Annotated in this window: 102 protein-coding genes, 1 tRNA gene and 1 pseudogene; 48 read left to right on the top strand and 56 right to left on the bottom strand. The window is 66.7% G+C overall.

The window, feature by feature from the left end; all coding sequences use genetic code 11:
• Positions 1-14 precede the first annotated feature (14 nt).
• Both ACRARE_RS07265 and ACRARE_RS07260 read left to right on the top strand, forming a co-directional pair.
• Positions 15-374 (top strand): rhodanese-like domain-containing protein, encoded by a 360-nt coding sequence (locus ACRARE_RS07265; RefSeq protein ID WP_432655760.1) that lies wholly within the window; start codon positions 15-17, stop codon positions 372-374.
• A gap of 152 nt (positions 375-526) precedes the next feature.
• Entirely contained in the window at positions 527-1,222 is a 696-nt protein-coding gene (locus ACRARE_RS07260) for a ZinT family metal-binding protein (RefSeq protein WP_432655759.1), read from the top strand.
• Positions 1,223-1,292: 70 nt separating this feature from the next.
• Here the strand turns inward: ACRARE_RS07260 and lpdA are convergent, their stop codons facing one another.
• The 5 genes from lpdA to ACRARE_RS07235 all read right to left on the bottom strand — a co-directional run bounded on the left by lpdA (position 1,293) and on the right by ACRARE_RS07235 (position 9,530).
• Positions 1,293-2,687 carry a dihydrolipoyl dehydrogenase gene (gene lpdA / locus ACRARE_RS07255; RefSeq protein ID WP_432655758.1) on the bottom strand — a complete coding sequence of 465 codons (1,395 nt, stop codon included), beginning with the start codon at positions 2,685-2,687 and terminating at the stop codon, positions 1,293-1,295.
• 294 nt (positions 2,688-2,981) lie between these two features.
• Positions 2,982-3,563: a DUF924 family protein gene (locus ACRARE_RS07250; RefSeq protein ID WP_432655757.1), complete on the bottom strand. Its 582-nt coding sequence runs from the start codon at positions 3,561-3,563 to the stop codon at positions 2,982-2,984.
• Between the two features lie 99 nt (positions 3,564-3,662).
• A complete protein-coding gene (locus ACRARE_RS07245) occupies positions 3,663-4,940 on the bottom strand; it encodes an MFS transporter (RefSeq protein WP_432655756.1) in 1,278 nt (425 codons plus the stop codon).
• 92 nt (positions 4,941-5,032) lie between these two features.
• Positions 5,033-6,085 carry a tRNA preQ1(34) S-adenosylmethionine ribosyltransferase-isomerase QueA gene (queA, locus tag ACRARE_RS07240; RefSeq protein ID WP_432655755.1) on the bottom strand — a complete coding sequence of 351 codons (1,053 nt, stop codon included), beginning with the start codon at positions 6,083-6,085 and terminating at the stop codon, positions 5,033-5,035.
• Between the two features lie 109 nt (positions 6,086-6,194).
• Positions 6,195-9,530 (bottom strand): YhdP family protein, encoded by a 3,336-nt coding sequence (locus ACRARE_RS07235; RefSeq protein WP_432655754.1) that lies wholly within the window; start codon positions 9,528-9,530, stop codon positions 6,195-6,197.
• 141 nt (positions 9,531-9,671) lie between these two features.
• Here ACRARE_RS07235 and ACRARE_RS07230 point away from each other — a divergent pair, with 141 nt between their 5' ends.
• The 4 genes from ACRARE_RS07230 (at position 9,672) to ACRARE_RS07215 (ending at position 13,171) form a co-directional block, all read left to right on the top strand.
• Entirely contained in the window at positions 9,672-10,139 is a 468-nt protein-coding gene (locus ACRARE_RS07230) for a peroxiredoxin (protein ID WP_432655753.1), read from the top strand.
• 175 nt (positions 10,140-10,314) lie between these two features.
• Entirely contained in the window at positions 10,315-11,124 is an 810-nt protein-coding gene (locus ACRARE_RS07225) for a ferritin-like domain-containing protein (protein WP_432655752.1), read from the top strand.
• A 225-nt stretch (positions 11,125-11,349) separates the two neighbouring features.
• Positions 11,350-12,675, top strand: coding sequence for a DUF5930 domain-containing protein (locus ACRARE_RS07220; RefSeq protein ID WP_432655751.1), 1,326 nt, complete (start codon positions 11,350-11,352; stop codon positions 12,673-12,675).
• A complete protein-coding gene (locus ACRARE_RS07215) occupies positions 12,665-13,171 on the top strand; it encodes a bactofilin family protein (protein ID WP_432655750.1) in 507 nt (168 codons plus the stop codon). Before ACRARE_RS07220 ends, ACRARE_RS07215 begins: the two co-directional genes overlap by 11 nt.
• 190 nt (positions 13,172-13,361) lie before the next feature.
• On the opposite strand, the gene ACRARE_RS07210 is transcribed toward ACRARE_RS07215, so the two are convergent.
• Positions 13,362-13,946: an HNH endonuclease gene (locus tag ACRARE_RS07210; RefSeq protein WP_432655749.1), complete on the bottom strand. Its 585-nt coding sequence runs from the start codon at positions 13,944-13,946 to the stop codon at positions 13,362-13,364.
• Positions 13,947-14,180: 234 nt separating this feature from the next.
• Between ACRARE_RS07210 and ACRARE_RS07205 the strand changes: the two genes are divergently transcribed.
• A complete protein-coding gene (locus ACRARE_RS07205; protein WP_432655748.1) occupies positions 14,181-14,621 on the top strand; it encodes a VOC family protein in 441 nt (146 codons plus the stop codon).
• 154 nt (positions 14,622-14,775) lie between these two features.
• On the opposite strand, the gene ACRARE_RS07200 is transcribed toward ACRARE_RS07205, so the two are convergent.
• Positions 14,776-15,441, bottom strand: coding sequence for an alpha/beta hydrolase (locus ACRARE_RS07200; RefSeq protein WP_432655747.1), 666 nt, complete (start codon positions 15,439-15,441; stop codon positions 14,776-14,778).
• A complete protein-coding gene (locus tag ACRARE_RS07195) occupies positions 15,438-16,064 on the bottom strand; it encodes a DNA-3-methyladenine glycosylase family protein (RefSeq protein ID WP_432655746.1) in 627 nt (208 codons plus the stop codon). Before ACRARE_RS07195 ends, ACRARE_RS07200 begins: the two co-directional genes overlap by 4 nt.
• A 655-nt stretch (positions 16,065-16,719) precedes the next feature.
• On the opposite strand from ACRARE_RS07195, the gene cobA reads away from it, so the two are divergent.
• The 3 genes from cobA (at position 16,720) to cutA (ending at position 19,283) form a co-directional block, all read left to right on the top strand.
• A complete protein-coding gene (gene cobA, locus ACRARE_RS07190) occupies positions 16,720-17,571 on the top strand; it encodes a uroporphyrinogen-III C-methyltransferase (RefSeq protein ID WP_432655745.1) in 852 nt (283 codons plus the stop codon).
• A 126-nt stretch (positions 17,572-17,697) separates the two neighbouring features.
• Positions 17,698-18,936 carry an MFS transporter gene (locus ACRARE_RS07185; protein ID WP_432655744.1) on the top strand — a complete coding sequence of 413 codons (1,239 nt, stop codon included), beginning with the start codon at positions 17,698-17,700 and terminating at the stop codon, positions 18,934-18,936.
• A 35-nt stretch (positions 18,937-18,971) separates the two neighbouring features.
• Positions 18,972-19,283: a divalent-cation tolerance protein CutA gene (gene cutA / locus ACRARE_RS07180; protein ID WP_432655743.1), complete on the top strand. Its 312-nt coding sequence runs from the start codon at positions 18,972-18,974 to the stop codon at positions 19,281-19,283.
• A gap of 218 nt (positions 19,284-19,501) precedes the next feature.
• Here the strand turns inward: cutA and ACRARE_RS07175 are convergent, their stop codons facing one another.
• From ACRARE_RS07175 to ACRARE_RS07160, 4 genes are all read right to left on the bottom strand, one after another.
• Positions 19,502-20,299 (bottom strand): squalene/phytoene synthase family protein, encoded by a 798-nt coding sequence (locus ACRARE_RS07175; RefSeq protein WP_432655742.1) that lies wholly within the window; start codon positions 20,297-20,299, stop codon positions 19,502-19,504.
• A gap of 107 nt (positions 20,300-20,406) precedes the next feature.
• Positions 20,407-22,035, bottom strand: coding sequence for a citramalate synthase (gene cimA, locus ACRARE_RS07170; RefSeq protein WP_432655741.1), 1,629 nt, complete (start codon positions 22,033-22,035; stop codon positions 20,407-20,409).
• A gap of 178 nt (positions 22,036-22,213) precedes the next feature.
• Positions 22,214-23,668 (bottom strand): cysteine--tRNA ligase, encoded by a 1,455-nt coding sequence (cysS, locus tag ACRARE_RS07165; protein WP_432655740.1) that lies wholly within the window; start codon positions 23,666-23,668, stop codon positions 22,214-22,216.
• A gap of 329 nt (positions 23,669-23,997) precedes the next feature.
• Positions 23,998-24,792 carry a metallophosphoesterase family protein gene (locus ACRARE_RS07160; RefSeq protein ID WP_432655739.1) on the bottom strand — a complete coding sequence of 265 codons (795 nt, stop codon included), beginning with the start codon at positions 24,790-24,792 and terminating at the stop codon, positions 23,998-24,000.
• Between the two features lie 115 nt (positions 24,793-24,907).
• Between ACRARE_RS07160 and ACRARE_RS07155 the strand changes: the two genes are divergently transcribed.
• Positions 24,908-25,732: an isocitrate lyase/PEP mutase family protein gene (locus ACRARE_RS07155; RefSeq protein WP_432655738.1), complete on the top strand. Its 825-nt coding sequence runs from the start codon at positions 24,908-24,910 to the stop codon at positions 25,730-25,732.
• 46 nt (positions 25,733-25,778) lie between these two features.
• Here the strand turns inward: ACRARE_RS07155 and ACRARE_RS07150 are convergent, their stop codons facing one another.
• From ACRARE_RS07150 to ACRARE_RS07140, 3 genes are all read right to left on the bottom strand, one after another.
• Positions 25,779-26,393, bottom strand: coding sequence for a LysE family translocator (locus ACRARE_RS07150; RefSeq protein WP_432655737.1), 615 nt, complete (start codon positions 26,391-26,393; stop codon positions 25,779-25,781).
• A gap of 203 nt (positions 26,394-26,596) precedes the next feature.
• On the bottom strand, positions 26,597-27,169 hold the full coding sequence (locus ACRARE_RS07145) for a peptidylprolyl isomerase (RefSeq protein ID WP_432655736.1): 573 nt from the start codon (positions 27,167-27,169) through the stop codon (positions 26,597-26,599).
• The gene (locus tag ACRARE_RS07140; RefSeq protein WP_432655735.1) at positions 27,162-27,668 is read right to left on the bottom strand and encodes a peptidylprolyl isomerase; all 507 of its coding nucleotides are present in this window, start codon (positions 27,666-27,668) and stop codon (positions 27,162-27,164) included. Before ACRARE_RS07140 ends, ACRARE_RS07145 begins: the two co-directional genes overlap by 8 nt.
• Positions 27,669-27,804: 136 nt before the next feature.
• On the opposite strand from ACRARE_RS07140, the gene ACRARE_RS07135 reads away from it, so the two are divergent.
• The 10 genes from ACRARE_RS07135 to ACRARE_RS07090 all read left to right on the top strand — a co-directional run bounded on the left by ACRARE_RS07135 (position 27,805) and on the right by ACRARE_RS07090 (position 37,006).
• The gene (locus ACRARE_RS07135; RefSeq protein ID WP_432655734.1) at positions 27,805-28,989 is read left to right on the top strand and encodes a phosphoglycerate kinase; all 1,185 of its coding nucleotides are present in this window, start codon (positions 27,805-27,807) and stop codon (positions 28,987-28,989) included.
• 228 nt (positions 28,990-29,217) lie between these two features.
• Positions 29,218-30,141, top strand: a complete 924-nt coding sequence (locus ACRARE_RS07130; protein ID WP_432655733.1) for a fructose bisphosphate aldolase — start codon at positions 29,218-29,220, stop codon at positions 30,139-30,141.
• Positions 30,142-30,321: 180 nt separating this feature from the next.
• Complete coding sequence (locus tag ACRARE_RS07125; RefSeq protein WP_432655732.1) at positions 30,322-30,621, top strand: FtsB family cell division protein; 300 nt, start codon at positions 30,322-30,324, stop codon at positions 30,619-30,621.
• Positions 30,622-31,024: 403 nt separating this feature from the next.
• Complete coding sequence (pdhA, locus tag ACRARE_RS07120; RefSeq protein ID WP_432655731.1) at positions 31,025-32,038, top strand: pyruvate dehydrogenase (acetyl-transferring) E1 component subunit alpha; 1,014 nt, start codon at positions 31,025-31,027, stop codon at positions 32,036-32,038.
• Between the two features lie 13 nt (positions 32,039-32,051).
• Positions 32,052-33,434, top strand: coding sequence for a pyruvate dehydrogenase complex E1 component subunit beta (locus ACRARE_RS07115; protein WP_432655730.1), 1,383 nt, complete (start codon positions 32,052-32,054; stop codon positions 33,432-33,434).
• A 12-nt stretch (positions 33,435-33,446) separates the two neighbouring features.
• Entirely contained in the window at positions 33,447-34,802 is a 1,356-nt protein-coding gene (locus ACRARE_RS07110) for a pyruvate dehydrogenase complex dihydrolipoamide acetyltransferase (protein WP_432655729.1), read from the top strand.
• Between the two features lie 162 nt (positions 34,803-34,964).
• Positions 34,965-35,297, top strand: a complete 333-nt coding sequence (locus ACRARE_RS07105) for a carboxymuconolactone decarboxylase family protein (protein WP_432655728.1) — start codon at positions 34,965-34,967, stop codon at positions 35,295-35,297.
• Between the two features lie 95 nt (positions 35,298-35,392).
• Complete coding sequence (locus ACRARE_RS07100) at positions 35,393-35,728, top strand: carboxymuconolactone decarboxylase family protein (protein ID WP_432655727.1); 336 nt, start codon at positions 35,393-35,395, stop codon at positions 35,726-35,728.
• Positions 35,729-35,915: 187 nt separating this feature from the next.
• Positions 35,916-36,866, top strand: a complete 951-nt coding sequence (locus ACRARE_RS07095; protein WP_432655726.1) for a YukJ family protein — start codon at positions 35,916-35,918, stop codon at positions 36,864-36,866.
• On the top strand, positions 36,830-37,006 hold the full coding sequence (locus ACRARE_RS07090) for a hypothetical protein (RefSeq protein WP_432655725.1): 177 nt from the start codon (positions 36,830-36,832) through the stop codon (positions 37,004-37,006). Before ACRARE_RS07095 ends, ACRARE_RS07090 begins: the two co-directional genes overlap by 37 nt.
• Positions 37,007-37,073: 67 nt before the next feature.
• Here the strand turns inward: ACRARE_RS07090 and cysE are convergent, their stop codons facing one another.
• The 24 genes from cysE to fabD all read right to left on the bottom strand — a co-directional run bounded on the left by cysE (position 37,074) and on the right by fabD (position 58,210).
• Positions 37,074-37,877: a serine O-acetyltransferase gene (gene cysE / locus ACRARE_RS07085; RefSeq protein WP_432655724.1), complete on the bottom strand. Its 804-nt coding sequence runs from the start codon at positions 37,875-37,877 to the stop codon at positions 37,074-37,076.
• A gap of 164 nt (positions 37,878-38,041) precedes the next feature.
• Entirely contained in the window at positions 38,042-41,977 is a 3,936-nt protein-coding gene (locus tag ACRARE_RS07080) for a baseplate multidomain protein megatron (RefSeq protein WP_432655723.1), read from the bottom strand.
• Positions 41,978-41,989: 12 nt separating this feature from the next.
• On the bottom strand, positions 41,990-42,430 hold the full coding sequence (locus ACRARE_RS07075; RefSeq protein WP_432655722.1) for an NlpC/P60 family protein: 441 nt from the start codon (positions 42,428-42,430) through the stop codon (positions 41,990-41,992).
• Entirely contained in the window at positions 42,427-43,311 is an 885-nt protein-coding gene (locus ACRARE_RS07070; RefSeq protein WP_432655721.1) for a phage/gene transfer agent baseplate hub protein, read from the bottom strand. The genes ACRARE_RS07075 and ACRARE_RS07070 overlap by 4 nt, the downstream gene beginning before the upstream one ends.
• The gene (locus tag ACRARE_RS07065; RefSeq protein WP_432655720.1) at positions 43,311-43,943 is read right to left on the bottom strand and encodes a phage distal tail protein, Rcc01695 family; all 633 of its coding nucleotides are present in this window, start codon (positions 43,941-43,943) and stop codon (positions 43,311-43,313) included. The genes ACRARE_RS07070 and ACRARE_RS07065 overlap by 1 nt, the downstream gene beginning before the upstream one ends.
• Positions 43,944-43,959: 16 nt before the next feature.
• Positions 43,960-44,583, bottom strand: a complete 624-nt coding sequence (locus tag ACRARE_RS07060; protein WP_432655719.1) for an RcGTA-type gene transfer agent tail tape measure protein — start codon at positions 44,581-44,583, stop codon at positions 43,960-43,962.
• On the bottom strand, positions 44,576-44,794 hold the full coding sequence (locus ACRARE_RS07055; protein ID WP_432655718.1) for a rcc01693 family protein: 219 nt from the start codon (positions 44,792-44,794) through the stop codon (positions 44,576-44,578). The genes ACRARE_RS07060 and ACRARE_RS07055 overlap by 8 nt, the downstream gene beginning before the upstream one ends.
• Positions 44,791-45,114 carry a gene transfer agent family protein gene (locus ACRARE_RS07050; RefSeq protein WP_432655717.1) on the bottom strand — a complete coding sequence of 108 codons (324 nt, stop codon included), beginning with the start codon at positions 45,112-45,114 and terminating at the stop codon, positions 44,791-44,793. Before ACRARE_RS07050 ends, ACRARE_RS07055 begins: the two co-directional genes overlap by 4 nt.
• Position 45,115: 1 nt before the next feature.
• Positions 45,116-45,529 (bottom strand): phage major tail protein, TP901-1 family, encoded by a 414-nt coding sequence (locus ACRARE_RS07045; protein WP_432655716.1) that lies wholly within the window; start codon positions 45,527-45,529, stop codon positions 45,116-45,118.
• Positions 45,530-45,551: 22 nt separating this feature from the next.
• Positions 45,552-45,962 carry a DUF3168 domain-containing protein gene (locus ACRARE_RS07040; protein WP_432655715.1) on the bottom strand — a complete coding sequence of 137 codons (411 nt, stop codon included), beginning with the start codon at positions 45,960-45,962 and terminating at the stop codon, positions 45,552-45,554.
• The gene (locus ACRARE_RS07035; protein WP_432655714.1) at positions 45,959-46,294 is read right to left on the bottom strand and encodes a head-tail adaptor protein; all 336 of its coding nucleotides are present in this window, start codon (positions 46,292-46,294) and stop codon (positions 45,959-45,961) included. Before ACRARE_RS07035 ends, ACRARE_RS07040 begins: the two co-directional genes overlap by 4 nt.
• Complete coding sequence (locus ACRARE_RS07030) at positions 46,291-46,890, bottom strand: head-tail connector protein (protein ID WP_432655713.1); 600 nt, start codon at positions 46,888-46,890, stop codon at positions 46,291-46,293. Before ACRARE_RS07030 ends, ACRARE_RS07035 begins: the two co-directional genes overlap by 4 nt.
• 185 nt (positions 46,891-47,075) lie before the next feature.
• A complete protein-coding gene (locus ACRARE_RS07025; protein WP_432655712.1) occupies positions 47,076-48,257 on the bottom strand; it encodes a phage major capsid protein in 1,182 nt (393 codons plus the stop codon).
• 36 nt (positions 48,258-48,293) lie between these two features.
• Positions 48,294-48,857, bottom strand: coding sequence for an HK97 family phage prohead protease (locus tag ACRARE_RS07020; protein WP_432655711.1), 564 nt, complete (start codon positions 48,855-48,857; stop codon positions 48,294-48,296).
• Positions 48,858-48,880: 23 nt separating this feature from the next.
• A complete protein-coding gene (locus ACRARE_RS07015; RefSeq protein ID WP_432655710.1) occupies positions 48,881-49,123 on the bottom strand; it encodes a GTA head formation protein, RCAP_rcc01685 family in 243 nt (80 codons plus the stop codon).
• Positions 49,116-50,306: a phage portal protein gene (locus ACRARE_RS07010; protein WP_432655709.1), complete on the bottom strand. Its 1,191-nt coding sequence runs from the start codon at positions 50,304-50,306 to the stop codon at positions 49,116-49,118. The genes ACRARE_RS07015 and ACRARE_RS07010 overlap by 8 nt, the downstream gene beginning before the upstream one ends.
• Positions 50,307-50,522: 216 nt before the next feature.
• Positions 50,523-51,890, bottom strand: coding sequence for a DNA-packaging protein (locus ACRARE_RS07005; protein ID WP_432655708.1), 1,368 nt, complete (start codon positions 51,888-51,890; stop codon positions 50,523-50,525).
• Positions 51,799-52,134, bottom strand: coding sequence for a hypothetical protein (locus ACRARE_RS07000; RefSeq protein ID WP_432655707.1), 336 nt, complete (start codon positions 52,132-52,134; stop codon positions 51,799-51,801). Before ACRARE_RS07000 ends, ACRARE_RS07005 begins: the two co-directional genes overlap by 92 nt.
• 251 nt (positions 52,135-52,385) lie before the next feature.
• Complete coding sequence (gene mltG / locus ACRARE_RS06995) at positions 52,386-53,543, bottom strand: endolytic transglycosylase MltG (protein ID WP_432655706.1); 1,158 nt, start codon at positions 53,541-53,543, stop codon at positions 52,386-52,388.
• Between the two features lie 2 nt (positions 53,544-53,545).
• Complete coding sequence (fabF, locus tag ACRARE_RS06990) at positions 53,546-54,805, bottom strand: beta-ketoacyl-ACP synthase II (RefSeq protein WP_432655705.1); 1,260 nt, start codon at positions 54,803-54,805, stop codon at positions 53,546-53,548.
• A gap of 166 nt (positions 54,806-54,971) precedes the next feature.
• Positions 54,972-55,694, bottom strand: a complete 723-nt coding sequence (locus tag ACRARE_RS06985) for a hypothetical protein (protein ID WP_432655704.1) — start codon at positions 55,692-55,694, stop codon at positions 54,972-54,974.
• Between the two features lie 125 nt (positions 55,695-55,819).
• Positions 55,820-56,053, bottom strand: coding sequence for an acyl carrier protein (locus tag ACRARE_RS06980; RefSeq protein WP_119840776.1), 234 nt, complete (start codon positions 56,051-56,053; stop codon positions 55,820-55,822).
• Positions 56,054-56,425: 372 nt separating this feature from the next.
• Complete coding sequence (gene fabG, locus ACRARE_RS06975) at positions 56,426-57,163, bottom strand: 3-oxoacyl-ACP reductase FabG (RefSeq protein ID WP_432655703.1); 738 nt, start codon at positions 57,161-57,163, stop codon at positions 56,426-56,428.
• 108 nt (positions 57,164-57,271) lie between these two features.
• A complete protein-coding gene (gene fabD, locus ACRARE_RS06970; protein WP_432655702.1) occupies positions 57,272-58,210 on the bottom strand; it encodes an ACP S-malonyltransferase in 939 nt (312 codons plus the stop codon).
• A gap of 328 nt (positions 58,211-58,538) precedes the next feature.
• On the opposite strand from fabD, the gene ACRARE_RS06965 reads away from it, so the two are divergent.
• Positions 58,539-59,774 carry a cytochrome b/b6 domain-containing protein gene (locus ACRARE_RS06965; protein ID WP_432655701.1) on the top strand — a complete coding sequence of 412 codons (1,236 nt, stop codon included), beginning with the start codon at positions 58,539-58,541 and terminating at the stop codon, positions 59,772-59,774.
• A 94-nt stretch (positions 59,775-59,868) separates the two neighbouring features.
• On the opposite strand, the gene ACRARE_RS06960 is transcribed toward ACRARE_RS06965, so the two are convergent.
• Positions 59,869-60,270, bottom strand: coding sequence for a GFA family protein (locus ACRARE_RS06960; protein ID WP_432655700.1), 402 nt, complete (start codon positions 60,268-60,270; stop codon positions 59,869-59,871).
• Between the two features lie 177 nt (positions 60,271-60,447).
• The gene (locus ACRARE_RS06955; protein ID WP_432655699.1) at positions 60,448-61,023 is read right to left on the bottom strand and encodes a YceI family protein; all 576 of its coding nucleotides are present in this window, start codon (positions 61,021-61,023) and stop codon (positions 60,448-60,450) included.
• A 457-nt stretch (positions 61,024-61,480) separates the two neighbouring features.
• On the opposite strand from ACRARE_RS06955, the gene rpsF reads away from it, so the two are divergent.
• The 4 genes from rpsF to ACRARE_RS06935 all read left to right on the top strand — a co-directional run bounded on the left by rpsF (position 61,481) and on the right by ACRARE_RS06935 (position 65,464).
• Positions 61,481-61,837, top strand: coding sequence for a 30S ribosomal protein S6 (gene rpsF, locus ACRARE_RS06950; protein ID WP_432655698.1), 357 nt, complete (start codon positions 61,481-61,483; stop codon positions 61,835-61,837).
• Positions 61,838-61,863: 26 nt separating this feature from the next.
• Positions 61,864-62,091, top strand: a complete 228-nt coding sequence (gene rpsR, locus ACRARE_RS06945) for a 30S ribosomal protein S18 (protein WP_005608650.1) — start codon at positions 61,864-61,866, stop codon at positions 62,089-62,091.
• A 12-nt stretch (positions 62,092-62,103) separates the two neighbouring features.
• Positions 62,104-62,715 carry a 50S ribosomal protein L9 gene (gene rplI / locus ACRARE_RS06940; protein WP_432655697.1) on the top strand — a complete coding sequence of 204 codons (612 nt, stop codon included), beginning with the start codon at positions 62,104-62,106 and terminating at the stop codon, positions 62,713-62,715.
• 346 nt (positions 62,716-63,061) lie between these two features.
• Positions 63,062-65,464, top strand: a complete 2,403-nt coding sequence (locus ACRARE_RS06935) for a membrane-bound PQQ-dependent dehydrogenase, glucose/quinate/shikimate family (protein WP_432655696.1) — start codon at positions 63,062-63,064, stop codon at positions 65,462-65,464.
• Positions 65,465-65,647: 183 nt separating this feature from the next.
• Here ACRARE_RS06935 and ACRARE_RS06930 read toward each other — a convergent pair whose 3' ends face one another.
• Positions 65,648-66,937 carry an aspartate aminotransferase family protein gene (locus tag ACRARE_RS06930; protein WP_432655695.1) on the bottom strand — a complete coding sequence of 430 codons (1,290 nt, stop codon included), beginning with the start codon at positions 66,935-66,937 and terminating at the stop codon, positions 65,648-65,650.
• A gap of 165 nt (positions 66,938-67,102) precedes the next feature.
• Here ACRARE_RS06930 and ACRARE_RS06925 point away from each other — a divergent pair, with 165 nt between their 5' ends.
• Complete coding sequence (locus tag ACRARE_RS06925) at positions 67,103-67,582, top strand: Lrp/AsnC family transcriptional regulator (protein ID WP_432655694.1); 480 nt, start codon at positions 67,103-67,105, stop codon at positions 67,580-67,582.
• 3 nt (positions 67,583-67,585) lie between these two features.
• On the opposite strand, the gene ACRARE_RS06920 is transcribed toward ACRARE_RS06925, so the two are convergent.
• The 7 genes from ACRARE_RS06920 to ACRARE_RS06890 all read right to left on the bottom strand — a co-directional run bounded on the left by ACRARE_RS06920 (position 67,586) and on the right by ACRARE_RS06890 (position 77,618).
• Positions 67,586-68,404, bottom strand: coding sequence for a glycosyltransferase (locus ACRARE_RS06920; protein ID WP_432655693.1), 819 nt, complete (start codon positions 68,402-68,404; stop codon positions 67,586-67,588).
• A 302-nt stretch (positions 68,405-68,706) separates the two neighbouring features.
• On the bottom strand, positions 68,707-70,035 hold the full coding sequence (tig, locus tag ACRARE_RS06915) for a trigger factor (RefSeq protein ID WP_432655692.1): 1,329 nt from the start codon (positions 70,033-70,035) through the stop codon (positions 68,707-68,709).
• A gap of 494 nt (positions 70,036-70,529) precedes the next feature.
• Positions 70,530-71,429 carry a type IV pili methyl-accepting chemotaxis transducer N-terminal domain-containing protein gene (locus ACRARE_RS06910; RefSeq protein ID WP_432655691.1) on the bottom strand — a complete coding sequence of 300 codons (900 nt, stop codon included), beginning with the start codon at positions 71,427-71,429 and terminating at the stop codon, positions 70,530-70,532.
• A 97-nt stretch (positions 71,430-71,526) separates the two neighbouring features.
• Positions 71,527-72,639 carry an ABC transporter permease gene (locus ACRARE_RS06905; protein WP_432655690.1) on the bottom strand — a complete coding sequence of 371 codons (1,113 nt, stop codon included), beginning with the start codon at positions 72,637-72,639 and terminating at the stop codon, positions 71,527-71,529.
• A 3-nt stretch (positions 72,640-72,642) separates the two neighbouring features.
• On the bottom strand, positions 72,643-75,402 hold the full coding sequence (gene rbbA / locus ACRARE_RS06900; RefSeq protein ID WP_432655689.1) for a ribosome-associated ATPase/putative transporter RbbA: 2,760 nt from the start codon (positions 75,400-75,402) through the stop codon (positions 72,643-72,645).
• Positions 75,399-76,502, bottom strand: a complete 1,104-nt coding sequence (locus tag ACRARE_RS06895; RefSeq protein ID WP_432655688.1) for an HlyD family secretion protein — start codon at positions 76,500-76,502, stop codon at positions 75,399-75,401. The genes rbbA and ACRARE_RS06895 overlap by 4 nt, the downstream gene beginning before the upstream one ends.
• Before the next feature lie 192 nt (positions 76,503-76,694).
• Positions 76,695-77,618, bottom strand: a complete 924-nt coding sequence (locus tag ACRARE_RS06890) for a LysR family transcriptional regulator (protein WP_432655687.1) — start codon at positions 77,616-77,618, stop codon at positions 76,695-76,697.
• 189 nt (positions 77,619-77,807) lie between these two features.
• On the opposite strand from ACRARE_RS06890, the gene ACRARE_RS06885 reads away from it, so the two are divergent.
• The 9 genes from ACRARE_RS06885 (at position 77,808) to ACRARE_RS06845 (ending at position 90,539) form a co-directional block, all read left to right on the top strand.
• Positions 77,808-79,094: a TRAP transporter large permease gene (locus ACRARE_RS06885; protein WP_432655686.1), complete on the top strand. Its 1,287-nt coding sequence runs from the start codon at positions 77,808-77,810 to the stop codon at positions 79,092-79,094.
• A 59-nt stretch (positions 79,095-79,153) separates the two neighbouring features.
• Complete coding sequence (locus ACRARE_RS06880) at positions 79,154-80,137, top strand: TRAP transporter substrate-binding protein (RefSeq protein ID WP_432655685.1); 984 nt, start codon at positions 79,154-79,156, stop codon at positions 80,135-80,137.
• Positions 80,138-80,165: 28 nt separating this feature from the next.
• On the top strand, positions 80,166-80,699 hold the full coding sequence (locus ACRARE_RS06875; protein ID WP_432655684.1) for a TRAP transporter small permease: 534 nt from the start codon (positions 80,166-80,168) through the stop codon (positions 80,697-80,699).
• Between the two features lie 28 nt (positions 80,700-80,727).
• Complete coding sequence (locus tag ACRARE_RS06870; RefSeq protein ID WP_432655683.1) at positions 80,728-82,179, top strand: N-acyl-D-amino-acid deacylase family protein; 1,452 nt, start codon at positions 80,728-80,730, stop codon at positions 82,177-82,179.
• Between the two features lie 317 nt (positions 82,180-82,496).
• Positions 82,497-83,822, top strand: coding sequence for a Mur ligase family protein (locus tag ACRARE_RS06865; RefSeq protein ID WP_432655682.1), 1,326 nt, complete (start codon positions 82,497-82,499; stop codon positions 83,820-83,822).
• Between the two features lie 241 nt (positions 83,823-84,063).
• Positions 84,064-84,687 (top strand): ImuA family protein, encoded by a 624-nt coding sequence (locus ACRARE_RS06860; protein ID WP_432655681.1) that lies wholly within the window; start codon positions 84,064-84,066, stop codon positions 84,685-84,687.
• On the top strand, positions 84,629-86,203 hold the full coding sequence (locus tag ACRARE_RS06855; protein ID WP_432655680.1) for a Y-family DNA polymerase: 1,575 nt from the start codon (positions 84,629-84,631) through the stop codon (positions 86,201-86,203). Before ACRARE_RS06860 ends, ACRARE_RS06855 begins: the two co-directional genes overlap by 59 nt.
• Positions 86,200-89,901, top strand: a complete 3,702-nt coding sequence (locus tag ACRARE_RS06850) for an error-prone DNA polymerase (protein WP_432655679.1) — start codon at positions 86,200-86,202, stop codon at positions 89,899-89,901. Before ACRARE_RS06855 ends, ACRARE_RS06850 begins: the two co-directional genes overlap by 4 nt.
• Positions 89,902-89,951: 50 nt before the next feature.
• A complete protein-coding gene (locus ACRARE_RS06845; RefSeq protein ID WP_432655678.1) occupies positions 89,952-90,539 on the top strand; it encodes a hypothetical protein in 588 nt (195 codons plus the stop codon).
• 54 nt (positions 90,540-90,593) lie between these two features.
• On the opposite strand, the gene selD is transcribed toward ACRARE_RS06845, so the two are convergent.
• A complete protein-coding gene (selD, locus tag ACRARE_RS06840; protein WP_432655677.1) occupies positions 90,594-91,634 on the bottom strand; it encodes a selenide, water dikinase SelD in 1,041 nt (346 codons plus the stop codon).
• On the bottom strand, positions 91,631-92,698 hold the full coding sequence (gene mnmH, locus ACRARE_RS06835; protein WP_432655676.1) for a tRNA 2-selenouridine(34) synthase MnmH: 1,068 nt from the start codon (positions 92,696-92,698) through the stop codon (positions 91,631-91,633). The genes selD and mnmH overlap by 4 nt, the downstream gene beginning before the upstream one ends.
• A 175-nt stretch (positions 92,699-92,873) precedes the next feature.
• On the opposite strand from mnmH, the gene ACRARE_RS06830 reads away from it, so the two are divergent.
• A tRNA-Leu gene (locus tag ACRARE_RS06830) sits at positions 92,874-92,957 on the top strand.
• 563 nt (positions 92,958-93,520) lie between these two features.
• On the opposite strand, the gene ACRARE_RS06825 is transcribed toward ACRARE_RS06830, so the two are convergent.
• Positions 93,521-94,222 carry a glutathione S-transferase family protein gene (locus ACRARE_RS06825; protein WP_432655675.1) on the bottom strand — a complete coding sequence of 234 codons (702 nt, stop codon included), beginning with the start codon at positions 94,220-94,222 and terminating at the stop codon, positions 93,521-93,523.
• A complete protein-coding gene (locus ACRARE_RS06820) occupies positions 94,209-94,817 on the bottom strand; it encodes an NAD(P)H-dependent oxidoreductase (protein WP_432655674.1) in 609 nt (202 codons plus the stop codon). The genes ACRARE_RS06825 and ACRARE_RS06820 overlap by 14 nt, the downstream gene beginning before the upstream one ends.
• A gap of 130 nt (positions 94,818-94,947) precedes the next feature.
• On the opposite strand from ACRARE_RS06820, the gene ACRARE_RS06815 reads away from it, so the two are divergent.
• Complete coding sequence (locus ACRARE_RS06815; RefSeq protein ID WP_071971572.1) at positions 94,948-95,325, top strand: winged helix-turn-helix transcriptional regulator; 378 nt, start codon at positions 94,948-94,950, stop codon at positions 95,323-95,325.
• 453 nt (positions 95,326-95,778) lie between these two features.
• Positions 95,779-99,666 carry an anti-phage protein Upx-like protein gene (locus ACRARE_RS06810; protein WP_432655673.1) on the top strand — a complete coding sequence of 1,296 codons (3,888 nt, stop codon included), beginning with the start codon at positions 95,779-95,781 and terminating at the stop codon, positions 99,664-99,666.
• Between the two features lie 38 nt (positions 99,667-99,704).
• On the opposite strand, the gene ACRARE_RS06805 is transcribed toward ACRARE_RS06810, so the two are convergent.
• The 3 genes and pseudogenes from ACRARE_RS06805 to ACRARE_RS06795 form a co-directional block, all read right to left on the bottom strand.
• Entirely contained in the window at positions 99,705-100,892 is a 1,188-nt protein-coding gene (locus ACRARE_RS06805) for a hypothetical protein (protein WP_432655672.1), read from the bottom strand.
• A 156-nt stretch (positions 100,893-101,048) separates the two neighbouring features.
• Positions 101,049-103,385 carry a YecA family protein gene (locus ACRARE_RS06800; protein WP_432655671.1) on the bottom strand — a complete coding sequence of 779 codons (2,337 nt, stop codon included), beginning with the start codon at positions 103,383-103,385 and terminating at the stop codon, positions 101,049-101,051.
• 578 nt (positions 103,386-103,963) lie between these two features.
• Positions 103,964-104,014, bottom strand: a pseudogene (locus ACRARE_RS06795) (thioredoxin domain-containing protein); the annotation flags it as partial.
• Between the two features lie 155 nt (positions 104,015-104,169).
• On the opposite strand from ACRARE_RS06795, the gene ACRARE_RS06790 reads away from it, so the two are divergent.
• The 9 genes from ACRARE_RS06790 (at position 104,170) to ACRARE_RS06750 (ending at position 113,097) form a co-directional block, all read left to right on the top strand.
• Positions 104,170-104,997, top strand: coding sequence for an MBL fold metallo-hydrolase (locus ACRARE_RS06790; protein WP_432655670.1), 828 nt, complete (start codon positions 104,170-104,172; stop codon positions 104,995-104,997).
• Positions 104,998-105,043: 46 nt separating this feature from the next.
• Complete coding sequence (locus tag ACRARE_RS06785; RefSeq protein ID WP_432655669.1) at positions 105,044-106,306, top strand: extracellular solute-binding protein; 1,263 nt, start codon at positions 105,044-105,046, stop codon at positions 106,304-106,306.
• Between the two features lie 57 nt (positions 106,307-106,363).
• The gene (locus ACRARE_RS06780; RefSeq protein WP_432655668.1) at positions 106,364-107,023 is read left to right on the top strand and encodes an HAD family hydrolase; all 660 of its coding nucleotides are present in this window, start codon (positions 106,364-106,366) and stop codon (positions 107,021-107,023) included.
• A 137-nt stretch (positions 107,024-107,160) separates the two neighbouring features.
• Positions 107,161-108,390, top strand: a complete 1,230-nt coding sequence (locus tag ACRARE_RS06775; protein ID WP_432655667.1) for an adenosylhomocysteinase — start codon at positions 107,161-107,163, stop codon at positions 108,388-108,390.
• Positions 108,391-108,502: 112 nt separating this feature from the next.
• The gene (locus ACRARE_RS06770) at positions 108,503-109,474 is read left to right on the top strand and encodes a LysR family transcriptional regulator (RefSeq protein WP_432655666.1); all 972 of its coding nucleotides are present in this window, start codon (positions 108,503-108,505) and stop codon (positions 109,472-109,474) included.
• A gap of 90 nt (positions 109,475-109,564) precedes the next feature.
• Positions 109,565-110,506: a carbohydrate ABC transporter permease gene (locus ACRARE_RS06765; RefSeq protein ID WP_432655665.1), complete on the top strand. Its 942-nt coding sequence runs from the start codon at positions 109,565-109,567 to the stop codon at positions 110,504-110,506.
• Positions 110,503-111,327, top strand: a complete 825-nt coding sequence (locus ACRARE_RS06760) for a carbohydrate ABC transporter permease (RefSeq protein WP_432655664.1) — start codon at positions 110,503-110,505, stop codon at positions 111,325-111,327. The genes ACRARE_RS06765 and ACRARE_RS06760 overlap by 4 nt, the downstream gene beginning before the upstream one ends.
• Before the next feature lie 2 nt (positions 111,328-111,329).
• Positions 111,330-112,436: an ABC transporter ATP-binding protein gene (locus tag ACRARE_RS06755; RefSeq protein WP_432655663.1), complete on the top strand. Its 1,107-nt coding sequence runs from the start codon at positions 111,330-111,332 to the stop codon at positions 112,434-112,436.
• A gap of 1 nt (position 112,437) precedes the next feature.
• A complete protein-coding gene (locus ACRARE_RS06750) occupies positions 112,438-113,097 on the top strand; it encodes an HD domain-containing protein (protein ID WP_432655662.1) in 660 nt (219 codons plus the stop codon).
• Positions 113,098-113,464 lie beyond the last annotated feature (367 nt).

Below are 113,464 nucleotides of genomic sequence, written 5' to 3'. Positions count from 1 at the left end.
CCGAAGGCATCCCGATGTTCAAATTCCTGTCCCGTCTCTCGCAATCCGGCGGGATGAGCGCGCAAGAGGCGGTCGAGAAGCGCGACCGTGTGCTGTTGCTCGACGTGCGCGACGCCGCCGAGATCCGCCGGTCGGGCAAGGCGGCGGGGGCGATCTGTATCCCGCTGACCACCCTGCCCTTCCGCGCCGATCCGCGCCATCCCGAGTGCGACCCGCTGCTCAGCCCCGAGGCGACGATCTGCGTCTATTGCGCCGCGGGCGGGCGCGCCGCCTCGGCCAAGCAGGTGCTGGAACGGCTGGGATACAGCGACGTGCACAATATCGGCGGGCTGGGCCACTGGACCCGCGCCGGGGGCCAGGTCGAGCGGGGCTGACCCGCCGCCCGGTCCGCCCGTGCCGACGCCCGCGCCGACGCGCGGCCCCACAAGCCGGCCCGACAGTCCGCCCGACAATCGTCTTGTCCCCCGGTCGCGCTCCGTCTAGGTCACGTCATGTTATATCATCACGTGATTCGAGAGGAGATCCCATGTCGTCCCGTCCCCTGTTCCCGCACACCCTGGCCGCGTTGGCCCTTGGCGCCCTGACCGCCACCGCCGCCCTGCCCGCCCTGGCCGAAACCCACGACCACGATCACGACCATGATCAGGCGGAAACCCATGAGCACGCGCACTCCCACGACGAGGACGCGCAGCGCATCTACAACGGCTATTTCACCGATGAAGAGATCCAGCCGCGCAGCCTGGCCGACTGGCAGGGCGACTGGCAATCGGTCTATCCGCTGCTTCAGGACGGCACCCTGGCGCCGGTGATGGCCGACAAGGCCGCCCATGGCGACAAAAGCGCGGAAGACTACACCGCCTATTACCAGATCGGCTATGCCACCGACGTGGACCGGATCCAGATCGACGGCCCGACCTTCACCTTCCACGGCCCCGAGGGCTCGGTGACCGGCACCTATGCGGATGACGGGTTTGAGGTGCTGACCTACGCCAAGGGCAACCGCGGCGTGCGCTACATCTTCCGCAAGGTCGAGGGCGACGCCGCCGCACCGGGCTATGTGCAGTTCAGCGACCATGCGGTGGCCCCGACGGACGCGGGTCACTACCACCTCTACTGGGGCGACGACCGCGCGGCCCTGCTGGAAGAGGTCACCAACTGGCCGACCTACTACCCTGCCGATCTGAGCGGCGCCGAGATCGCCCAAGAGATGCTGGCCCACTGATCCCAGGGCCCGGACAGGCGAAGGGGCGCCGGATCAACCGGCGCCCCTTTTGCAATCTGGTGGTTGGCGATCAGATGTGGATCGCGCGTCCATAGGCCTGAAGCACCGATTCATGCAGCATTTCCGACAGGGTCGGGTGCGGGAAGACGGTGTTCATCAGATCCTCTTCGGTGGTCTCCAGCGTCTGACCGACCACATAGCCCTGGATCAGCTCGGTCACCTCGGCGCCAACCATATGGGCGCCCAGCAACTCGCCGGTCTTGGCGTCGAAGACGGTCTTCACCAGCCCCTCGGGTTCGCCCAGGGCGACGGCCTTGCCGTTACCGATGAAGGGGAAGCGGCCGACCTTGACGTCATAGCCCGCGTCCTTGGCCTTGGCCTCGGTCAGGCCGACAGAGGCGACCTGGGGATGGCAATAGGTGCAGCCCGCGATGCTTTCGGGGCGCACCGGGTGGGGTTTCTTGCCGGCGGCCAGCTCGGCCACCATGACGCCTTCGTGGCTGGCCTTGTGCGCCAGCCAGGGCGCGCCCGCGATGTCGCCGATGGCATAAAGCCCCTCCACCCCGGTGGCGCAGTATTTGTCGACCACCACATGGGTCCGGTCGATCTTCACGCCCAGCTCTTCCAGGCCCAGGTTCTCGACGTTGCCGACGATGCCCACGGCGGAAATCACCGTGTCGAACTCTTCCGTGGTGACCTTGCCGCCCTGTTCCAGATGCGCCGTCACCTTGCCCTTCGCCCGATCCAGCTTCTTGACCATGGTCTTTTCGCGGATCTTCATGCCCTGTTTCTCGAACTGCTTCTTGGCGAATTTCGAGATTTCCTCGTCTTCCACCGGCAGCACCCGGTCCATCACCTCGACCACGGTCGTGTCCGCGCCCAGGGTGTTGTAGAAATTGGCAAATTCGATGCCGATCGCGCCCGAGCCGATGACCAGAAGCTTTTTCGGCATCCGCACAGGTTTCAGCGCGTGGCGATAGGTCCAGACCAGATCGCCATCGGCCTCCAGCCCGGGCAGTTCGCGGGCCCGGGCGCCGGTGGCCAGGACAATGGTCTTGCCGGTCAGCTCTTCGGTGCCGTCCTTGGTGGCCACGCTGACCTTGCCCTTACCGGCCAGCTTGGCCTCGCCCATGATGACGGTGACCTTGTTTTTCTTCAGCAGGCCGCGCACGCCGCCTTCCATCTGCTTGGCCACCCCGCGCGAGCGGTTGACCACCGCGTCGAGGTCAAAGCCGATCTTCTCGGCGCTGAGGCCGTAGTCCTTGGCGCGCTCCATGAAATGGAAGATCTCGGAGCTGCGCAGCAGCGCCTTGGTGGGGATACAACCCCAGTTCAGGCAGATACCGCCCAGGTGCTCGCGCTCGACCACGGCCACGCTCAGGCCCAGTTGCGCCGCCCGAATGGCGGCCACATAGCCGCCCGGGCCGGCCCCGATCACCACGAAATCGAAAGACTTGGCTGCCATCTGCCCCTCCGCTGAACCTTAGGCTTCAAGATAGTTTGACGTTAAACTATCTACCAGCAGGCGACAAGCACAGCCATAGCCCCCGACGCCGATTGCGCCGAAAGGCCGCTATGCATCCGGGGAAACCCGGCGCGCCCTGTCCCTGACCCTAGCGCCCCGCACGCCCCTGTCAAACCGCCCGAAGGTCGCGCCCTGCCCCCGGGCCAGCCGCCGCCGAGTCGGCGCACAAAGGAAAAGGGCGCCGCCCGGATCCCGGACAGCGCCCCCTTGGTTCCTTCGACCCGAAAGCCGGGACTAGCCCGCTGCGGCCTCGACCGAACGTACCGTCTCGCCATAGCCGCCCTTGTCGAGATAGGCCGCCTCGGACGCCGTGCTGTGCCGTTTCAGCGCCGCATTGCGATAGGGGAAACGCCCGAAGGTGCGGATCACCTCGCGATGCGCCTTGGCGTGTTTCAGATTGGCCGCGCCGGTCTCCGGCATCCGGTCCAGCATCAGCCGCACACAGCGTTCCTGATCGCACAGGTTTTCCGAATGCATCATCGGCAGGTAGAAGAACTGTCGCGCCGGTTCGTCGATCTTCATGTCAAAGCCATGATCAATCGCCACCTTGGCCGCCGCCAGGGCCACCTTGTCGCTGTCGAAGGCGCGCCCGTCGCCGCGGAACATGTTGCGCGGGAACTGGTCCATCAGGATCACATAGGCCAGCGCCCCGCTGGGATAGGTCAGCCACATCCCGTAGCCCCCTTCGCAGGCATGGGCCCAGGCGGCACCGAACCGGGCGCGGATCTCTGAATCCAGGGCCTCGCCTGCCTGATACCAGCCCTCGGGGCCGACCTCATCCAGCCAGAAGGACAACACGTCTTCGGGGGCAATCATGGCTATCTCCTCTTTCGCGATTGCGCCATTTGCCCCAGCGTTACAAAGTTTTCACAATAAGGAAATGATAGATTTTCCGGCAGGTCGGGATGTGAGCGCTCACGCGCCGTTTTCGCCACTCGCAGCCTCTTCGGCGGCTTCCTCGGCCACCTCATATGCCCATTCCTGCGCCGCCTCGACGGCCACCGGCGTGGCCGACATCAGCACCGGCGCATAGGCCGCCGTGTCGTCCACCGCCACCGAGGGACGCTGGGTCATGCGGTAGAAGGCATAGGCGGCGGTGGCCAGCAGCAGCACGGCGATGAACAGGAAGAAACCCTTCGGCCCGGTCATGGTCATCACCCAACCGGTCAGCAGCGGGCCGCCGATGGCGCCCAGCCCGTTGACAAACAGCATCCCCGCGCTGCCCGCCGCCATCTGGTCGTGGTCCAGAATGTCGTTCAGATAGGCCAACAGCAGCGAATACAGCGGATTGGTCATCGCCCCGATGATGAAGGCCGCCACCAGCAGGGCGGTGAAACTGTCGGCAAGGACGAAGCCGATGATGCCGCCGATCCCGGCCACGATGGCCTCGATCGCGATCAGCAAGCGGCGGTCCATCCGGTCCGAGATCCAGCCCAGCGGGTAGATGGCGATGGTGGCGCCAATGTAGAACATGGTGATGAACAGCGAGATCTGCGGCAGGGTCAGCCCCGCCTGAGAGCCGAAGACCGCGGCCATGCCGAACTGTGCCGAGAAGGCCCCGCCCACCAGGAAGACGCCCACGATGGACAGGGGCGAGGCGCGGTACAGCTCTTTCAGCGACATCGGCCGGGTACTGTCGAAGGCGGGCGTCGGCGAGACCGACAGCAGGATCGGCGCGAAAGAGATCGAAACCAGGATCGAGGGCACGATGAACAGGATGAACCCCGCCGGGTCGCCCAGCAGAAGGATCCCCTGGGCCGCCATGATGCCGATCACCTGCACCAGCGCGTAAAGCGCCAGCGCCTTGCCGCGGTTTTCATTGGTGGCGGCGTTGTTCAGCCAGCTTTCCGCGGTCACATAGACCCCCGAGAAACAGAAGCCGATGATCATCCGTTCCGCCGTCCAGGCCCAGGGATTGGCCCAGGCCGGATAGAGGATCAGCACCGCCGAGATGAAGGAGCCGAGCGCGGCGAAGACCCGCACATGGCCGACCCGCCGGATCATTTCGGGCGCCAGGCGGGACCCGCCCAGGAAGCCCGCGAAATAGGCCGACATCACCACAGACATCTCGAAGGTGGAAAACCCCTCGATCTCGCCCCGCACACCCAGCAGGGTGCCTTGCAGGCCGTTGCCCAGCATCAGAAGGGTCAGGCCCAGCAGAAGGGCCCAGGCGGATCCGAGAACCTGAAGCATGTGATCGTTCCTATGTCGTCGGGCCGCCCTTCGGGCAGCCAGCAGGGGCAGAGGCAGGCGCGGTGCGGCCCGGATGCCCCTTGGATTTCACGTCAGGGCGCAGGGATCAACAGCGAGGCATCGCCGTAAGAGAAAAAGCGGTATCGCTCGGCAATCGCATGGTCGTAGATCGCCCGCACCCTCTCGGTGCCCATCAGGGCCGAGACCAGCATCATCAGGGTCGATTTCGGCAGGTGAAAGTTGGTCATAAGGGCATCTGCCACGGCGAAGGTGAAGCCGGGGTAAATGAAGATATCCGTCTCGCCGGTCCAGGGGGCGATGGCGCCACTTTCGCGCGCGGCGCTTTCGATCAGCCGCAGCGCCGTGGTGCCCACCGGAATGACGCGCCCGCCCGCCGCCTTGGTGGCCGCGATCTCGGCCGCGGCCGTCTCGCTGACATGACCCCATTCGGCGTGCATCTTGTGCTCGGCGACGTTGTCGACCTTCACCGGCAGGAAGGTGCCCGCGCCCACATGCAGGGTGACATGGGTCCGCGCCACCCCCATGGCGTCCAGGCGCGCCAGAAGGTCTTCGTCGAAATGCAGCGAGGCGGTCGGGGCGGCCACCGCGCCGGTGTTCCTGGCCCAGACCGTCTGGTAATCGGTCTTGTCCTGGGCATCGGGGGCGCGCAGGGCTGCGATATAGGGCGGCAGCGGCATCTGCCCGGCCTCGGCCAGGGCGGCATCGAAATCGCCCTCGGCCTCGAAGGACAGCACCCCCTGCCCCGCCTCCTTGGCCTCCAGCCGGGCCGAAAGGCGCGGGGTAAAGCGGATCACCTCGCCCTCGCGGATCTTCTTCAAGGGCTTTAGCAGCGCCGCCCAGTGCCCCTCCGCGCGCGGCTCCAGCAGGGTGACTTCGATCTTCGCCTCGGTCTCGCCCTGGGCCGAGCTGCGCGCACGGGTGCCGGTCAGCCGCGCCGGGATCACCTTGGTATCGTTCAGCACCAGCCGGTCGCCGGGGCGCAGGTAGTCGCCCAGATCGCGCACGATGGCATCGGTGATCCGGTCCCCCTCGGCCACCAGCAGCCGGGCAGAAGAGCGCGGCCGCGCCGGTCGCGTCGCGATCAGCTCTTCGGGCAGGTCGAAGTCGAAATCGGAAAGCTGCACCTGGCGCTCCTGTCGTGGTCTGTGTCTGCTCTTGCCTCCGGGACATAGCCCGGATCGCGGCCTCGGCTACACCCTGGGTCCGCAGGGCGCAATGGCGGTGCGGGGCGGGTCACTCGCCCGCCGGGTCCGGGGGCGGGCGGCGGAAGATCTCGCGGAACATGGCGGGGGTGAAGATCGACAGCGGGTTCACCCGCACACGCGGGTCCGAGGCAGGGCCGCTGAGGTCGAAGTTGAAGCCGATCAACCCCTCACCCTTGCGGGTCAGCAGCGCGCCGATGCCGTTCAGCATGTATAGGGGCGAGACGACCCCCTGCATCTGCAACTGGTCGGCGGCCAGGTCATAGACCCCGTCCAGCGACACCCCCATCGAGGCGCCAACCGCGCTGGCCCGGGTCACCGTCAGGCGCCCGGGGCGCAGCTGGAATTCCACCTCGACATCGCCAAACAGGATCCCCGGCCCCGACAGCTGCTCCAGCAGGCCGACGATGGACAGGGCGTTCAGCAGCTCGGCCACCGCCGGGGCCTCCTGGATGCGAATGTCGGTGATGCGCAGCTGGCCGTCATAGGCCCCCTTGCCGCCCGCCGGGACCAGATCCAGCACCAGTTGCCCGCCATTGCCCTTCTTCAGGAACCCCGCATCCGCCAGGGCTGCGCTGGCGTCCGCGGCCTCGATGCGGATCCGGCCCGCGTCCAGGGTGGCGGTGACCTCGGCGCCGCCGTTGATCCGGCCCCGGAACCGGCCCTGGCCACGCGCCGTGCCCCCGGCGGACAGGGACCCGCGCAGGTTGGTCACGGCCAGGGTGTCGGTGATCTGCAAACGGTCCAGCGCCACATCCAGCGGCGCGGCGCCGCCGCCCTGGGGCAGATCCGGCATCCGCGCCAGGTCGACCCGCCCGCCGGTCAGGGTCAGCGCCGGGGCCTGCCCTGCGCCGCGCGGGGTCAGCCGCGCGCCCACATCCAGCCAGCGCCCGACCGCCAGCCGCTCCAGCCGCAGCGCCTCCAGCTGGCCCTCCGGGGTGGCCGAGAGCGCGCCCGACAGGGTCAGCCCCGGCCCCTCCAGCCGCAGCCTGTCGACCGTGACCCCCGCCGGGCCCATCTGACCCTCGGCCCGGGCCAGGCCGGTGGCGGCCTGCGACAGCGACCAGCCCAGCGAGGGCAGCGACAGGCCCAGCCCGGCCAGGTCGCTTTCCACCGCAAAGCGCATCGGCGCGTCGCGGGGCAGCTCCAGCGTCAGATCGGCCTGGGTGGCGCCGCGCAGGGCCCCCGGCGGCAGGGCCAGGCCCAGCCCCTCGGCCGCCGCCGCATCCAGGCGCAGCTGCGCCGCGACCCGCGACGGCCCGGCCTCGGGGCCGAAGTCGGCGTGCCAGCTGCCATCAAAGGCCACCCCGTCCCAGCTGCCCTGCCCGGCGATGCGGATCTGGGTGGTATCGCCCGCCACCTCCAGCCGGGGGGCGCGCAGCAGGTGATTGGGCGCGATGGTGTCGCTTTCCACATCGCTCAGCGTCCCGGCATAGCGCAGCTCTATCGCCTCCAGCGGCAGGTTCTTGATCAGCGGCAAGCGCAGGCTGGCGCCAAGCTCTGCGGTGCCCCGCGCCAGATCCGGCGCGCGCCCGGCCTTCGACAGAAGCGACAGCGGCGGCGCGTCCAGCAGGGCCAGGATCTCTTCCACCGGGCCTGCCAGGCGCAGGGCAATCTCGGCATCGGCCGGTTTCTGGCGCACGTCCGGCACGACGAAACTGGTGCCCGTCCCGTCGATCCGCCCGCCGCCCGGACCGGTCACATGGCCCGCATCGGCCTGCACGGCGAAACGCCCGTTGGACAGGGCCGCATGGCCGCGCGCCTGTTGCAGCGGCGGCATGGATTTCATGAAGGTCAGCGTGGTGTCGTCGAAATCGAAGCCCAGCTGGATCTGCGGCGCCACGTCCTGGCCTGCGCGCAGGGCGAATTGCAGGTTCGACAGCCGCCCCTCCAGCAGGTTGCGCGCCACCCAGTCGCGGCTCTTGCTGGCCGCCGTGGGGGGCCAGAAGCCCAGCACGTCGTCGGGCGACAGGGCGGCGGCGGCAAAGCCCCCGCCCTCTCCCGCCGCATCCTCGGGCGGGGCCGAGGCGGTCAGCGCGCCCTGAAGGCCCAGCCCCCAGCCCGCGGCGCCCGCGGTCATATGTCCGTCGGCGCGCATCACATGGCCGCCCTCGCGCAGCACCAGCTCGCCCAGGCTCACCTCGAAGGGGTCGAACCGCAGCCGCAGATCCGCCTCGGCCCGCTCCAGCCGCAGCGCCGAGGCAAAGAGGTCGCCCGGGTTGGTGACGATCTCGCTGGCGCTCAGCTGGCCGGTCATCTGCACCCCGCCATCCGGCGCGCTGCCCAGGCGGAAGGCGCCCTCGGCCAGCAGCGAAACCAGAGGGCTTTGCACCGACAACTCGTTGAAGCGCAGCATCTGCGTGGCCGGATCGAAAGAGAAATAGCTGCGCGCCGTGTCGAAGGGCACCGGGCGCACCCCTTCTGCGGGCTGCACCACGCCGCGCCCGATCTGCAAGGTGGCGTAAAGCGGGCCAACCGCGCCGTCCTCTTCCAGAGACAGGCGCAGCGCCCCCGACAGCGGCGCGCGCAGCACCCCCAGCCAGGCCAGCGCCGGGCTTTGCGTCGCCAGATCCTCGGCGGGCATATCCTCGACCGACAGCTGGAATTCGCCCGAATTGCGGTCCAGCCGGGTGGTATAGCTGGTCTCGACCAGGGTCGCATAGCTGCGCCCGCCAAGCAGCGAGAAGTCACCCCGGATCACCAGATCGGCGCCGTCGCGGTCCAGCACGATGCGCCCGCCATCCACCGACCAGGCACGATCGGCGCGCAGGTCCTCGTAGACCAGGGTCAGGCCCAGCCCCTCGATCCGGCTCAGCCCGGCCAGGTCGCGGGTCGCCAGCGAGGCCTTCAGCTCGGCCAGGACCAGGGCGATGTCGCGATCCCGCGCTTGGGCGCCCTGATCGGTCGAGGTCAGATCGAAGCGCCCGTCGGCGCGGCGGCGCAGGCGCAGCTGCGCGCCTTCGACGGTGATGTCCTGGGGTTGCAGCCGTCCGCGCAGCAGCGCGGCCGGGGCCAGACGCATGGTGGCCTGGTTCAGCACCACGCGCGAGCCGGTCTCGGGCAGGATCATCGACAGCTCGCGCACCCGGACGCGGGGATGCCAGGCCGCCTCGAAAACCACCGACAGACCGGAAAAGGTCACGTCGAGCCCGGGCACCTGATGCTCCAGCCGCGCCTCGACCCGGTCGCGCAGCCAGGGTGGCGCGGTCAGCGCCTCGCCGCGCACCAGCAGGCGCAGGCCGCCCAGCCCTGCCGCCAGCCCAACCAGCAGGATCAGCAGCAGCGCCACGCGCGCCGTTCGGCGCAACAGGCGATGGTGCCGGGGTTTCGGCGCCAGAGCCTGCGGCTGCGGCTTCAGCTTGTGCATCGCGTCTCCTGCGCCCGGCCCGGCGCCCTGTTCCCTACCCAGTCAATCCCGCCCCGGCGGGCCGTCCGGCAGATGCGTTCCATTCTGCTCTGGCGCCGGGTAATAGGGAAGCCAGGACCACAGGACAAGAAAGGCCATGTGATGACAAGTGAACTGGACGGCAAGAACGCGCCGGATTTCACCCTGCCCCGCGCCGGGGGCGGCGAGGTGACCCTGTCGGAGCTGCGCCCCGCGCCGGTGGTGCTGTTCTTCTATCCCAAGGACGACACGCCGGGCTGCACCACCGAGAACAAGGATTTCACCACCCTGGCGGATCAGTTCGCGGCCGCGGGCGTCAAGGTTCTGGGCCTCAGCAAGGACACGGTGGCCAAGCACGAGAAGTTCCAGGCCAAGCATGAGCTGGCGACCGAGCTTCTGTCCGATGCCGAGGGCGAGGTCTGCGAGGCCTACGGCGTCTGGAAGGAAAAGAAGATGTACGGCAAGACCTTCATGGGCATCGAACGCACAACGGTGCTGATCGACGGTGCGGGCAAGATCGTGCGGGTCTGGCCCAAGGTGAAGGTGGCGGGCCACGCCGAAGAGGTGCTGGCGGCGGCCAAGGCACTGTAGGCGCCGAGACTGCCCCCCCGCGTAGGACTTTCAGCGGGGGCCAGCCCCCGCACACGGCTTCTGGCGGGGGCCAGCCCCCGCACCCCCGGAGTATTTCCAGCCGTCGAATAACAAGGACGCGGGGCCCGGCTGCGGGCCGCGCGCCTGGAGAGGCAAACCAGTGGAGACAGGTGAGATGAAGACACTCGCAGAAATGGCGGTCGAGGTGCTGACCACCGCCGACGGGCGCGAAAAGACCGCGCTGTCGCACCGCCACGCCGCCACCTGGTTTGCCGCGCGCGAAGCGGGCGAAGAGATCCCCATCGGGCAGGCCAGGCCGCCGCTGCGCCCGGCACGGCCCGAAAGGCCCGAGCTGCTGGACCCGCGCGAGGTGCCGCGCCGCCGCCCCGGCAGCCCCCAGGGGCGCATCGCCATCCTGCACGCCGTGGCCCATATCGAGCTGAACGCCGTCGACCTGCATTGGGACATGGTGGCGCGCTTTACCCATGTGCCCTTTCCCATCGGCTTCTACGATGACTGGGTGAAATCGGCCGATGAGGAATCGAAGCATTTCAACCTGATCTGCGACTGCCTGGAAAGCCTGGACAGCTATTACGGCGCCCTGCCCGCCCATGCGGGCATGTGGCGCGCCGCCGAGGATACGGTGGAGGACATCTACGGACGCCTGGCCGTGGTGCCCATGGTGCTGGAGGCGCGCGGCCTGGATGTGACGCCGAACATGATCGAGGTCTTCCGCAAGGCCGGGCTGCAAAATGTCATCGACGCGCTGGAGGTGATCTATGCCGAGGAAGTGGGCCATGTGGCCTATGGCTCGAAATGGTTCAACTTCCTCTGCGGCCGCGACGGGCTGGACCCGAAACCGAAGTTCCACGCGCTGGTGCGGCACTATTTCCACGGCGCCCTGAAGCCCCCCTTCAACGAGGAAAAACGCGCCGAGGCGGGCCTGCCGCCGGATTTCTACTGGCCCCTGGCCGACACGCTTTGAGGGGCAAAAAGGCTGCGCGGACAGGCGGGATTGCCTGCCTCACCCCCTCAAATGAGCATTTTTCGGCGATTTCCCGCCAAGATCGGCGGAAACATACAGGTTCCGCACGGGCTGTGAGCAAACACCTTGCCCGAAGCCAGAGGCGCGGGTAACTGAGTTCAGGCGCCTGAGGTGGGGACCTCGCGACGGGCGTCCGGGATGGGACAAAGAGGGATACGGGACCTCGTGAGAACCAGGCTAGAGATCCGCATCAGAGCACTTCTGGAAAAGCATTTTCCGGAGCGCCGTGTTTTCCTCCGCTCTGACGCGGATACCAGATTTATCCGGCTGCGGCCGGTCACGCAGATTATCGCCGCCGCGGGCGGGACGATGATCGTGTCGTGGACCATCATCGCCACCGCGATCCTGCTGATGGACAGCATCGGGTCGGGCAACTACCGCGAACAGGCGATGCGCGACCAGCAGACTTTCCGCGAAAGCCTGAACGCGATGGCCGCCGAACGCGACCTGCGCGAGCAGGAGGCCCTGGCGGCCCAGGACCGGTTCAACACCGCGCTGGAACGGATCTCGGTCATGCAGACCGAGCTGCTGCAATCCGAGGCGCGCCGCCGCGAGCTGGAAACCGGCATCGACGTCATCCAGTCGACCCTGCGCAAGACCCTGGACGAACGCGACGAGGTCCGCGCCGAACTGGTCGCGCTGCAAGCGCCCTCGGAGAATGGCGAGCGCGAGGCCCTGCCCGCCTATGCCGAAGATACGCTGAACGTGCTGACCACCGCCCTGGCGGAAACCGCCGAGGAACGCGACGCGACCGAGCGCGGCGCCCAGGACGCCCTGGCCCAGGCTGACGAGATGGCCGAGCGCATCGCCCTGATGGAAGACCAGAACGACGCCATCTTCCGCCAGCTGGAAGAGGCGATGACCGTCTCGGTCGAGCCGCTGGACAAGATGTTCCGCGCCGCCGGCATGAACACCGACACCCTGATCGAGCAGGTGCGCCGCGGCTATACCGGGCGCGGCGGGCCGCTGACGCCGATTTCCTTCTCGACCATGGGCGAGATCTCTTCGCCCGATACCGAGCGCGCCAATGCCATCCTGGAAAAGCTGGAAGAGCTGGACCTCTACCGTATCGCCGCCGAGAAGGCCCCCTTCGCGCAGCCGGTGCATGGCCGCTTCCGCTATTCCTCGGGCTTCGGCACCCGCCGCGACCCCAAGACCGGCGGCATCCGCCAGCACTACGGCACCGACATGGCCGCCCCCGTGGGCACGCCCCTTTATGCCGCAGCCGACGGTGTGGTCACCCATGCGGGCTGGTCCACCGGCTATGGCCGCCTGGTGAAGATCAAGCACGACTTCGGAATCGAGACCCGCTATGCCCATATGTCGCGCATCGGCGTAAGCGTGGGCGAAAGAGTCTCGCGCGGAGAACGTATCGGTGATATGGGAGCATCCGGACGAGTGACCGGACCCCACCTTCACTATGAAATCCGAGTGGGTGGCAAACCCGTGAACCCCATGACCTATATCAAGGCTGCAAGAGATGTTTTCTAAGAGCAAGATCAACGAACCCGGTCCCAAGACCGCAGAGAACAGCGCCCCGGCGGCACCGACGGACATGGCCCCGAAATCCAAGCCCGCCCCGGACTTCAAACCCTCTGCGCCCAAGGCCAAGCCGCCGGCATCGGTGCTGTCCTCGGATCTGCACATCACCGGCAACCTGAAGACCACCGGCGACATCCAGGTCGAAGGCACCGTCGAAGGCGACATCCGCGCGCATCTGCTGACCGTGGGCGAAAGCGCGACCATCCGCGGCGAAGTGACCGCCGATGACGTGGTGATCAACGGCCGCATCATCGGTCGCGTGCGCGGCCTGAAGGTGCGCCTGACCTCGACCGCCCGTGTCGAAGGCGACATCATCCACAAGACCATCGCGATCGAAAGCGGCGCCCATTTCGAAGGCTCGGTGCAGCGTCAGGACGACCCTTTGTCCTCGGGCAGCAAGGCCGCGCCCGCGCGCAAGCCCGCCGCCCCGGCCTCCGAGGCCTGAGGTCCGGCGCCACAAGGCGCCCGCAGGATCATCGAAAAGCCCCGGCGCCTGGCGTCCGGGGCTTTTCGCTGTCTGGATGTCGCCGATCTGAGCCCCCCTGCCCTGCCGAACCGTCGCCGCCCCCGAGAGGGACAGCGGCGCGGCACGGGCCATGAGGGCGTTCGGATGGCAAGGGCCAAGCGGGCGGCGCTCAGGCCTCCAGCTCGGCATCCCAGTAGAGGAAATCCAGCCAGCTGTCGTGCAGGTGGTTCGGCGGGAACCGACGGCCCATGTTGCGCAGCTCTTCCGCCGAGGGCGGGCGTGGCGGCTTGCGCAGGGACATGCCCGCGCGGCGCAGCGACTTGGACCCCTTGCGCAGGTTGCAGGGCGCACAGGCGGCCACCACGTTTTCCCAGCTGGTGATACCCCCGCTGGCGCGCGGCACCACATGGTCAAAGGTCAGATCACCCCGGGCGCCGCAATACTGGCAGCAGAATTCATCCCGCAGAAAAAGATTGAAGCGCGTGAAGGCCACGCGCTTCTGAGGTTTCACGTAATCTTTGAGGACGACGACCGAGGGGATCCGTATCTCGGTGCTGGGGCTGCGCACCCAGCAGTCGTATTCGGCGACGATGTCGACCCTGTTCAGCCAGGCCGCCTTCACCGCCTCTTGCCAGGGCCACAGGGACAGCGGGTAGTAAGACAGGGGTCTGTAATCCGCGTTCAGCACCAGCGCCGGATGCTGTTTCAGAGAGGCTGGCTCTCTCACGAATTCGCGTCTGAAGTCTCCGTCCATCTGCACAAGTGCTCCCACCCTGCCTGCTGCCGTCAGCGCCAGAGCGGGGAACCCCGCCCCAGCCTTGGATCAACTATATATCGCGTCCGGAACCTGGCAAGCCCCACGATATGCAAGTGACCTGCCTCTGCTCTACCGGGGCTGCGTAACGCTGAAATGACAACCACCGGCGGTTATCCACAGGGTGGCGGGCCCGGCGCTGGTCTGCGGCGCGCGCGGCGCTATCTTTGCCCCATGCTGGATGACACCCCCCTGCCCCCCGCCCCGCCCGAGGCCCTGCTGGAAACCGCGCTCTATGCCGAGGACCTCGCCACCACCGCCGCCTTCTATGCCCAGGTTCTGGGCCTGCCCGAGATCGCCCGGGTCGAGGGGCGGCATGTGTTCTTTCGCCTGGGGAATACAGTGCTGTTGCTGTTCGATCCGCTGGCCACGGCGGCGGGCGGCAGCAACCCCGAGCTGCCGGTGCCGCCCCATGGCAGCCGCGGCGCGGGGCATCTGTGCCTTGCCGCCTCTGCCGCCGAGATCCACGCCTGGAAGGACCGGCTGGAGGCGGCGGGCGTGGCGATCGAGGCCGATTTCCACTGGCCCAACGGCGCCCGGTCGATCTATTTCCGCGATCCGGCGGGCAATTCGCTGGAGTTCGCCGAGCCGCGTCTGTGGTTCGACGAGGCGTGACGGGTCGGGTTGGGGCGGGATGGTGGATTTCATCCACCCTACGGGGCACAGCAGAGCGGATCCGCCCAGACCCGCCCCCGCCTCCACGTAGGGTGGATGCAATCCATCCTTGGCGGCGGCGGCGGGGCTCAGCCCGCCGCGCGGCCCCTTTCGATCAGAAGCCGCATTTGTCCCGCATGAAGGCCAGAGCCACCGACAGGCCGTCGGGGGCAATGCCATGGGCAGTGCCTTCCATGATATGGGCGAAGACCTCGCGGAACTTGGCCTCTTGCAGGGCCTCGGCGGCCAGCGGCAGGGATTGCGGCGGCACCACGTCGTCCTGATCGCCATGCACCAGCAGCACCGGCATACGCGACACCGTCTCGTCCGCCAGCAGTTCCGGGTTCAGGATCCGCCCCGAGAAGCCGACGACGCCCGCCACCGGATCCTCGCGCCGGGGCGCCACATGCAGGGCCATCATCGTCCCTTGCGAGAAGCCGAAGAGGCAGACCTGCTCGGGCAGCAGATCCTCATCCACCATCAGCGCGTCGAGAAAGGCGTTCAGATCCTCGACCGAGGCCACCATCGAGCGTTCCGCCTCTTCCTCGGAGGAACCATCCATCCAGGGGATCGGGAACCACTGGAATCCGCCGGGGTTCATCGCCATCTCTTCCGGCGCATCGGGGGCCACGAACAGCGTGTCGGGCAGATGTTCCGACAGCGGATCGGCCAGGCCCAGCAGATCGGCGCCATTGGCGCCATAGCCATGCAGGAACACCACCGCAGAGCGCGTTTCCCCCGAGAGCGGCGCGCGCCGCTCGGCATTCAGAACCCGTGTCATATGACCCCTTCCCGTTTCTTTTCCTGCGCATAGTGGCGCCACAGCAGCCGTGCCGCGACGCCGCGCCAGGGCGACCAGGCCAGGGCCCGGGCGCGCAGCGCGGCCTCGGTCGGCCGTTCGGACAATCCGTAGAGGAGGCGCGCGGCCTCCTGCAAGGCCAGATCGCCCGCGGGCAGCAGATCGGCGCGGCCCAGGGCGGTGGTGCCGTAGACCTCGGCGGTCCAGCGGCCGATGCCCGGCAGGGCGATCAGCCGCGCGATCAGCGCCGCGTCGTCAAGATCCGCCAGGGCGTCGAAGTCCAGCCCCGCCTCGGCCAGCGCCAGGGCATAGCGGATCTTGGGCCGCGACAGCCCGCAGGCGCGCAGTCCCTCCTCTCCCGCGGCCAGAATCGGCGCGGGCGCGGTCAGCCCGGCCGCTTCAAGCCGCCCCCAGATCGCCGCCGCCGAGGCGGTCGAGACCTGCTGGCCCGCGATGGCATGAAGCAACGTGGCAAAGCCCGGCGCCCGGCGCCGCAAGGGCGGCAAGCCCCCCGCCCGCACCACCCGCGCCAGCCCCGCATCCCGCGCCGCCAGCCAGGCCACGCCGCGCGCCAGCACCTCTTCGCTGTCCAGGATCTCGGCCATGGTCCCCCCTTGTTCCGGGGATCATAGGCGGAGATGGCGCGGGGGGAAGAGGGGTTGGTCGTTGCGCCGGAGGGAAGACGATGTGGGGGCGCTGCCCCCGCCGCCGGAGGGCGGCAAGTGGAGGGACAAAGGGGGCTCTGCCCACGCCGCCGGAGGGCGGCAAATGAAAGGGAAAGGGGGCTCTGCCCCCGCCGCCCTGCGGGCGACTCCCCCGGGATATTTCTGGCAAACGAGAAGAGAGGGGCGTGGCGATCCGACCCGGCGGGGGGCGCGGGGCGGACGGGGTGATACGTTCCGGATCGGGCGCGGGAGGGTGGCGGAACGGAGCGCCCCTGCCTTGGCGGGGGCGTTGGAGGGGCGCGGTATGTGGCAACCCGGCCCTGCATGGGGCTGGCGGGGCGCGTGGCCCGGAGATCGGCCCCGGACGAAAGCGCGCGAGGGCGGCGGCGCGGGCCGATCCGGCGCAGGCGGAGGTGCGGGAGCACGTCGGGGACGGGTGATGGTGGCCCGGGGCGGGGCCGTGGGGTGGAACGTTGTTTGGGGGGCCGGGCGCGGGGCGGAACGGCGGTTCGGGGGGCCGTGCGCCGGGCGCGACGGGATCCTTATTGCGGCGCCCCCCTAGGCCGGGCCGGGGCCGGTTTCGTATATTGGGGGCATGAAAGATATCGCGCTCCCCCCCTCGAACTGGCCCCAGATGCAGCCCGGATGGGTCTGGCTTTGCGGCGCGGGCCCCGGTGATCCGGGGCTTCTGACCCTGCACGCGCTGAACGCCCTGCGTCAGGCCGATGTGGTGGTCTATGACGCCCTGGTCAGCCCGGCGATCCTGGATTGGGCCATGGGGGCCGAGTTGGTCTATGCGGGCAAGCGCGGCGGCAAGCCCTCGGCCAAGCAGCAGGACATCTCGCTGCGGCTGGTCGAGCTGGCGAAGGCCGGCAAGCGGGTGCTGCGGCTGAAGGGGGGCGATCCCTTCGTCTTTGGCCGTGGCGGGGAAGAGGCGCAGACGCTGCTGGCCCATGGGGTGAATTTCCGCATCGTGCCGGGCATCAGCGCCGGTATCGGCGGGCTGGCCTATGCCGGCATCCCCGTCACCCATCGCGACACCAACCAGTCGGTCACCTTCGTCACCGGCCATGACCACACCGGCGGCGCCACCGCCTCGCTGAACTGGCGGGCCCTGGCCGAGGGCAGCCAGGTCCTGGTGATCTACATGGGCATGAAACACGCCCGCCACATCGCCAATGAGCTGATGGCCGCAGGCCGCCCGGGCGATGAACCGGCCGCCGTGGTCTGCAATGCCACCACGCCGGATCAGCAGGTGCTGGAAACCACGCTGGAACAGCTGGCCGACGAGATCGAGGCCTCGGACCTGCAACCACCCGCGATCCTGTGCATCGGTCCCAACGTGCGCCTGCGCGAGGCACTGGACTGGCAGGCCATGGGCCAACACGCGCTGGAGGACACGGGCCTGGATCTGGGTCTGGAGCGAAGCCTGGCCCTGCCCCTCTGAGGCCCCTGCAAGGCGGCGCGGCCAGGGCGCCCACTGGGGCGCGCGCACAACGCACCGAACGATCCCGCATGGCCCGCGTCATGCTGGCTCTTGCCGCACGGGCAAAGCCGGGCTACGGCTTCGCCCATGACCGATATTACGAGCACCCCCGATAACGATGCCCGCGCCCGCCGTAACGTGCTGGTGCTGGTGGCGGCCCAGGCGATCCTGGGTGCGCAGATGCCGATGATCTTCACCATCGGGGGGCTGGCCGGGCAAAGCCTGGCGCCGAACCCCTGCCTGGCGACCATGCCGATCTCGATGATCGTGCTGGGCTCGATGCTGTCGGCCACGCCGATGTCGGCCCTGATGCAGAAACGCGGCCGCCGCTTCGGGTTCTCTGTGGGCACGGTCTTTGGCGCCGCGGGCGCCATGGTGGCGGCCTTTGGCCTCTTCCAGCAAAGCTTCATGATCTTCCTGCTGGGCTCGCTGCTGACCGGCACCTACATGTCGACCCAAGGCTTCTTCCGCTTCGCCGCCTCCGACACCGCCAGTCCCGAGTTCCAGCCCAAAGCGATTTCCTACGTCATGGCGGGCGGCCTGCTGGCGGCGCTGATCGGGCCGCAACTGGGCAAGCTGACCAATGACGCGCTGATCGTGCCCTTCATGGGCACCTACCTGCTGGTCATGGGCCTGAACCTGCTGGGTCCCGTCCTGTTCAGCTTTCTGGACATCCCGCGCCCCGAGGCCCATGCGCCCGGCACCGCCGCCCCCGCCCCGGGTCGCAGCCGGTGGGAGCTGATCACCACGCCGCGCATCCTGGTGGCGGTGATCTGCGCCATGGTCTCTTACGCGCTGATGAACCTGGTGATGACCTCGACCCCGCTGGCCGTGGTGGGCTGCGGATACGAGACCTCGAACGCCGCCGATGTGGTCACCGCCCATGTGCTGGCCATGTATGTCCCCAGCTTCTTCACCGGCCATGTGATCGCCCGTTTCGGGGTGGAAAAGGTGATGGGCGCGGGCCTGTTCATCCTGGCCACCGCCGGGGCCGTGGCCCTGGAAGGGGTGGATCTTGAGAACTTCTTCCTGGCGCTGATCCTGCTGGGCGTGGGCTGGAACTTCGGCTTCATCGGCGCCACGACCATGCTGGCGCAAAGCCACACCAAGGAAGAGCGCGGCCGGATGCAGGGTCTGAACGACCTGATCGTCTTTGGCGGCGTGACGGCGGCCTCCTTCGCCTCGGGCGGGCTGATGAACTGTTCGGCCACCTCGGCAGAGGCCGGGTGGAACGCGGTCAACCTGGCCATGGCGCCGCTTCTGGTGCTGGCCGGTGGCGCGCTGATCTGGCTGGTGCTACGACCGAAGGACGAAGCGGAGGCCTGAGGCCCGGAGGCGGCCCGCGCAAGGAGGAAGACGAGATGATCCTGGAGATTGAAACGCTCTGCCCCGCGCGCGGTGTCGCCGACCGCATCGCGGCGCATCTGCTGGAGGCGCGGCTGATCGCCTGCGCCAACCGCTCACGCACCGTGGTCAGCCTGTACCGCTGGGACGGGGCCGTGCGCGCCGAAGAGGAATATGCGCTGCGGGTGAAGACCCGGATCGAGCTGGGCGACCGGGTCGAGGCGGCAATCCTGGAGTGGCACCCCTACGAACTGCCCGCGATCCTGCGCCAGGAGGTGCAGGCCAATGCGGACTACGAGGCCTGGGTGCGGTCCGAGACCAGCGACTAGGCGCGGAAGGGGTGCAGGTGCAGCGGCAGGCCCCGGGGATTTGGCACGGCAGCGGCGGGTTGTCGGCAGCACGCCGGGGGCAATGGCGCGGTACGGCGGGGTAACCCCCGCCCTACAGGCGGTACGCGGGATGTAGGGCGGGGTTCACCCCGCCGCCTCGCTCCCGAACGCTCTGATTTGATGAAGCAGCGCACCCGTCTCTGCGCCCCGGCGCGCGCCTACCAGCGCCCGAAACTGGCGCGCAGAAGGCCCAGCCGGGTCGCCAGCGGCGCCGGATCCAGCGCGCCCAGCTTTACCCGGGCCGGTTCGGCCCGGGCCAGTTTCAGCACCATCGCCGCCTCCGGCGCCAGGTACAGCAGCGGCGTCCCCTGGCGATCGACCTGGCCGCGCGCCCGACGGGCCGTGGCAAGCCGCGTCAGGGCCTCGTCCGCCAGATCCCGCACCGTGCTTTCGCGCCCATCGGGCAGCGGCAGGCGCTTTGCCTCCTCCAGCGCGGGCACGGCGCGGAACCAGGCCGCCAGCCCCAGGGCAAAGCCCGCATCCGCCGCCACCGCCTCGGGCAAAGCGCCGCCCAGCATCCCTGCCCCTGCGCGCAAGAGCCCCGCCGAAGTGGCATCCAGGTAACGGCGGAAATGGGCGTCGTCCTCGAAGGGTTCCTTCCAGATGTCCCAGCGGCGCGCCTCGACCAGCGCGTCCAGCGCCTGGGCGCCCTCGGCCGTCAGGCTGTGCGATAGCGGCGTCACCACCTCGTGGCGGCGGATGCCCTCGCCCTTGCCGATCTCTTCCAGCGCGTCCCGCCACCATTGCAGGCGCATCTCGGCGATCATCGGCTCTTGCGTGACCCAGGGGGCGCGGCTGACCTCGATGTTGAAGGCGTACAGCGGGAACAGCGCCCGGCGCGCCGCCACCGGCGCGGCCATGGTGGCGCGAAAGCGGGGCGCGTCGCCGCGCTCGACCAGTTCGGCACAGGCGGTCAGGTCGTCGGACCAGGGGGCGGCGGGGGAGGAAGAGGTCACGGGGCGGTCTCCGGTCAGGCGGGCGGTGCGCGGGGCGCGCGCGCCGCGTTGCGGCGGGAGGTATCAGAGCAGCGCGCCGCTGCCCAGCCCCCGCCCCGCGCGGGGCCTTACTCCCCGGCCAGCGCCTGGGCGCGCGGCGCCTGCATCAGCCGCCAGGTGACGGCATCGACCAGGGCCTCGAAACTGGCGTCCACTATGTTGGCCGAAACGCCCACGGTGGACCAGCGGCGGCCCTCGCCATCCTCGCTGTCGATGATGACGCGGGTCACGGCCTCGGTGCCCCCTTGCGTGATGCGCACCTTGAAGTCGACCAGCCGCATGTCGTCGATCTGACACTGGTACTTGCCCAGATCCTTGGCCAGCGCCGTCCACAGCGCGTTGACCGGCCCCTGGTCATTGCCCGCCTCGTCCAGGCTTTCCGACACCGACAGGATCTTCTGCCCGTCCACGATGGTGGCCACCACCGCCTCCGAGACGGTCACCACCTCGCCGCGGGCATTGCGGCGGCGTTCTATGCTGACGCGGTAGCGGTCGACCTCGAAGAAGGCGGGCAGCTGCCCCAGCACCCGCCGCGCCAGCAGTTCGAAACTGGCCTGGGCGCTGTCGTAGGTATAGCCGCGATCCTCGCGCAACTTCACCTCGCTCAGCATCTCGGCCAGGGCCGGGTCGCCCTTGGCCACCGAAATCCCCGTCTCTTCCAGCCGGCGGCGCAGGTTCGACTGCCCCGCCTGGTTGGACATCGGGATGATGCGTTCGTTGCCCACCACCGCCGGGTCGATATGTTCATAGGTCGAGGGATCTTTCAGGATCGCGCTGGCGTGCAGCCCGGCCTTGTGGGCAAAGGCCGAGGCGCCGACGAAGGGCGCCTGTTTCACCGGCACGCGGTTCAGGATGTCGTCCAGCTGGCGCGAGATCGGCGTGAGGTTCACCAGCGCCTCACGCTTGACCCCGGTCTGGTAGGTCGAGGCATAGGGTTCCTTCAGCAGCAGCGTCGGGATCAACGTCACCAGATTGGCATTGCCACAGCGTTCCCCCAGCCCGTTCAGCGTGCCCTGGATCTGGCGCACCCCCGCATCGACGGCGGCCAGGCTGCCCGCCACCGCATTGGCGGTGTCGTTGTGGGTGTGGATGCCCAACCGATCCCCCGCCGCGCCCGAGGCGATGACATCGCGCACGATATCGCCGATCTCGACCGGCAGGGTGCCGCCGTTGGTGTCGCACAGCACCACCCAACGGGCGCCCGCCTCCAGCGCCGCATGAACACAGGCCAGCGCATAGTCGCGATTGGCCTTCCAGCCGTCGAAGAAATGCTCGGCATCGAACAGCGCCTCGCGCCCCTCGGCCACCATATGGGCGACCGAGCGCGAGATGTTCTCCAGGTTCTCCTCCAGCGTGATCCCAAGCGCCGTGGTGACGTGGAAATCATGGGTCTTGCCCACCAGGCAGACGGCGGGCGTGCGGGCGTTCATCACGGCGGCCAGCACATCATCGTTTTCCGCCGAGACGCCCGCGCGCTTGGTCATGCCGAAGGCGGTCATGGTGGCGCGGGTGTCGGGGGCGGCGTCGAAAAAGGCGCTGTCGGTCGGGTTGGCCCCGGGCCAGCCGCCCTCGATATAGTCCAGCCCCAGCTCGTCCAGCATCTTGGCGATGCGGATCTTTTCGGGGGTCGAGAACTGGACGCCTTGCGTCTGCTGCCCGTCGCGCAGGGTGGTGTCGTAGAGATAGAGACGTTCCATCAAAGCCCTCCTCCGGCCTCATGGCGGGCGGGGCCCGGGTGTCTTTTGGTGGCGAGGTTGGAATCTGGGCCCCCGACCGGGTCGCACAGCGGCCCGGTCAGCCCCCGTCCGCCCCCCCGGGCGGGGGCTTTCGCCCCCCCCCGCGGCCGGGACCTGACCTGTGTGGTGAAGCGGGACATCACAGCAGGCCTTCCAGCTTGGCCGCGTCGAAATCGGCACCGGGCAGCAATTCCACCCCGGCCTTGGACATGCGCACCTCGACCCCGGCGGCAATCAGCGCTTGTTTCATCGCGTCGACCTGGCTGAAATCCTTCGAGGCCATGGCCGCCTCGCGCGTCGCCGCCAGCGCCTCGGCATAGGCCGACAGATCCGCCTGCGGTGCCTCGGCCCAGCCCCCCAGCTCTTCCGTCAACAGCCCCAGGAACTGCGCCGAGGCCAAGAACATGCGCTTCAGACCAGATTGAATTGTACCTAAGTCAGCACCACGCACCCCACCCAAGAATTCCGGTGGAATGCCGCTAAGATCACCATCCGCTCGCCTGATCTGTTCCGCCAACTTGTGCAGCTCGGCCAGCGCCCCGGCGGTGTTCAGATCATCCGCCAACGCGGCCACCACCGCCTCGGAGACCTCGCCCGCCTCGACCCCGGTGACCAGCCCGCGCCACTTGCGCAATGTGGCCTCCGCCTCGCCGCGCTTCTTCTCGGTCCAGTCCATCGGCTTGCCGTAGTGCGTGCCCAGAAACACCATGCGGATCACCTCGCCCGGCACGCCCTGGTCCAGCAGGTCCCGCACGGTAAAGAAGTTGCCCAGCGACTTGGACATCTTCTTGCCCTCGACCTGCAACATCTCGTTATGCAGCCAGTAACGGGCGAATTCGCCCTTGGGATGGGCACAGCAGCTTTGCGCGATCTCGTTCTCATGGTGCGGGAATTGCAGGTCAATGCCCCCGCCGTGAATGTCGAAACTCTCGCCCAGCAATTCGTAACTCATGGCCGAGCATTCGATGTGCCAGCCCGGGCGCCCGCGCCCCCAGGGGCTGGCCCAACCGGGGGTGCCCTCGTCCGAGGGTTTCCACAGCACGAAATCCATCGGATCGCGCTTGTAGGGGGCCACCTCGACCCGGGCGCCGGCGATCATGTCCTCGACCGAGCGGCCCGACAGCGCGCCGTATTCCTTGTAGCTGTCCACCGAAAACAGCACGTGGCCCTCGGCGGCATAGGCATGGCCCTTGGCGATCAGCATCTCGATCATGGCGATCATCTGGCCGATGTATTCGGTCGCGCGCGGCTCATGGGTCGGGCGCAGGGTGCCAAGCGCCGCCATGTCGGCGTGATACCAGGCGATGGTCTCATCGGTGATATCGCGGATCTTGCGCCCTGTGGCCTCGGCCTTGGCGTTGATCTTGTCATCCACGTCGGTGAAGTTGCGCACATAGGTCACCTGCTCGGGCCCGTAGACATGGCGCAGCAGGCGGAACAGCGTGTCGAAGACCACCACGGGCCGCGCGTTGCCCAGATGCGCCCGGTCATAGACCGTGGGTCCGCAGACATAGACCCGCACATCCGTGGCATCGATCGGAACGAACAGCTCCTTGCGACGCGTGCGACCGTTGTGCAGCTTGATCTCGACCATGTCTCGCTCCTCGGCAGGGCCAGCGGCTCGGGCCCGGTTCAGGGTTTGCCCGCGGGCGGCTTATCAGGTCATTTCTAAGGAGGAAACGAGGAAGCGGCCCGCGAGAGAATTCTCAGCAGGTAATGATGCAGCCGGTAATGAGGGCGATCATATGCTTCATACCCTTCCCATAGCCCGCCGGGCCGCCGCTGCCAAGGGCGTTGATGCCCCGCCCCGCCCGGGATCGCAGACCGCCCCCGCCGCCGAGGCCCCCCGCCCCTTCTATTTTTGGGCCACAAATATTCTGGGGGGAGCGGAACAGGGGGCAAAGCCCCCCTCCCCGGCAGCCCTCAAAGAGACCCCAGTTCCACCGCCCGCGCCCAGTCCTCGCGCCCATGGTCCCGCGCGCGGGCGGCCATTTCGGCGCTGTCATAGGGCACATGGCGATGCGCCACCGCCCAGCCCATGCCGCGCCGCGTGACCAGGGCATAGCTGGCCAGCGGATGGCCCGCCGTGACCACATGGGGCATGGGGGCCTCATCGCGATAGGCCGGGCAGCCGACCGAGCCGGGGTTCAGCAGCAGTTGCCCCGTGGGCAGGGCCCAGAGGCCCGGCAGATGGGTGTGGGCGGTGAGCAGCAGCGCGGCGGTGGTGCCCGCCGCCTGGGCCGCCATCTCCTCGGGCGGGCGCAGGGCCACGCCGCCCTCCGTCGTGGCGTGATGGGTCCAATAGCGGTCATCGGCCCGGGGCGTGGCGTGCCAGGCCTGCACATCGCCGAAATCCAAACCCCGGGGCTGCGCCGCCAGCCAGTCGAAGGCGGCGGCGGGCAGTTCCGCACGGGCCACCCAGTCCGAGGGGCCCAGGTGGTCGGGCGGGGTTTCCAGCAGATAGCGGTCGTGATTGCCGCGCAGGGCCTGGGCCGAAAGCGGCAGCAACAGTTCGGCCGTGCCGCCCGCGTCCAGCGGCCCCGAGAAGTGATCGCCCAGCACCAGCACGGCCCCAGGCGCGGGGGCCTGATCGCCCAAAGCCTCCAGATCGGCCAGCACGGCGCGCAGGGCGGCGCTGTTGCCGTGGATATCGGCCAGCACCGCGAAACGGTCGGGCAGCGGCGCGCGGGACGCGAGGGGAAGGGGCGGTTCGGTCATGGATGCAGCCTGACCCGTCGGCCCCGCTCGACACAAGCCCCTTCAGCGCCTGAAAACCCTTGCGCCCCCCGCCGCTCTGCCCGACGCTTCGGCCAAGCACCGACAGGAGAGCCCCATGCACGATCCCGCCCCCGCCTTCCGCGCCCTGCACCGCAAGGGTGATCCCTTCCTGCTGGCCAATGCCTGGGATGCGGGCTCGGCCCGGATGCTGGCAGCACTCGGCGCCCAGGCCATCGGCACCTCCTCTGCCGCCTTCGGCTTTACCCTGGGCCGCCCTGACGGGAATATCACCCGCGACGAGGCCCTGGCCCATGCCGAGGCGCTGGTGGCCGCAACCCCGCTGCCGGTCTCGGGCGATTTCGAGAACGGCTTCGGCGACGATCCCGACACCCTGGCCGAAACCGTGCGCCTGGCCGCAGAGGCCGGGCTGGCGGGGATCTCGATCGAGGACAACCCGCCGGGCGGCGCCACCTCTTACGACCAGGATCTGGCGATAGAGCGCATCCGCGCCGCGGCGGCGGCGGCCCGCGCCCTGCCCCGCGACTTCGTGCTGGTGGCCCGCGCCGACGGGGTGATGAACGGCACCTACGACATGGCCGAGGCGCGCGCCCGCTGCGCGGGTTTCGAGGCGGCGGGGGCTGATTGTCTTTACGTGCCCGGCCCGCCCAGTTTCGAGGATCTGGCCGCGCTGGTGGCCTCGACCGACCTGCCGGTCAACGCCCTGGCGGCGGGCCATCTGGCCAGCTACGCCACCGAGGACTTCGCCCGCATCGGCGTGGCCCGCATCTCGCTGGGCTCGGCCCTGGCGCGGGCCACCCACCGGGTGATCATCGACGCCATGTCCGAGATCTTCGAAGACGGCAGTTTTTCGAAGCTGAAGAAATCCGTGCCCGGAACCGAGGTGGATGCCCTGCTGCTGAAGGGGGCGCGGCCCGACTGAGGGCGCACCCGGCACAGCCCGACGCGGGGCGCGCAGCCCGAAGCGTTCAGGCCCGCCCCGGCTGCGGGCTGAGCAACAGCAGCAGGCCGAACAGCACCATCCCCGCCCCCGAGGCGCGCTGGAACCAGTGCAACCGTGTGGCGGCGAAGCGCGCGGCAAAGCGCCCCGCCAGGGCGTAGACGGTGATCGCCCCGGCCTCGAGCACCAGGAACAGCCCGCCCAGGGTGGCATAGCTGGCCCAATAGGCGGCGGGATCGACAAACTGCGGGAAGAAGGCGGCGAAGATCAGGATCGCCTTGGGGTTGCTGATCGCCGCCAGGCCTTCACGCCGCCAGGCGGTCCGCAGCCCGGTCGGCACCGGCACCGTGGCCGCCGCGTCCTTGGGGCGGCTGCGCAACAGCTTCACCCCCAGCCACAGCAGGTACAGCGCGCCGATGACCTTCACCGCGCCAAAAAGCGTTGCCGAGGTCGCCATCAGCACCCCCAGCCCCAGGGCGCTGGCGGCGATCATCGGCGCAAAGACCACCAGACGCGCCAGCCCGGCGGTCACCGCAAAGCCGACACCGCGTTCCGCCCCGTGGCCAAGCGCCAGAAGGTTGTTGGGGCCGAAGGCCAGGTTCAGGGCAAAGCAGGCGGGGACGAAGACCAGCAGGTCGATCATGGGGCGCTCCGATCATTGGACCGCGCGAGATAGAGCATATCCCGGCGCCGCCGCCCAGCCCCTGCGCGCCCCGGCCCTGCAAGCCCTGGCCCGGCGCCCCTGCCCCCGCAAATCCGGACCCGACAAAGCAGACGGCCCCGGCGTTTCCACCGGGGCCGTCTCGAACTCTCTCGGGTCAATATCTCAGCGGGCGCGGCCCCGCGTCACTCGGTGACGGTGACCTTGACCATGCGGTCGGGCTCGCCGGTGACCACACCGCTGCGGCCTTCGCCGCGCTTGATCTGGTCGACGACCTCCATCCCCGAGGTGACCTCGCCCACGACGGTGTACTGGCCGTCAAGCGAGGGGTACTCGGTGAACATGATGAAGAACTGCGAGTTGGCGCTGTCGGGATCCGACGACCGCGCCATACCCACGATGCCCCGGGTAAAGGGGGTCTCCGAGAACTCGGCCGGCAGATCGGGATAGTCCGAGCCGCCGGTGCCCGCGCGCCGCATGTCGCCGCCATCGGCGGGGTTGCGGGCGTATTGCACATCGCCGGTCTGGGCCATGAAGCCCTCGATCACCCGGTGGAAATAGACCCCGTCATAGGCGCCTTCGCGAGCCAGGGTGGTGATCCGCTCCACATGCTGGGGGGCCAGATCGTCGAACAGCTCGACATGGACCTGGCCATTGGCCTGACCGGCGATCTCGATATCCAGACCGGCGGCCAGCACCGGCCCCGCCAGCGCCACCAGCGCGGCGGACAGCACGGCAGATTGGGCCAGCTTACGCATCGGCGGCCACCTTGACCGAGATCATCATGTCGGGATCCGCCGGCGGCTCGCCCTTGGTGATCGCGTCCACATGCTCCATCCCCTCGATGACGCGGCCATAGACGGTGTATTGGCCGTTGAGGAAATGGTTGTCCTTGAAGTTGATGAAGAACTGCGAGTTGGCAGAGTTCGGGTTCTGGCTGCGCGCCGCCCCCAGGGTGCCGCGGTCATGGGGCAGACGCGAGAACTCGGCCGGCAGGTTCGGCAGGTCGGAACCGCCGGTGCCGGCCATGCGCAGGTCGAAACCGTCGTTCTTGTTGCCGTTCTTCACATCGCCGGTCTGGGCCATGAAACCGTCGATCACCCGGTGGAAGACGACGCCGTCATAGGCGCCGGAGCGGGCCAGCTCCTTCATCCGCTCGGTATGGGCGGGGGCCACGTCGGGCAGCAGTTCGATGGTGACGGTGCCGTCCTTCAGCTCCATCAGGATGGTGTTCTCGGGGTCCTTGATCTCGGCCATGTGCCTCTCCTTCCGGTGTTTGCGCCAGCATTAGGCAGATGCGGGCCAATTGCCAAGCCGGGCCGGTTGACCATGGGGCGCGAAGCCGCCATCACTTGACCCGACCAAAAGGCAAATCGACCCCGGGAGAACCGCTATGGGCTGGAAAACGCTTGATGACATGGACCTTGACGGCAAGCGGGTGCTGACCCGCGTCGACATCAACGTGCCCGTGGAAAACGGAAAAGTGACCGATGCCACCCGGATTGAGCGAATCGTTCCCACCGTCCAGGCGATCCTGGAAAAGGGCGGCCAGCCCCTGCTGATCGCCCACTTCGGCCGCCCCAAGGGCAAGGTCGTCCCCGAGATGTCGCTGCGCGTCACCCTGCCCGCCCTGGAAAAGGCCCTGGGCCGCAAGGTGGTCTTCATCGAGACCCTGGACGCCGCCAAGGCCAAGACCGCCGAACAGGCCGGCGCCGAGGTGCTGCTGCTGGAAAACATCCGCTTCCATGCGGGCGAGGAAAAGAACGATCCCGCCTTCGCCAAGGAACTGGCCTCGCTGGGCGACGTCTATTGCAACGACGCCTTCAGCGCCGCGCACCGGGCCCATGCCTCGACCGAGGCCCTGGCGCGCGAGCTGCCCTCTTGCGCGGGCCGTCTGATGCAGACCGAGCTTGAGGCGCTGGAAAGCGCCCTGGGTCAGCCGAAACGCCCGGTGGTGGCGGTGGTCGGCGGCGCCAAGGTCTCGACCAAGCTGGATCTGCTGGGCAACCTGGTGGAAAAGGTCGACCGGCTGGTGATCGGCGGCGGCATGGCCAATACCTTCCTCGCTGCCCAGGGCGTCGATGTGGGCAAGTCGCTGTGCGAACACGACCTGATCGAGACCGCGAAAGAGATCATGCTGAAGGGCCTCGACGTGGGCTGCGAGGTGATCCTGCCCTCGGACGTGGTGGTGGCGCGCGAATTCAAGGCAGGCGCCGAGAACGAGACCGTACCCGCCACCCAATGCCCCGCCGACGCGATGATCCTGGATGCAGGCCCCGAGGCCGTGGCCCGCATCGGCGCGGCCTTCGAGACCGCCCATACGCTGATCTGGAACGGCCCCCTGGGCGCCTTCGAGATCGAACCCTTCAACGCCGCCACCGATGCCGCCGCCCTGAAGGCGGCCGAGCTGACCCGCGCAGGCACGCTGAAATCGGTCGCGGGCGGCGGCGACACGGTGGCGGCGCTGAACGCCTCGGGCGCGGCGGCAGATTTCTCTTACATCTCGACCGCGGGCGGCGCCTTCCTGGAATGGATGGAGGGCAAGACCCTGCCCGGCGTGGCAGCCCTGGGCGGCTGAACCGGCCCCGGGTTCCGCCCCGATCCGACCCCCATGCAGGCCGTCCCCCGGGGCGGCCTGTTGCGTTTCGCTGCTCGTTTCCGCGCCGATCCGCCTGCCGTCGGGGCCGGGGTGGCACGTTAGCGCAACCTGAATTGCCACCGTTACACAGCTCGCCTAGAGAGGGAGCAGAGGGGGCCTGCGCCCGCGGCCCCGATTGGTGTAACCCAAGAATTTCAGGCGAAACAAATGTCCGACACGATGCAGGCCCCGATGGTCAAATCCGATCCCGCCATGGCGGAACAGATGCGTTCCGGCGACGGCTTCATCGCCGCCCTTGACCAAAGCGGCGGCTCGACCCCCAAGGCGCTGAAGCTTTACGGTGTGGGCGAGGATGCCTATTCCAACGACGCCGAGATGTTCGCCCTGGTGCATGAGATGCGCGCCCGGATCATCAAGTCGCCCGCGTTCAACGGCGACAAGGTGATCGCGGCGATCCTGTTCGAGCGCACCATGGACGGCGATATCGACGGCACCCCCGTGGCCGAATACCTGTGGAAGCAATGCCGCGTGGTGCCCCTGCTGAAGGTCGACAAGGGCCTGGCCGAGGAAGAGGGCGGCGTGCAGCTGATGAAACCCATGCCCGAGCTGGACGCGCTCTGCGCCCGCGCGGTGGACAAGGGGATCTTCGGCACCAAGATGCGCTCGGTGGTCAGCGCCGCCACGCCCGAGGGGATCGCCGCCGTGGTCGCCCAGCAGTTCGAGGTGGGTCAGCAGATCCTGTCGCGCGGGCTGATCCCGATCATCGAGCCCGAGGTGACCATCACCATCCCCGACAAGGCCGAGGCCGAGAATCTGCTGCGCGACGCCATCCTGGCGCAGCTGGACGCCCTGCCCGACGGCGTTCAGGTGATGCTGAAGCTGACCCTGCCGGAGGTCGACAACCAGTATAAACCCCTGGTCGATCACCCCGCCGTCATGCGCGTGGTGGCCCTGTCGGGCGGCTATTCCCGCGACGAGGCCAACGAGCGGCTGTCGCGTCAGACCGGCATGATCGCCTCGTTCAGCCGCGCCCTGACCGAAGGGCTGTCGGCGGACCAGTCGGACGAGGAATTCGACCAGACCCTGGCCACCTCGATCATCTCGATCTACGACGCCTCGGTCGCGGGCTGAGGCCCGGGGGTCGACCCGGCTTTCGACAAGGATTTCAGGGGCGTCCGGCGGGCGCCCCTTTTTCATGGGTCCCCTCACGAATCTTTTTGCGCCTTTGTCACGATTGGGGATTCACATCGCGAATCACCTGTGGCATGATTCGCCTACACCGCCCGACAGAGGCGGGTTATTGAGGCAATCATGAGCAACGAGTCGCGCCCGGCGTTCGGGCTGTTTCTTTATTTCGCCGCCATCCTGATGTTGGGGATGTATTTCACCTTTGCCGCCGTGCAGGGGGAATACGGTCTTTTCCGACGCGCAGAAGTGGTGGCGGCGAATGAAGATCTCAGCGCGGAGCTGGCGCGGCTCGACAGTCGCATCGCGGAGATGAGCAACAAGACCGCGCGGCTGTCGGATGATTACCTGGATCTCGATCTTCTCGACCAGCAGGCCCGCGACATTCTGGGCCTGGTGCGCGTGGACGAGTTCGTCCTGCGCTGAGGCGCACCCTTCCCCACAGATCGTGACGGCTACAACCGGCTGACCCAGGGGGCTCTGCCCCCCTTTCGCCTTCGGCGCTGAAATCGTCCACCGGGCGATTTCCGGGACGCGGCTCAGCCCTCGGGATATTTCTGGCAAACGAGAAGAGGCGGCGCGGCCCTGTGTGAGCAGCTGGCGCACCCGGAGGCCCGACGCGCACAGCGGCGCGGCGCCGCATGGCCGGATCGGCGCCCGAGTCGAAAGGCCCATGGACAAGGGGCGAAACCCCACTAGTCTTGCACTGACGGCAACCCGGCCAATTGCGGCGATTTTGACCCTCGCATCACGGGCGGATATGCTGTAGGAGATAGTTTAGCGTTAAACTATCTTAGATTTGCATTTCGACTCACGGGGAGGACACCGCATGGCGACCCGCAAATCCGCAGCCAAGCCGAATGTTTCGGCGGATGAGCTGAAGAAATACTATCACGACATGCTGCTGATCCGGCGCTTCGAAGAGAAGGCGGGCCAGCTTTACGGCATGGGGCTGATCGGGGGGTTCTGCCACCTCTACATCGGTCAGGAAGCCGTTGTCGTGGGCCTCGAGGCCGCGGCGGAAGAGGGCGACAAGCGCGTCACCTCCTATCGTGACCACGGCCACATGCTGGCCTGCGGCATGGACCCCGACGGCGTCATGGCCGAGCTGACGGGCCGCGAAGGCGGTTACTCGAAGGGCAAGGGCGGCTCGATGCACATGTTCTCGAAAGAGAAGGACTTCTACGGCGGTCACGGCATCGTCGGCGCCCAGGTGCCGATCGGCACCGGCCTGGCCTTCGCCGACAAGTACAAGGGCACCGACCGCGTTTCCTTCGCCTATTTCGGTGACGGCGCCGCGAACCAGGGCCAGGTCTACGAAAGCTTCAACATGGCGGCGATCTGGAAGCTGCCGGTGATCTTCGTGATCGAGAACAACCAATACGCCATGGGCACGGCGCAGAAACGCTCGACCTCTTCGGCGGAGATCTACAAGCGCGGCGAGCCCTTCGGCATCCCCGGCCAGTTGGTCGACGGGATGGACGTGCTGGCGGTGAAGGAAGCGGGCGAGAAGGCCGTGGCGCACTGCCGCTCGGGCGAAGGCCCCTATATCCTTGAGGTGAAGACCTATCGCTATCGCGGCCACTCGATGTCGGATCCGGCCAAGTACCGGACCCGCGAGGAAGTGCAGAACATGCGCGAGAAGCACGACCCGATCGAGCATATCCGCCAGATGCTGATCGACGGCAAGCACGCCACCGAGGACGACCTGAAGACGATCGACAAGACGATCAAGGATATCGTCAACAAGTCGGCCGATTTCGCCAAGGAAAGCCCCGAACCCGCGCTCGAAGAGCTGTGGACCGACATCTATGCGGACGAGATTCCGCAGCACAACGCCTGAGGGAGGATCGCAAATGCCTACTGAAGTTCTGATGCCCGCCCTCTCGCCCACCATGGAAGAGGGCACCCTGGCCAAATGGCTGGTGAAGGAAGGCGACACCGTCGCCTCCGGTGACATCCTGGCCGAGATCGAGACCGACAAGGCAACGATGGAGTTTGAAGCCGTCGACGAAGGCACCATCGGCAAGATCCTGATCGCCGAAGGCACCGAGGGCGTGAAGGTCAACACCCCGATCGCGGTCCTGCTGGAAGACGGTGAATCGGCCGACGACATCGGCGAGGTCTCCGCCGCGCCGGAGGCCGCCCAGGCCGACGCGGGCGGCGAAGAGGCCGCCCCGGCCGCTGAGGCGCCCGCCGCCTCTGCCCCCGCTCAGGTGAAATCCAACGCCAGCCCCGACTGGCCCGAAGGCACCGAGATGCGCGAGCAGACCGTGCGCGAAGCCCTGCGCGACGCCATGGCCGAAGAGATGCGCGCCGACGAGCTGGTCTATGTCATGGGCGAGGAAGTGGCCGAGTACCAGGGCGCCTACAAGGTGACCCAGGGCCTGCTGGACGAGTTCGGCTCCAAGCGCGTGGTCGACACCCCGATCACCGAGCATGGTTTCGCCGGTCTGGCGGTCGGTGCGGCCTTCGGCGGGCTGAAACCCATCGTCGAGTTCATGACCTTCAACTTCGCCATGCAGGCGATGGATCAGATCATCAACTCCGCCGCCAAGACGCTGTACATGTCCGGTGGCCAGATGGGCGCGCCCATGGTCTTCCGCGGCCCGAACGGCGCGGCCGCCCGCGTGGCCGCCCAGCACAGCCAGGATTACGCCTCGTGGTATGCGCATATCCCCGGCCTGAAGGTGGTGATGCCCTACTCTGCCGCCGATGCGAAGGGCCTGCTGAAGACCGCGATCCGCGACCCCAACCCGGTGATCTTCCTGGAAAACGAGATCCTCTATGGCCGCTCCTTCGAGGTGCCGGTGCTGGAGGACTTCACCATTCCCTTCGGCAAGGCCCGGATCTGGCGTGAAGGCACGGACGTGACCATCGTCTCCTTCGGGATCGGGATGCAATATGCGCTCGAGGCCGCCGACAAGCTGGCCGAAGAGGGCATCAGCGCCGAGGTCATCGACCTGCGCACCCTGCGGCCCATCGACTATGACACGGTCATCGCCTCGGTGATGAAGACCAACCGTTGCGTCACGGTCGAGGAAGGCTTCCCCGTCGGCTCGATCGGCAACCACCTGTCGGCCACGATCATGGAACGCGCCTTCGACTATCTGGACGCGCCCGTGCTGAACTGCACCGGCAAGGACGTGCCCATGCCCTATGCCGCCAACCTCGAGAAACTGGCGCTGGTGACCACCGATGAGGTCATCGCGGCGGTGAAGAAAGTCACCTACCGCTAAGGAGAGAGAGCAATGCCCACGGAAATCCTGATGCCCGCCCTCTCTCCGACCATGGAGGAAGGCACGCTGGCCAAATGGCTGGTGAAGGAAGGCGATACGGTCAGCTCGGGCGACCTGCTGGCCGAGATCGAGACCGACAAGGCGACGATGGAATTCGAAGCCGTCGACGAAGGCGTCGTCGGCAAGATCCTGGTGCCTGAAGGCAGCGAAGGCGTGAAGGTGAACACCCCCATTGCCGTCCTGCTGGAAGAAGGCGAGAGCGCCTCTGACATCGACGCCGCAGCCCCCAAGGCCGCGCCCGCCGATGCAGGCGCGAAAGCGACCGAAGAGGCCCCCGCCGCCGGCACCCAGGGTGGCGCCACCGCAGGCACCGGCCAGGCGCCGGGCACCCCTGCCCCCGCCGCGCCCAAGGGCGCCGACGGGGCGCGCATCTTCGCCTCGCCCCTGGCGCGCCGCATCGCCGCGCAAAAGGGTCTGGACCTGGCCAGCCTGAAGGGCTCTGGCCCCCATGGCCGGATCGTGAAGGCCGATGTCGAGGCCGCAGAGGCCAAGCCCGCCGCCGCCAAGGCCGAGGCCGAGGCCGAGGCCGCCGCGCCGAAAGCCGCAGCCGCGGCCCCGACTGCCGCCGTCGGCACCGGCCCCTCGACCGAAGCCGTGCTGAAGATGTACGAAGGCCGCGAGTTTGAGGAGGTCAAGCTGGACGGGATGCGCAAGACCATCGCCGCGCGCCTGACCGAGGCCAAGCAGACCATCCCGCACTTCTACCTGCGCCGCGACATCAAGCTGGACGCGCTGATGGCGTTTCGGTCCCAGCTGAACAAGCAGCTGGAAGGCCGCGGCGTGAAGCTTTCGGTGAACGACTTCATCATCAAGGCCTGTGCCCTGGCGCTGCAAGCGGTGCCGGATGCCAACGCCGTCTGGGCGGGCGACCGGGTGCTGAAGCTGAAGCCCTCGGACGTGGCCGTGGCCGTGGCCATCGAAGGCGGGCTTTTCACCCCCGTCCTGAAGGACGCGGACATGAAGTCGCTGTCGGCGCTGTCGGCCGAGATGAAGGATCTTGCCGGGCGCGCCCGCGACCGCAAGCTGGCACCCCATGAATACCAGGGCGGCAGCTTCGCGGTGTCCAACCTCGGCATGTTCGGCATCGACAACTTCGACGCCGTCATCAACCCGCCGCACGGGGCCATCCTGGCCGTCGGCGCGGGCGTGAAGAAGCCGGTGGTGAACGACGCGGGCGAGATCGAGGTGGCCACGGTCATGTCCGTCACACTGTCGGTCGATCACCGGGTCATCGACGGGGCGCTTGGCGCCGAGCTGCTGAAGCATATCGTCGACAACCTGGAAAACCCCATGGTGATGCTGGCCTGATCCGCTCCCCCCTTTGAAACCGGAAAACGCCTGCAAGGAGAGATCCTTGCAGGCGTTTTTTCATGTCCGCGCACGGATTTGGTGACCTAGTCACAAAGCCACGAGCGCCCTTGGGTCTACACCGGCCCTGCGGGAGGAGTGAACCGCATCGAAGGACCCGTCATGGACTGGAAAGACTATCTCGACGACACCTCGGACGCGCTGAACCGCATCCGCAAGGTCAAGCCCCAGATCGGCGAAGGGTTTACCGCGCTGCACCGCGCCACCATGGCCCCGGGCGCGCTGTCGACCAAGGAAAAGGAATTGCAGGCCCTGGCCATCGGCATCTCGCAGCGCTGCACCGATTGCATCGGCTTTCACGTCCGCGCGGCCCAGAAGGCCGGGGCGACACGCGAAGAGCTGGTGGACACCATCGGCGTGGCGGTGATGATGGGCGGCGGCCCCGCCTATATGTACGGCGCCAAGGCGATTGACGCCTGGGACGCGCTCGGCTGATCCCGGACGCGCGCGCCCGCTCCAGACGGGCGTCCCCCGCCCCCCGATTTCGCCGCCCCGCCCGGGCGGCCTGTCATCAAGTGAAGGACAAGACGATGGACTGGAAAGACATGCTCGGCGAGACCACCAAGGGTCTGCGTGAGATCAAGAAGGTGAAGCCCGAGATCCAGAAAGGCTTTGGCGCGCTGCACAATGCCGTGCTGGACGAGGGCGCCCTGTCGGTGAAGCACAAGGAGTTGCAGGCCATCGCCATTGCCGTGGCCATGCGCTGCAACGACTGCATCGGCTCGCATATCGTCTCGGCGATCAAGGCGGGCGCGACCCGCGAAGAGCTGGTGGATACCCTGGGCGTCGCCGTCCTGATGGGGGGCGGCCCGGCCTATATGTACGCGGCCCATGCCATCGACGCCTGGGACGATCTGTCGGACTGACCTGCGCCGGGGCGGCGTGCCCCGCCCCCCGCGATCCCGAACCAGGGGCCGCCCGACGCAGGCCGGGCGGCCCCTTTGCGTCCGCCCCCAATCTTAGCGGCCCCCTCCTCTCTTTACGCCCCCCGCCCCTTCCGGTTCCCGCCCCAAGGCCCTAGTGTCGCCCGGCGCGGGACAGCCGGAGACTTTCATGCCCATCACCCATTACGGCGTCTGGACCGGCCAGCCCCTGCATGTCGAGGCCGAGCGCGCCGATCAGGATGCGGAAAGCCCGCATATCCACCTCTATTTCGACGATGGCAGCCCGGGCCGCTTTGCCGGTGCCAAACAGGCGGCGATCAACGTCAAGTCGCTGACCGCACAGTCGGAACTGGTCTACTGGCACCTGCCCGACCTGCGTCACCCGATCACCCACGCCCTGGCCGAGCTGCCCCCCGGCTTTCGCCGCCTGACCAGCCGCCCCGGCGGCGCGGCGCTGGATTACATCCGCTCGAACATCCTGGATTTCGGCGCCGGGCGGGTGCTGCCCCACGACCTGCCGGGCCGGCAGCCCAACGACCTGATCGACTTTGTCCTGCCCGAGCTGCACCGCGCCATCGACCGGGGCGTCCGGGTGCACCTGCTGGGCGAACCCTATGACGATCTGCAAGGGCTGCACGATCTGCACATGAACCAGGGCAGCCACGGGCGGTTCCGCAAGGACAACGGCCCCTGGCAGGACGGCGCCGTGCTGCTGCATGACCCGCAGGAGGACCGCTACTCCGGGCTGTTCTTCGCCTTCGTCAGCCAGGCCATGCATACCCACGACCGCACCGGCCACCCCCTGCCCGGCGCCCAGACCTTCGCCCAGATGCTGGGCCTGCCGCGGGCCCTCGAGGAACCCGGCAGCGAAGGCTGGCTGCCCGAGGCGCCCCCGGCCCTGCCCGACCGCCGGGTGGCGATCCAGGCCGCCATGGTCAACCCGCGCGGCCCCGACACCCGCCCCGAACGGCTGGACCAGCCCGAAAGCGTGACCCTGCTGAACCGCACGGACGAGCCGCTGTCGCTGGCCGGCTGGGCGCTGGTCAACACCGAGGGCGCGGCGCGGGTCCTGGGCCCCGAGCTGTGGCTGCCCCCCGCGCCCTGCTGCGCGTGCCGATGACCGGGGTCAGCCTGTCGAACCGGGGCGGCACGATCACCCTTCTGGATCCCGCCGGGCTGAAGGCCGACGGCGTCAGTTATACCGCCGCCCAGGGCCACCCCGAGGGTCATGTGCTGACCTTCCGCCCCCCGCGCGGCTAGGCACCGCCCTGTCCCCAAGAAAAAGGGCGCTCCCCGGGCGCCCTTCCTTTGTTCACTCTGCCGGGCCTCAGTTGCCCAGCAGTTGGTCCATCTGCAAGGCCGGCTGATCGCAGCCCGCCTTGCCCACGATCTTGGCCGGAACCCCCGCCACGGTCGTGCAGGGCGGCACCTCGTGCAGCACCACCGACCCGGCGGCAATACGCGAGCAATGGCCCACCTTGATATTGCCCAGCACCTTGGCGCCCGCGCCGATCAGAACGCCGTCACCGATCTTCGGATGGCGGTCTTCCTCTTCCTTGCCGGTGCCGCCCAGGGTCACCGAATGCAGCATCGAGACATTATCGCCCACCACCGCGGTTTCGCCCACGACGATGGAATGGGCATGGTCGATCATGATCCCTTTGCCGATCTTCGCGGCGGGGTGAATGTCGATGCCGAAGACCTCGGAATTGCGCATCTGGAAGAAATAGGCCAGATCCTTGCGCCCTTCGTTCCAAAGCCAGTGGCCAATGCGATGCGCCTGCACCGCCTGGAAGCCCTTGAAGTACAGCAGCGGCTGGATGAAGCGATGGCAGGCGGCGTCGCGGTCATGGATCGCCACGATATCCGCCCGCGCCGCCTGGGCGATGGCTGGATCCGACGAAATCGCCTCGTCGCAGATCTCGCGCAGAAGCTGGCCGGGCATCTCGTCCGAGGCCAGTTTCATCGAGATACGGAAGGCCAGCGCCCGTTCGATCGAGGGGTGGTGCAGGATGGTAGAGTGGACCAGCCCGCCCAGAAGCGGCTCTGCTGCGACGGCGGCGTCGGCCTCGCGCAGGATACGGTCCCAGACGGGGTCGAGCTCCGCCAGTTTGGGGTTGCTATGTGCCATGGTCTTTTCCCGTTGCGGGCCCGGGGACGGCCCTGGATATGCCTTGATCATAGCAGATAGGCGCGCCGGGGAAAATGCAAAGCCGTGACACCCGCGATCACGAACCGGAATGCCACGGCTAAGGGTCTTTGATTTCGGGGTTCTTCCCGAGGCTGCGCCGCGGCTCAGGCCTGGAAGGCCAGCCGCGCCCCCGCCCCGGGGCCGAAGGTGGCCGAGACCTGCGCCACCTCCAGCTCGGCCAGCCCGCTGACGCCGTCGGCGGCGCGGTCTGCCGCGCTATAGCTCCAGCCCGTGGCCTCGACCACCTCTTCGCGGATCACCGATCCGCCCTGGCGGATACGCAGCAGAAACGCCAAGCTGTCCTCGCCCAGGGGCACCTCGGCCAAATCCCAGCTGTCGCCCTCGATCCGGGTCCGCCGGATCCAGCTAAAGGCGATGTCGCCGCCCGCGCCCGGCACGGCGCGCAGATGGCAGGGCGCATAGGGTTTCAACCCGGTGCCGTCGAAGGCCCAGACCTCGTGCAGATAGGTCGGATCGTCGGGCCCGCGTGCCGCCGGGCCGGTGCGGTAGTGGCGCGCCAGGCGGCGCTGGCTGGGCGCCAGGGTGATCTGTTCCGGCACCCCGTCCAGCAGCACCACCCAAGACCCTTCGGGCCAGCTTTCGGGCATCAGCGCCTCGGACCCCAGCTGCCCGCGCAAACGGTGGCTGAGCAGGTAACTGCGTTCCCCGGTCAGCACCGCGTCGCGGAACTGGAACAGCTCCCAGTTCCCCGGCTGGCCGTCGCCGATGGCCATCAGGTTGGCCCCGGCCAACAGCGCCGCGTCCTCGACCGAGGCCAGCGTGCCAGAGGTCAGCCGCACCCCCAGGGGCGCCCCCCGGTCCACCCGCCCCGCCGGGCCACGGGCCAGTGCGGTGGTGGTCACCCCGATGGTCGCCCGCGCCTCCAGCACCCGATCCAGCTGATAGCCCGCATCCGAGGCCGAGGCATAAAGCGCTGCCGCCCCCGGCCAGGGCTCGGCCGTCACCGCGATATGCGGAGCATGGGGCACCTCGTCACCGCGCATCAGCGGCAGATCCAGCCACAGGGGCAGCACCGGCAGGGGCGGCGTGTAGCTGGACACCCGCGGCACCGTCTCGACCGGGGCGCCGGGTTCGTAGATCTCGGCGGCGATACGCACCGCCTCCAACTGGCTCAACACCCCATGTTCGGCCCGGTCGATCCGGTAGAGCGCATCCCCCGTCACTTCGGCCACCTCGACCACATCCCCCGCCCCGATGGCCCGCCGCGACGGTGGCAGGGCGAAGCGCAGCGTGTCGCGCGCCACCCGCGCCTCCGACAACCAGCGCTCGACGACCTGCCGCCCCTCGCCCCGGCGCATCGCCAGGGCGATCTCGCTGCCCGCCACGGCGCGGCTTGTCTCATCGGGCAGGATGGCCTCTTCGGTCACCGGCTCGAAACTGGCCCCCGCCTCGACAAAGCGCAGCCGGACCCGGCCCGACATCTCGGCCTCGGGGGCGCGTTGGCGTTCCAACGTGCCCTCCAGCTCGCGCGAGACCGCTAGGGTCTCGGGCGACAGATGCGCCACCGCCCGCCCGCCGCGCATGACGAAGCGGATCACCCCGTCCCGCTCGACCGCGTCGAAACCGTAGCGCAGCATCAGCGGCTGCAGGGCGGCGCGCGGCGGGCGCACCTCATCGTCCAGATAGCCGCTGACCACGCCGTAAAGGCCGCTGACGTCGTAATGGAGCATCCCGGCGGCGGCGCAGATCTCGGCCACCACCAGAGCCAGCGACCGGCCCGAGGCGCGCCCGGTGATCCAATGCCCCGCCGCGTGGTTGCCGCCGTCGCTCCACAGCGCGCGATTGTTGGGAAAGGCCGGATAGGGCCGCGCGTCCCAGGCCCAGACGAAGGCGCGCGACATGTCCAGCATCGGCGCGCCGTATTCCACCGAAATCGGGTTATGCGCCGGATCGCGCCAATAGGCGTGCATCACCTTCAGATACTGCTGCTGGATCACCTCGTCCCGCGCGCCGTTGGAATAATACGGCACGGCGGATTCCGAGCTCTTCGGATCCAGGAACTTGTTCGGCTGGTTGGTGCCCTTGTCCACGGCGGCGCAGCCCAGCTCTGTGAACCAGATCGGTTTCGACTGCGGCACCCAGTCGGTCGGCGCCTCTTGCCGGATGCCGCCGATCCGCTCGTGGTGGTCATTCAGCCACCAGTTGCGCAGATCCTTGACCCGCCAGACCCAGGGCTCGCCATGGGCGCCATCACTGATCGGCGTGCGGATCTGCGCCGCCCGCGCCTCGGGCGAGTGGTAGTACCAATCGTACAGCTCGCCGCCCTCGATATTGCCCGCCAGATAGGCCGGGTCATAGATCGTCTCGTGCTGGGCGGCGTCCAGATGATCCTCGCCCTCGCGCCAGTCCGACAGGGGCAGATAGTTGTCGATGCCGACAAAGTCGATCTCCGGGTCGGCCCAAAGCGGGTCCAGGTGAAAGAACCGGTCGCCGCTGCCATCCTGCGGCTGATAGCCGAAATACTCGCTCCAATCCGCCGCATAACCGATCTTCACCCCCGGTCCCAGCAGCGCGCGCACCTCGCCCGCCAGGGCGCGTAGCTCGGCCACGGCGGGAAAGCTGTTGGCGGGTCCGCGCAGCTGCGTCAGCCCGACCATTTCCGAGCCGATGCAGAAACTGTCGACCCCGCCCGCCGCCGCGCACAGGGCGGCGCAATGCAGGATGAACCGGCGAAAGCGCCACTCGGCGGGGCCGGAATAGCTGACCTGGCCGCCCCAAACGGTGAAATCCGCCGCCGACGCGGTGCCGAAGAAGGCCGCGACCTCCTCGGTGGCCAGGGCGGTGCCATCGGGCGAGCCGGGCCGCCCCGGTGCCTCGGAGGCGGTGATGCGCCCGCGCCAGGGCAGATGCGCCTGCCCCTCCTCGTCGCTGTAGGGATCGGGCAGCGTGTTCCCCGCCAGCTGGTCCATCAGGATGAAGGGGTAGAACATCACCGCCTTACCGGCCGCGTTCAGCGCCTCGATCGCCTCGATCACCGCCGCATCCGCAGGGGTGCCGCCGTAGAGCAGCTTGTCCGCCGCGTCGCGCACCACCAGTTCGGCGGTGCCCCGGTTCAGACCGGCCACACGCCAGGGCATCTCCTTGCCGTCGAACTCGCGCTGTTCGACCTTGGGCCGCAGGGTGCATTCGCCACAGCGCAGGTCATCGCCGAACCAGCTGACGATCAGCGACACCGCCTCGCAACCGGTCAGGCTGTCGTCCAGCTGATCCAGCGCGGTGGTCAGGTCGCTTTGACCCGAGGCCGCGTTCTGGTTGGCCTGCCCCACGTGACCGGCGCCGTAGTTATAGCTGACCTGGGTGGTGGCCAGAGAATATTCCCCGCTGCCCGGCATCAGCGCCACGGCGCGGATGGCATGGGCCGGCTCCTCCTCGGCCCCCGGCAGCGACAGCGGCGCAGGGCGGATCACCTCGAAGGTGAACTGCGGCACCCGGTTGCCGAATGGCTCCAGCGGCAGATCCTCGAAGACCACATAGGCCGTGCCGCGATAGGCGGGCACGGTGCCCGCGCCCTCCACCGCCTCGATCTTGGCATCCGGCAGCTGATCGGCGCTACCGGTATAGACCCGCATGTCCAGATCCGCCGTCGCGACCTCAGCGCCATCGGCCCAGACCCGCCCCAGCCCGGAAATCTCGCCCTCGCACAGGGCGATGGCCAGGCTGACGGAATAGGAATATTCGGTCACCTTGGGCGAGGACGGGCGCCCGCCCTTGCCGCCGCCGCCACCCGAGGTGGTCTTGGTCTCGCGAAACTCCGAGGCCCAGATCACCTGCCCCGCCACCCGCATCCGCCCGTAAAGACGCGCCACCGGGTCGCCCTCGCCCGCACCGGTCAAGCGGAACCGCTCGACCCGGCCTGTCTCGATGGCCATCGAACCGTCGCCCATCAGGCGCTGGTCGATGGCCCGCCCCAGAACGGCGCCCACAAACCGCCCGGCCGCCACCATCGGAAGCCCGAGGACCGAGCCGCCGATGGTGCCGCCAATGGCCGCCCCGGCGGCGGAAAGAAGAACGGTTGCCATAAGTGGACCTCTTCAGCTGTTCGGATCGGGAAAACGGAACACCGCCACGATGCGGCGATGCCAGGGGGCGCTCAGCGGGCTTTCGACCACCGCATGGCCGGAATAGGCATGGATGAAACAGGGCGCCGCGCCGCTTTGCGACAGGATGCCCAGATGCTTGGCCACCGCGCCTCGACGCATCCGAAACAGCAGCACATCGCCCGGCGCAGGCGCCCCGGGACAGGGCCGCAGGTGCCGGGCGGCGGCGCGCCACAGGCGTTCCTCGCGCTGCGGCTCGGACCAGTCGGGCGTATAGGCGGGCACGGCCTCGGGTTCGGCGCCCAGCACCTCGCGCCAAACGCCGCGAAGCAGCCCAAGACAATCGCAGCCCGCCCCCCGCACCGAGGCCTGATGCCGGTAGGGTGTGCCGATCCAGCCGCGCGCGGCCGTCACGATGATCTCGCCCCTGCTCATCGCCGCGACCCGCCCGCCGTCTCGCCGCTCCGCGCGGGCACAACGGTCAGCCAGTCATCCCCCGGGATGTCGGGAAAGCCCTGATAGTTCAGGATGTTGTCAAACTTGGCCCCACAGGTCTCGAACCGCTTGTCACAACCCGCCTCCAGCAGATAGCGCGCGCCCACGCCCGGCGGGGTGGCCAGGGGCGTCCACAGGGCGATCTCGCGCCCCGCCTCTGTCGTCCGGTCGCCCTTGATCGGCACCATCAGCCCCGCCGCCGGGCCGCTCTGCACCTGCAACCGGCCATGGGTGAACCAGCCCTCGGCATAGCCCACCAGCGGCGGAAAGCGCAGGGTCGACAGATCGTCCACCGCCGCCGTCTCGACTTCGACCCGGTAGCCCGGCAGGCCCAGATCGACCCGACAGGCCGCATCCCCCAGAACCGCCCCGCAGGGCTTGCGATAAAGGCGTCCGTGCGGCTGGTTCAGCGCCTCCGACAGCCCACGCAGCTCAGCACGGAAGGCCCCGGCGGCGCGGGTCATCTCGCCGATGGTGCCGCGAAAGACCAGCTGGCGCGCCTCGGGCGCGGCCCAGTTGACCAGCCAGGCCAGCACCTCGGCCCCGTCATAACGCCCCGCCTCGATCTCGTCCTCGCGCAGCCCCGCGTCGCTCAGCGCGCCCAGGGCCTCGCTGTTGTCCACCGACAGGCCGGTGCCCTGTTGCAGGGCCGAGGCCGACAGGCCCGTGTCGGCGCGAAAGATGATGCCGTCAAAGACAAGGTCGCGGTCATGATCGGTGAAGCCCATCACGACGCCATCGCGCCGAGTGATCGCCCAGGCGTGGCAGGTGGTGGTGGCGCCGCCTTGCAGATGGGCGCTCAGATCGGGATCAAAGCTCATCACACCCGCACCTCCACCACCGGCACATTGGGCACATCGCCCGCCCGGAACGAGGCGACCGAGGTCTGGATCCCGTCGGTGTCGAACCGCACCGGCACGTCGAACTCGAACCCGGCGGTGACCTCCATGCCCAGCTTCGGCGGCTCGGCGAAGGTCACGATCCCGGTCGTGGTGTCGACCTCGTAGTGGATCCCCTCCTGCAACTCGTCATCCTCGACGCCCGCGCGCACTGTGCCGACCACCGGCTTGGTGATCGGGCGGGCGTAGCTTTGCGCGCCGGATCGGTAGGTCTTGCGCAGCGCGAAGGCCCGCGTCTCGCCATCGCCCAGGGCGATCACCTGGTCGCGGAAATCCACCTCGGCACTTGGCAGGCAGGACCGGAAGTCGGACCAATCCTTCCAGCGGAAGCCGTGCAACTGCCCCTGCCGTGCCTCGAAGAAGGCGATCAGCACCTCGACATCGTCGAGAGAGCGCATGGACACCCCTGCGTCATAGCGCCGCCGGGAATGGGCCCAGGGGGTATTCCGCTCTTCGAACCCATTGGCCAAGGTCACCACCTCGGTGCGGCGCTCAGGCCCGCCGGTGGATCCGAAGGACAGGTTGGCGGGAAAGCGAACCTCGTGAAAGGACATGACGGCCTCCTCCTCTTCAGCGGTTGCGCTGGCCGCGCGACAGCGCCCGGCCCATCTGTGCGGCGATCTGGCTTTGCGAGCGGCGGAAGCCCTCGACATCCGGGGTGGTCACGTTGATCACCACGCTGACCGGGCGACCGCCGCCTTCCATCCGCACCCCCAGCGATCCATCGGCGCCGCGTGACAGCGGCATGATCGCCTCGGGGCCCGCCTCGCCCATCAACCCGGTGGCACCGCGCATCGGGAAATAGGTGGGCGAGGAGACGACACCGCCCTTGGCAAAGGGCAGCACTCCCTGCACCAGGCTTCCGACGCCCTGGGCGATCAGCCCGCCAAAGTGGTCCGTCACCGGCTTCACCGCCGCCGAATAGGCCGCGTTCGACATCGACATGGCGACGGTGCGCAGGGCGTCCGACAGTTTCATCCCGTCGAACAGCACCCCGTCCAGCGCCCGGCGCAAGCCGCGGCTCAGACCCCGCTCCAGGGTCTGCACGTCCTTGCCGGTCTCGGCCAGGGCGGCGCGCATCCGGCGCAGCTCGCTGTCGAACCCGGCGGCCATGTCGGCCGCGCCGCCCAGGCTGTCGTCCAGGCTGTCCACCTGCGCTTGCAGCGCCTCCAGACCGTTCAGCTGATCACTCATCCTGTTCTCCCTCGCCCTCGGGCGCCCTGGCGTCCGGATAGGCCGCCAGCAATTCATCCAGCCGTGCCCGGCCAAGCGCCGCCGCCGCCCCGAGCCTCTCGCCCAGCATCAGGCGCAGCTCGGCGGGCGTCAGCGCCCAGAACTCCGCCGGGCGCAACCCCAGGCCGCGCAGACCGGCCTGCATCAGGGCGGGCCAGTCCAGCCCGCTCATCCCACGCTGTCCGGCAGGGCGAAGGCCCGCGCCATCAGCTCGGCCGCCTTGCGCGCGGCCAGCATCGGCCCGCCCTCGATCTCGGCCTGCATCAGGTCTTCGGGCCGCCCCTGCCAGCCGCCCCCGCGCAGCCCGGCCACGATCAGCGCCAGCACGTCGCGGGTGGAAAAGGCCCCGGCCTCGAACCGTTCGGCCAATTCGACCAGCCCCCCCGCCTCCAGCAGGGTTTCCAGCTCGGCCAGCGCGCCCAGGGTCAGCTTCATCACATGGCGCTGCCCATCGAGGACCAGCGCCACCTCTCCGGCATGGGGATTGGCCATGTCACAGCGCCGTAAAGCTGAGGGCGCCCGCCGAGGCCATCGACAGCTCATAGGTCGCCTCGCCGTTATGCGCCCCGGCATATTCGATCGAGGTCATCTGGAACGGTCCTTCGATGATGCCGAAATCGGGGATCACCACCTGGAAGCTGGGCGTCTCGCCGTCGAAGAAGATCTGCCGCGCGCGTTCGTCGCTGCCCGCGTCGCGGAAGACGCCCGACCCGCTCAGGCTGGCCGACCGCACCCCGGCGCCCGCCAACAGTTCGCGCCAGCCGCCCTGGCTTTCCAGGCTGGTCACATCCACCGTCTCGGCGTTGAAACTCAGCCGCGTGGCCCGCAGCCCCGCCAGCGTCTCGAACAGACCGCCATCGGTCATGTCCACCTTGATCAGAAGGTCTTTGCCGTTCTGCGCCACCATCGTTCTTACTCCGTCGAAAGGATCAGGTATCGTGGACCCGCGCGCGATACCGCAGGTCGATGCGGCGCAGCTGCCCCGCCTCGTCGCGCCGCGCGCGGGCCTTCAGGAAATGCAGCCCCGACAGGGCCCCGCGCGACAGGGCGGGCAAGGGCTGGTCCAGCGCGTCGCAGACCGCCGCCGCCACCTCCTTGGCCAGCTGAAACCCGGCCTCCGAGGTGACGACCGAGATTACCAAGTCGTGCTGCGCGCCGCCGCCACACATGGTGGACCAGTCGCGCGCCTCTTCGGGGCCCAGACTGACATAGGTCTCGGGCACGGGACCGGCGGGGGGCGCGTCGAAGATCGCGCTGCCCACCAGGGCGCCCAGGGCCGCATCCGCGCTCAGCTGGCTGTAGATCGCCGCCTGTAGGGCCGAGGCCATCGCATAGCTCATGCCAGCACCTCCTCGCGGGCGCGGCACAGCAGGTAACGGCCCGTGGCGTCGCTTTCCTGCACCGCGTCGATCAGATAGACCCGCGCCCCGTCGCGGAACCGCTGGCCCGGCGCGGGGCGGCTTTCGGCGCCCGGTTCGGCGCCGCGCACGGTGATCCGCAGGGGCTGCACATGGCTGGCCAGACCGGCCCGGTCACGCAGGGCGCCGCGCCCCGGCAGCACCTCGGCCCACAGGGTGCCAAGCGCCTCCCAGCTGCCGGTGTAGCCGCCGCTGCCATCGGCCAGGCGAACCTCGTGTTCCAGCACCAGGGGGCGGGTCAGACGCGGGCTCATGCGCCACCTCCCAGACCGATGCGGATCGGCCGGTAGCGCTCTAGCAGGGCGGTGACCCCGAAGGGGGTACAGCCTTTGCCCAAGGCCACGTCGTTGCGGTACTCGTAGTAATGCGCCGCCATCAGCAGCACGGCCTGGGCCAGATCGGGCGGCACCTCCGACCAGTCGGTGGCAGCGCCTGCGGTGATCAGCACCTCGGCACGGCCCCCCGCGGGCAGTTTCGGCAGGCTGCCCGCAACCGCCTGCAACCGGGGCTGCAGGGGATCCGCGCTCAGCACCAGCGTGCCCAGGGGCTGCGCCTCGGCCACACCTTCCGCGTCGATCAGGCTCAACGCATCGACCGACTCCACCGGCGCCAGGGGAAAGGGCTGCGAGGTCTCATCACGCCATTCGTCGAGGATCCAGCGGAACTGGCGCTGAAAGATCACCTGCCCTGTGCGCCCCTCGATCGCCGACAGGGCGGCGCGCAAATAGCCTTCCAGCACCCCATCCTGCACATCGTCGTCGGCAAAACCGCTGCCCAGGCGCAGATGCTGTTTCAGCGGCGCGATCGGCAGGCGATCCGCGCTGACCTGGCTGACTTCTATCAAGATCATGGTCGTCCTCCGATACCGGGAACCTGCGCCGCCAACCGTCCCCGGCTGGGGCCTGTGCAATCTGGGGCCTGTGCAATCGGCGCGTGCCTGCCGACGCTGCTCGCACGGAGGGAGCGGCTGGACAGCGCCGACGAAGACACGCGCCCGACAGGACCGGCTGCCCGGTCCTGTCGATCCGCCGCGCCTCAGGACACGGCGAATTTCAGCAGCTTGATCGCGGCGAAATCGCTGACATCGCCGCCCACGCGCTTGGTGGCGTAGAACAGAACATGCGGCTTGGCGCTGAACGGGTCGCGCAGCACCCGCAAGTCGGGGCGTTCGGCGACGGTATAGCCCGCGCGGAAATCGCCAAAGGCGATGGAATAGCTGCCGCCCGAAATGTCGGGCATGTCCTCGGCGATCAGCACCGGATAGCCCATCAGCCGCGCCGGTTCGCCCGCCGACAGACCGTCCGACCACAGGAAGCGGCCGTCGAGATCCTTCAGCTTGCGCACGGCGCCCGCGGTCTTCGAATTCATCACGAAGGTACCGTTGGCGCGGTAGCGCGCGCCCAGGGAATAGACCAGATCGACGATGGCATCGGCGGGGTTGGTGGCGTCGAAATCGCCCGAGGTGCCGGTGACCACATAGCCCAGGTTGCCCCAGGACCAGCTGGCATCGGCCACCATCGTCTGGGTCAGGAAACCGGTCGGCTTGTCGCTGCCATCCCCATTGATGAAGGCGTCGGCCTCGGCGCGGGCGAACTTGTCGCTGATGCGCTCGGCCAGCCAGCCCTCGACGTCGAAGGCGCTGTCATCCAGCAGGCGTTGGCTGGCCTTGGGCAGGGCCGACAGTTCGAACAGCTCGATCGAGATCCGGTCGACGCCGGGCGTCGAGGTCTCGGTCACGCTGGTCTCGTCGTTCCAGCCCGCCCCCATGTCGGTGGTGTCGACCAGCACATCGTAGGAGGTGGCGTTCACATGCACCACATTGGCGATCTGGCGGATCGAGGCCGCGCCCAGCAGGGACGAGCTGATCTTGTCAGAGGTCTGCGGGTCCAGCAGATAGCCGCCGTCGCCGGTGATGGCCAGCGCCTTGCCCTCCAGTTCCAGGCCACGCAGGCCATCGTCATCACCGGTACGCAGATAGGCGCCAATGGCCTTCTGGTGCGGGGCCTCGGTGGCGGCGGCAGAGGCAAGCGCCGGGCGCGCCGCGGTCAGGGATTTGCGGTCAAGCATGGTCAGTCGGCTTTCCTGTTGTTGAAGTCGTGCATCAATGTCGGAACGGAAGTCACTGAACTCCCGCATGAAATCCGACACAGCGGATTTCACCTCGGCCACCGGGGAGAGGCTCTCCCCGGCCCGAGGGCCCGTCTCGGTCTTCGCCATCATCATCTCCTCGGATGGTCACTGAGAAAGAGCGCCCTAGCGGCCCCTCATTTCGGCACTCACGGCCCGAAAGGCCGCCGCCACTTCGCGCAGGGCATCGTCGGCCAGGGTCTCTCCCTTGGCGGCGACCCGCGCACTGGGCAGCATCGGGAAGGTCACCAGCGACACCTCCCAAAGCTCCAGTTCCGTCAGGAGCCTGCGGCCCCCCGCATCCTTCGCGGCCCGCTTGGTGCGATAGCCGATGGACAGCCCGTCGATGGCGCCCGCGCGCACCAGGGCGGCGGCCTCGCGGCCCTTGGCCACGCTGTCCAGCAGGCGGCCCTTCACCCACAGCCCGGTCTCGTCCTCGCGGATCTCTTCCCAGACGCCGATCGGCTGGGCCGGGTCGTGCTGCCACAGCATCTTCACCCGCCGCCCCTCTGCCGCGATCCGCGACAGCGAACCCGCATAGGCGCCCTTCGCCACCACGTCGCCGCCCTGGTCGCAGGCGCCGAACCGCGAGGCGTAGCCCTCGATCTGCAAACCGTCCGCATCTACCACCAGTTCGGCGTCGAACCGGTGGAACTTGCACTCCAGCCTGCTAAGATCCTGAATATCCATCACTCTCTCCATCCCGCGCCGCGTCACGGCAGCTGTTCGATGATTGACTGAAAGGCCTGGGCCAGGATCACGCCGACGATGCCGAAGACGGTCAGCCACAGGCGTTTTTCCAGACGTTCCACCAGTTGCTCCAGCCGCTCGATCCGGCCGTGCAGGGCCTCGATCTGCATCCGCGACAGGCGCTCGTGCGCCTCCAGCCGCAACGAGGGGCCGCATTCGAAGGCCTCGTAGCCGCCCGCGCGCCGCGGATCGCGGACCTCATTCATCGCCGGTGTCCTCGGGCGGCAGGCCCAGCAGGGCGCGTTTCTCGGCCCGGCTCAGGAAATCCGCCCCGGCCACCCGGGCCCATTGCGCGTCGCGCTCGGCCGCCAGGGCGGGCACATGATCCATGTCCGGGCTCAGGCGCAGATCCTCGCCGCTGAACCGCTCCAGCCATTCGCCCAGGGCGGCGGTCACACGGCTGGCCAGCGGCAGCACCGTCAGCCGGTAGAAGGCCCGGTGCGCCTCCTGATAGTTGGCATAGGTGGCCTCGCCGGGGATCCCCATCAGCATGGGCGGCACGCCGAAGGCCAGGGCGATCTCGCGCGCGGCGGCCTCCTTGGTCTTCTGGAACTCCATGTCCGAGGGGCTGAAGCCCATGGGTTTCCAGTCCAGCCCCCCTTCCAGCAGCATGGGTCGGCCCGCATTGGCCGCGCCCTGGTGGTGCATCTCCATCTCGGCAACCAGGCGGTCGTATTGATCCGCGCTCATCACCCCTTCGCCGTCCAGCCCGCTGTAGACGATGGCCCCCGAGGGGCGCGCGGCATTGTCCAGCAGGGCCTTGGACCAGCGCGAGGCGCTGTTGTGCACGTCGACCGCCTGGGCCGCCGCCTGCATCGGCGACAGGCCGTAGTGGTCATCCTGCGGGTGAAAGCTCTTCAGGTGGCAGATCGGCGCCCGCGGGCCGGTCACGTCGAAACGGTGTTTCTGTCCGCCCACCTGATATTCAAAGGCCACCGGCCAGCCATCGGCGCCAGGCACCAGGTTCATCCGGTCCGAGCGCAGCACATGCAGCTCGACCGGCACCCCCTCCTCCGGCGCCACGGCCTCCAGATAGCCGTTGCCCGACAGCAGGATCTGCCCGTAAAGGCTTTCCAGCAGCTCGGCGCGGCCCTGGGCCGGGTTCGGCGCGCGCAGCAGGCGCAGCACCGGGTGTTCCGCATAGCGGCGCTCGGCATCCTGCAAGACCAGCGGCAGGGCGGCGGCGGCCTCGGCGATCATCTTCACCGCGCGAAAGCCAACCGGGTTCCCCATGAAACCGGTGCGGGTCAGCGAGGCGGCGTCACGCGGGCTCCAGGCGACGCGCCCGGCCGAGTGATAGGCGATCACCCGTCCCGTGGCCGAGGCCTTGCGCTCTGGCGCGGCGACCGAGCCTGCGCTGTCGCGACGGAAATAGTCGATGACCCCCATGCGTCTCTCCTTCTGCCTTGCGGCGGTTGCCTGCGGGGCCTCCGCACTCCGGCGGCCCGTTGCGAAGAAACCTCTGATCATTTTCTTAAGAACCGCCTCCGGCACCGTGCGCCGCCCCTCAACCTCCTGTTCAAAAAGGAGAAAGGGCGCCAACCCTTGCGGATCGACGCCCCTTTGCAGTTTGCAGGCTTCGCAGGGTTGGCTTTGCAAAGCGCCCTACAGCACCCGCAACTGCGGCTTCTTGCGCGGTGAGGCACTTAGCATCAGCTCGTGCAGGGCCCAGACCAGCGCATCCAGCCGGTCGGGGCTGCCGCTGCCCTCCCAGCCCTGCCGGGTCATCTGGGCCAGCTGATCCTCCAGCACGCCCAGACCGCGCGCATGAAACACCCGCCCCTGCTCGTAAAGCGCCGCCACGGGTTCGGCCCGGGCGGCCTTGCCGCGCAAGGCACGAACCTGCTTCAGCGGCACCAGCGGATCGACCTGGCGGATCACCGCCTCGACCAGATCGCCGCCCTGGTTCACCTCGGCCACGATCCGATCGGCCCCGTGGCGCGCCATGGCGGCAATCGCCGCCTCGGCCCATTGCACGGGGCTGGCGGCGCGCAGGCTGGCATCCTCCAGCACATAGGCGCGCCAGGCCTGCACCGGGCCGCGCGCCACGATCCCGGCGACGATGATCCCGCATTCGTCCGATCCCGCGTGGCCCGTCACCGGCGGATCGACGGCCACCACCACCCGGTCCAGTTCTGGCACCGCCTCGACCTGGGCGGCGGCCAGCATCGCCCCGGTCCACAGCGCCCCCTCGGCCTCGTCCATCATCAGCCCGTCCAGCTCTTGCCGCCCCAGGCGCGTCCCCGCATAGCGCGCCCGCACCTCCTCCAGAAAGCTTTCGGCCAGATGGGCCCGGTTGGCCTCGGTCGGCGCATGGGTCACCACAGTCGAGGGGCTGTTCAGCAGCCGTTTCAACACCCCCACATTGCGCGGCGTGGTGGTGACGCAGACCCGCGGATCCGCGCCCAGGCGCAGCGCGAATTGCAGCATGTCCCAGGTCGCCTCGGCCTTATTCCACTTGGCCAGCTCATCCACCCAGGCGCCATCGAACTGCGGCCCGCGCAGGGCCTCGGGATCGCCTGCCGACAGGGCCATGGCCTCGGCCCCGTTGGGCCAGACCAGGCGGCGGCGGCTGGCCTGCCATTCGGGGCGGCGATCCGGGGGCGAACAGGCCAGGATGCCGCTTTCGCCGAAGATCATCACGTCGCGCACCTGGTCGTAGGTCTCACCCACCAGGGCCAGCCGCCGACAGGCGCCGGAATCCAGCGCCCGCGCCCCTTCCACCTGGGCCCGCACCCATTCCGCCCCGGCCCGCGTCTTGCCCGCGCCGCGCCCGCCCAAGATCACCCAGGCCCGCCAGGCCCCCTCGGGCGGCAACTGATGCGGCATCGCCCAGAAATCGAACAAAAAAGGGAGAGCGCGAAGCTCTCCCTCAGCCAGGTTATCCAGAAACCGGGCCTGTACATCCGCATCTGCGGAGGCGATCCAGGCGGCACCCGATCGTAGCCCTTGCGGCATCGAGGTCGATGTCATCTCCCCCGCTCCCTGTCCCGTTCCGCTGTCGTACTCCATCGAGTTTCGCCTCCATCTCCAATACAAACCGGACCCAGCTCCGGATTTCCGTACACATCCGGCTGGCGTCCTTGACGCCCTCGATCTCGCCCGCGCGCACCCTGTCCTGCACACGTTCCAGATCGGCCGCGATGTCGCGCATTTGCCGTTCGACCGTCTCGACCGCGTCGCGCAGCCGAGCTTCTTGTTCTGCGATATTGTCCATCGTCTGTTCTTTGCCTCGCGCATTATCGTTGTCCCCCCGACACGAGCCGCACGAAAAAACGGCCCTGGGGAAAGCCCCCGGGCCGTTCGCTCACTTGTTCCAGCATGGCACAACTTATAGGAGAGACCGTGCGCTGTGTCAAACCGGGGCAACGGGCGCGCGCTGCAACGACTTGTTAAGGTCACCCCCGAAAACGCGACAACCCGCTGAAATATCAGCGGGTTGCGCAGGGTTTCTAAGACGTGAAGCCGTTACTGGTTGGCCCGTTCCGCCTCGATCTCGCGCCAGCGCGCGACGTTGCGGTTGTGCTCGTCCAGGGTCTCGGCGAAGGCGTGACCGCCGGTGCCATCGGCCACGAAGAAGACGAAATCGGTCTCTGCCGGGTTCACCGCCGCCTCGATCGAGGCGCGGCCCGGGTTGGCAATCGGCGTCGGCGGCAGGCCCGAGATCACATAGGTGTTGTAGGGCGTCTCGGCGCGCAGCTCGCTTTGGCGCAGGCCACGGTTCAGGATGCCCTCGCCGCCCGTCACGCCATAGATCACCGTCGGGTCGGTTTGCAGACGCATCCCGCGCTTCAGCCGGTTCTCGAAGACAGAGGCCACGGTGCGGCGCTCGTCCGGCACGGCGGTTTCCTTCTCGATGATCGAGGCCATGATCAGCACCTCTTGCGGCGTCGCCAGCGGCAGGCCGTCCACCCGGTTGGCCCAGGCCTCGGCCAGGATCGCGCTTTGCCGCGCCTGCATCTCGTCAACGATCTCGGCCACCGGCGCGCCCCGGGCGAACTCGTAGCTGTCCGGCGCCAGGCTGCCCTCGGCGGGGATCTCGTCCAGGGTGCCCTGCAACTCTGCGATCGCGTTCAGCAGTTGCACCACCTGCCAAGAGGTCACGCCCTCGGCCATCTGCACGCGGAAACGGGTGTCGGCCGCGGCCTGCACCTGGGTAAAGGCCGCGGGCACCTCGCCCCCCTCGCCGGGCACGAAACGCGCGCGCTCGACAAAACGGGTGGTGGCCGGGTCCAGCTCGCGCACCAGCACGTCGGACTGGCGCACCCCCACGCGATAGACGATCTCGGTGCCACAGGTCGAGGCGCCGCCCCGGGTCACGATATCGACGATCTCTTCCATCGACGAACCCGCAGGCACAAGGAAGGCGCCCGCCTTCAGGTCATCGGCCTTTTCGGCATAGTCGGCGCCGATGCGGAAGATCGAGGCATGGGTCACCGCGCCCCGCTCTTCCAGGTTGGCACTGACCACCCGCATGTTGGACCCACGGTCCACCTGAAGGCAGATCGCCTCGGCCAGGGGCCCGGGCTCGACATATTGCCGCTGCCCCCAGATCAGGGCGCCCGCCAGCAGGAAGACCGCCACGATCAGCAGGGTAAAGCCGTTGGAGGCGACGGATTTCCACATGCTCAGCGCACCTTGCCGAAGACCAGCGAGGCGTTGGTGCCCCCAAAGCCGAAGCTGTTGGACAGGGCCACGTCGATCTTGCGCTCGACCTTGGCATTGGGGGCCAGGTCCATCTTGGTCTCGACCGCGAGGTTCTCAAGGTTGATCGTCGGCGGCGCAACCTGGTCGCGGATCGCCAGGATCGAGAAGATCGCCTCGATGGCGCCCGCCGCGCCCAGCAGGTGGCCGGTGGCGGATTTCGTCGACGACATGGTGACGTTGGGGGCGTGCTCGCCCATCAGACGTTCCACCGCGCCCAGCTCGATGGTGTCGGCCATGGTCGAGGTGCCGTGCGCATTGACGTAATCCACGTCGGCAGGGGTCAGCCCCGCACGTTTCAGCGCCATTTCCATGCAGCGCCGCGCGCCGTCGCCATCCTCGGATGGCGCGGTGATGTGGTAGGCATCGCCCGACAGGCCATAGCCCAGGTACTCGCCATAGATCTTGGCGCCACGGGCCACCGCGTGTTCGTACTCTTCCAGCACGACGATGCCCGCGCCCTCGCCCATGACGAACCCGTCGCGGTCCGCGTCATAGGGGCGGCTGGCCTTCTCGGGCTCGTCGCCACGCTTGGTGGACAGGGCCTTGCAGGCGTTGAAACCCGCGATGCCGATCTTGCAGATCGCCGCCTCGGCGCCGCCCGCGACCATCACGTCCGCATCGCCCCACTGGATCAGACGGGCCGCATCGCCGATGGCATGGGCGCCCGTCGAACAGGCGGTGACGACCGAGTGATTGGGGCCCTTGAAGCCGTATTTGATCGAGACCTGACCCGAGATCAGGTTGATCAGCGCACCGGGCACGAAGAAGGGGGACACGCGGCGCGGGCCCTTCTCTTCCATCATCACGGCGGTATTGGCGATCGAGTTCAACCCGCCGATGCCCGAACCGATCAGCACGCCCGTGCGCTCCAGCGCCTCGGCATCTTCCGGGGTCCAGCCCGCATCCTCAACAGCCATCTGGGCCGCGGCCAGGCCGAACAGGATGAAGGTGTCGATCTTGCGCTGTTCCTTGGGGGCCAGCCAGTCGTCGGCGTTGAAGGTGCCGTCGCTGCCATCGCCGCGCGGGACCTCGCAGGCATAGGTGGTCGCCAGACCTTCGGGATCGAACTGGGTGATCGGACCGGCGCCCGATTTGCCTTCCAGGATCCGGCTCCAGCTTTCTTCGACACCGCAGGCCAGCGGCGTCACCAGGCCCAGACCGGTAACAACGACACGACGCATGTATTCTGCCCCTTTGAATTGCTCTCCGACCGCTCTTACCCGAGGGCGCGGGGCCGGGGCAAGGCTTCCGCGTTTACCCTGTCCGCTTTGGGCGGGCAAATTCAGGGTTCCACGCGGTTCCACGCGCGGCATGGGCGGGGGCTCTGCCCCCCCTTGAGCCTGCGGCTCAATTCCCCCCGGGATATTTCTGGCAAACGAGAAGATCAGGGGTCGGGCGCCCCTCGGCCACATAGTCGCGCAGGAAGGCGGCCAGGGCGGGCTGGCGGTCGGCCAGGGCGGTGGCTATATCACCGGCCAGGCGGTGGTCGGCGGCCTCGGGGGCACCCTCGGCGCGGATCGCGGCGAGCCCCGCGCCATCGGCCCACATCTGCATGGCATGGGGCAGATCCCGCGCCCCGTGCCAGCCCGCATAGCCGCCCGCCAGCTGCACCGCCACAAAGGGCCGTTCCGCCGGGACATGATCAAGGCAAAGCGCGGCCAGCCCGTCGCCCGCCCCCTCCAGCCAGTCCGCCAGGGTGCGCAGCACCGCCATATCCTCGGGGCGCAGGCGCAGCCCAGTGGGCAACCAGGGATGGGCATGGTCGGGGGCGTTCATCGACAGGCCGCGAAACGGTGCGGCCGCGCGACGCTGGCGTTGCGCGCAGAACAGGACCTGGGCGTAGAACTCCAGCACCGGCTCGCTTTCGGGGGCGATCTCGACCAGCCAGGGCAGCGCCGCATAGCTGACCGGGTACAAATCCTCCTGGTGGTGCAGTTCCTCCCAGAACAGATGCTGCGCCTCGGCCACGTCCCAACGTGCCGCCAGCCGCCCCAGTTGCCCAGGCACGTCGCGCACGCCGTAGGGGCCGTAAAGCCGGGTCCAGATCGGATCAGACAGCTCTAGCCGCATGATCCCGCCCTCCTTGATTGCCAAACACGTTCTGCACCATGCAAAAGGGGCCCCCGCCGCATCCGGCAGGAGCCCCCTCTATCACTTGCGGCGGCGTATTTCACGCCCCGCCTCCATCACCGCCCTCAGGCCGCTTCGGAGATGAATTTCACCGCGTCGCCGAAGGTCTGGATGTTCTCGGCGGCGTCATCGGGGATCTCGATGCCGAACTCTTCTTCGAAGGCCATGACCAGCTCGACGGTGTCCAGGCTGTCTGCGCCCAGGTCGTCGATGAACGAGGCGTTCTCGGTCACTTTTTCTTCTTCCACGCCGAGATGCTCGACAACGATTTTCTTCACGCGCTCTGCGACATCGCTCATAGGTCTTCCCCTCACGTCACATGGGCCAGTGGCCCGTTTCTTGCCTCGCCCCGGCGGGGCAGCTTCCAATGCCCTTGCGGGCTCTTCCGCCCCGCATCGCGAGGCGCGGGGCCATGGCCCCGAAGGACCCTTACCCGCAAAATCTGCGCCGCCTATAGCACATGGGTCCGGTAACGCAAACGCTTTCGGGACGCTTTGCCAAGCTGGGGCCTTGCGCCCGGCTTGGCAAGACAGAACGGCCCGGGAATTGCATCATTTGCCCCTGCGGACGCCCGGAAAATCAGCGTGGGACGCGGGACAACCCCAAGCGGGGCAACAAAAAACCCCGGGCGCGGTGCCCGGGGTCGATGTTCCGGCCAAGAGGCGCGGAAGTCACAGCATCGCCATGCCGCCGTTGACGTGCAGCGTGCTGCCGGTGACATAGCCCGCCTCGGGGCTGGCCAGATAGAGGACCGCCGCGGCGATCTCTTCCGGGGTGCCCATGCGGCCTGCGGGAATCTGCGCGTCGATCTTGGCCTTCTGATCGTCGTTCAGCTTGTCGGTCATCGCGGTGGCGATGAAACCGGGGGCCACGCAGTTGGCGGTGATGCCCCGGCTGGCAACCTCATAGGCGATGGACTTGGTCATGCCGACCATGCCCGCCTTGGAGGCGGCATAGTTCACCTGGCCAGGGTTGCCGGTGGCACCGACGATGGACGAGATGTTCACGATGCGGCCCCAGCGGGCCTTCATCATCGGGCGCATCACGCCCCGGCACAGGCGCATGGTTGCGGTCAGGTTGACGTCGATCACCGACTGCCAGTCCTCATCGCTCATCCGCATGAAGATCTGGTCGCGGGTGATGCCGGCGTTGTTCACCAGGATGTCGAGGCCGCCCATGGCGGCGATGGCGGCCTTGGGCAGGTTGTCCACGGCCTCGGCATCCGAGAGGTTGCAGGGCAGCACATGGGCCCGCTCGCCCAGCTCGGCGGCCAGTTCTTGCAGCGGGGCCTCGCGGGTGCCGCTGAGGCCCACCGTCGCGCCTGCGCCATGCAGCGCCTTGGCGATCGCCCCGCCGATGCCACCGCTGGCGCCGGTCACCAGCGCCGTCTTGCCCGTCAGATCAAACATTCCGTGTCTCCTAAAAAAAGCAGAGCCCCGGCCCTGCCCATTTGGTCTTTCAAATATCGCGAAAGGGGGCCGAGGGCAAACCCCGGCCCCGAAAGCTCCGTCGCCCGATCAGTCGCCAGGCGCCATCACGGCGCGTACCTCGTCGGGGGTGCCGACCTGCTTGCAGGCAATGGCGCGCTCGATGCGGCGGATCATCCCCGACAGGGCCTTGCCCGCGCCGATCTCCCAGATCTCGTCGACGCCCTGCCCGGCCATCCAGGCGACGCTTTCGCGCCAGCGGACCGAGCCGGTGACCTGTTCGACCAGCAGGGCCTTGATCTCGGCCGGGTCGCTGACCGCCTCGGCGCGCACATTGGCGACCAGCGGCACGGCGGGGGCGTTAAAGGTGACATCGGCCAGCGCCTCGGCCATGGCCTCGGCGGCAGGCTGCATCAGGGCGCAGTGGAAGGGGGCGGACACGGGCAGCAGCACGGCGCGCTTGGCGCCCCGGCCCTTGGCGATCTCGACCGCGCGTTCCACGGCGGCCTTGTTGCCCGAAATCACCACCTGGCTGGGATCGTTGTCATTGGCGGCCTGGCAGACCTCGCCCTGGGCCGCCTCGGCGGCGACGGCAGCGGCGGTGTCGAAATCCAGGCCCAGCAGGGCGGCCATGGCGCCCTGGCCCACGGGCACGGCGGCCTGCATGGCGCGGCCACGAATGCGCAGCAGACGCGCGGCATCGGCCACGCTGAGGCTGCCCGCGGCGGCCAAAGCGGAATATTCGCCCAGCGAATGGCCCGCCACGAAGGCCGCGCTGTCCAGCGTCAGCCCCTCGGCCTCCAGCGCGCGGAAGGCGGCCAGCGAGGTGGCCATCAGCGCGGGCTGGGCGTTTTCGGTCAGCGTCAGCTCATCGGCGTCACCCGACCAGATCAGCGCCGAAAGATCCTGGCCCAGGGCCTCGTTCACCTCGTCGAAGACGGCTTGCGCCTGCGGATAGCTTTCGGCCAGGGCCTGGCCCATCCCGATGGTCTGTGCCCCCTGCCCGGGGAAGACAAATGCACGGCTCATGACCGCCTCCTTCATCCGTAGTCACGGTATTCATATGCGTTCAGGTGGAGCGGCAGATAGCCCCTGCGCGGCTCCATGTCCATGCAAACCCGGCGTGCCGCGCTGCGGCGGGGGCCGGCGCGCGCCGGCCGCGCAGGGTCCATCCCGGCCCTCGCCAGCCCCTCGCGGCCGCTCTTCGGGACCGGGCCCCTGACAGGAATGCACATCTGCTGCGCGTCCCCCGGGAATTGTGCAATGCTGCACCGCAGCTAGATTTGGCTCGACGAAAGCGCGCCCACGGCCCCCCGTCCCGCGCGTGCCCGCAGATCCGACCCGAGGACAGCCCGCCATGCCCCTTTCCGATTCCCCCGCCCATTACGGCGCCGTCACCCGTGCCATCCACTGGCTGACCGCGCTGCTGATCCTGCTGGCCTGGCCGCTTGGCCTTTACGCCCATGCCCTGGCCGAGGAGATCCCGCAGCTGACCGGCGCCGAACAGGCCGCCCAGGTCAGCCTGACCGCCACCCTGTTCTCGGTGCACAAGACTATGGGCGTGGCCGTGGTGCTGGTGTCGATCCTGCGGCTGCTCTGGGCCTGGGTGCAGCGCCGTCCCGATCTGCTGAACGGCGAACACCGGACCGAGGCCCTGGCCGCCGAGACCGTGCATCTTCTTCTCTACGTCCTGCTGATCGCCGTGCCCGTGACCGGCTGGATCCACCATGCCGCCACCGCCGGTTTCGCGCCGATCCTCTGGCCCTTCGGCCAGTCCCTGCCCTTCGTGCCGCAAAGCGAGTCCGTGGCGGCGCTGTTCACCACCCTGCACTGGGCCCTGGCCTGGATGCTGGCGGCGGTGCTGGCGCTGCATGTGGCAGGCGCGCTGAAACACCATGTGATCGACCGTGACGCCACCCTGCGCCGGATGCTGCGCGGCACCCCGGCGCCGGGCAGCGCCGCCCAGCCCGGCCATGCCCTGCCCGCCGCCGCCGCCCTGGCGCTGCTCTTGGCGGTGATGGGCGCAGGCCTGGCCCTGCGTCCCGCCGCCCCCCATGCGGCCCCGGGCACCGAGGCCATCGCCGCCCCCACCCTGGAGGCCAGCGCAGGCGGCGAGTGGCAGGTGACCGAGGGCACGCTCTCCCTGTCGGTCACACAGTTCGGGAATGTGGTCGAGGGGCAGTTCGCCGACTGGACCGCCCAGATCGACTGGAATGAAGACGCCGCCCCCGGCGTGGCGGGCCATGTCACCGTCACCGTCGCGATCCCCTCGCTGACCCTCGGGTCGGTCACCAGCCAGGCCCTTGGGGGCGACTTCCTGGCCGCCGAAGACCATCCCACGGCGATCTTCGACGCCGATCTGGTGAAACTGCCCGAGGGCGGCCAGCGCGCCGAGGGCACCCTGACCCTGCGCGGGCAAACCATGCCCCTGGCCTTCCCCTTCGAGCTGGCAATCGAGGACGACACGGCCACCGCCTCGGCCAGCTTCACCCTGGACCGGCGCGACTTCGGCGTGGGCGCGGGCATGACCGACGAAAGCTCTGTCGCCTTTGCCGTCTCGGGCGGCTTCGAGCTGAGCGCGACACGCGACTGACCGGGGCCTCCCTCCCCCTCTCAGCCTGCAACGGAAAGGGCGGCCCCCGGGGCCGCCCTTTTCCTTGGCGCGTCCTTGGGCCCCGCGGCGCGGCTCAGGGCCCCTCGGGCAGGTCCAGCGCCTCGGTGATCCAGCCCAGGCGCTCTGTGCTGTGATACTGCTCTGTCGGGGTCACATCCTCGGGGTGCTCCAGCAAGGCGGCGTAGAAATGCCGCTCGCCCGGGGCATCGTCGCTTTCGTAGAACAGCGGCGATCCGCAGGTGCCGCAGAACCCGCGCCGGTGGCCCGGGCTGCTGTCCCAGACGCGCAACGCGTCCCCCTGCAAGCGCCAGCGCCCATTGGCCTGGCCAATCCAGGTGGTGAAGGGCGCGGCGCAGGCCCGACGACAGCTTTCACAATGGCAATGGCCAACCCAGTTGGCCGCACCGCGCAGCTCGAACCGGCAGGCCCCGCAGAGGCAATGGCCCCGCAGAACGGTCTTTTCCGGCATCGACATGGCGGCCCTCCCTTCCCTGCCCGTGCCACGAGCAGAGCAGCGCGCCCGCCCCCGGTCAAGCTTGTCCCCGGTCAAGCCTGCCCTCGATGCATAAAGGGCCGCCCCTTGCGGGACGGCCCTTCTCCGACCGGACGGCGTGGGGATGCACCCCGCCCCGCCGGAATGGCGATCAGCGGATCACTCGGCCTGCATGGCCTCGATCGAGATCTCGATCTCGACCTCGTCGCTGACGTAGGGGGCGAACATGCCCATGTCGAAGTCCGAGCGCAGCACGGTGGTGGTGGCGTCGAAACCGGCCCACTGCTTGCCTTCCATCGGGTGCTCGCCCAACTGGTTCAGCTTGGCATCCAGCACGACTTCCTTGGTCACGCCGTTGATGGTCAGGTCACCGGTGATCAGGCCGGTGTCTTCGCCGGTCACTTCGATCGAGGTCGAAGTGAAGGAAACGTTGTCATTCTCTTCCGCGCCGAAGAAATCGGCGGTCAGGAAGTGCTGGGTGCGGGCGTCGATGCCGGTCAGCAGCGAGGAGGCGGGGAAGGCCACTTCGACCGAAGAGGCGGCGGGGTCTTCGGCGTCGAACAGGATCGTGCCGTCGAAGCCCGAGAACATGCCGAAGCCGGTCGAGAAGCCCAGGTGGTTGTAATGGAACACGATCTGGGTGTGGGTGTTGTCGAGGGTATATTCCACCGGCTCCGCAACGGCGGCAGTGGCGGCGGCGAGCGTCAGGGCGGAGCCGAGCAGCAGGGTCTTCATGGGGTCTATCCTCTTTCGGGGGATGCGGTTGTGATGGGCAAAAGGTTGCTGCGATGCCGCATCATCGCAATTCCACAGAAGCCCACAGGACCTGTGGATCTGCGAACAATGTCTCGCGGAATGCTGCCGATCCGTGCACAGGCAAGCGGCGGCCCCTCTGCGCAGCTCGCCTTCAGCCGGGCGCCAGCCCCCGCACAAGGGCCTCAGCGGGGGCCAGTCCCCGCGCCCCCGGGATATTTCCGGCATTGAGAAGACGGGGGCACGGCACCCCGTGGGAGAGGTCGGACGGACGGGCGACCGAGGGGCAGGTCTCGGCGCTTGCCCTTTGGGGGGAAGGGCTGTAAGGGAGGGCTTCCTTCCGCAAGGCATATTGAACCGCGCAGCCTCTCGTGGACGGGTCGCGGAAGGACCTGGGACCCGCCCTTTGAAATGCGCCTCGACAGAAACAGGAGTGCACATGCCGCTTTACGAGCATGTCTTCATCGCGCGCCAGGACCTTTCCAACGCGCAGGCCGAAGGTCTTATCGAACATTTCGGCGCCGTCCTTTCCGACAACGGCGGCAAGCTGGTTGATCAGGAATACTGGGGCGTCAAGACGATGGCCTACAAGATCAACAAGAACCGCAAGGGCCACTATGCCTTCCTGAAATCGGACGCCCCCTCGGCTGCCGTGCAGGAAATGGAACGCCTGATGCGCCTGCATGACGACGTAATGCGCGTCCTGACCATCAAGGTCGACGAGCACGCCGAGGGCCCCTCGGTCCAGATGCAGAAGCGTGACGAGCGCGACGACCGTCGCCGCGAACGCCGCTGATCCGCCTGATAGAAAGGACATAAACCATGGCCGCAAAACCGTTTTTCCGCCGCCGGAAGGTCTGCCCGTTCTCCGGCGAGAACGCGCCCAAGATCGACTACAAGGACACCCGTCTGCTGCAACGCTACATCTCTGAGCGTGGCAAGATCGTGCCGTCCCGCATCACCGCCGTCTCGGCCAAGAAGCAGCGTGAACTGGCCCGTGCCATCAAACGCGCCCGCTTCCTCGCCCTGCTGCCCTACGCCGTGAAGTAAGGAGCGATACCAATGGAAGTCATCCTTCTCGAACGCGTCGCCAAGCTCGGCCAGATGGGCGATGTCGTCTCCGTCAAGCCCGGCTACGCCCGCAACTACCTGCTGCTGCAAGGCAAGGCGCTGACCGCCTCCAAGGAAAACATTGCTCACTTCGAAAGCCAGAAGGCCCAACTCGAAGCGACCAACCTGGAGACCAAGAAAGAAGCCGAAGCCCTGGGCGAAAAGCTCGATGGTCAGAAGTTCGTCGTGATTCGCGCAGCCTCCGACGGCGGCAACCTCTACGGCTCCGTTTCTCCGCGTGACGTGGCAACCGTCGCCACCGAGAACGGCTTCACCGTCGAGCGCAAGCAGGTCATCATCCCGCAGCCCATCAAGGAACTGGGCCTGCACACCGCCGTGGTGCACCTGCACCCGGAAGTGGAAGTGGAAGTGATCCTGAACGTCGCCCGTTCGCCCGAAGAGGCCGAGATCCAGGCCGCCGGCAAGTCCATCCAGGAACTGGCCGCCGAGGAAGAAGCCGCCGCTGAGTTCGAAATCTCCGAACTCTTCGACGACATCGGCTCTGCCGCTTCCGACGACGACGAGGGCGACGCCCCCGCAGCCGCTTCGGACGACGAAGAGTAATCCTCTTCCCTGCCGCAAGATCCGAAACCGCGTCCCCCCGGGGGCGCGGTTTTTTCGTGGCCGCGCACCGGGCCTTTCTGCCCCGCCGCAGACACCGCGCCGCAGCAACTTTTCCGTGCACAGCGGCACAACAGTCTGCACATACACGCAAATCACATTTTTTATGACTTAATTACAGGTGCCTACGCCCATCAATTGCGCTGATCAACATTTGACAATGCTAACAAACGGCGCAACTCCGTCCTCAGGACACGCACAGCCTCGGGCCGCATTCCGGGCCTGACCTGCGACGGGTTTTGTGTAACCGGGGCCGCTTTTTCTTTCGCCCCAAGAGACGGAGTATTTCATGTCCGAATCCGAGCTCCCCCGCGCGTCACGCGCCGGGGTTATCTTCACCATCATCATAGGCGCGCTGTTTGCCCTGGCCGGGCTGGGCCTGGCCGTGGGGGGTGTCATGCTGATCGCCCGTGGCGGCAGCTGGTATTACCTGCTGATGGGTCTGGCGGTGCTGGCCACCGGGGCCGAACTGATCCGCGGCAAGACCACCGGCGCGGTGATCTATCTGCTGGCCTTCGTGGCCACCGTCATCTGGGCCTTCTGGGAAGCGGGCCTCGACTTCTGGCCGCTGCACGCGCGGATCTTTACCTTCCTCTGCGCGCTCTTCGTGCTGTTCCTGATCGAGCCGATCATCGAACGCCGCGCCGGTCTGCGGGCGCGCAGCGGCCCCTGGTATGGCGCCGCCGTGGTGGCGCTGATCGCCATACTGGGCATGGGCTATGGCATGTTCCTGCCGCACGGCAAGCACTATGCCGAGGCCCCCACCGGCCAGACCCCGGCCCCCGCCACCCCCGGCGACTGGGCCAACTACGGCGGGACGCCGAACCAGGAACGGTTCGTCGCCGCCGACCAGATCAACCGCGACACCGTCGACCAGCTGGAGGTTGCCTGGACCTTCCAGACCGGCGAGATCCCCGAGTCCACCGGCGGCGGTCTGGAGGATCAGAACACCCCGATGCAAATCGGCGATACGCTGTACCTCTGCACCGCGGCCAATACGGTGATCGCGCTGGAAAGCGATACCGGGGTCGAGAAATGGCGCCACGAGTTCCCCACCGACACCCGCACCTGGGTGCGTTGCCGGGGCCTGGCCTATTTCGACGCCTCCGCGCCGCTGCCGCAGCCCGAGGCGCCGGGCAGCACCCCGGTCACGCCCCTGGCCACCGATCCGGCGACCTGCGAACAGCGTATCTTCATGAACACGATCGACGCCGTCCTGGTGGCGCTGGATGCCGAGACCGGCGCGCTCTGCGAAGGCTTCGGCGAGGCGGGCATGATCGACCTGAAAGAGGGGCTGGGCGACGCCCAGGCGCCGCTTTATTCGCTGACCTCGCCGGCTCTGGTGGCGGGCACCACCGTTGTGGTCGGCGGCCGTGTGGCCGATAACGTGGCCCTGGACATGCCCGGCGGCGTAATGCGCGGCTTCGACGTGATCACCGGCCAGATGAAATGGGCCTTCGACCCCGGCAACCCCACGGATCACGACGCCCCGGCGCCGGGCGAGATCTTCACCCGCTCGACCCCCAACGTCTGGGCGCCGATGACCTATGACGCCTGGTCGAACACGGTCTTCCTGCCCGTGGGCGGCGCGGCCATCGACCTGTGGGGCGCCGAACGCACCCCCGAGGACGAACGTTACGGCGCCTCGATGCTGGCGCTGGATGCCACCACCGGCGACGAGAAGTGGCTGTATCAGACCGTGCACCACGACCTGTGGGACTTTGACGTGCCGATGCAGCCGACGCTGATCCACTTCGACGGCACGCCCGCGCTGACCTTCGGCGCCAAGACCGGGCAGATCTTCGTGCTGGACCGTCTGACCGGACAGCCGCTGACCGAGGTGACCGAGATCGACGTGCAGCCCGCCACAATCCCGGGCGAGCCCTACGCGCTAAAACAGCCGCTGTCGGTGGGGATGCCGCAGATCGGCGCCCAGACCCTGGAAGAGCGGGACATGTGGGGCGCCACGCCCTTTGATCAGCTGATGTGCCGGGTGATCTTCAAGGGCTACCGCTATGAGGGGCTGTTCACCGCGCCGGACACTGATTACTCGCTGTCCTTCCCGGGCTCTCTGGGCGGTCTGAACTGGGGTGGGCTATCCTATGACCCCACGGCTGACACGCTTTATGTCAACGACATGCGTCTGGGTCTGTGGGTCCATATGGAAGAGCAAGAGCGCAACGCCCAGGCCGGTGACGGCAACGAGGCGGTCAATACCGTCATGGGCGCCGTGCCGCTGATCGGCACGCCCTATTCGGTGATCAAGGACCGCTTCCTGTCGCCGCTTGGCATTCCCTGCCAGGAACCGCCCTTCGGCACGCTGACCTCCATCAACATGGAGACCCAGCAGGTGAACTGGGAAGTGCCCCTGGGCACGGTGCAGGACACCGTCCTTTTCGGCGCCAAGATGCGCCTGCCCATGCCCGTGGGGATGCCCACCATCGGCGGCTCGCTGACCACTCAGGGCGGCCTGGTGTTCTTTGCTGCCACCCAGGACTACTGGCTGCGCGCCTTCGACAGCGCCACGGGGGAACTGGTCTGGAAGGCCCGCCTGCCCGTGGGCAGCCAGGGCACGCCAATGTCCTATGTCTCGCCCGAGACCGGCAAGCAGTACATCGTGATTTCCGCCGGCGGGGCGCGTCAGTCGCCCGACCGGGGCGATTACGTGATCGCCTACGCCCTGCCGGAGTGACCGGGGCCAAAAAGCCATGACAGCAGGCCTGTCCGGGAGACCGGGCGGGCCCTTTTGATGTCGGGGGCCGGGGGAAAGGGGGGCCTTGCCCCCCTCTTGAGCCTGCGGCTCAATTCACCCCCCGCGAGTATTTTCGGCCCAGTGAAAGAGCAAGGCGCAGCGACGAGCGGCGGGCGGTTTGCCCTATTCGGCCTCGGCCAAGGCGGCGCCGAAGATCTCCAGCGCCAGATCCAGCTCGGCCTCGCTGACGGTCAGCGGCGGGGCGATGCGAAAGACCGAGGCCAGCCCCGGCAGACCGGCGATGTTCATCGACAGGCCGTCGCGGGCGCAGATCTCCATCACCCGGGTGCCATAGGCCTCATCGGGGCGTTTAGAGGTCTTGTCGGCCACCACGTCGACCCCCAGCAGAAGGCCCCTGCCCCGCACATCGCCGACCTTTTCGTGACGGTCCTTCAGCGCCTCGAGCCCGGCGCGGAAATGCGCGCCCATTTTGGCCGCCCGCCCCGGCAGGTCGTCGCGGGTGGCAATCTCCAGCACCTTGCAGCCGACGGCGGCGGGCAGCGGGTCGGCCACATGGGTGGTGTAGAAGAGAAAGCCCCGATCGTGGGCGCGGGCCTCGATCTCGGCCGAGGTCATCACCGCCGAGAGCGGAAGCCCGGCGCCCAGGGTCTTCGACAGGGTCAGCACATCGGGCACCACCCCGTCACGTTCGAAGGCGAACATCATGCCGGTGCGCCCGATGCCGGTCTGCGCCTCGTCGAGGATCAACAGCATGTCGCGCTCGGCGCATTTGCCCTTCAGCGCCGCCAGATAGCCCTCGGGCAGGTCGATGATGCCGCCGGTCGACAGGATCGGTTCTGCGATGAAGGCGGCCAGGTTGCCGGTGGACATGGCATCCACCTGGGCGAAGGCATCCTCCAGCTCGGCCCGCCAGTCCAGCGTCACCCCGGGGAATCGCGGGCGGTAGGCATTGGGGACGGGAATGGCGAAATTTCCCGGGCTGACAGGGCCATAGCCCTTGCGCCCCGCGGAATAGGTCGCGGCAGAGGCGCTGCCCGTCACCCCGTGCCAGCTTTGCGCGAAGCTGACCACCTCATGGCCGCCGGTCACCAGCTTGGCCAGGCGGATGGCCGCGTCGTTGGCCTCGCCCCCGGTGGTCAACAGAAGCGCCCGGTCCAGCCCCGGCGGGGTGAGCGCGATCAGCCCCTCGGCCAGGTCCAGCACCGGCGCCGACAGCATCCCGGAATGCAGATGGCAGACCTTGTCGACCCAGTCATGCATCACCGCGCGGATCTCGGGGTGGGAATGGCCCAGCACCGCCGACATCTGACCAGAGGTGAAATCCAGGATCTCGCGCCCTTCGGCGGTGACCAGATGACAGCCATGGGCCGAGACGATCTCGCTTTCGAAGAAATGCGCGCCATAGCGCAGCAGGCTGGCATCGGCGCGGGCCAGGAAGTTGGGGCGGGTCATCGGCGGTCCTTTCGTCGCGGAACGGGGCCGGGTCGGTCCCTGGGACAAAGCCTAGCGGAGGGCCGGGCGCAGATTTCCCGGAATTAGGCCCCCTGGCGGGAATTATCCTCGCAAACCCGGGAAATGCGCGCCAAACTATCAAGAAGAGGGGAAAAGGAGAGAGAATTGCTCGACCCGCGCGACAAGAATCTGTTGATGGCCCTGCAACGGGACGCCCGGCGCACCAATGCCGATCTGGCCGAAGAGCTGGGGCTGTCGCTGTCGGCCTGCGCCAAGCGGGTGGCGCGGCTGTGGTCCGAGGGCTATCTGACCCGCGCCGTGGCCCTGATCGACCGGCGCCGCTTTCGCCGCCCGGTCAGCGCCGCCGTCCTGGTCACCCTGACCGCCCCCAAGGCCAGCGTCAGCATCGACTTTGCCCGCCGCATCACCGCCTGCGAGCAGGTGATCCAGTGCCACGCGGTCACCGGCGAGTTCGACTTTCTGCTGATCGTGCAGGAACGCTCGATCGAGGCCTATCACGACTTCGCCCAGGAGGTGTTCGGCGAATGGCCCTCGGTCGCCTCCTACCGCACCAATTTCCTGCTGCGCAGCTTCAAGACCGAGAACACCTTGCCCGCCTTCTGCCTGACCGAGGTCGAGGACTAGGCCCTACTCTGCCGCTAGCGGAGCCTCGTCCCGCGCCGGGTCGAGATCGGCCAGCAGGGGGAATCGCTCTCGCAGCAGGCGCATCTGGAAGGGTTTCAGCGGCTTCTCGGGTTTGAAGAGCCCCCGGCTGTCGTTGCTGCCATGGATCGAGCGCAGGTAGTAGAAGCGCATATCGTTGACCACCCGGCTGGGGTGGTGGATGGCCAGTTTGCTATGCGACACCAGATAGACATTGCGCGGGCTGTCCGGCCGGGCGATCAGGGTCAGCCCGAGGTTGGTATAGGGCACATCCCGGGTGTAATAGCCGTAGCCGCCCCCCTCTTCGCGGACCAGAGAGACCCCGCGAGAGAAGGACAGGAAGCAATAGGGCCGGTGCGGCGGTACGCGCGGGATGGCCAGCTCGGCCTCGCGGCGCAGCTCGGTCATGAAATCGGCCGAGAGCGCGTCATCGTCATCCAGCACGATCTGCGCCACATGATCATGGCCGTGGCCTGCCACCAGTTCCTGCTGGATCTCGCGAAACACTTCTCCGGCCTTGGCCGGGGGCCGGGGGTAGATCCGCGCGCGATCGCCCAATACATCCCCCGCCGCCTCGCGCAAAAGCTTCAGGTGATCCTTGGGCAGATCCTCACTGGTCAGGATGCCCAGGACGAAATCCTCGTCCTCCTGGTCCCGCAGGGAGGCCAGGGCGACCTGCTGGAACATCCGAAACCGCTCGGCCAGTCGGTCGGGGTCGAACAGGATTGCCTTGTCCCGGCTGGCCTTGGACCGCCAGGCGGAGGTGCCGAAATAGGAATAACGCATCTGCACAAAACGCAGCATCGGATCCGCCCCAGATCAGTTCTGTCCCACAGCGCGCCCGGGGCCAGGCCCCCTGTCCCGAGGGGAATTGCCGTGGCGCCGGATCGCCTGACGTCATTAAGCATCATTTGCCCGCCGCCATCAAGGTGACCCGAACGTAGGCGTATGTACGCCAGGGTCCATCGTCTGGCGCGGCGGTTTGACCTGTCCGGCGCGGGACAGGGGCGACACTGTCAGGCATTCCGGGCGTCGATCCAGGCCCGCCCCGAAACGCAAAAAGCCGCCCCGAGGGGCGGCTTTCCGAAAGGCGGTGCTGGGGCCGATCACTCGTCTTCGAGTGCTTCCACGGCCTTTTGCAGATCGTCCTTGCTGGTCTCGGTCTCGGTGACCTCGGCCAGTTCGAAGACGTAGTCGACGACCTTGTCTTCGAAGATCGGCGCGCGCAGCTGCTGTTGCATCTGCGGGTTCTGCTGCACAAATTCGAAGAACTGGCGTTCCTGACCGGGGTACTGACGCGCCTGGTTCATGACCGCCTGGGTCATTTCCTGGTCGGTGACCTGCACCTCGGCCTTCTGGCCCAGCTCGGCCAGCAGCAGGCCCAGTTTCACGCGACGTTCGGCCAGCTTGGTGTGCTCTTCGCTGGGCTCGATGGCATCGTGGTTGTGGTCGTGCACCTCGGGGTGCTCTTCATGCCACAGCTGGTGCGCGATCTGGTTGGCCTCGGCTTCGACCAGCGAGGGCGGCAGTTCGAAGGTCACGGTTTCGTCCAGCACGTCCAGCAGCTTGCGCTTCATGACGGCACGGGCGGCACCAGCGTATTCCGCTTCCAGACGCTCGGCGATCTGACCTTTCAGCGCGGCCAGGTCTTCGGCGCCGAACTTCTTGGCCAGTTCGTCGTCGATCTCGGCGGCCTTGGGCGCCTTCACTTCCTTGATCTTGCACTCGAAGACCGCGGCCTTGCCGGCCAGGTTGGCGGCGCCGTATTCCTCGGGGAAGGTCACTTCGACGTTCTTCTCTTCGCCGGCCTTGGTGCCTTTCAGCTGGTCCTCGAAACCGGGGATGAAGCTGTTGGAACCCAGCACCAGCGGATAGTCTTCCGCCGCGCCACCGTCGAAGGCCTCGCCGTCGACCTTGCCCAGGAAGTCGATGACAACCTGGTCACCGTCTTCGGCTGCGCCGTCCTTGGCTTCGAAGTCCTGGGCGGTCTCGGCCAGGTTGGCCAGGGCCTCGTCCACGGCGTCGTCACCGGCCTTGGCAACCATCTTGTCCAGCTTGATGGCTTTCAGGTCGACCTCGGGGATCTCCGGCAGCTTTTCGTAGGACATCTCGACGACGACATCGTCGCCCTCTTTCCAGGTCTCGCCGTCAACCATGTTGACCGCGGGCTGCATGGCGGGCTTGTCGCCGGTCTCTTCGAAGTGGGCGTTCATGGCGCCATCGACGCTTTCCTGCATCGCTTCGCCCAGAACCCGCTGACCGAACTGCTTCTTCAGCAGCGCCATGGGCACCTTGCCCTTGCGGAAGCCCTTCATCTCGACTTCCGGCTGTGCTTCAGCCAGCTTCTCGTTGACCTTGGCATCCAGCTCATCGGCCGTGAGGGTGATCGTGTAGCCGCGTTTCAGCCCCTCATTCAGGGTCTCGGTGACCTGCATTGTCGCTCGTCCTTCCATACCGGGGGCCGCATCACTCGCACGGCCATCGAAATCAGACGCCCTTCTATGGTCAGGCCTGCGCCGTTGCAAGGCTCTTGGCAGGGGAATCCGCGCTCTCAGGCGCCTTTCTGCACGGTTCCGGCCGCTTTCAGGCCGCTGCGTGGGGCTGGCGCGGCTTTGGCGCGGGGTGGCCCCGCGCAGAGGGCGCGCGCCAGGGTCAGCGCGGCGCCCTTGCCGTGGCGGATCCGGCTCCCGAAACGGGGTGAAAAATGCGGCCTGTCTCCCCGGCCCGCCTCTCGCGCCACCTCGGCACCAGGCCGGGTCAGGCCGCCCGAGCCTACCGGGTCAGGTCGGCCCCTTGCAGGCCTCACCAGCCCTACTGCCACCGCCCGCCTGCCCTCGGGACCGGGGCACCCGCGACAAGGCCCCTGTCGGGCCGCTGCCGCCTGCCCTGCCCTCGGGCATTCGCCAGACAGGGGATCAGCGATCGGGGATCAGCCGTTCTCGTAAAGGAACACCGCCTCGTTCATTTCGCGCAGCGCCACCTCGCCGTGGTAAAGCAGCTCGGACAGCACGCCCTTGTCCACCGGCTCGCCCTCGGCGATGGTGCGCAGTCGCGGGTCCATCCAGTCCCAGACCGCCTGCACCAGCTCCAGCTGCATATCGACCTCGAAGGTGGGCGGCGGGATGATTCCGTCCCAGGCATTGCCCGAGCGCAGCTTGTAGAGGCTGGAACTGAACAGCGCGACGGTGTACAACAGCGCCTTGCGGTCTTCCTCGGGGGCGATACCCCGGCCCACCATGCAGGCCTCTTTCAGGGCCTTCATCAGCAGCATTCGCTGCCGCCCCGCGACGTTCAGCGCCGTCGCCAGATCCGGCGCGATCAGCCCCTCGCCATAGAGCCGCTCCATCACACCGACCGAGGCGTTCATGTTGACCAGAACGGGGGGATTGCGCGCATGGATGGCGCGCAGGGTCGCGCTGTGCCCCTGGCTGACATAGCGTTCCACCGCCTTGCCGTAGGGGGCCCACAGGTCATCGACCACGGCGAGGCTGTTGAGCACTTCCGGCACTGTCTCGACCGGCAGCCCCTGCTCCTCATCCCCGAAGCGCAGCCCGCGCAGGGTGCGATCAAAAAGGTCATGGGCCGCCTGGGCGCGGTCCAGGGCGCTTTCGGTCTGCACGTCGGAATCGGCCATGCAGGCCAGCATGGCCATGCGTTGCGACAGCATACGCTGGCGGCCGGCCAGGTTGATCTTGCGCGTCGCCGCCTCGGCCCCGATCAGGGGCGCGGCCTGTGCGGCCCCCCTGGGCGACAGCAAGGCAAGGCCCGGCACCAGCAGGCACAGGGCGGACAGGGTGGCGATCAGGCGCCGGAACGGCAGGGCGGGCATCCTCTCTCCCTCGGCTGCAACAGGACAGGCGCAAGGGAACCCCAGCCGGGTGGAAATTTCGTTAAAGCGCGCCCGACCACGCCGCGCGCGCCCGCGATCAGCGCAGGAAGGCGCGGAAGCGGACCAGGGCGAAGGCGAAAAGCCCGGTGCCGATCCCCGCCAGCGCCAGAAGCTGCGGCCAGACCACCGACAGCCCCGCCCCCCGGAACAGGATCGCCTGGGCCAGGATGGCGAAATGGGTGTTGGGCGCGGCCAGCATGATGGTCTGGATCACCTCGGGCATCGATTCACGCGGGGTCATGGTGCCCGACAGCACCTGCATCGGCAGGAAGACCAGCACCAGCAGCAGCCCGAACTGCGGCATGGATCCCGCCACAGTGGCCAGGAAGATCCCAAGCGCGGTGATCGCGTAAAGCTGTAGCGCCGTGCCGAGGATGAACAGCGGCAGCGAGCCCGGGATCGGCACCGCCAGCAGCCCTTCGACCACGATCCAGATCGCCAGGGCCGAGGCCAGCAGCACCACCGCCCCCATCGACCAGATCTTGGCCACCATGATCTCGGTCGCCGTCACCGGCATGACCAGCAGATGTTCCACCGTGCCGTATTCCCGTTCGCGGATCAGCGCCGCCCCGGTCAGCACGATTCCCAGCATGGTGATCGAGGTGATCACATCGGAAATCGCCCCGAACCAGCTTTGGCTGAGGTTCGGATTGAACCGCGCGCGCAGCACCAGATCGGCGGTCAGCTGAGGCGCGTCACGGTGGCGGCTGAGGAACTCGTTCACCTCGTAGGTGACGATGCTTTGCACATAGCCGGTGCCGGTAAAGGCCTGGGTCATCCGCGTCGCATCGACGTTCAGCTGAATCACCGGCTGCCGCCCGGCCAGCAGATCGCGCTGGAAATCCGCCGGAATGGTCAGGGCGAAGGTCTCCAGCCCGGCATCCATGCGGGCGTCCATCTCGGCGGTCGAGATGATGTTGGGGTACTGGAAATAGGGCGGATAGAAGGCCCCGGCGATCCGCGCCGACAGTTGCGATCCGTCCTCGTCGACAATGGCTATGGCCGCCTTGTTCAGGGTCTCGGGCATCGCTTTTGCCGAGGTGTAGATCGACAAAGAGAAGGAATAGACGATCAGGATCAGCAGGATCGGATCGCGCAGCAGCCCGCGCAATTCCTTGATGCCGAGGTTCCAGACATTGGCCAGACGCATCGCCTATTTCTCCTGTTTGCGCAGCAGCAGGGTGCTGAGCAGGACCATGGCCGGGCCGATCACCGCCAGGGCCAGCACATCGGGCCCCAGCGAGGTCAGATCCAGCGCCTTGGCGAAGACGCCCCGCGCGATGGTGACGAAATACGACGCCGGGAAGATCTGGGCGATCACCGCCCCGCCCCCTTCCAGCGAGGACACCGGGTCGATCATGCCGGAATATTGCACCGAGGGGATCATGGTCAGCAGCGCCGTGGCAAAGATCGCCGCGATCTGGCTGCGCATGAAGCTGGACATCACCAGGCCGAAACCGGTCGAGGCCAGGGTGAACAGCAGCGCCGCCAGGGTCAGGGTCAGGAAAGACCCCGACAGCGGCACGCCGAAGACGGTGATCGCCGCCACCACCAGCACCAGGTAATTCAGCATCGCCACCACCACATAGGGCAATTGCTTGCCCAGGATGAACTCCAGCCGGGTCACCGGGGTGACGTAGAGGTTGACGATGGATCCCATCTCTTTCTCGCGCACCACGCTCAGCGCGGCCAGCATCGCCGGGATCAGCATCAGCAGCAGGGGGATCACCGCAGGCACCATGGCCGCAAGGCTTTTCATGTCGGGATTGTAGCGATAGCGCATTTCCAGGTCGAAGCTGCTGGCCACGGCGGCGTCGCCGTAGATTTCCCGCGCCTTTTCCTGAAGATACCAGGCGTGGATGCCCTGCACATAGCCGCTGACCGTCTCGGCCCGCATCGGCATGGCGCCGTCGATCCAGGCGGCCACGGCCACGTCGCGGCCGCGCTCCAGATCGGCGGCAAAGCCGGGGGGGATCTCGATGGCCAGGCTGATCTCGCCCGAGCGCATCCGCCGGTCCATGTCGTCATAGCTGATCAGGTCCGGCTGCTGTTCGAAATAGCGCGACCCGGCGATCTGCTGCACGTAGTCGCGGCTGGTGACGCTGTTGTCGTGGTCGAGCACGGCAAAGGTCAGATCCTCGACATCCATGTTGATGCCGTAGCCCACCACGAACATCAGCAGGACCGAACCCAGCACCGCCATTGCGGCGCGGATGCGGTCGCGTTGCAATTCCAGCGCCTCGCGCCGGGCGTAGGAAATCATGCGGCGCAGGCTGAAATGCCGTTGCACCCCGCCCCGCGCCGAATGCAGCGGCAGCGACTCGGGGGCGGCCGGGGCCTCGGGGGCGGCGGCGCCGCTGGCGGCCTCCAGATGGCCGATGAAGGCCTCTTCCAACGTCTCGGCCCCCGCCCCCTGTCGGATGCCTTCGGGCGTGTCGCTGACCAGCACGCGGCCCGCGTGCATCAACGAGATCCGGTCGCAGCGTTCTGCCTCGTTCATGAAGTGCGTCGAGATGAAGATGGTCACCCCGTCGCCGCGCGACAGGTCCGACAGGATCTGCCAGAAGTGATCGCGCGCCACCGGATCGACGCCCGAGGTCGGCTCGTCCAGGATCAGGATATCGGGGGCATGGATCATCGCCGTGGCCAGCGACATGCGCTGTCGGATCCCCAGGGGCAGCCCGTCGGGATAGGCATCGCCCACGCTTTCCAGATCGAAGCGGCGCAGCATCTCTTCCACCCGCGCCGGGATCTCTTCCGGCGGCAGGGCGTAAAGCTTGCCGTGCAGTTCCAGGTTCTGCCGCACCGTCAGCTCGCGATAAAGCGAGAAGGCCTGGCTCATGTAGCCGATGCGCCGCCGGGTGTTCAGATCGCCCGCCTCCAGCGGTTCGCCAAACAGCTCCGCCCGGCCCTCGCTGGGCTCCAGCAGGCCGGTCAGCATCTTCATGGTGGTGGTCTTGCCGCAGCCGTTGGAGCCGAGGAAGCCGAAGATCTCGCCCTTGGGGATACGGAAACTGACATCCTCGACGGCGGTGAAATCGCCAAAGCGCATGGTCAGATGTTCGGCCTCGATGGCGTCGCCCGCGTCGTCGCCCGCCCGCGGCGGGATGGTCACCGCGTGATGCGCGCCGCGCAGCTCTTCCGGCAAGAGCGCGATGAAGGCGCCGTCCAGATCGGCCTGGCCGGTACGTTCCAGCAGGGCCTCAGGGGTGCCGGTGGCCAGAACCTGGCCGCCATGCATGGCGCAGAGCCAGTCGAAGCGCGCCGCCTCTTCCATATAGGCGGTGGCGACGATGACGCTCATCCCCGGGCGCCGGGCGCGGATCACATCGATCAGATCCCAGAACTGGCGCCGCGACAGCGGATCGACGCCGGTCGTCGGCTCGTCCAGGATCAGCAGGTCGGGGTCGTGGATCAGCGCGCAGCACAGGCCCAGCTTCTGTTTCATCCCGCCCGACAGCTTGCCCGCCGGGCGGTCGCGGAAGGGCGCCAGGCCGGTGGCGCGCAACAGCTCGTCGATGCGCGCCTCGCGCTCGGCCCGGTCATGGCCGAATAGGCGGCCGAAGAAATCGACGTTCTCGAAGACCGACAGCGTGGCGTAAAGGTTCCGGCCAAGCCCCTGGGGCATATAGGCAATCCTGGGGCAGGACCGGCTGCGATGCGCCGCCTGGCGCATATCGCCGCCCAGCACCTGCAACTGGCCCGCCTGCATCCGGCGGGCGCCCGCCAGAAGCGACAGCAGGCTGGACTTGCCCACCCCGTCGGGGCCGATCAGCCCGGCCATGACGCCGGCGGGAATGTCCAGGGTGATATCGCGCAGCGCCTGGGTGCGGCCATAGGCCAGGCTCAGGCCCTCTACCCGCACCACCGGGGGCGCCACCGTCCCTGCCCCGTCTGCGGGGGCGTCGGTCATTGCCCGTCCCCGGAGATATCAGCGGGCATATGGGCGGGCACCAGCGGCGGCAGGGCCTCGGGCCAGGCGGCCTGCGGGTCGATGCGCACATAGGTCACGCCGGGCAGGCCGGTCTTCACGAAGGCGCTGTATTCGGTCAGCAGCGCCGCATCCACCTTGGCCCGCACCCGGAACATCAGCTTCTCGCGCTCGATCTCGGTCTCGACGGTCTTCGGCGTGAACTGCGCCACATCGGCCACGAAAGAGATCGTGGCGGGCACAGAGTAGTTCGGCACCGCATCCAGCAGGATCCGCGCCTCGGTGCCCAGGCCGATGCGGCCCGCATCCGCCGTGGGCAGGAAGAAGGACATATAGACGTCGCCCAGGTCGACCATGTTGATGACACGGCCCCCGGCGGCGACGATCTCGCCCTCGCGGGCGATCAGGTACTGCACCCGCCCGTCGCGCGGCGCGACCAGGTCGTTGTCCTCGATCTGCACCTCGATCAGCTCGATCTGCGCCTGGGCGGCCACGACGGCGGCCTGGGCATCGACCACGGTTGCCTGGGCCGAGTTGATGGCGGCCTCGGCGGCGGCGGCCTGGGCCTCGGCGGCGGCGATGGCGGCCTTGGCGCTCAGCGCGGCGGCGCGGGCCGAATCAAGCGTGGCATCCGAAACGGTGGCATTGCCCGCCAGCACTTCCATGCGGTCGTATTGTTTCTGCGCCGCGTCATAAGAGGCCTGCGCCTCTTCGATCTGGGCCTCGGCGGCGCGTTTCTCCGCCTCGGCCTGGCGCACCCGGATGCGGGCGCTGTCGACGCCCAGCTCGGCCCGGGTCAGCTGCGCCTGGGCCTGTTTCAGCGAGGCCTCCAGCTGGCGGCTGTCGAGCCGCGCCAGAACCTGGCCCGCCGTGACCAGTTCGCCCTCGTCCACCAGGATTTCCGCGATGCGCCCCGGGGCCTTGGCCGCCACGTCGATCTCGACCGCCTCCAGCCGCCCGTTGCCCTGGGCAATGCCCGGGGTGGCCTCGGACCCGGCCAGACCGGTCCACAGGACATAGCCCGCCACCGCCGCCAGGACCACGACAGCGGGGATCAGGAACTTCGAAGAGGTCTTGGCCATGACGGGCATCCTTTGCAGCGCGTTTCGCCCTCAGCCTAGCCCTTCTGCAATGCAGCATTCAACCACGGAGGGGGACCGGCGAGCAAATTTCTGAACTCTTCGGTTCAGAACCCGCATTCGCAATCGTAGGGCGCACCGGACGCCCCCCGCAGAGGGACCGCCAGGGACCGATGCAGGCGCGCCGCCCGGCCCTCAGCCCCCGGCGGGCGGGCGGGCGCCTGCCTCCCATTCCGCCAGCAGGCGGCGCATGTCCTGAAGGAAGATCCGCGCCGCCGAGCCCGCCTGCACCGGCCCCAGGGTCATGGCGTAGATGTCAAAGATCACCTCGGGCGCCAGGTCCAGCACCTCGAAGCCGGCGGTGTTCTGGAAATGGATGGTGAACTCATCCGCCAGGGACGCCGCCCCCAGAGCCTGGCACAGCGGCGGCACCAGCGACAGCGAGTTCACCGTCACCTGGGCCGAGAAATCCACGTCGCTGCCCGCCAGCGACTGCGCCAGCACCTTGCCCACCGGGCCGCGCAGAGTCGAGCCCAGCAGGGACATCCCCGACAGCTGCGCCACCGGCACCGGGCCGGGGCCACGAATGGCGCCCTCGGGCGGCACCAGCAGGCGCAGCCGCCCCTGCCCCAGCCGTTCCAGGCGCACATCCTCGGCCTGCACCCGGCCCGCGACGATGCACAGGTCCACCTGCCCCGCCCTGAGCGCCGCCAATTGCTGTGCCAGCGTCCCCACGTCCAGGGTCAGCGACAGGCCCGGCAGCGCATCCAGCGCCCGGGCCACGGCGCGCGGCACGAAATGCGGGGTCAGCATGTTCACGGTCATCAGCGACAGGGTCTGCCCCTCGCCCTTTTGCAGCGCCTCGATGCGGTTCTCCAGCCGGGTCACCCCGTCGAAGAGAAACCGGCTTTCGCCGTAGATCGCATCGGCCTGGGCCGTCGGCATCACCCGCCCCTTGTCCAGCACGAACAGCGACAGCCCCAGGGCCGCCTCGAAATCGCGCAGGTGGCGCGACACGGTGGGCTGCGACAGGCGCAGCGACCGGGCGGCGGCCGAGATCGAGTCATTCTCATAGACCGCGCAGAAAACCTGCAACCTTTGCAAGGTGATAGGGCGCATGACCTCTCTCCGCCTAAAGATCTTTTTCGAAAAACATATAGAAGAATACTATGGGCGGGCCAAATCTTTTCTATTTTCCGCCGCCCCCGACTGGGCAAGCTTACCCGTCATACAACAGTGGGCGCCGCCCAAGGCGCCCCGGACCGTGCCCCGCCAGACGGGGCCCCAGGGAATGACAGGGACCGCGACGTGCCAGCCGCCTTAATCCTCGCCTTCACCACGCTTGCGCTGCTTGCCGGGTCGGCCATCGCCTATGTGATCGGCGCCTCGGCCATCCTGACCTTCATCGCCGCCGGGCGCGAAAGCTTCATGGCCGTCCTGCCGCAGCGGCTGTTCAGCCAACTGGACAGTTTCGCCTTCCTGGCCATGCCGCTGTTCATCTTCGCGGGCGATCTGATGAACCGGGGCGGCCTGGCCTCGGCGCTGATCGACTTCTGCATGAGCTTCCTGGGGCGCCTGAAGGGCGGGCTGGGCCATGTGAACGTCGCCACCTCGGTCTTCTTCGCCGGGGTCTCGGGCTCGGCGGTCAGCGACGCGGCGGCCCTGGGCAACTCGCTGGTGCCCGAGATGCGGCGCCGGGGCTATTCGCTGGATTATGCCGCCGCCATCACCGGGGCCAGCTCGATCATCGGGCCGATCATCCCACCCAGCTCGATCCTGATCTTCTACGGCGCGCTGATGGAGACCAATGTCACCACGCTGTTTGCCGCAGGCATCGTGCCCGGCCTGCTGCTGGCGGCCATGCTGATGGCGATGAACGCCTTCTACGCCTGGCGTGACGACCATCCGGGTGGCAAGGATGCCGAGGTGCCGCGCTTCTTCCCCTCGCTCTTGCGCGCCGCCCCCGCCATGCTGCTGCCCGTCATCATCCTGGGCGGCACGCTCTTCGGCTTCATGACCCCGGCCGAGGCCGCCGCCGTGGCCGTGGTGGCCGCCCTGCTGATCGGTCTGGGCTATGGCAAGCTGGGCTGGCGGGACATCGGCGCCAGCCTGCAACGGACCGGCGTCATGCTGGGCGGGCTGTTCATCATCCTATGCGCCATCTCGACCTTCAGCTACCTGGCCGCGCTGCTGCAATGGCCGCAGGCGATCCAGGCGGTGATCGAGGGCTGGGGCCTGGGCCCGATCCAGTACCTGATGCTGATCAACGTGATCTTCCTCTGCGCCGGGATGGTGATGGATGTGAAGGCCGCCGTCGCCCTTTTCGCGCCGATCTTCGTTCCCGTGGCTCTGGCCATGGGCGTGGACCCCGTCCACCTCGGGATCGTCATCTGTTTCAACATCACCATCGGGCTGCTGTCGCCGCCCCTTGGCGGTGTCCTGCTGATCCTCGCGACCACGGTAAAGATGGACTACTGGCGCCTGATGCGCGCCACCTTCCCCTTCTTCCTGGCCGAGGTCGTGCTGCTGATCGTGCTGACCTACATGCCCGATCTGACCCTGGCCCTGCCCCGCGCCCTGGGGCTGGCCCAATAAGCCCGGAAAACAAATCTCCCAACACCGCAACAGACCAAAGACCAACAGAGGAGCCTACAATGACCTTTCTCAAAGCCACTCTCGGCGCCAGCGTTCTGGCCCTGATCGCCGCCACCGCCCAGGCCAGCGAAGTCAAGATCGCCATGAACGGCGTCGACGATCCCGAAACCAACGCCGAAGCGGCCTTTGCCCATGGCTTCGCCGAGGCCCTGGAAGGGACCGAGTTCGAGGTGTCGATCTTCCCCTCGGGCACCCTGGGCTCTGAGGCAGAGCGTTTCGACCAGGTCGCCCAGGGTCTGGTCGAGGTGAACCTGGCCACCGTCTCCACCACCTACGGCATGTCGCCGCTGGTCAAGGGCGTGGCCCTGCCCTTCTTCTTCGCCGACAATGCCGAGTTCGACGCGATCATCAACGACACCGCCATCCTGGACGAGATGAACGCGCCCCTGGTCGAGAACGGTGTGCGCATCGTCGGCTTCAACTACATCGGTTCCTCCATCGGCATCCACAACGCGAAGAAACCCATCGCCACGGTCGAGGACATGGGCGACCTTCGTTTCCGCGCGCTGAACAAGGAACAGCTGGCCTTCCAGGAGGCCCTGGGCGCCACCGGCACCATCGTGGCCTGGTCGGAAGTGGCCAATGCCATCCAGACCGGCGTGGCCGACGGCTATTTCAACGCCCCCAACAGCGCCATCCGTACCGGGCACACCGACTTCCTGAAGTATTTCACCCCGGCGGGCATCTCGCCCTCGACCCGCGTCGCGCTGATCTCGGAAGACTGGTTCGCCAGCCTGTCGGATGACGAAAAGGCCCTGATCGACGGCGCCGTCGCCGCCGGCATCGAGGCCAACCGTGCCTGGGTCGCCGACTGGTCCGTTTCGGTGCGCGAAAAGCATGAAGGCCTGGGTGTGACCTATACCGAGCTGGCCGAGGGCGAGCGCGCCAAGATGGCCGAACTGTCCGAAACCGTCTGGGCAGACACCATGACCGCAGACGACCTGGCGGCCTGGAAAGACGCCAAGGCGGCCGTGGCCAAGTGACCCTGAGCGGATAAAAAGGACGGCTCCCATGCAGAAAATCGCACGCGGAATGATCGGGATCTCGAACGGGCTGGACCGTGTGGCCACGGTCCTGTCGGGCCTCGCGATCGTCGTGCTCGTGGGGGCCGTCATGTTGCAGGTGGTGGCGCGCTACATCTTCCAGCAGCCCCCCGCCTGGACCGAGGAACTGGCGCGTTACGCGATGATCTGGGCGGGGCTTCTGGGCGCCACCATGAGCTACAAGCGGCGCTTCGACCCGGCCCTGTTCAACGGCACCACCTCGACCCGCGGCCTGCTGGCCGTGGCCGCCGAGATCATGAAATCGGCGGTGGTGCTGATCTATCTGCTGCCGATCCTGTGGCACGTCTTCTACGGCCCCGGCATGAACCCGGCGCGCGGCTTCCTGCTGCGCCACAGCCGGTCCATGGCCGATGCGCTGCCCTTCTCGACCGTCTGGGTCGCCGTGGCGGTGCCGCTGATGATCCTCTTCACCCTGTTCCACCTTGTCGCGCGCTGGTGCGGCGAGGATGGACCGCCGCAGCCGGACAACGACGCGACGTAATTCCCAAGCCTTTTCAAGGAGTTTCCCCATGCACGCAGATATGATCATCCGCGGGGCAGAGATCATCGACGGCACCGGCGCGGCGCGCCGGCCGGGTGATGTCGCGGTGACCGGCGACCGGATCGTCGCCATCGGCCAACTGGATCACTGGACCGCCGGGCGCGAGATCGAGGCCAAGGGCCGTATCCTCGCCCCGGGCTTCATCGACCCCCATGTGCACCATGACGCCGCGCTGTTTACCCAGCCCGACATGGAGTTCATGACCAACCAGGGCGTGACCACCGTGATCAACGGCAACTGCGGCTTCTCCATCGCGCCGGTCAAACGCCCCGAGAACCTGCCCGGCCAGCTGCGCATGATCGCCGAGCGGCCCGACCTGATCTTCTCCAGCTATGCCGACTATCACGCCCGCATCGCCTCCGAGCCGCCCGCGGTCAACGCCGCTTGTCTGATCGGCCAGTCCACCCTGCGCGCCAATGCGCTGGACGACCTGACCAAGGCGGCAACGCCCGACCAGCTGAAACAGATGGCCGCCGACCTGGACGAGGCCCTGGGCGAAGGCGCCATCGGCGTCTCGACCGGGCCCTTCTACCCGCCGTCGCGGGCCTCGACCACCGAAGAGCTGATCGAACTGGGCCGCGTGGCGCAGCGCCATGGCAAGCTTTACGTCACCCATATGCGCGACGAGGGCGACCGGGTGATCGAAGCCCTGGAAGAGACCTTCGAAGTGGGGCGGCAAAGCCATTGCGGCGTGCATGTCTCGCACCACAAATGCGCGGGCCTGGCCAATCACGGCCTCTCCTCGACCACGCTGAAGATGATCGACGACTTCATCGCCGACCATGACGGCGGACTGGACACTACCCCCTGGGTGGCCTCCTCGACCATCCTCAATTCCGGGCGGCACAAGCAGGCGACCCGGGTGATCGTCGCCGAAAGCGAGCCCTATCCCGACATGGCGGGCCGCGACCTGGCCGATATCGCCGAGGAATGGGGCACCGACCTGGACGGCGCCATGGAACGGCTGCTGCCCGCCACCGGCATTTTCTTCATCATGGCCGAAGAGGACGTGCAGCGCATCCTCAGCTATGACCGCACGATCATCTGTTCCGACGGCATCCCCACGGGCAAGCATCCGCATCCCCGGGTCTGGGGCACCTTCCCGCGCGTGCTGGGCCACTATGCCCGCGACGTGGGTCTGTTCAGCCTGGAAACGGCGGTGAAGCGCATGACCTCGATGCCCGCCGACCGCTTCGGCCTGGGCGGGCGCGGGCGCATCGCCGTGGGGGCCTTTGCCGATCTGGTGATCTTCGACGCCGCGACGATCCGCGAGGGCGCCACCTTCGACAATCCGATCCAGCCTGCCCATGGCATCGACCGGGTCTTCGTCAACGGCACCGAGGTCTTCGCCTTTGGTGAAAAGACCGGCGCGCGGCCCGGCCGCCCGCTGACCCAGACCGTCCCCACCCAGGTGGTCTGAGCCCCGCATCGCCCCAAAGCCCTGTCGGCAGGCGGATCCGGTCACGACCGGCGAGCGCCGCCCTGCCGGCGCAGCCCCGGCCCTGTCCCCGGCCGGGGCACGGGCCGTCCCCTACCCAGGGGCGGCCCGTTTCGCGTCTCGCCCGTCCCTTCGCATCCCTGATGGCCCCTGGCCGTACCGCAAGGGGCGGCAGACCCTTGCCAGCGCGCGCGCCCGACGCCGCCCTGGCCTTGACCCTTTGGGCGCTTCCCCGGCATTAAACGGTCCGGAACGACCCGGGCGGTCTATTTCGGCCGATCCGCTGAAGGAGCATTTTCATGACCAAGCCAGAGCGCAACCGCAACAGCGCCCTGCGTGTTGCGGCGCGCAATCTGAAACGCAGTCTGAAGCGGCAGCAGGCCCTGCGTCGGCGTCGCCGCAGCCCCGCGCGCTTCATCGGGGTCACCGGCAGTTCGGCCAAATCCACCACCGTCACCCTGCTGGCCCATATCCTGGCGGCCCGTGGCCCGACCCGGATGCAGGTCTTTCACAACACCTATTACCCGGTGGTGGAAACCATGCGCCTGCTGACGGGCGACGAAAGCTATTCGGTGCACGAGCTGGGCGCCGGGTCGGACTTCTTCCGCGAGGCGGCGCAGATGATCGCCCCCGACCTGGCCATCGTCACGATGATCAGCATGGAACACCGCTCGAGGTTCAAGACCGAAGAGAACATCACCCGGGAAAAGGCGCAGCTGGTCGAGGCGCTGCGCCCCGGCGGGGTGGCGCTGCTGAACGGCGATGACCCCTGGGTGATGTCGATGGCCGACAAGGCGGAGGCGCGCCAGGCCCAGGTGGTCACCTTCGGCCAGGGCGAGGGGCTGACCTATCGTGCCATGCGCATCCAGGCCGCCTGGCCCGAGCGGCTGCGCCTGACGCTGGAATGGCCCGGCGGCACGCTTGATCTGCAAACGCAATTCGTCGTCGGCCACTTCTGGCTGCCGGTCACCGCCGCCGCCGCCGCCGCGCTGGAACTGGGCGTCCCGCCCGAGATCGTGGCCGAGCGCATCGCCCAGGTGGCCCCGCTGCAAAGCCGCTGCGACACGCTGGAGGTGCCGGGCGGGCCCAGCTTCGTGATGGACACCGCCAAGGCGCCCGCGCGCACCCTGGGGCTGAGCCTGGATCTGTTGCGCACGGCCCGCGCCCCCTACAAACGCTTCGTCCTCTCCGGCGTTTCGGATTTCGGCGGCAGCAACCGGCGGCAGTATTCCGATGTCTACGCCCAGGCCAGCGAGGTGGCCGACGAGGTGATCATCCTGGGCGAGCGCGCCAAACACGCCCGCGCCTCGGACGAGGACATCGCCGCCGGACGGTTCCGCAGCTTCGCGGATGTGAAATCGCTGACGGGCTACCTCAAGGAGACCGCCCGCCCGGACGAGTTGATCCTGCTGAAGGGCTCTGCCGCCCTGCATCTGGAACGCGCCGCCCTGGCCTTCCGCGAAGAGGTGGCCTGCTGGCAAGAGAAATGCGGCCGCAATCATCCCTGCCACGACTGCCTGGCCCTGACCTCGGGCTATTCGCCCAAGGCGGTCAAGCGCCAGCGCGACAGCAGCTTCCACCCCCGCGACCCCAAGAACCCGCTGTTCCGGCGGCTGGAGGGCTGAGGCCCGCCCGGGTCCGAGGTACGCGCGCCCGTCGCGGCGACCCGCCGCCGCGTGGGAAGGGGCTTGGCCGGGCCTTCCGGAATCATGTAGAACAGAACAGGAACACCCTGCCCGGGCGACTCGTCCGCCCGGGCAGGGGTCCGCAGGTCGGCGCGCCCTGCTCGCGCGTCCGGCCTGCCCTGTCGTTGTCACCTGTCCGCCTGTCTTCGTGCGCCCGTTCGCCCTGTCCTGTCATCTGCCCATGTCCTCGCTGCCACCCTCCCTGTCTGCCGCCTCTGCCCGCCACGGCGGCCCCGCGCCGCTTTTTGCCAGCGCCTTCCCGCTGCGCCCTGCGCGGGTGCATGAGGTCTGCGGCGCCGGCGCCACCGCCTTTGCCGCGCTGACCTGTGCCCGCGCCCGGGCCGGGGCGCTGATCTGGATCCGCGAGACCTGGATGCGCGACCAGCTGAGTCCCCTCGGCCTGGCGGATTTCTTCGACCCGTCGCGGCTGATCCTGGCCCGCGCCCCCGATGCCGTCGACGCCCTGGCGGTGGCCGAAGAGGCGCTGCGCGACAGCGCCGTCGCCCTTGTCCTGCTGGAGGTGACCCGCCCGCTGGACCTGCGCGAGGGGCGGCGGCTGCAACTGGCGGCCAAGACCGGCGGCGCCACGGGGCTGTGCCTGATCCCCGAGGGCATGGGCTCGAACGCCGCCGAGACCCGCTGGCGGGTGCAGCCGCTTTGGGCGGGGGCGCGGGCCGGGGGGGCCGACTCGACTTTGCTGCGCTGGCAACTTATCAAGAACAAATCGGGAACACTTGGAGCCTGGGATGTCTGCTGGAACCGGACGACGTATCGCCTCGATGTGGTTTCCCCGCCTGCCCAGTGACCGGGTTCTGCGCGTCAGCCCGCTGGAGGGGCCCTTCGCGCTGACCCTGCGCGAGGGCAATGCCGAGCGGATCCACTGCCTGAACCGCGCCGCCGAGGCGGCGGGGCTGGCCCGTGGCATGGGGCTGGCCGATGCCCGCGCCTTCTGCCCGGGCCTGATGACCGACCCCGCCCGCCCCGACCGCGAGGCGCGGTTCCTGGAGGGCTTGCGTCGCTGGGCGCTGCGCTATTGCCCCTGGGTGGGGATCGACGGCGCCGACGGGCTGGTGCTGGACGTGACCGGATCGGCCCATCTGATGGGCGGCGAGGCGGCCCTGCTGGAGGATATGGCGGCCCGCGCCGCCCGGGCCGGGCTGACCCTGCGCGCGGGCCTGGCCGACACCCGGGGCGCCGCCTGGGCCCTGGCCCATTTCGGCACGCCCGAGGCCGTTCCGGTCAGCGGTGGAACGGACCGGCCCTCCTCGGCCCCGCCCCCCGTCTTCCGCGCCCCCCCGGGCGAGACCGCCCGCACCCTGGCGCCGCTGCCCGTCGCCGCCCTGCGGCTGGACCCGGCCCAGGTCGCGGGCCTCGAACGGCTGGGCCTGCGCCAGATCGGCGCGCTGGAGGTCGCCGCCCGCGCCCCCCTGGCGCGCCGCTTCGGCCCGGCCCTGCTGGCGCGCCTCGATCAGGCCATGGGCCGCCAGGCCGAGGCCGTCAGCCCCGCCACCGAGGCGCCCCATTACGCCACCCGCCTGACCCTGCCCGACCCCATCGGGCTGGAGGCCGACGTGATGGAGGGCACCCGCCGCCTGCTGGAGCGGCTTTGCGCCACCCTGGACCGGCAGGAGGCAGGGGCGCGCACCCTCTGCCTGACCCTGCGCCGGGTTGATCGCGACAGCCGCCAGGTCGAGCTGCGCCTGGCCGCGCCGATGCGCGATCCGGCGCGGATCCTGCCGCTGTTCCGGCGCGGGCTGGAGGGGGTGGATGCGGGCTATGGCATCGACCAGATGCGGCTGGAAGCCACCCTGGTGGAACCCCTGCCCGCCCGCCAGATGTCGCCCCGCGCGGGCGGCGGCGCGGCCCGCATCGAGGATCTGATCACCCGCATCGGCACCCGCATCGGGCTGGAGAACGTGCAGCGGTTCCGCCCCGCCGACAGCCATATCCCCGAGCGCGCCTTCCAGGTGGTCGCCGCCGCCTTCGACGCCCCCGCCGCCGCAGAGCCCGACACCGCCAATCGCGCGGGCGCCGGGGCCTGGGCCGCGCCGCGCCCCCGGCCCCTGCGCCTCTTCCCCCCCGAACCGATCGCCGGACAGGGCCCGCGCCCGCCCGCGCCGCTGCGCTGGCGGCGCATGACCTTGACCCCGCTGCAGGTGACCGGGCCGGAACGGATCGCGCCCGAATGGTGGTTCGACCTGCCCGACTGGCGCCGGGGCCTGCGCGATTACTGGACGGTGGACACCCGCGAGGGGCGGCGGCTGTGGCTGTTCCACACCCCCCAGGATCCGGCCTGGTTCGTCGCCGGGGAGTTCGCATGACCGCCGCGCTGCCCGCCCCGGCCCCGCACCGCCCGGTTGCGCCCGTCATCGGCGACGCAGACCAAAAGGTCGTGCCAAAGACGGACCCGGCGCCAGGCCCCCACGCCCCGGCCCCCACCCTTGCCGATCCCACCGGGCACAGCCCCTGGCCCGACGCCGCCTCCGAGGCCCCCGGCACAGCCAGCCCCGGCGCGCGCCCCCGGTCGGCCTCTACTCCCCCGGACGAGACCCCGGATGAGGCGCCCCCTGCCTATGCCGAGTTGTGCACCACGTCGAATTTCACCTTCCTGACCGGCGCTTCGCATCCCGAGGAACTGGTCACCCGCGCCGCCGAGCTGGGCCTGGCGGCCATCGCCATCACCGACCACAACTCGCTGGCGGGCGTGGTGCGCGCCTGGTCGGCCCTGAAAGAGCTGCGCCGCGCCGCCCGCGAGGCGGCAGAGGGGCAAGACCCGCCGGACCACGACGACGCAGCCGCCGACAACGCGCCCCCCGCCCCCGACGAGGCAGCGCCAGCGGCCGAGGAGGACCCGGCGCGCCCGTCCAGCCCCGCGCCCGGCCCCGTGGTGCGCTCGCACACCCGGGTCGATCCCTCGTCGCGCCTGCCCCTGCCCGCGAAACCCGCCCTGGCGCCCCCCCGCGTCCCGCAGCTGCCCCGGCTGATCACCGGCTGCCGCCTGGTGCTGCGCGACTGCCCGGTCGAGTGGATCGCCCTGCCCCGCGACCGCGCCGCCTATGAGCGGCTGTCGCAGCTCTTGACCCTGGGCAAGCGGCGCGCCGAAAAGGGCCAGTGCCTGCTGTCGCTTGACGATCTGCTGGCCCATGGCCAGGGAATGATCCTGATCGCCCTGCCGCCGCGCGATCTGGCCTCGGCCCGCCGCCCCGTGACCCAGGTACAGCGGCGCTTCCCGGGCCATGTCTTCCTGGGCGCTGCGCCGCGCTACGACGGCTCGGACCAGGGCTGGTTCGACGCCTGCGCACAGCTGGCCCTGGCCGCCTCGGCGCCGATGGTGGCCGTAGGCGACGTGCTGATGCACCACGGCGCGCGGCGCCAACTGGCCGATGTGCTGACCTGCCTGCGCGAAGGGCTGACCATCGACCAGATCGGCACCCGCGCCCTGCCCAATGCCGAACGCCGCCTGAAGGCCCCCGCCGACATGGCCCGCCTCTACCGCCGCCACCCCGCCGCCCTGCGCCGCTCGTGCGAGATCGCCGCGCGCTGCGCCTTCGACCTGGGCGATCTCAGCTACGACTACCCCGACGAGGTCTCCGAGGGGGGCGAGGCGCCGCAAGACAGGCTGGACCGGCTGGTGCGCGCGGGCCTCAGCCGCCGCTGCCCCGATGGCATCCCCGACCGCTATCACGCCCTGGCCGAGAAAGAGCTGTCGGTGGTCGAAGAGCTGGGCTTTGCCGCCTATTTCCTGACCGTGCACGACATCGTCGCCTATGCCCGCTCTGTCGGGATCCTGTGCCAGGGGCGCGGCTCGGCGGCCAATTCGATCCTGTGCTGGGCGCTTGGCATCACCGATGTCAGCCCCGACATGATCGGCATGGTCTTTGAACGCTTCGTCTCGCGCCACCGGGGCGAGCCGCCGGATATCGACGTGGATTTCGAACACGAACGCCGCGAAGAGGTGATCCAGTGGATCTACGACCGCTACGGGCGCGACCGCGCGGGCCTTTGCGCCACGGTGATCCACTTCCGATCCCGCGCGGCGATCCGCGAGGTGGGAAAGGTCATGGGCCTAAGCCAGGATGTGACGGCGGCCCTGGCCGGGCAGATCTGGGGCATGTCGGGGCGCGGCGCCGACCCCGAAAGGATGCGCGAGCTGGGCCTTGACCCCAGCGACCGGCGCCTGGCGCAGACCATCCGCCTGATCGGCGAGATCATCGGCTTTCCCCGCCACCTGAGCCAGCACGTCGGCGGTTTCGTCATCACCCGGGGGCGGCTGGATGCGCTCTGCCCGATCGAGAACGCGGCGATGGAAAACCGGACCGTCATCGAATGGGACAAGGACGATATCGACGCCCTCGGCATCCTCAAGGTCGATGTCCTCAGCCTCGGGATGCTGACCTGCCTGCGCAAAAGCTTTGACCTTCTGGCCGAGTATGAAAAGCGCGCGCTGACCCTCGACACCGTGCCGCAGGAGGATCCGGCGACCTACGACATGCTGTGCCGCGCCGATGCGGTCGGGGTCTTTCAGGTGGAAAGCCGGGCGCAGATGAACTTTCTGCCCCGGATGCGGCCGCGCACCTTCTATGATCTGGTGATCGAGGTGGCCATCGTCCGCCCCGGCCCCATCCAGGGCGGCATGGTGCAGCCCTATATCCGAAGGCGACAAGGGCTGGAGGAACCCGAACCCTTCGGCCCCGCCCTGGCCGAGGTGACCGCCAAGACCCTGGGCGTGCCCCTCTTCCAGGAACAGGCGATGCAGATCGCCGTGGTGGGCGCCGGTTTCACCCCCGAAGAGGCCGACCGGTTGCGCCGCTCGCTGTCGACCTTCCGCCGCATGGGCACCATCGGCGTCTTCCGCGACAAGTTCATCGGCGGCATGCTGGCCAATGGCTATGACCCCGAGGTGGCGGCGCTGTGTTTCAGCCAGATCGAGGGCTTCGCCGACTACGGCTTTCCCGAAAGCCACGCGGCGGCCTTTGCCATGCTGACCTATGTGTCCTCCTGGCTGAAACGCCACCACCCGGCGGTCTTTGCCTGCGCGCTGCTGAACTCGCAACCCATGGGGTTTTACGCCCCGGCGCAGATCGTGCGCGATGCCCGCGAGCATGGGATCGAGGTGCGGCCGATCTGCGTCAACGCCAGCCACTGGGACAACCGGCTGGAACGGCGCCCCGACGGCGCCCTGGCCCTGCGCCTGGGGTTTCGCCAGATCAAGGGCTTCCGCGAAGAGGACGCGGGCTGGATCGTGGCGGCGCGCGGCAACGGCTACCCGGATCCCGAAAGCCTGTGGTTGCGCGCGGGTCTGGCGCCATCCGTGCTGGAGAAGCTGGCCGAGGCCGACGCCTTCGCCGGCCAGGGCCTGACCCGCCGCGATGCCCTGTGGGAGGTGAAGGCGATCCGCGCCCCGCGCCCGCTGCCGCTGTTCGACGATGCGCTGGATGGCGAAGGGGGCGTGGAACCCAAGGTCGAGCTGCCCGCCATGCACCTGGGCGAGGAGGTGGTCGAGGATTACGTCTCGATGCGCCTGTCGCTTCGCGCCCACCCGATGGAGCTGTTGCGCCCCGCCCTGCCCGACACCCTGCCCCATGGGGAACTGGCCACCACGCCGCCCGGTCGGGTGACGATCTGCGGGCTGGTGATCACCCGGCAGCGCCCCGGCACCGCCTCTGGCGTGATCTTCCTGACGCTGGAGGATGAAAGCGGGGTGGCCAATGTGGTGGTCTGGCCGAAACTCTACGAGGCCTACCGCCGGGCGGTGATGGGCGGGCGGCTGCTGCGGGTGACGGGCTATATCCAGCGCGAGGGGATCGTGGTGCATGTGATTGCCCAGCGGATCGAGGATCTGTCGCACCGCCTGGGCCAGCTGGGCCATCCGCTGAGCGATCAGGTGGGCGTGACCCACCCCGAGGCTGACGACGCCCCGCGCCGCCCCGACGTGCCCCGCCCGGCCCGCGCCAAACCCACGGCCAACCACCCCCGCGAACAGGCCAAGCGGCTGTTTCCCAGCCGCGATTTTCATTGACATGGAAACCATCTCACCCAGAGAAAACAAAAAACTCAGGGGGGAGAAAAATGGAAATCACACGCATATTTGGCGACGGCAGACTGCGGGAAGTTCGCGCCTGGCAGGAATGGCTACAGAAAATCCAGATTCTCCGGAAAAGATACGAATACTGGGGGAACGGATACGACCTCTTCGCAAATAACGAGACGGCAAACGTTGCCTCCCTGGGCAATGCCGCCACCCTCGCAGGACACATGGCCCTCACCGAATATGCAGCCGTCAAACACCGGCACACGAGAGGACGCGCCCATCACAATGGACGATACGACCTCTGGATGAGCAATGCTGACGACAGCTATTGCTGGGGGCTGGAGGCGAAGAGCCTGTGGGACGAGCAAACCCTTAACCAATCAGACTTCGACAAAAGGATGCAGGCCGCCAACAAAGACACCAAGGCCCATATGAAAGGTGAAGCAGACTGCCGGGTTGGTCTCTTCATCCTAACGATACAATATAGGGATGATACCGATTTTCGGAAAGAGTCCATTCGCGCCCACGACGCGCTGGTAATGAACTCAAGCGCTCAAGTGGACCTCGCGTATCGTCTTGAGGGGCCCCTTGCAGACCTCTGGCTTTACTTCGCTCTCAATCCCTAGAGAGGGAGCGCGGGCGTTCCGCTTTTGCCCGAGGCAGGCAAGTGGGAGCCCCCCTCAACCAAAAGCGATCCCCTGCCCCGCGACCATCCGGCCCACCGGGGCGGCGGCGTCGAAACCGTGGCGGCGGAAGGTGGCCAGCACCGCCTCCAGCGCCTCGGGCGCGCAGGACACCAGAAGCCCGCCCGAGGTCTGCGGGTCGCAGACCAGCGCCCGGTCGACCTCGCCCAGCCCCTCCAGGGTGACCTCGACCCCGTAGCTGGCCCAGTTGCGCCCCGAGGCACCGGTGACATGGCCCGCCTCGGCCAGCGCCCGCGCCCCCGACAACAGCGGCACCGCGCCCCACTCCACCTCGGCCCGCAGGCCAGAGCCGCGCGCCATCTCGAGCCCGTGCCCGGCCAGGCCAAAGCCGGTCACATCGGTCATCGCATGGACCCCGGGCAGCGCCGCCAGATCGGGCCCGGGGGTGTTCAGCCGGGTCATGGTGGCGATCATCTCGGCATATTGCGCCTCTGACAGCTGCTCTTTCTTGAAGGCCGCCGAATAGACCCCCACCCCAAGCGGCTTGCCCAGCACCAGCAGATCCCCCGCCTGCGCCTGATCGTTCTGCTTCATCCGGTCCAGGTCCACCAGGCCGATGGCCACCAGCCCATAGATCGGCTCGACCGAGTCGATCGTATGGCCCCCCGCCACCGGGATCCCGGCCGCGGCGGCGGCCCGGGCGCCCCCCTCCAGGATCCGGCCGATGGTCTCGGGCGGCAGGCTGTTCACTGGCATCCCCACCACCGCCAGCGCGAAAAGCGGCCGGGCGCCCATGGCGTAGACATCCGAAATGGCATTGGTGGCGGCGATGCGGCCGAAATCCTCGGGGTCGTCGACGATGGGCATGAAGAAGTCGGTGGTGGCGACAATCGCCTGGCTGTCGGAGATCTTGTAGACCGCCGCATCGTCGGCGCTGCCGATGCCCACCAACAGCTCGGGCGGCACCGGCAGGGCCCGGGTGCCCGCCAGCAGGTCCGACAAGACGCCGGGGGCGATCTTGCAGCCACAGCCGCCGCCGTGGCTGAGCGCGGTCAGGCGCAGGGGGGATGCGGTCATGGGGTCTCTCCTGGGATCAGGGTTGCGACATGGGCGGCGATACGCGCGGCCAGGTCCGGCAGCGCCTCGGGCGCCAGGCTGGGCACCGCCAACGGGGTGACATGGGCCGGGTCCATGCGGGCGCGGTGGCGCGCATAGCCGGGGTCATAGCGCAGCGCCATCAGCGAGCGGGCCAGCGCGGGGAAATCGCCCGCCGCGACAGCGGCGTGCCAGGCCTCGACCTGTTTCGCCGCCACATAGGGGCGCAGCGTGTCCAGGATGCCGTGCAGCCGCACCGGATCGGCGGTGACATCGGCATAGGCCCGGGTCAGATAGGCGGCGCGTTCCTCCAGCGGCGCCTCCAGCACCAGACGCGGCGCGGCCTTCATCGCCGCCCAAAGCGCGGGCGGCAGGCGACAGGCCCCCACCTTCGAGCTTTCGGCCTCGACCACCACCGGGCGGGCGGGATCCAGCCGCGCCACCTGCATGGCCAGGGCGGTTTCGAACCCGCGCTGCTGCGGCTGCACGCCCATGGCCCCGAAAAGCGAGCCGCGATGGTTGGCCAGCCCTTCAAGGTCCAGCACCTGTACCCCCAGCCCCGGCAACATCTTCAGCAGTTCGGTCTTGGCCGAGCCGGTATTGCCGTCCAGCAGCAGCACCGGCGCCGGGAAGGGATCGTCGTAAAGCGCGCGCACCACCAGCCCGCGAAAGGCCTTGTAGCCGCCCTCGATGGTCTCCACCCGCCAGCCGATCTGGCGCAGGATGGTGGCGAAACTGCCCGAGCGCTGGCCGCCGCGCCAGCAATAGACCAGCGGGCGCCAGCCGCCATCGCGGTCTTGCAGGCGTTCTTCGATATGGCGGGCAGCATTGCGCGCCACCAGGGCGCCGCCGATCTTGCGCGCGTCAAAAGGCGAGACCTGCTTGTAGATCGTGCCGACCCGGGCCCGTTCGGCATCGTCCAGCACCGGCAGGTTGATCGCGCCCGGAATGTGATCCTCGGCGAACTCGGCGGGCGCGCGCACGTCGATCACATCGTCGAAACCATGGGCGAAGAGATTGGAAAGGGCGGTCAGCTGGATCGGCATGATTCCAGATAGCGCAGGTGCGGCCTTCTGGGAAGCACGGGCCGCACGTCGAGCCGCCCCACCCCGGGAGCAAAGCACAGCGGCGCGCCCCCTTGCGATTTCCGCTTCAATCCGGCGGGGCGCTTTGCTACAGAGCACGTCACGCGCCTTGCCCCAGGGCGGCGCGGGACAGGTTGCGGGTGTGGCGGAATTGGTAGACGCACCAGATTTAGGTTCTGGCGCCTTTGGCGTGGGGGTTCGAGTCCCTTCACCCGCACCATTTTGATTTTATGGGCTTTTCCAAAGCTGCTTCTGCCTTGGGCGTGTCGGACGCTGGCGGTTTCGCAATTTGTTTCGCAGGTTCCCCCTGCGTTCATGATCTACCCCATGACCACCGCATGAGCATCGCGGCAAAGTGCTCAACAACATTGCATACTCTCCAACGCCTTTCAGGGTCGGTTGCAAAAGCTATCGACCACGCGCCATCGAATAGACCACGACATCGCTGAAGCTAGGTACCAATGCGTCTACGAATCTAGATGCAGGTAGCAGCTCTTCGAAGACATTCGAGCAAGTCGTAGCATGAGGCCAGGCGCCGACAAGAAGCGCGGATTGCGGTCATTCACTTTAGTCTACGGTAAGGTCAGCAAGGCGCAGGTAGCGGACATGGCGCTCGCCAGGGGCACGCCTAGTGCGGCCGGTGCTATCGGCCCTTTCCGGACCTTCAAACACAGTCCGGCTGTCGCATCGCAGCACCTACAAGCGGACATTGCCCCGTGCCTAAAGTTTCCCGGAAAAGTGACGCGCTGTCCGGACCACCCCCAGCAACAGCGCGTCAGGTGTTCAGCGGAACCTGGCTGCGTTCTCTGCAGCCGCGGCATCCGTGTCGCCCTGACCGAACGCCGACGGTCGCGGCTCCGGCAGTTGCAGCGCCTCTTGAACCCGCGGCATGGCGTCGATGCGGTCGAACCACGCCTGCAGGTGCGGCAGCCCGTCGACGTTCACCGTGGCCCAGAAATAGCTACGTGCCCAAGGGTAGGTCGCAATATCGGCGATGGACATCGCATCACCTACCAGCCACTCGCGCCCTTCGAGCCGCGTATCCAGCACTTCCAGCAGGCGGCGGCTTTCGGTCACATAGCGATTAATGGCGTAGGGCACCTCATCGCCATTCGGCTTGGCGATCCGCTGGAAGAACATCGCCTGGCCCATCATCGGGCCGATCCCGCCCATCTGGAACATCAGCCATTGCAGCGTCTCCGAGCGCTCCTTGGAGTCGTGGCTGAGGAACCGATCGTATTTCTCGGCGAGATACCACAGGATCGCGCCGCTCTCGAACACCGCGAAGTCATCAGCGCCGCGATCCACGATGGTCGGAATGCGCCCGTTCGGGTTCAGACGCAGGTAATCGGGCGCCTTCTGCTCCTTCTTGCCGAAATCAATCGGCACCAGTTCGTAGTCGATCTGCGCTTCGTGCAGGAAGATCAGGGGCTTCCAGCCGTTCATGGTGTTGGCGGTGTAGAGAACGATATCAGGCCGCATCATCGGTGAGCTCCCCGAAGATCGTGGCAAGATGGGCGTCGAACCGGGCCAGGTCGGACGCCACGTCGGGGTTCTTCATCACGTCGAAGGCCCCGAAGGTCGGCAGCGGCGTCATGCCGAAGAACCTGGCGTTCAGATGGACCGGACGCAGGAGGTCATCCAGAGACATGCCCTCGAAGAACGACTCTGCCGGGTCGTCGAAGGCTTCTGCCGGGGCGTTCAGCGTGGCCAAGATCATGTAACGCGTGCCTGCCAGCTTACCGCCCATACCGTAATTCGCTTTCGGTGCAGCGGCGCTTCGGCCGTCGCCATTGCTGAGCTGACCGCCCATGCCGACCGTGTAGACCTCATCCATGTATTTCTTGAACGACCACGGCACGCCCATCCAGTTCACCGGGAACTGCAGGAGGACCACGTCCGCCCAAAGGTGGCTGTCCACCTCGGCCTGCACGTCGTAACCGGCGGCCACCGTCGTCAGGCGGACCTCGTGCCCCTGTGCTTCAAATGTAGCCTTGGCGCGTTCCGCGAGCGTTTTGTTGAGTTTACCGGGGGCAAATTCATAAGGCTGCGCGCCGTTCAGGATGTGGATCTTGCTCATTTCGTCTCTTCCGTTGCTGCGCCCGCTTGACTTCGGCGGGGTCTGGGATGAGATGACCGTGGTAGGAAACAAAAACAACCAGTATACTTTTTGTAACCTACTCCGAAGCGGACCAGCGGAGCGCAAAACGATGGATGCAAAGATCGAAGTAGACGGTGCCGGCCGACGGAGCGCGGCCAATGCCTGCACCGAACCCTGCGCCATTGAGCGCGGGATGCGGATCATCGGAGGGAAATGGACCGGCTCCATCCTCTGGCACGTCAAGGATGGGCCGGTGCGCTTCAACGACCTCGCCCGGATGATCGGCGGTGCATCGAAGAAGATGATCACGGAACGCTTGCGGCAACTGGAAGATCAAGGGCTGGTCAGGCGCGAGGTGTGTGATACCGCCCCGATCACCGTGGTTTACGAAATCACTGATTTCGGGCGCACAGCCCTGGGTTTTCTGGATGAGTTGCGGAAGTGGAGTGAGGGCCTTCCGAAGAGTTTGACCGCTGAAAAGAGATAGCCTGTCGAGAGCGCTACCGGCCCTTCCGCGACATTTGTGCAGGACGCAGCATGAACCCAGGCACCGACATTAAGGGCGAGGAGCCGACGTTCGCTGCGTCAGGCATGAACGTCAGCAATGCGCAGGGAGTGGACACGCCAACCGGGCTTTCGCCGGCCGCGCCCCTCGGCGCTTCCGGCCCATTCCAGACCTTAAGCGCGTTTGCCAATGCCGCAGCGCAGCTTTGCCAAAGCGGACGTTAGTCTGATTTGCTGTCATAGGTAAACTTCGGACTGAACACTGGTCTCTCAGCGTCCCCTCAATCGCAGTGGTAAGAGCAAACGAAAGATACTAGTGTGTCCTTCCCGCAGTCCGGCGCACACCAGATGGATATGCTATCGCTGAAAGAATTCGGCTTGGCGCAGTTCTTGCAACTGAAGTGGGACACAACGAGCAGCAAGTGATTTCGCGAAAATGAACGAAGAAGATGATGTATTTAAGCTGATCTCAGACTTCATCAAAGGCAAGTCTGGCCCACCGGACATGAATGCCGCGCAGCTATCGGTAACGGGGCAGCCGAACATCGATGAAATCATAATGCCACAGCTGAGCATGTACTACGGTGATTTCGCAGCCGAGTATCCCGTAGTCATTCGAGCTATGAAGAACTGTTCACTTAGTTCTTGCCTGTCATGTTTTGGCGCGATGCTGACCTTGCCTGAGTTCCAGTCGAACAATCGACGGCTTGAAGTCCTTATCCACCTTGCGCTTATGTTCGCGCGTGGCCGGGTCTCAATCACTCCGGGAAAGGCCTCCGCTTGGTTTAACCAACTTGACGACGGCACATGTGGCCGCTTGGAAGATCCTGCGGAGGATGTTTTCGTCGCTCCGGTTGCGCTCTCATCAGAATCATTTCTGCTCTTTGAAGGCACCTCGGAAGGAAACGCATTCCAAACACAGATATTCCTGGATGCTTTAAATTTTATGCCCAATCGCGGAGCCTATCTCGCTCTGAAAAGCTCGGTGCGGGCGCTCTTGAGAGTATCTCAGAAGATGTCTGAGCGAGTTGATGTTGATGAGTTCCTCGTTGGAAACACAGTACCAGCTTCAAAAATTGGAAAGCCAGGCGCTGAAGTCTGGTCACAGCTGATGAAGAAAGTCACCTTTTCTTTCGATGAGCTGGATGAAATTGGCGTCACCAGGCAAGAGCTACAGCCCTTCATCATTCACGAAGATACCTTTAAGCTACTAGGCAAGATCCAACCTGGTCATACCCCTGTCGAGGCGCATCCGGTTTACGAGACAAAGAAAGGTCTGATATTTTTCGCGCCAAGCGTTATAGGATTAGCAATCCGCCATTTCATCATTGAGCAATGTATTAAAGCAGGCATGCAAGAGGTTTTGTACACCTCGATTGCAAATGCATATACCCGTCTTTTCTCATCAGAGCCGTTTTTGGGGGATACTCGCCTTACGCCGCAATTTTCAAATTATGCTGGTCTTTATGTGTCCCATGCCACGAAAGAAATCGACTCTGGCAGATATCTTCACGTTGTCTTCGTGGTCGATAGCTTCGACGGCTATGAGGATGGTACCTTTGCAGGACACAACGACTTCGACAAGACGGCCGAATTTGTAAGGCGCGCAATAGAAGAAGCACACAGCGGGGTTTCGGAAAGAGCGGGATATCGGGAGGCTGTCACCCTTGTCATCGGCTGTGGTTGGGGGCGTGGATTTGGGTTTGGGTTGCATGAACTGCCACCAAGCTGGCGCATTGAAATGATGCCTGCCTTTGACGCCTTCACTTTGTCGCGTCTCTCTTCGTTTTCACCATTGGAAATATTCCGTGTTTTGGATGCAAAGCGCAGCGCCGAGGCGATGGGGATCGAAATCCTAAATGCTAACGGATTTCTGAACTTGTACGCGTGGATGATGGAGAACCACGGGCATATTGTTCCGCACGAAAAGCTTCAGGACGATTTTCTGGATGCTCCTGGAGCAAGCTTTCTTCATCTACCGATCAACTCAAATCTGAACCTGCGTCAGAGAGCAAATCTTGGCGCGCATATCAAAACGCTGAGACGCCCCGATGGAACGGTATCGCGATTTAGGCGGAACAGTGGGACGCCGAGATACGGCACCGATGAGCTATCTCCCTTTTACGTTGACCTTGAAGGTATCGGTGGTGACTTGTGGAGATCAGTCTATCTAGGGAAAAAGGGAACCTATTGGATAGAGGGTCGTGTCCCGCAAGGCACGGACGCTTCACTGAGCTACCACATGCTTGCGATGGTGATGCACTGGAGCGAGCAGGTTTTCCGACACTTGGATGAAACCGTGACCACGGAAAACCTCAATGTCTGCCTTGAGGCATTTTTTGACGACCATGAAATGCCCGTGGAGGCTACGACCACCCCCGATGAGAAGGAGATATCTAGCCAAGTAAGCACGCAACCGATCGAAATTGCGGGATATGCTGCTGCCAGAATTCAATTGCATGAGGGATATCTCCTCTCGTCGCAACGTCACGATAATCTCGGAGAGCGGATTGTTGTCCGTGCAATGGTTTCCAGTATTCTTGGTCAGCTACAAGACGCCGTTGAAGACGCGCAAATCGAGGACGTTGTAAGCGCTGTGATGCCCTCTGAACATGCGAGGCACTTTCACAGCTTTACTGTCCCAAACGTCCGCGATTTCGTCAGGGACGATCTACCAAGATCAGTCGTCAAGATCACATCTCTCGATGATGCGCAGTCGCGCCTTGGTCTAGGTTGGAAGTGCCGTGACCCTTCGCAAGGCCTTTATATCAATGGACTTCAGGACTGCAAAACTTATCTTCGCCAGCTGGTTCTTGCGGTTGTGAGCGAACTGAAGGCCAGTCTTTCCAAATTCAACCGCTTTGAGACAATCTACGCCCTGCTTCGAAACCATGAAGCTGCGATGAAGGAATTCGAAACTTGGAGAAGAACCTTCGCTTCGGTGAATGCGCTAAGTACAGTCGAGGGAGGTGCGACGGATGAAGCTTCGGAGTCGATTGCAAAATTGAATGCCGCGAGTATGGCTTCCAGGCTGGTTGTGGAAGCTGCCGCATCAGAGTGCCCACTTGATGACGGTTTGACGCCCGGGCGGTATGATCTTGCTCAACTCATGTCGCGCGCCGCGCTGCTTCATCACCTCGGAGGCTACTCGGTTGCTATGGAAGCAGGGATGATGCCAGCGGAGATCAAGATATCACCCGCAGGCGATGTGATGATGAATCACTCGTTCTCGGATGATGTCATCACACCCTTTGGACAGAGCTTTCAGTCGCAGGCATTACGCGATGCCGCAGACGCCTATGTTGAAAACTATGCCGAGCCAGGGGCTTGGGAAAATAATCACCCAAAGCCGGACAAGTCAGAGTTGGACGAGACGTTCGAACAGGCTTGGTTTGATGAGTATGGCTCTTCCATCGATGAGATAGCAGCAGTTCTCGGCGGCTTCGAAACAATCGCTCACACTGATCGCAAGGCGGTGATGCCAATGCGGCTTTCCGTACTTTTGGCTCGTTTGGCAGCCGACACAGGGCTGGAAGAAGAGCGATTAAGAGCGTGCCTAGAACCTTTCCTCTTCGCGCCCAGAGCATCATGGAACGATGTACCGGAGGGTTTTGAGGAGTCGAGCTGGCACCCTTGGCGCTTCCAGCGCCAACTCTCAATAGTCTCACGACCGATCATTCAGCTCGACACGCGCCATGATCCGACCTGTCTTGTTGCTCCGGCAATGACATACTCGCACATTCTGAAATTCGTCTCTGATGCGCGCCTCGGTGATTTTGATCAGAAGTTCTTTCGCACTGGCGGAAGCATGTTCAAATGGATGGGCAAGATCAATGGTAGCGAGGGAGAAGAGTTCAATGAAACGGTGGCGAAAGAGTTTCGTCGCTGTGGCTGGAAGGCCGAGGCAAATCTATCAGATGGGCAAATTCTCTCTCGTGCGAAAAAGCAGGGCTTTGGTGATGTCGATGTCTTGGCTTGGAACCAAGACCAGAGGCGTGTGCTGGTTGTCGAGTGCAAGGACCTTTCCTTTGCCAAGACTATGAGCGACATCGCATGGCTACTTAGCAAATACAAAGGCAAGGTGAAGCCAAACGAAAAACCCGACCTTCTTCGAAAGCATTTGAACCGCTGCGAAGAAATCGAAGAAAACCGCCAAGCGCTTTCGACGTTTGCCGGCTTCGAAGTGAACGCTATAGAGCGGGTTCTGCTCATGAGCCAAGCGACCCCCCTGCAGTTTGCAAAAGTTGGAGAGGAGTACAGCGTCGCAGTAGTAACGTTTCGGGAGATTGAACCGACATTCGGCAGCGAACGAAGCGGTTCTTAGGCTGGGTCTGGTGGCAGAACTTAGCAACCGGTAGTGATCTAGTGCGGAACAGCTTTGTACTCACCAGCGTTTTCCAATATTTCGCTCATCCTAGAAAAAGTATTTGAAAGGCCATCAATGAGCTTTTCATAGATATCAAAGAGCGATGCATCTGGTTCTAGGCCAAGGCGTCTTGTCACGGATTCCAGCTGAGGCGGATTTGATCCCGGCGCCAAATGCGAGTAGGCAACGCGGAGGTCGTAGAGCACATAAAGGGGCGACATAAGCGCCGCGACCTCTTTGTTTGATGCCATTGTTTCCATTATGGTCTGCAAACGCTTCAAACTTCCGGGCCCCGGAGATTTTACGCCAAGGCTCTTTACGACTCCGTTGAGCGCAGCGTTATCCAGAGATTCCAAATAGACCTTGTTCAAAGTGTCGGCGACGTGACGCCGCTCTTTCGGCGTATCGACGACCGGTGGAGTGAAGGATAGCGCAAGATCATAAGCCTCCGCCTCGAGGTGACCAAGCGCAACACCAAACCGGGCAAGGCTCTTGCTTAGGAATTCAGATCGAAGGCGGAACAGCACTTCTTCTTTGGCGAGTTCGGTGAACACCGCTTCTATCTGACCATCATAGAATTCGCTCCCTAGCGAATGATCAGAAGGAATGTTTTCTGAGCGCAGGTAAAATTGCTCTTTCTCAGGCAGCTTGGCGATATCTCCAAGCCACATGACGACATGTCCATGACGATTGAGACCAAAGCTTATGCTGTCCTCTTGAGTGTCAATCGATCCGTAGGTAGTCGATGCGAATTTCACGCTGTAGTCAGGGGAGTTGTCGTACTTCAATAGCACACTGCGATTGAAAAACACGGGTTGGAGGAATCCTTCATCAAAGGAACGATACAAACCAGGAATGTAGAAATAATCGTCAGGGTCAAAGATAAAAGGTACATTCGTGAACCCAAATTTTTCAGTATGTTTCCGCCTATTGACCCTAACCACCTTTGATGATCGCTCAAAAGCCTCTTTGTGGAGATTTACTATCGCAAAACGTGAACCGTCCGGAAGCTGTTCGTGTCCGCATTGTGGGCACCTCAGTACCGGGAGACCGCAAATTTTGATGGCGACCCCAGAGACAGTTTCATCGAAGTCAAAAAAAGAAAGTTCGGTGTGTGCATTACAGTTGCTGCAGTAGATCTGCTGAGGAACACCGTCTTTGGGGATAATATCACTGATTTCCATATTTCATCCGCACTAAAAAATTAACGCCGCGCCACCGAAACAACGGGTTTCTCGCAGAAAGCGATAGCATTGAATCCTGTGGGCTCTCCTTTACGGGGCCTAAAATTGCATAGAGGGCAGTAGTCAGCTTGTCTTGATCAACCATAAACTGCACTGTTAGCGGCCGTGACATTTTTTATATTTTTTGCCGCTGCCGCAGGGACAAGGTTCATTCCGGCCTGTTTTCTTGGCTTTAGCAGGCGGGGCAGTTTGTCCTGATCGGTTGAGCGTCATCCTCCTGGCAGGTTGAGCCATTCGAGAGGCATCCTCATAGATGTGGGCATTTTCGGCCGTCCGAGATGTGGGAATTTGGACTGCAAATGACTTTGCTTGATAATAAACACCATCTGCGCTGACCTCAGCGAAGACACCAATGACGTTCTTAGCTTTGAGGGCCACTGCGACTGCGCTTGCTTTGTTGTTCACTTGTGTCCAGTCGACTTGGCGATTATACTGCTGAAGCCAGACGAAGAGCGGGTCGCCATCGCCGCCCAGAGAAAAGTAGCGAAATGGGTGCTCGGTCAGGGTTTTCCGAAGATCAATCAGCATTTTCGCGAGATTATTTTTGCCGTCCCCCCCGAAGTCACGGATATGACTTTCCGCTGAAAGCCATCCGCTTGCTCGAGTGGCATCAAGGGCATCAAGAATCTTCGACACTTCCAACGGGATTTCCTGCATAGGAAGCGCTTTAGTTTCCCAGTCCTCTCCTTCGAAGCACTTGTCAACAATCTCACTCATTCCATCCCACAAGACCATGCTGGCTTTGCCGTCTTTGAGCTGTTCAGCCAAATCATGATCAAATCGATTTTTTGTCAGGTAAGCGCCAAGATGGTCGAACTCGTCGAAGAGATGAGCACGGCGAACCCTGGCAACGGATTGCCGAACCTCTAGGTAGTGGGTAAAAATTCCTGGTGTAGGCAAAAACCGCTTAAGCACGAATAAGTCGTCAATTGACAGAGAAATGAAGGCATGCTGCCCAAGCAACGGTTCGACTTGCGGCAGTTCCTTGCAGAATGTTGCAAGGGGCGAGAACGACTCGACGGTAAGTCCGATTGGCACCAACACGCGATAGTCGGAGCGGCGGACACGGCCGCACTCTTTGTACTTGCCATCAATACGTTGATAAAGTGGCACTTCGTCTGCAGAATTAAGATAACGAAAGAAACGGTCGCATTGCTGATACGCCTTGAGCACCAAGTCTTGTACGGACTGAGCGTGGCGACCGAAATCTAGCTCAGGTGACGCAATGGTTGCAGCGGCTCCAGCTTTTGCTTCAACCAAAATAAGCACATCATCAATCAGGACAAGCGTGTCGTTTTCGGACCACTGCTTGGTGGTAGGATCCTTGTAATAGACTTCCCGAAATACTTTTGCACTGGGGAGTTGGGCAGAGAGAATATCGGCGAAGGCTGCTTCGCTCATCAATTTCTGCCGATCTTCAAAAGATTTCTTGTAGTCAGGCTTTCGTTGAAGAAGATTGAAGAGGAGTGCACGATACCCTGCATCACGGGCAAAACATGGGTCCACAGCGTAGTAGTCAGACCCAAGTTGGATCAACGGTTTTTTGCGTGCAGGCAGTGTCCGGTAAGGTGTACCCGCAAAGTCACCAGCAGCGAAGAACTCTGTTTCTTCGCCGCGACTGTAGGCTAAATCCGCTAGAAGCATCGGCGGGAGTTTGGTGTGACGGCTTACATTGGCAACGCCACCGCGAAACATATCATCTATTGCTCGGCCTGCGGCGCTCAGTTGTTCCGTATTTTCCGCACCCCACGCTTCCATGATGTCTTCTAGGGGCTTTTCATTTGCATCTGCAAAATCTTGCGCCGCTTGAAACTGTTTCATCATCTCCGAAATAGCGTCGGCTTGGCCAGTACGTGTTACGTTGGCCATCGCTTGGAAGCCTTCGGCGATATCGCCTGCACCGACGCCGTATACCTCTTTCAGAACATCATCATGTGGCGCCAGAACGTAGCGGTAAAACTCCCCTTCTAAGACTTGGTAACGGTTTCCACGCAGCATGACCCACGTAGACTTCGCGCGAAATTCAATATCAGCTGTGTCAGGACCGAATACGCCGGTTTTAGTTCCCGCTGATGAGACCATTGCGAAGAGCATTGCTTGCTCTCGCAGTTTTTGGCTGAGTTGATACAGTTCCACGCACTTAGGTTCATCGAACGTCATGCTGTCGGGAGCAGAATCAGATGCAAGCACCGCATGTACGTATTCAAGCAGAAATTGATTTTGGTTGATGAGGTCTTCTGAGCCGTCGGCTCCTGGCTGTTCCCCGTCGGCAACGCGTTTGTCTCCCATCGCTTTCAGCATACGCTGAGCGTAAATGTAGCCAAGTAGATCATGGGGAGGCATTGCCACTATTAATTCACGCATGCGGGCGGCAGTGGTCTGCATGTCTAATAGAAGAGCGGCTTCAGATTCTTTTCGTTCTTTTTCGTCCATCGAAAAATTTACCGGCTGTGTTGAAGAGGCAATTGCGGAAATGTGGCATGCGTGGCTTTTGGATCTTGGCAAGATCCAGCGCCAAATGAAATGTCATAAGGGACGACTCATGCCGGTCGTGGGTCTCTTTTGTACAAGAAGCCCTTTCCGTCTTACAAGAAGGTCTGCTTCTCCGCGGAGACTTCTGCGGTTAGCACCCGCAGCGAACTTCCGCTTTCCGCCCTTCGCGTCCGTGCCTGGCGACATGCTGCACCAGGCAGGAATGTCGCGGAAGGGCTGGTATCTGCCGTTCGCTGCACTTGACACCGGGGTCAGCTCTGGGCCGTTCTCGTATGTAGAGACAGGATTACATCTGCCACAGCGGCACGCTGCCTATGGATACCTAGTTCACGGCCCGTAGGCTCAGACGCCTTTCACCCAGCTCACGATATCTGCCCTCCGCTGGCCCCCAACTGGCGGCCGCTTTCCTTGCCTTGGGTGCTAGCGATCATCGTCGGTATCACCCGGATGCCCGATTCCGCTCCGACAACCTGAACCTCTCGGACGCTCAGAATTATCAGCCTCGCCGTTCATCCCAGTCACGGCGCCGCAAACTCAGGTGCCATCATCCGGCAGGGCCCGCACCAAGGCCCCTAGGGGGGCGCCCGAAGGGCGGTCCCGATCGAAATCCACCACCTGCGACGCCGATAGCCTCCCCCTATCGCCCATTGCCGCAAGCCGCGCGACAGCGCCGAGCCTTTCGCCAATACTGGCGGCGAAAGGTCACTCTGGAACGAGGCAGGCAATGCAGATCACGGTCATCGGTGCGGCGGGCGGATATCCCTACGGCGGACATGCCTGCTCTTCCTTCCTGGTCGAGTCCCGGGGCCAGTCGCTTCTCCTGGACGCGGGCCCCGGCGTGGCCCTGCGCGTCCTTGGGCGCGGCCCCGCCATACAGCTCGACGGGATCGCCATCTCGCATTGCCACCCGGACCATGTGCTGGACCTGATCCCGCTGGGCTATGCGCTGATGACCGAATGGATCAGCACCCGCAGCCTGCGCCGCGTGCCGCTGGCCCTGCCCGAGGGCGGCACCGCCTTCCTGCAATCGCTCTCTGCCCTCTTCGGGCACAAGCACTGGCGCTTTACCGAAGACGATTGCGGCCCCGGCTTCGACCGGCTGCGCGACACCGCCGCCGCCGGGCAGGACTGGCTGTTCGAGGTCTTCGAGATCCACGAATTCACCGCCAGTGACAGCTTCGACATCGCCGGGCTGAGCCTTGCCACCTGCGCGGTCGATCACATGCCCGGCGCCGTGGCCCTACGCCTGAGCGATGGCGACAAGACCCTCGTCTACACCGGCGACACCCGCTGGACCGACGCCCTGCCGCCCTTCGCCGCCGATTGCGACCTGCTCATCGCCGATGCGCATTTCTCGGGCTCCGAACCGCCCGGCGGCGCCCATATGTCGCCCGCCGAGGCCGCCCGCCTGGCAAAGGCCGCCCGCGCCCGCGCCCTCATGCTTACCCATCTTGCCGCCCCTTCCGATGCCGAGGCCGCCCTGGCCTCGGCCCGGGCGGCCTGCGACGTGCCCGTCTGCCTGGCACTGACAACCGACGCGGTCACGCTGTAACGGCGCGCCCCATCCCCCCTCTCTCCCACCAGAACCGGAGTTCCCGATGACCCGCAAGTTCCTGCCCTCCCTCCTGTGCAGCGCCGCCCTCTGCGCCGCTGCCCTGCCCGCCCTGTCCGAAACCTCGATCCGCATCGTCTCGGGTCAGGAAAAGCAGAACGGCGCCGTGATCCGCGACATCCTGACGGCCTATGACGCCGCCGATGCCGAGGTCGCCGTGACCCTGGACATGGACAACAAGTCCGATGTCGAAACCACCCAGCAGGTGCTGGCCGACATCATCTCGGGTTCGGCCCCCGATGCGGTGCGCGTCACCGGCTCGGTGCTGGCGACCTACATCAACTCGGGCCGCGCCCAACCGCTGGATGCCTGCCTCGACGCCCAGCCCGAGCTGCTGGCGCAGCTCGACACCGGCCTGCTGGACAACTTCCGCGGCGCCGATGGCAAGCTTTACGCGATGCCCTTCTACACCACCCTGCCCGCGCTCTACATCAACAAGCAGGCCTTCCGCGATGCGGGCCTCGACCCGGAAACGCCGCCCGCCACTTGGTCCGAACTGCGCGCCGCGGCCGCCACACTCAGCGATGCGGACAAGGGCAAGTACGGCGTGCTCTTCTACATGCCCAACACCTACCTCTTCGAGGCGCAGATGGAATCCGCAGGCGGCGCCTGGACCGACGCCTCGGGCGCGCTGAGCGCCGACAACCCCGGCACCGTCGACACCTTCGCCTTCCTGCGCGGCCTGGTCGAGGACGGCTCGATGCCCGCCATTGCCCCCTCGGCCTTCTGGAGCGAATTTGCTGCCCTCTTCCGCTCGGGCGACCTCGGCATGATGCTCTTCTCCGCCTCCACCTACCCCGGCCTCATCGGCGGGCTGGAGTTCGAGACCACCATCGCGCCCATGCCCATCAAGGGCAGCGGCAGCATGGTTGCCAATGCCTCGGCCAACGGCTTTGTCATGCTGGCCACCGACCCGGCGAAGCAGGAGGCCACCTGCAAGGCGCTGTCCTCCTTCCTGACGCCCGAAGCGGTGACCCAGGTCGTCAAGACCACCGCCACCGTGCCGCATAACGTCACCGCCACCGCCGCGCCGGACCTTCTGGGCACCTATTTTGCCGAGAACCCCGCCTTCGTCACGGTCAATGCCCAGCCTTCGGGCAGCTGGTTCGCCCTGCCCGGCCGCGCCAACACCGAATTTCAGACCGAGTTCTCGGACCTGCAATTCCGTGTCCTCAGCGGCGATCTGAGCCCGGAAGAGGGCGCGGCCCAGCTTCAGGACGTCACCGCCGACCTGCTGCTCGAAAACTGATCCCACCCGGCGGGCCGGACCTCCCGGCCCGCCCCCTTATCCGAAAGACGCTTCTACATGACCGACCTGCACGTCATCTGGGACTGGAACGGCACCCTGCTGGATGATTTCGAGATCACTGCCGAGGTTTCCGCCGAGATGATCCGGACCGCCGGGCGCCCCGACGTGACCCATGACGACATCCGCGACCATCACACCCGGCCCTTCAGCCATTTCTTCCATGCCCTCGTCGGTCGCGAACCGACCGAGCAGGAGATGGCGGCGAACATGGCGCGCTATTCGCAAGTCTACGATCCGATCAAGCACCAGCTGCCGCTGGCCGCCGACGCGCTGCACGCGCTGGAGCTGCTGAAAGAGAGCGGCGCCGGGCAGTCCGTCCTGTCGATGGCCCCGCAGGACGAGCTGCGCGCGCTGGTCTCGCACAATGGCATCGCCGACTACTTCCGCGCCATCGACGGGGCCGAAACCCTGGGCCAGGACCGCAAGCGCGCGAGCCTGGAACGGCATATGGGACGGCTGGGCCTGATGCCCGCCCGGACCGTGCTGATCGGCGATACGGTCGATGACTTCGACGCTGCCTCGGCCCTCGGGATCCGCGCCGTTCTGGTCACCACCGGGATGCATTCCGCGCGCCGTCTTGCGGCAACCGGATCGGATGTGGCCGATACACTGCTCGGCGCCGCAAGACTGGCGCTGCACGGACAGCCCGCGGCCTGAGGCCAGGACGCACCGACGCGAGATCGACGTGACACCGACGTCGATTCCCCCCCCGAATTGGCCCCTGTCCGCGCCCGGCTTCGCCCGGGTGCCGGCCCCGGCCGTGCCCTGCGCTACGGGCAGCAAAGAGGACCGACATGACCCGGACATCCACCGACACACGCACCGAAGAGGGCCGCCGCCGCATTGACTGGGCGCGCGCCCACATGCCCATCCTTGCCGGATTGCACGCCCGCTTCTCTGCCGAAAAACCCTTTCAGGGCCTGACGATAGGCATCTGTCTTCATGTCGAGGCCAAAACCGCCGTCTGGGTCGACGCCCTGACCGCGGGCGGGGCGCGCATCGTGCTGACCGGCAGCCCCGGCACCACCCAGGACGAGGTCGCCCATGTGCTGAACCAATGGCGCGGCGTCACCGCCCTGGGCCACCGCGCCGAAAGCTTCGACGACCATTTATCCCAATGCGCCAATGTGTTAGAGGCCAAACCTGATCTGATCGCCGACAATGGCGGCGACCTCCACGCCCTGCTGACCCGGCCCGCTTTCGCCGCACTCCGCGACCGCCTTCTGGGCGCCACCGAAGAGACCACGACCGGAGGAAACCGCCTGCGCGAAGAGCTGCCGGATTTCGATTTCGCCACCTGGGTGATCAATGACACCCGCGCCAAACGCGTGGTGGAAAATCGCTACGGCGTCGGCAGTTCCGTGGTCGACGGGCTGATGCGCGCCACCAACCTGATGCTGCACGGCAAACGCGTGGTGGTGATCGGCTACGGCTTCTGCGGCTCGGGCGTGGCGCAGCGCCTGCGCGGCATGGGCGCCCATGTGACGGTCGTCGAACCCGACCCGCTGACCCGGCTTGAGGCGCATCTGGAGGGCTTCACCACCCGCGACCTGCCCCAGGCCCTTCCGTGCGCGGATCTGGTGATCACCGTCACCGGGCGCGACGGCGTCCTGGGGGCAGAGATGCAGCGCCTGCTGCCCGATGGATGCCTGCTGGCCAATGCCGGTCACTTCTCCTCCGAGATCGACGCAACGGCGCTGTCGGCAAAGACCATGTCCCGCCGCCCCGTGCGCGATCACGTCGAGGAACTGACCCTGTCCGACGGTCGCCGCCTGTATCTTCTGGCCGGTGGAAACCCCGTCAACCTGGCCGCCGGAGACGGCAACCCGGTCGAGATCATGGACCTTGGCCTGGCCCTGCAATCCCTCTCGCTGGAGCAGATCGCCCGACAAGGTCGCACCCTGCCCGCGGGCGTCCACCCCGTCCGCGCCGATGTCGAGGCCGAAGTCGCCCGGCTGACCGTTGCCGCCTGGATCGGCCCCGAAGACACCCGCGAGACAGCGCAGGAACCGAAAGGTGCGTAAATTTGCTTCGTCGTCACGCAACCGCCACAGGAAGATGCCATGACGGCTTGCACCCCGAACCGGCCTGGCGCGAAGCTTCGGGCCAGCCACCCTGCCACGGACCTGCCAGACGATGACGATTGATACCGCGCAATGGCTCGACGCAGAGCGGATGCGCATTCTCAGACGCGTCAGCCTGCGCCAGCTGCTCTACTTCCTGCAACTCACCCGGGACGGCAGCTTTCGCCGCGCCGCCTCGAATCTGGCGGTCAGCCAGCCAACACTCAGCCAGCAGATCGCCAAGCTGGAAGACGCCCTGGGAACGCCGCTGGTCGAACGCGCCGCCAATGGCTTCAGCCTGACGCCCGAGGGCGCCCGTATGGCCGAGCTGCTGTTGCCCCTGCTGCGCGATCTTGGCGGCGCGCTGACCGATATCCGCCCCGAGGATCAGGCCCGCCCGATCCGCCTGGGCATCCCCTCCTACCAGGCCTATCCGCAGATCGACGCCTTCTTCGCCGCCCTGCGCAAGGCCCATCCCGGCCTGCAGGTCCAGCGCGTGGAGATCGCGGCACGGGAAATGTGCCTGCTGCTGCGTGACAAGCAGCTGGATGCCGCCTTCCTCAGCCTGCCCACCCCCGGCGAAATGCCCCGCCCGATGGAAATGCTGCCTTTCTACGCCTCCCCCTACGAACTTTGCTTTCACGAAAGCCACCCCATGGCGGCCCGCGACTACCTGCGCCCCGAAGATGTGGCCGAGATGGAACTGATCCTGCTGCCCCGCAGCCATCACCCGGCGCTGTACGATTCCCAGATGGACGGTCTGCGCGCCCTTGGGATCGAGCCGAAGCTGTCCTCGTCGGAAGTGACCAATGTCTCTGGCCAGATGAGCCTTGCCGCCTCGACCGGCGCGGCCTGTATCGTCTGCCCGGCCACCATGCAGCTGCCCCCGGGCATGGTCAGCCGCCCGACGCGCCCGGCCCTGCCGATGCTGGCGCTCAGCCTCTTCTGGCACAAGCAAAGCTACAATCCCCAGCTGGAGCGGATGCTGAACGTGATGCAGAAGGTCATCTCCGGCTGGAAGAAAGCCCCCGCCCCGGGGCGCTGATAGGCTGCGGCTATGACCGGTCGGATCTTGCTATCTGACCCGTCGCCCTGGGCACGGTATCACAGGACGAGATCAATAGGGACTGCTGCCATGCCCCAGGCCACCACGACCAAGGATGCCGACATCCTTGCCCCACCCGTCCGCGCGCGCGGCACCGCCCGCCTGTCGCGCCAGCTGATGCCCTGGGTCTGCCTGACCCCGATGCTGGTGCTGACAGCGATCTTCGTCCTGTTCCCGGCGCTGATCGCCCTGGCGCTGGTCTTCTACGACTTCGACATCCTGGCAGGCACGATCCGCTGGGTGGGCCTGAAGAACATCAACCGCGCCATCGCCAGAGGAGAGGTCCTGAACGCCATCTTCGTGACCCTGCGCTATGCCATCTATACTGTGATCCCCTCGCTGACACTGGGCCTGCTGGCGGCGCTGGCGATCAACGGGGTGCGCCGGGCGGCCAGCTTCTGGCGGGCGATCTACTTCCTGCCGGTGGCCGCAACCCTGGTTGCCATGTCCATTGTCTGGCGCTGGATGTTCCTGGCCCGGCGCGGGCTGATCGACCAAACCGTCGGCAAATGGCTGGGACTGACCGACTGGCTGAACTCGACCGACCTGTCGCTGCCCGCCGTGGCGCTGGTCGGCAACTGGCAACAAATCGGCTTCGTCACCATCGTCTATCTGGCGGGCCTCGCCGGTGTGCCGAAACACCTGCTGGAGGCGGCCCGCATCGACGGCGCCAGCGCCTGGCACCGGTTCTGGCATGTCACCTGGCCCGCGCTCGGGCCCACCACGGTCTTTGCCGCCGTCATCAGTTCGATCCAGGCCCTGCGGATCTTCGACACCATCGCGACGATGACCTCGGGCGGGCCCTCGGGCAGTTCGGAAACGCTGACCTACCTGCTGTGGAAACGCGGCATCTACTACCTCGATATCGGCGGCGGCGCGGTGGTGACCGTGGTGCTGCTGGCGCTGGCTCTGCTGGCGACCTGGATACAGAAACGCGCCTCTCGCAGGCTGGAAAGGGCCGGATCCCGATGACCAGACGCTTCCCCCAACTCGCCCTGCACGCGGGCCTCGCCCTGGGCGCGATCTTCATGCTGCTGCCTTTCTGGCTGATGATCCGCGCCTCGCTGACCCCCGAAGAGCAGATCTTCTCTGGCGGGATGATCCTGCTGCGCGAGATCACCTTCGAGAACTACGCCCGGGTCTTCGCCGAGGTGCCGATCCTGCGCTACTACCTGAACGGCCTCTTCGTGGTGGTGACCATCTTCGTGGGCCAGGTGATCGTCTGCGTGCCCGCCGCCTATGCCCTGGCCCGGCTGAAGTTCCGCGGCCAGGATCTCAGCCTGTGGATCGTGCTTGGGGCGGTCATGATCCCCTACCAGATCACCGCGATCCCGGTTTACGTGATCCTGGCCCAATTCGGCCTAATCGACACCCGCGCGGCGCTGATCGTGCCCTTCATGGCAAATGCCTTCGGGGTCTTCCTGCTGCGCCAGTTCTTCCTGGCGATCCCCGGATCCGTCTTCGAGGCGGCGCGGCTGGATGGCGCAGGCATGGTCGACACCCTACTGCGCGTCGTCCTGCCCATGGCGCGGCCCGCCCTGGTGACCTTCGGCATCTTCAGCTTCGTGTCGCACTGGAACGACTACTTCTGGCCCAGCTTCGTGCTGCGCACCGACAATGCGGCGACCGTGCCCTTCGGCATCGTGCGCTTCCTGGATGCCGAACTGGGCAGCGACTACGGCCCCCAGATGGCCGCCGCGACGCTGACCGTTTTTCCCCTGCTGGTGGGCTTCCTGCTGGCGCAGAAACAATTCATCGACGGCATCGCCGTCTCGGCCGGACAGGTGGAATGACCATGCCCAAGGACCTTTCGCAGATGCCCCAGACCCAGCCCCGCACCAGCCCCGAGGTGCGCCTGAGCGCCGCCATGAAACGCTATCCCGGCGCCGAACGCGCCACCTTCAAGGATCTGGATCTGGCCTGCCCTGCGGGCAAGATCACGGTGATCGTCGGCCCCTCGGGCTGCGGCAAGACCACCCTGCTGCGCGCCATCTGCGGGCTGGAGGGCATCGACGGTGGCACCCTGCATTTCGGCCCCCGTGACGTCACCCGGGTCGCCGCTGAACAGCGCGGCGTGGCCATGGTGTTCCAGAACTACGCGCTCTATCCCGACAAGACCGTGGCCGGGAACATCGGCTTCCCGCTGCGCATGGCGCGCCTTCCCAAGGCCGAGGTCGCCGAGCGCACTGCCGCCGCCGCGCGGCTGGTGCGAATCGAGGACTATCTCGAACGGCGCCCGGCTGAGCTCTCCGGCGGCCAGCGCCAGCGCGTCGGCATCGCCCGGGCCATCGTGCGCGGCCCTGACGTGCTGCTGATGGACGAACCGCTGTCGAACCTCGACGCCAAGCTGCGCACCGAGATGCGGTCGGAACTGAAGGCCCTGCAACGCCAGATCGGCGCCACCACGATCTACGTGACCCATGATCAGACCGAGGCGCTGACCCTGGCCGATCACCTGGTCGTCATGCAGGGCGGCGTAATTGAACACCAGGGCGCCCCGGCGCAGGTCTTCGCCCGCCCGGCCAATGCCTTCGTCGCCGATTTCGTCGGCCGCATGAACCTTTTCCCCGGGATGGCACAGGGCAGCCGTTTCACGCTCGACGCCGGATCCGTTGCCACGCTTGGCCAGCCCCTGGGCGACGGCCGCTACCTGCTGGGCGCGCGACCGGAAGAGATCGGCGCAGGCCCCGCCCAGGATGCGGCCCTGTCGATCGAGGCCCGCGTGCAGGACAGCGAGCTTCTGGGCACGGAACAGCTTGTCACCGCTGCAACAGACGGGCACATCTTCAAGGCCCGCCTGCCCGTCGCACAGCCGCTGTCCGAGGTGATGACCTTCCACGTCGCCCCCGGCCACCTGCACGTCTTCGACGAGACCGGCCAACGCCGAGAGACCCTGTCCTGACATGATCAACCTGCCATCCCCCGACTTCATCGCCGCCCTAGAGGCCGCCTATCTTCATCTCACCGCCGCGGATGACGATGCCAGCCACGGGCTGGGTCATGCGCGCCGTGTGCTCTCTGCCGCGCTGGAAATCGCCAGCCAAACCCCCGTGTCCGACACCCAGGTTCTGGCGGCGGCAGCCTATTTCCATGACCTGGTGAACCTGCCCAAGAACCACCCCGACCGCGCCAGCGCCTCGCGCCTGTCGGCAGAGGCGGCGCGGCCCGTCCTTGAAGGCCTGGGCATGGCGCCGGCGCGCATCGAGGCCACCGCCCATGCCATCGAGGCGCATAGCTTCTCGGCCAACATCAAGCCCGAGAGTTTCGAGGCAAAGGCGTTGCAGGATGCCGACCGGCTGGAGGCGCTCGGCGCGCTTGGCATCGCGCGCACCTTCTACATCGCGGGTCGCATGGGCAGCGCCCTCTTCTCCGACGAGGACCCCGAGGGGGCGGAAAGGCCGCTGGACGACAAGGCCTATGCGTTGGACCATTTCGAGCTCAAGCTCTTCCGCCTGCCTGAAACCATGCAGACGGAGGCCGGTCGCAAGCTCGCCGCCGCGCGGGCTGACTACATGCGCGATTTCATACGCCAGTTGCTTGGCGAAATCGGCGCGGCTTCCTGACGGCGGCAAATTCAGCGGCAGGCGAAAGATCATTGGTGCCGCTCAAGCCCCAACCAGAGCTCGACCTTCAGAACAAGCAAACTAGGCTAGCAAAGACCATTCAGGCGTCTGCTACACCGAGGAATGGTCAGGCTAAATGTTCCATAGGAGCCTACTCCGCAGCCCCAATGGCCGGGCGCTCTGCACCGCGCTCGCAGAACGTCTTTTTCGCGCAGACACAGCTGCGAATGTCATGGAACGTAGAACTAGGTCGTGTTGACAAAACGGATTCACATCAGGCTTTGAGCATGATTCAAGCTGGCATCTGCGATGGAGACCAGCTTGGCACGAGACCTTATGTCGGACGAGGAATGGACGTTCTTTGAGC

It is taken from the genome of Pseudooceanicola aquaeponti, assembly GCF_050897975.1.
Taxonomy (GTDB): Bacteria; Pseudomonadota; Alphaproteobacteria; order Rhodobacterales; family Rhodobacteraceae; genus Pseudooceanicola.
This window is presented reverse-complemented; position numbering and strand designations above follow the sequence as displayed.

Bases quoted from the DNA above. Each gene is read 5' to 3' on its own strand.
- ACRARE_RS07250 (WP_432655757.1), bottom strand. From the start codon at position 3,563: ATGATTGCCCCCGAAGACGTGTTGTCCTTCTGGCTGGATGAGGTCGGC.
- ACRARE_RS07135 (WP_432655734.1), top strand. From the start codon at position 27,805: ATGGGCTGGAAAACGCTTGATGACATGGACCTTGACGGCAAGCGGGTG.
- ACRARE_RS07260 (WP_432655759.1), top strand. From the start codon at position 527: ATGTCGTCCCGTCCCCTGTTCCCGCACACCCTGGCCGCGTTGGCCCTT.
- tig (WP_432655692.1), bottom strand. From the start codon at position 70,035: ATGCAGGTCACCGAGACCCTGAATGAGGGGCTGAAACGCGGCTACACG.
- ACRARE_RS07025 (WP_432655712.1), bottom strand. From the start codon at position 48,257: ATGGCGAAGACCGAGACGGGCCCTCGGGCCGGGGAGAGCCTCTCCCCG.
- ACRARE_RS07000 (WP_432655707.1), bottom strand. From the start codon at position 52,134: ATGGACAATATCGCAGAACAAGAAGCTCGGCTGCGCGACGCGGTCGAG.
- ACRARE_RS07130 (WP_432655733.1), top strand. From the start codon at position 29,218: ATGTCCGACACGATGCAGGCCCCGATGGTCAAATCCGATCCCGCCATG.
- ACRARE_RS06810 (WP_432655673.1), top strand. From the start codon at position 95,779: ATGAACGAAGAAGATGATGTATTTAAGCTGATCTCAGACTTCATCAAA.
- ACRARE_RS07060 (WP_432655719.1), bottom strand. From the start codon at position 44,583: ATGAGTGATCAGCTGAACGGTCTGGAGGCGCTGCAAGCGCAGGTGGAC.
- ACRARE_RS06815 (WP_071971572.1), top strand. From the start codon at position 94,948: ATGGATGCAAAGATCGAAGTAGACGGTGCCGGCCGACGGAGCGCGGCC.
- rpsF (WP_432655698.1), top strand. From the start codon at position 61,481: ATGCCGCTTTACGAGCATGTCTTCATCGCGCGCCAGGACCTTTCCAAC.
- rbbA (WP_432655689.1), bottom strand. From the start codon at position 75,402: ATGACCGACGCCCCCGCAGACGGGGCAGGGACGGTGGCGCCCCCGGTG.
- ACRARE_RS07235 (WP_432655754.1), bottom strand. From the start codon at position 9,530: ATGCACAAGCTGAAGCCGCAGCCGCAGGCTCTGGCGCCGAAACCCCGG.
- ACRARE_RS07010 (WP_432655709.1), bottom strand. From the start codon at position 50,306: ATGGGGGTCATCGACTATTTCCGTCGCGACAGCGCAGGCTCGGTCGCC.
- mltG (WP_432655706.1), bottom strand. From the start codon at position 53,543: ATGTGGAAATCCGTCGCCTCCAACGGCTTTACCCTGCTGATCGTGGCG.
- cutA (WP_432655743.1), top strand. From the start codon at position 18,972: ATGATCCTGGAGATTGAAACGCTCTGCCCCGCGCGCGGTGTCGCCGAC.
- ACRARE_RS07015 (WP_432655710.1), bottom strand. From the start codon at position 49,123: ATGAATGAGGTCCGCGATCCGCGGCGCGCGGGCGGCTACGAGGCCTTC.
- ACRARE_RS06935 (WP_432655696.1), top strand. From the start codon at position 63,062: ATGTCCGAATCCGAGCTCCCCCGCGCGTCACGCGCCGGGGTTATCTTC.
- lpdA (WP_432655758.1), bottom strand. From the start codon at position 2,687: ATGGCAGCCAAGTCTTTCGATTTCGTGGTGATCGGGGCCGGCCCGGGC.
- ACRARE_RS06855 (WP_432655680.1), top strand. From the start codon at position 84,629: ATGTCTGCTGGAACCGGACGACGTATCGCCTCGATGTGGTTTCCCCGC.
- ACRARE_RS07150 (WP_432655737.1), bottom strand. From the start codon at position 26,393: ATGATCGACCTGCTGGTCTTCGTCCCCGCCTGCTTTGCCCTGAACCTG.
- ACRARE_RS07045 (WP_432655716.1), bottom strand. From the start codon at position 45,529: ATGGTGGCGCAGAACGGCAAAGACCTTCTGATCAAGGTGGACATGACC.
- ACRARE_RS06790 (WP_432655670.1), top strand. From the start codon at position 104,170: ATGCAGATCACGGTCATCGGTGCGGCGGGCGGATATCCCTACGGCGGA.
- ACRARE_RS06930 (WP_432655695.1), bottom strand. From the start codon at position 66,937: ATGACCCGCCCCAACTTCCTGGCCCGCGCCGATGCCAGCCTGCTGCGC.
- ACRARE_RS07075 (WP_432655722.1), bottom strand. From the start codon at position 42,430: ATGAGCAGGGGCGAGATCATCGTGACGGCCGCGCGCGGCTGGATCGGC.
- ACRARE_RS07195 (WP_432655746.1), bottom strand. From the start codon at position 16,064: ATGGCCGAGATCCTGGACAGCGAAGAGGTGCTGGCGCGCGGCGTGGCC.
- ACRARE_RS06955 (WP_432655699.1), bottom strand. From the start codon at position 61,023: ATGAAGACCCTGCTGCTCGGCTCCGCCCTGACGCTCGCCGCCGCCACT.
- ACRARE_RS06865 (WP_432655682.1), top strand. From the start codon at position 82,497: ATGACCAAGCCAGAGCGCAACCGCAACAGCGCCCTGCGTGTTGCGGCG.
- ACRARE_RS06985 (WP_432655704.1), bottom strand. From the start codon at position 55,694: ATGCGGCTAGAGCTGTCTGATCCGATCTGGACCCGGCTTTACGGCCCC.
- cysS (WP_432655740.1), bottom strand. From the start codon at position 23,668: ATGGTCGAGATCAAGCTGCACAACGGTCGCACGCGTCGCAAGGAGCTG.
- ACRARE_RS07055 (WP_432655718.1), bottom strand. From the start codon at position 44,794: ATGAGCGGGCTGGACTGGCCCGCCCTGATGCAGGCCGGTCTGCGCGGC.
- fabF (WP_432655705.1), bottom strand. From the start codon at position 54,805: ATGCGTCGTGTCGTTGTTACCGGTCTGGGCCTGGTGACGCCGCTGGCC.
- ACRARE_RS06845 (WP_432655678.1), top strand. From the start codon at position 89,952: ATGGAAATCACACGCATATTTGGCGACGGCAGACTGCGGGAAGTTCGC.
- ACRARE_RS07125 (WP_432655732.1), top strand. From the start codon at position 30,322: ATGAGCAACGAGTCGCGCCCGGCGTTCGGGCTGTTTCTTTATTTCGCC.
- ACRARE_RS07110 (WP_432655729.1), top strand. From the start codon at position 33,447: ATGCCCACGGAAATCCTGATGCCCGCCCTCTCTCCGACCATGGAGGAA.
- ACRARE_RS07230 (WP_432655753.1), top strand. From the start codon at position 9,672: ATGACAAGTGAACTGGACGGCAAGAACGCGCCGGATTTCACCCTGCCC.
- mnmH (WP_432655676.1), bottom strand. From the start codon at position 92,698: ATGCCGATCCAGCTGACCGCCCTTTCCAATCTCTTCGCCCATGGTTTC.
- ACRARE_RS06890 (WP_432655687.1), bottom strand. From the start codon at position 77,618: ATGCGCCCTATCACCTTGCAAAGGTTGCAGGTTTTCTGCGCGGTCTAT.
- ACRARE_RS07200 (WP_432655747.1), bottom strand. From the start codon at position 15,441: ATGACACGGGTTCTGAATGCCGAGCGGCGCGCGCCGCTCTCGGGGGAA.
- ACRARE_RS06850 (WP_432655679.1), top strand. From the start codon at position 86,200: ATGACCGCCGCGCTGCCCGCCCCGGCCCCGCACCGCCCGGTTGCGCCC.
- ACRARE_RS07155 (WP_432655738.1), top strand. From the start codon at position 24,908: ATGCACGATCCCGCCCCCGCCTTCCGCGCCCTGCACCGCAAGGGTGAT.
- ACRARE_RS06800 (WP_432655671.1), bottom strand. From the start codon at position 103,385: ATGGACGAAAAAGAACGAAAAGAATCTGAAGCCGCTCTTCTATTAGAC.
- cimA (WP_432655741.1), bottom strand. From the start codon at position 22,035: ATGGAACGTCTCTATCTCTACGACACCACCCTGCGCGACGGGCAGCAG.
- pdhA (WP_432655731.1), top strand. From the start codon at position 31,025: ATGGCGACCCGCAAATCCGCAGCCAAGCCGAATGTTTCGGCGGATGAG.
- ACRARE_RS07215 (WP_432655750.1), top strand. From the start codon at position 12,665: ATGTTTTCTAAGAGCAAGATCAACGAACCCGGTCCCAAGACCGCAGAG.
- ACRARE_RS06905 (WP_432655690.1), bottom strand. From the start codon at position 72,639: ATGCGTCTGGCCAATGTCTGGAACCTCGGCATCAAGGAATTGCGCGGG.
- ACRARE_RS06780 (WP_432655668.1), top strand. From the start codon at position 106,364: ATGACCGACCTGCACGTCATCTGGGACTGGAACGGCACCCTGCTGGAT.
- ACRARE_RS07100 (WP_432655727.1), top strand. From the start codon at position 35,393: ATGGACTGGAAAGACATGCTCGGCGAGACCACCAAGGGTCTGCGTGAG.
- ACRARE_RS06820 (WP_432655674.1), bottom strand. From the start codon at position 94,817: ATGAGCAAGATCCACATCCTGAACGGCGCGCAGCCTTATGAATTTGCC.
- ACRARE_RS06920 (WP_432655693.1), bottom strand. From the start codon at position 68,404: ATGCTGCGTTTTGTGCAGATGCGTTATTCCTATTTCGGCACCTCCGCC.
- fabG (WP_432655703.1), bottom strand. From the start codon at position 57,163: ATGTTTGATCTGACGGGCAAGACGGCGCTGGTGACCGGCGCCAGCGGT.
- ACRARE_RS07185 (WP_432655744.1), top strand. From the start codon at position 17,698: ATGACCGATATTACGAGCACCCCCGATAACGATGCCCGCGCCCGCCGT.
- cysE (WP_432655724.1), bottom strand. From the start codon at position 37,877: ATGGCACATAGCAACCCCAAACTGGCGGAGCTCGACCCCGTCTGGGAC.
- ACRARE_RS07145 (WP_432655736.1), bottom strand. From the start codon at position 27,169: ATGCGTAAGCTGGCCCAATCTGCCGTGCTGTCCGCCGCGCTGGTGGCG.
- ACRARE_RS07205 (WP_432655748.1), top strand. From the start codon at position 14,181: ATGCTGGATGACACCCCCCTGCCCCCCGCCCCGCCCGAGGCCCTGCTG.
- ACRARE_RS06910 (WP_432655691.1), bottom strand. From the start codon at position 71,429: ATGCCCGCCCTGCCGTTCCGGCGCCTGATCGCCACCCTGTCCGCCCTG.
- cobA (WP_432655745.1), top strand. From the start codon at position 16,720: ATGAAAGATATCGCGCTCCCCCCCTCGAACTGGCCCCAGATGCAGCCC.
- ACRARE_RS07095 (WP_432655726.1), top strand. From the start codon at position 35,916: ATGCCCATCACCCATTACGGCGTCTGGACCGGCCAGCCCCTGCATGTC.
- ACRARE_RS06775 (WP_432655667.1), top strand. From the start codon at position 107,161: ATGACCCGGACATCCACCGACACACGCACCGAAGAGGGCCGCCGCCGC.
- ACRARE_RS07070 (WP_432655721.1), bottom strand. From the start codon at position 43,311: ATGAGCTTTGATCCCGATCTGAGCGCCCATCTGCAAGGCGGCGCCACC.
- ACRARE_RS07245 (WP_432655756.1), bottom strand. From the start codon at position 4,940: ATGCTTCAGGTTCTCGGATCCGCCTGGGCCCTTCTGCTGGGCCTGACC.
- ACRARE_RS07115 (WP_432655730.1), top strand. From the start codon at position 32,052: ATGCCTACTGAAGTTCTGATGCCCGCCCTCTCGCCCACCATGGAAGAG.
- ACRARE_RS07105 (WP_432655728.1), top strand. From the start codon at position 34,965: ATGGACTGGAAAGACTATCTCGACGACACCTCGGACGCGCTGAACCGC.
- ACRARE_RS06765 (WP_432655665.1), top strand. From the start codon at position 109,565: ATGCCCCAGGCCACCACGACCAAGGATGCCGACATCCTTGCCCCACCC.
- ACRARE_RS07160 (WP_432655739.1), bottom strand. From the start codon at position 24,792: ATGACCGAACCGCCCCTTCCCCTCGCGTCCCGCGCGCCGCTGCCCGAC.
- rplI (WP_432655697.1), top strand. From the start codon at position 62,104: ATGGAAGTCATCCTTCTCGAACGCGTCGCCAAGCTCGGCCAGATGGGC.
- ACRARE_RS06755 (WP_432655663.1), top strand. From the start codon at position 111,330: ATGCCCAAGGACCTTTCGCAGATGCCCCAGACCCAGCCCCGCACCAGC.
- ACRARE_RS07140 (WP_432655735.1), bottom strand. From the start codon at position 27,668: ATGGCCGAGATCAAGGACCCCGAGAACACCATCCTGATGGAGCTGAAG.
- ACRARE_RS06760 (WP_432655664.1), top strand. From the start codon at position 110,503: ATGACCAGACGCTTCCCCCAACTCGCCCTGCACGCGGGCCTCGCCCTG.
- ACRARE_RS07265 (WP_432655760.1), top strand. From the start codon at position 15: ATGTTCAAATTCCTGTCCCGTCTCTCGCAATCCGGCGGGATGAGCGCG.
- ACRARE_RS06750 (WP_432655662.1), top strand. From the start codon at position 112,438: ATGATCAACCTGCCATCCCCCGACTTCATCGCCGCCCTAGAGGCCGCC.
- ACRARE_RS06895 (WP_432655688.1), bottom strand. From the start codon at position 76,502: ATGGCCAAGACCTCTTCGAAGTTCCTGATCCCCGCTGTCGTGGTCCTG.
- ACRARE_RS07040 (WP_432655715.1), bottom strand. From the start codon at position 45,962: ATGAGCTATGCGATGGCCTCGGCCCTACAGGCGGCGATCTACAGCCAG.
- ACRARE_RS06980 (WP_119840776.1), bottom strand. From the start codon at position 56,053: ATGAGCGATGTCGCAGAGCGCGTGAAGAAAATCGTTGTCGAGCATCTC.
- ACRARE_RS06875 (WP_432655684.1), top strand. From the start codon at position 80,166: ATGCAGAAAATCGCACGCGGAATGATCGGGATCTCGAACGGGCTGGAC.
- ACRARE_RS06770 (WP_432655666.1), top strand. From the start codon at position 108,503: ATGACGATTGATACCGCGCAATGGCTCGACGCAGAGCGGATGCGCATT.
- ACRARE_RS06965 (WP_432655701.1), top strand. From the start codon at position 58,539: ATGCCCCTTTCCGATTCCCCCGCCCATTACGGCGCCGTCACCCGTGCC.
- ACRARE_RS06880 (WP_432655685.1), top strand. From the start codon at position 79,154: ATGACCTTTCTCAAAGCCACTCTCGGCGCCAGCGTTCTGGCCCTGATC.
- ACRARE_RS06785 (WP_432655669.1), top strand. From the start codon at position 105,044: ATGACCCGCAAGTTCCTGCCCTCCCTCCTGTGCAGCGCCGCCCTCTGC.
- ACRARE_RS06860 (WP_432655681.1), top strand. From the start codon at position 84,064: ATGTCCTCGCTGCCACCCTCCCTGTCTGCCGCCTCTGCCCGCCACGGC.
- ACRARE_RS07225 (WP_432655752.1), top strand. From the start codon at position 10,315: ATGAAGACACTCGCAGAAATGGCGGTCGAGGTGCTGACCACCGCCGAC.
- ACRARE_RS06960 (WP_432655700.1), bottom strand. From the start codon at position 60,270: ATGTCGATGCCGGAAAAGACCGTTCTGCGGGGCCATTGCCTCTGCGGG.
- selD (WP_432655677.1), bottom strand. From the start codon at position 91,634: ATGACCGCATCCCCCCTGCGCCTGACCGCGCTCAGCCACGGCGGCGGC.
- ACRARE_RS07050 (WP_432655717.1), bottom strand. From the start codon at position 45,114: ATGGCCAATCCCCATGCCGGAGAGGTGGCGCTGGTCCTCGATGGGCAG.
- ACRARE_RS07020 (WP_432655711.1), bottom strand. From the start codon at position 48,857: ATGGATATTCAGGATCTTAGCAGGCTGGAGTGCAAGTTCCACCGGTTC.
- ACRARE_RS07035 (WP_432655714.1), bottom strand. From the start codon at position 46,294: ATGAGCCCGCGTCTGACCCGCCCCCTGGTGCTGGAACACGAGGTTCGC.
- ACRARE_RS07030 (WP_432655713.1), bottom strand. From the start codon at position 46,890: ATGATCTTGATAGAAGTCAGCCAGGTCAGCGCGGATCGCCTGCCGATC.
- ACRARE_RS06805 (WP_432655672.1), bottom strand. From the start codon at position 100,892: ATGGAAATCAGTGATATTATCCCCAAAGACGGTGTTCCTCAGCAGATC.
- ACRARE_RS07210 (WP_432655749.1), bottom strand. From the start codon at position 13,946: ATGGACGGAGACTTCAGACGCGAATTCGTGAGAGAGCCAGCCTCTCTG.
- ACRARE_RS07080 (WP_432655723.1), bottom strand. From the start codon at position 41,977: ATGGCAACCGTTCTTCTTTCCGCCGCCGGGGCGGCCATTGGCGGCACC.
- ACRARE_RS06870 (WP_432655683.1), top strand. From the start codon at position 80,728: ATGCACGCAGATATGATCATCCGCGGGGCAGAGATCATCGACGGCACC.
- fabD (WP_432655702.1), bottom strand. From the start codon at position 58,210: ATGAGCCGTGCATTTGTCTTCCCCGGGCAGGGGGCACAGACCATCGGG.
- rpsR (WP_005608650.1), top strand. From the start codon at position 61,864: ATGGCCGCAAAACCGTTTTTCCGCCGCCGGAAGGTCTGCCCGTTCTCC.
- ACRARE_RS07065 (WP_432655720.1), bottom strand. From the start codon at position 43,943: ATGTCCTTTCACGAGGTTCGCTTTCCCGCCAACCTGTCCTTCGGATCC.
- ACRARE_RS06825 (WP_432655675.1), bottom strand. From the start codon at position 94,222: ATGATGCGGCCTGATATCGTTCTCTACACCGCCAACACCATGAACGGC.
- ACRARE_RS07005 (WP_432655708.1), bottom strand. From the start codon at position 51,890: ATGACATCGACCTCGATGCCGCAAGGGCTACGATCGGGTGCCGCCTGG.